Origin of the sequence: Chitinophaga sp. (assembly GCF_035538455.1) — a bacterium.
Lineage (GTDB): Bacteria > Bacteroidota > Bacteroidia > Chitinophagales > Chitinophagaceae > Chitinophaga.
The window spans coordinates 1-115,343 of the sequence record NZ_DATLKJ010000144.1 but is presented as its reverse complement, the minus strand read 5'-3'; the positions used below and the strand labels follow the sequence as shown (position 1 = coordinate 115,343).

Below are 115,343 nucleotides of genomic sequence, written 5' to 3'. Positions count from 1 at the left end.
CAGGAAGAATCTACCAATAACGACATTAACCACAGCTTCACCACCTCCGGCAACCTGACAGTTCAGATGAAAGCCGGTAATAACGGATGTTATACGGCAGCCACACCTGCAACTGTTGTAGTCACAGGGCCTGTGTCGCAATTCAAAGTGACCGGGGATTGCAATGATAAAAGCAAATTCATCTTCATCAACACATCTACCGGTACCAACGCCAATTCCACCTACGAGTGGGATTTTGGGGATAACACCCGCGCCTACACAAAAGACGCCGCACACAATTACACGATACCCGACAATTACACCGTAAGGCTCACTGTAGGCGAAACCGGTAATAGCTGCAACCATAGCAGCTATCAGACTGTATATTATTTTAAGGCCGACTTCTCCACTGGCGTAAGCGCTATTTGCCGTGGCAGCAAAGCCACCTATGAAGTACTGAACGTACCACTGGCATTGGTAGCAAGCTACACCTGGCAGTTTGGCGACGGTACTGTTTACAACACCACAGACCAGAACTATGTGAAGACCTGGACCAATACAGGTACTTTCGATGATCAGCTTACCATTCATTATAAAGATCCGGCCTATTGCGATGAAACAGTGACGAAGCCTTCTAATATCAACATACTTGCGCCTATAGCTGGTTTCGATGTAAACTCCGCCACCTGCGCCGGACAACCCGTGACCTTTAGCAATACAACCCTGCCTTCTCCCAACATACCGGTTGCCACCTGGCGCTGGGATCTGGGCAACGGTCAGTCTTCCTCCCTGCAAACACCGGCAGCCACAAAGTATACCGCCTCCGGCGCCTATCCGGTAAAGCTGGTGGTAACAGACGCACGCAATTGCCAGGATTCCGTTACGAAAAATATCACAATCAATGCAACACCTTATGTACGTGTAAGCGCCTCTCAGCTGAAGATCTGTGAAGGTAACAGCGTAAACCTGCATGCACAGTCAGACGCCAGTGTACAGTGGCTCACAACAGGTGTACTCAGTTGCGTTTATTGTACAGATCCGCAGGCATCGCCACTTATAAATACCCGCTACCGCGCAAAGGCTTCTAACGTATACGGATGTTCGGTGATGGATTCTTTGGATATAGCCGTAGTGCCCAAAGTGAACCTCACGGTAAATAGAGACACCATGGTATGCTATGGTAGTTCGGTAAAACTACAAGCCGGTGGCGCCGCTTACTATAACTGGACGCCTGTAACAGGCCTTACCAATAATACCATCGCCAATCCAATTACCACTCCAATAGAAGATATTACCTACCAGGTAACCGGTACCAATGATCCCGCCTGCCCGGCCAGTGCACCACTGTCTGTAAAAGTTGCTGTTAGACCGCTGCCGGCTGTCAACGCAGGTAAAGACCAGACAGTAACTGTAGGCGAAGTAGTAAAACTGATGGCCAGTGGTAGCAGCGACGTAGTGAAATGGAAATGGAGCCCGGCTGATTTCATTGACTGCCCTACCTGCCCGTTTACCACTGCCGCCGTGAGAAAGCCCATTACATACAGCATTACAGGTACTAACCAATACGGCTGTACGAAAAGCGATGTAATGAATGTAGATCTGGTATGCAACACAGATGTGGTATTTCTTCCGAACACCTTCTCTCCCAACAACGACGGACAGAATGATATCTTCTATCCCCGTGGAAAAGGAATCAGCATGATAAAATCCTTTCGTATCTTTAACAGGTGGGGGCAAGAAGTATTCCGCCGGGAACGGATCAATATCGACGATAGCAGAAACGGATGGGATGGAACCTATAAAGGACAACCGCAGGCGTCAGATGTATACATTTATTTCCTTGAAGCCTATTGTGACACGAACGAATTTTTCCAGCTAAAAGGCAATGTTACACTACTCAGATAATTAACCTGGCCATGAAAACCATTTACAGCATATTGCTGGCAATCATATCCCTGACTACGGCCAATACCCTGCTGGCCCAGGACATACATCTGTCTCAGTTCTATGAGACACCGATACTCCGCAACCCGGCGCTGATCGGCATCTTCAACGGTGATGTAAGAATACAGGCAGTATACCGCAACCAATGGAATAGTGTAACCATTCCATACCAGACAGGCACCATCAGCGGTGAGATCAAGTTCCCCGTGGGCAATAGCGACGACTACCTGACCACTGGCCTCCAGATTACCTATGACAGGGCCGGAACCTCCCGGTTGCAGTCTACACAGATACTTCCGGCACTGAACTATCATAAATCACTAAGCGAGTATAAAGTCAGTTTCCTTTCATTAGGCTTCATGGGCGGTATTGTGCAACGGCAGTTTGATCCCACCAACATGACCTTCAACAACCAGTATACGGGCGGCCGCTTTGACCCCTCAGCACCCACCGGAGAGGAAGGCAAACTGGCCCTGAAAGGCTATACCTACATGGACGTTGGCGTGGGCATGAGTTATAACAGCGTGATAGGAGAAGATGTGAATTACTTTATCGGGGCAGGTTACTTCCATTTCAACAGACCAAAGGTTTCTTTTTACAACGACAAGAATATCCAACTCTCGCCCAAAATTACCTTCAATGCCGGCATTACCATCCCGCTCGCAGAAAGGGTAAAAATGATTGCACATTACAACCAGTTGCACCAGGGATCTTATTCAGAATATATCGGCGGGGCACTGATCGGTTATGGATTGATGGATGAAGGACTCGAATCCACCCGCGCTATCTACGGCGGATTATTCCTTCGCTGGAATGATGCCGTCATCCCGACCATTAAAATTGATATGGAGAAATACGAGATAGCCATGAGCTATGATGCCAACATTTCTCAGCTGCGGACAGCCAGTCAGACCTTCGGGGGCTTCGAAATCTCATTGGTTTTCAAAAGCTTCCTGAACAGCAGAAACAGCACATTGGAGAGATTGAATTGTCCGAGATTCTAATTAATTCAAAATCAATCAATTACAAAATTGATTAACAAGCGTTAAAGTTTGTATAAAAGTTTGGATCTTTTAACAAAATGGCTTATAGTTTGTTATTTTTATATTGAAGCGTGTTGACAGGCATTCAGACGACAGATTATTAACAAACAAAATTGGGAAATATTTGAAAAAATCTTTATTTTTATAATACTATGTGGAAAACCTCTACCCTCATTCTTATTGCTGTTTTAAGCCTCTTCAGCCTTACAGGCATGGCGCAAAATGACAAGACCCTACCATCTACTGACGGGGGTAGCAAAGTTGTGAAGAGATACCCCAACCCTGCTACTAATATCATCTACTTTGAAATTCAACAGCATAATAACGACCGCGTATACGATCTTATTGTATACAATTTTCTCGGAAAGAAAATTGATGAGCTGAAAGCCATAGGCAACAGAACCTCATTAAGCCTCGATAACTATTACAACGGTCTTTATATCTTCCAGCTCCGCGACCAACGCGGCAACCTGATAGAATCAGGCAAATTCAATGTCGTAAAATAAAGACAATTAACTTTCAGCGATCAATTACTATCAGCTAACCACTGAAAGTTAATTTGTGATGTCCTTATCCTACTCTACTTCCACTATCAGGAACTTCAGGTAAGTTGTGTTCTCTATATTTCTCAGAATCGGATGATCCTTTGCCTGCGTCTGGAATGTAACCTGGCGCAAACGTTTCTTGGCATCCCGCGCAGCCATGTCAATAGTTTCCAGGAACAATGTTGGCGATACCAGGTTAGTACAGGAAGCCGTTACCAGGAAGCCTCCCGGCTTGAGCAGCTTCATCCCGCGCAGGTTGATCTCCTTGTATCCCGCCACCGCCTTCTGGATGTTCTCCCTGCTTTTGGTGAATGCAGGCGGATCCAGGATAACCACATCAAATTTCCGGTCTTCCTTCGTGTATTGTTTCAGCTGATCAAAAGCATTTACAGCCTGAAATTTACATACATCCTGCAGGTTATTCAATTCCGCATTCCTGCGGGCGGTATTCACAGCATGCTCCGATATATCAAGCCCGATCACGCTTTGGGCGCCGTAATAGCCTGCATGGCAGGAGAAGGTACCAGTGTAGCAAAAGGCTTCCAGCACTTCCGCGTCTTTCACGATCTGCTTTATCTCCCGGCGATTATCCTGCTGATCCAGGAAATAACCTGTCTTCTGTCCGTTTTCTATATCTACATGAAAACGAAGCCCGTTTTCATTGATAATAACATTGGTATCAAAAGACCCACTGAGAAAGCCTTTCTGCTGGGTCATACCTTCCAGTTCCCTTACCGGCACGTCATTTCTTTCGTAAATCCCTTTGGGAGAAAAGATACGGTTGAGTGCATCCACGATGGCGCCTTTCCACCTTTCCATACCAAGGGAAAGGGTTTGCAGCACAATGTAATCGTTGAATTTATCAATCACCAGCGCAGGTAAGTCGTCTGCCTCACCAAAAACGAGGCGGCAGTTTTCCACATACCCAAGCTTCTGACGGTAATGCCAGCATTTCAGCAGGCGGCGGTAGAAAAATTCAGGATTGATCTCCTCATCCTTGTTGCGTGTAAGCAACCTCACAAGGATCTGCGACTGCGGATTAATGTAGCCTCGGCCCAGGAAAAAACCTTTGTGTGTGAAAACATCCACAATATCCCCAGGGACCACCTCCCCCTTTATTTCAGCCACTTCGTTGCCGAAAACCCAGGGATGGCCCTGTAATACCCTGTTTTGTATCTGTTTCTTTAAAAAAACCTTCGTCATTTAATATAATTCGAGCTGCAAAGGTATTGAATGCCGGACAAGGAACAAGGAATGTGACTTTTTGTCGCCAAAACCAGTGTTGGCAAAGTAATTGACTGTTCATTTCTGCAGATAATAATACTTATTATGACAGAAAAAGAGCAAGACATGCAGACAAACGGACAGGCTAATCATACTGAAAATGAGAAAAGCATGCCTGATATTAATGCAGATGAAAATATAAGCGGAACTTCACATATGAATGATGAACTGGCAGAAGAAGATGAGCTGTTGAAGAAGGAGAAAGAGATCAGTGAACTGCGCGATAAATACCTGCGCCTGCAGGCCGAATTTGACAACTACCGTAAACGTACTGCCAAAGAACGCCTGGAACTGATGCAAACTGCCAGCAAAGAAGTAATTGTTTCCCTGCTGGATGTGCTGGACGATACAGAAAGGGCTACCAAACAAATGGAAAATACTACAGACATTAACGCCCTGAAAGATGGCGTAATGCTGGTTTTCAACAAACTGAAATCCACCCTCCAGGCAAAGGGCCTGAAGCCTATGGATAGTTTACATACTACATTCGACACCGACCTGCACGATGCCATTACCGAAATTCCCGCACCTACGCCTGAACTGGAAGGAAAAGTAGTGGATGTATTACAGGAAGGATATTACCTGGGTGACAAATTGATACGTCACGCCAAAGTGATAGTAGGTAAATAAAGTGACGATGTGGCATAACCGCAACATTCGCCTATGCTGAAAGCCGATGTAAAAACAAATTTTTACTGAAACATACCTGTGCCCCCACAGGTAATTAAGTGATTTTTATAATGTCTACCAAGAGAGATTATTACGAGATTCTGGCAGTTGCCAAAACCGCGTCCCAGGATGAGATCAAGAAGGCCTACCGCAAAGTAGCCATGCAGTATCACCCTGACCGTAACCCTAACGACAAGGAAGCGGAAGAGAAATTCAAGGAAGCAGCCGAGGCGTATGAAATATTGAGCGACTCCGATAAAAGAGCGCAATACGACCGCTTTGGACATGCCGGCATGAATGGCGGCCGCGGCGGTGGCTTCGGAGGTGGAGGTATGAATATGGATGATATCTTCTCCAATTTCGGTGACATTTTCGGCAGCGATGACATTTTCGGCAGCTTCTTCGGCGGAGGCCGCAGCAGTGGCGGACGCCGCTCCCGCGGTACCCGTGGCTCCAACCTCCGCGTGAAAATCAGACTGACCTACGAAGAAATTGCCAAAGGCGCCAACAAAAAAATCAAAGTCAAAAAATACGTACCCTGTCAGCATTGCGGCGGACTGGGCGCAAAAGATAAAAATGCATTCCAGACCTGTAATACCTGCGGTGGTTCCGGTCAGGTAAGGAAAGTAACACAGACTTTCCTGGGTCAGATGCAAACCGTTACCACCTGCCCTACCTGCCACGGCGAAGGACAAACCATCACCAGCAAATGCGGCCACTGTAAAGGAGAAGGACGCATGTACGGGGAAGAGATGGTAAGCATCGACATCCCGGCAGGCGTACAGGAAGGCATGCAGCTCAGCATGAGCGGAAAAGGTAATGCCGGCGAAAGAGGCGGCGCCCCCGGAGACCTCCTGATCCTGATCGAAGAAGAACCACATCCTGAATTACAACGCGACGGGCTGCATGTTGCCTACGATCTTTACATCTCCTTCCCTGATGCCGTATATGGCACCCAGGTAGAAGTACCTACCATCGACGGTAAGGCCAAGATCAAAATCCCTGCGGGCACACAAAGCGGTAAGATATTCCGGCTGAAAGGAAAAGGCTTCCCCGCTGTAAACTCCTACGAAAAAGGAGACCAGCTGATTCATGTGAACGTATGGACTCCACAGAACGTAAGCGCAGAAGAAAAGGTCATCCTCGATAAATTACAGTCCTCCGACAACTTCAAACCTAATCCTGAAAAATCAGAGAAAGGATTTTTCGAGAAAGTAAGAGATATTTTCAGCTGATTATTTACTTATTTTATTATGTAGATATTTAAAAGCCTATGGAGGTTCTTCCATAGGCTTTTAAATATCTACATAATAAAATAAGTAAATAGCTACATCATAATAGATTTCATGGATTCCAAATTGCAGATGTTTGAGAACCGGCTGACCAAAGTGTACCGGCATATTTCGAAACTGGCCAGGCGGCAGCAGATTACCTGTTACCGGGTGTATGATGACGATATTCCCGAATTCCCCTTCAGTATCGAGATATATGAAGACCACGCCTACATTGCGGAATACAACCGCCGTCATGGTATGGAAGACGAAGCCCATGAAGCATGGCTCGATACCTGCCTGGAACTGATCAGCAAGGTGCTGGACATTGCTCCCGGCAATATCTGGGTGAAACAAAGACAACGCAAGGAAAACAGGCAAAGCCAATATGAAAAACTAAGCACAGAAAGCCACGAAATGACCGTGAAGGAAGCTGGTCTTACCTTCCGGGTGAACCTCTCAGATTACCTGGACACCGGATTGTTCCTGGATCACCGCATCACACGCAGTATGGTAAGAGATGAAGCTAAAGACAAAAAAGTGCTGAACCTCTTCTGCTATACCGGTTCTTTCTCCGTGTATGCCGCTGCCGGCGGAGCTGCGGAAGTTACCTCTGTCGATCTTTCCAAAACCTATCTCTCCTGGGCAGAAGAAAACATGCGCCTCAATGGCTTTGACCCAGCCAAACATCCATTTGTACATGCAGATGTACTTCAATACCTCGACACCCTCAAACTGAATACCTTCGACCTGGTAATCATAGACCCGCCTACCTTCTCCAACAGCAAGCGGATGAAGGATTTTCTGGATATACAACGCGATCACGCAGAGCTGCTCAACAAAGTACTGCTGGCTACCAAAAAAGGTGGCGTGGTATACTTCAGTAATAATTACCGCAGGTTTGTGTTGGATCAGGAGAAGATTGAAGCAACATCTATAAAGGATATTACAGGTCAAACACTGCCTTTCGATTTTCAGCAGAAGATGATCCGGAAATGTTACCGTCTTACCAAATAGGAATTTATTCTTTGGCCTTGCGCACCTGCTTTATCATCTTCAGGAACTCCTGGCGGTAGCCTTCTTTATCTTTCCCCAATGCACCACGCGCAATCCTGAATATCATATCAGCATTGCCGCAGCCCCGGTACGCCGAGTTACGCAATACCATGCCTAACAAAGCAACAGAAGCAGCGAAACGATAGTCATCAGAGGCATCTTCAAATGCGGTGAGTTTCCCGGATACATTACCGGAAAGCGTTTGCAACGCCGTGTCCTGGGGATTACGATATACTATATTCACAGTAGCCAGCAATGTATCTGTGGCTGCTTCTTCCGGCATGATCTCATACAAAGCCACCGCACAGTGCCCGCTGCCTATAATACCGCCGGAGCGTTTGTCTTCCGGTACATCATTCTCAAACACCTTGTTTTCATAACCAATAAGCCTATACGATTTCACCATACCCGGGTTGAAATGCACTTCTGTCTGCACATCCCTGGCAATAGTAAAAAGCGTGCTGCCGAACTCCCGCGCAAATATCTTGTTAGCTTCTTCCAGATCATCAATGTAAGCAAAGTTGCCATTACCCCGGCTGGAAAGCGCCTGTAATTTGGAATCCTTATAATTTTTCATTCCGAAACCGAGGCAGGTAAGCAATACCCCATTCTGCTTCTTCTCTGTGATAAGCTCCTCCATATCGGCATCGCTGGTGAGACCCACATTAAAATCTCCGTCAGTAGCCAGGATCACACGGTTATTACCATCAGGTATAAACTGCTCCTCTGCAATTTTGTAAGCCATCGTGATAGCGGCTTCCCCGGCGGTAGCCCCTCCCGCAGTGAGGTTGTCAATGGCGTTCAGTATCTTCTCCCGCTGATCACCGGAAGTAGGCGGTAACACAAGATCCGGCGCGCCTGCATAGGCAATGATAGCTACTTTATCCACAGGCCGCAGGTTATTAACAAGAATGCGGAAGGCGGCCTGTATCAGCGGCAGCTTATTGGGCGTATCCATAGAGCCGGATACATCAATAAGGAATACGAGATTACTGGCCGGCAGACTGTCGATCTGAATGGATTGTGCACGCAGGGCAATCTGCAGCAGCATATGCGAAGGCTCCCACGGACAAGAGGTATAGTTGCTGTAAAGCGCCATTACCTCACCAGAAGGCGGCAGCGGATAGCTATAGTGAAAGTAGTTGACCATTTCCTCGATGCGTACAGCATCAACAGGTACAGGCGTTTTCATCCTGAGAAAGCGGCGAATGTTGCTGTAGGCCGCCCGGTCCACATCTACAGCGAAGTTAGATACCGGTTGCTTGCGGGCACGCACAAACTTATTCTCATAAGTAGCGCCATATGTTTCATTGTAAAATGCATGCACGCCCATGCCTACGTTACCATAGTTGGGGTTGCCGTTCTGCTTTGCACGGGCACGGGCTTTGGCCATTGCGATGGCGTCTCCCTGTTTACGTATAGGCGAAAGAGTTATCAACAGGCGATCGTGACTGCTGACCGTCAGCACCCGGGTGTGGTAACCGTCCTGTTCGAGCCGCAACTGAGCAGCAGCTTCAGGGATAGCGATTTTAAAGAGCCCGAAAACATTCGTCAGTACTTTCCGCGTAGTATCATTGATAACACTCACGGCTACACCAGCAATCGGCCGATGGGTAATACTGTCTTCCACAGCTCCCGAAACCTGTATTGTTTGCGCTCTCAGACCTCCACCCCAGCATAATAAGAGCAAAAGGATCTTCCGCATAGTATTAAGTTAAACAATTTGAATTTATTTATTGGGGTATTGGGCTATTTAGTTATTAATAATGCAGCGAAGATCGTGTAAAAATACAGCGGAGATTATGTGTAACACCACATAATCTCCGCTGTATTTATAAATAACTAAATACCCAGATAAATAAATTCGAAAATTATTCTATTCCACCAATTGATATATCTCCGGCAGATTGCGGCCCAGGCCATCGTAATCAAGGCCATACCCCAGCAGGAACTTGTTGGGAACAGAGAAGCCGAGGTAGTCGATCTTAATGGGATGAACCATCGCTTCCGGTTTTGTAAGCAGCGAGGCTACCATCAATTTCTTCGGCTGCTGGTGCTCCAGCTGCGGGAGGAACTGGCTCAGTGTTTTGCCCGTATCCACAATGTCTTCAAGTATCACCACAGTACGGCCAAAAAGGTCTTCATCCAGACCAATGGCCTGCACTACGTTGCCGGTCGATTTAGTGCCTTTGTAAGACGCCAGTTTGATAAAAGATATCTCTGCGTCGATGTTGAGATATTTAAACATATCCGCAGCAAACATAAACGATCCATTGAGGATCGCGATAAACAACGGGCGCTCTCCTTTCAGATCCCTGTTCATTTCCTCAGCCATTTCCCTGATGCGCTGCTGCAGCTCTGTTGCACCGATATAGGGTTGAAATTTTTTGTCATGTACCTGAATAACAGACATAATACTACATTTCCTTATTTAACAATTACAGGCGAAAAAAGATCGCCGTTTACTTACTCACCTGCAGGCGTTGTCCTATTTTAATGTCAAAGCCCTGCAAATTATTCCATTCCTGTAACTGTGTTACAGATTTATTATACATTTTGGCGATGCCGTACAAAGTTTCTTTGGGCTGAACATCATGATACACACTGCCGCCCTTTACTGCAGGAGCAGGAGCCGGCGCAGGTTTGTATACAGGCTGCTGTTGAGGTTGAGGAGGTGGCGGAGTGGTACGGGGACCGGAGGCATTGCCGGTATTCACGTCGCCTACTTTTTTCAGATCCTCTACCATCGCAACCGGTACGCCACCCTGCTGCTGTGGTGCAGGAGACGTAGCGGGTTTGCCGGGCGCCGTTTTCGCAATCTCTCCCTTCGCTTCTTCCACTATTTTCCTGGGCGACAGATCTTCAGGTGGTTCCTGATCTTCCTCCTTCAGAATACGGGTATTTTTAGCCAGGCGCGGTGTAGCGTCTGCATAACCATCCAGTGTAAGGCGCTGACCCGCAGCCGGTTCTTCCCCTTCATGCATTTTGTTGCGGCGCAGCAGCCATCTCATTCTGATACCCTCTGCCTGCGCTACGTCGTGCATAGTTTCACCGGAAGCTACATGGTGGAATTCCTTATCACCTCTCTTTCCTTTTTTCTGAAGGAAGATCAGCATATCCTTTGGCAACGGGCCGTCCCCATCCAGATCATTGAAGCGAACCAGCTTGCTCAGGCGGATATCCCGCTGGCTGGCCAGTTGTATCAGGGAAGTACCCGCGCGTACAAATATCACTTTACGCCCGTTGATCTCAAACTCGCCTTTGGGATAGTTGCGTGTTTTACCATAGCTGGTGTTGCCTGTGGAAGTTTTGCCATTATGCTTACGGGAATTATCAGCATATACAGGAGGTTCTTCCGTATCGTCGTTATTGATCTGAGGCGTGAACTTACCCATGGCAAGCATCGTGTATTGCTGCAGGTTATTATCCTCAATGATTTTTATCAGTTGCTGGGGATAAGTGCGGTTGGTAGCGTAGCCAGCCTGTTTAAGGCCATATGCCCAGGATTTATAATCATCCGCATCAAACTGGAAAAGGAAAGAATAACGGGGATTGCTACGTAAAAAGTCGGAGTGATCACGGTAGGATTCACGCGCCGACTCATACACCCGGAAGCATTCCTGCGCGGCATCGTCATCATAACGAATGGTTTTGCCGGTCCAGGTGTTTTTGCATTTAATACCGAAGTGATTGTTCGACTGGAGGCACAATGTACCATTACCAGACTGGGTTTCAAGGATACCCTGCGCCAGTTTGATGGCAGCAGGCACGCCGCTGCGGCGCATTTCATCAATCGCGATGTTCTTGTAAGTGGCAATATATTGCTGCGTTGTCATGTTCTGCCCCTTCACCAAAGGCAGGCAGCCAATAAGAAAACTGACCACTAAGAATAATTTTCTTACTTGCATGTATTTCAGAATTTAATGGGCATTGGGTTGGACGATGGTCTTATTTCTTCCTGATCAGAAGCAGCCCATCACGGATAGTAAGCAGCATTTGTTCTGCACGGTCATCGGCCAGCACTTTCTCACAAAATCTGATCATCGCTTTGGCCTGACCTCCCTGCTCACTTTCAGGCAACAGCACCTGTCCGTGGTAAAGCACATTGTCAGCCAGCATAAATCCGCCCGGACGAAGTTTTTCCCAGACGAGATCATAGTAATTAACATACCCGGCCTTGTCTGCATCAATAAACACCAGGTCATATTCTTCATCCAGCTGTGCAACAATATCAGCGGCTTTACCGATATGCATTTTTATTTTATCTGCATAACCCGCCTCCCGGAAATATTCAAGGCAGCGGGTTTCCAGTTCTTCATTTATATCGATGGTGTGTAAAAGTCCGTCCGGAGTAAGGCCAGCAGCCAGGCATATGGCTGAATAACCCGTGTAGGTGCCCAGCTCAAGAATCCGGCGGGGCCGTACCATATGACTTACCATACTCAGAAACTGCCCCTGTACATGACCACTCAGCATATGCGGCAGTTCAACTTTCAGGTGCGTTTCCCGGTTCAATTTATAAAGCACATCACTTTCCTTACTGGTGTATTTTTCGGAAAATGCCTCTACTGCTGCCGGAATAAGCTCCATATATAAAATTTCTGCAAAGGTAGGTAAATAGGCAATAGCTTCAAGCGTTCAGCTGATAGCTGTTCCCTGAAAGCTACCGGCTGTTTGATATAACCATTAACGTTATCCGGCCGGTTTTTATTTCTCCCCCGATAACAGCAGTAGCCAGCTGATGACTCTTAGCTGGCTACTGTTACCCACGCTGATGGTTTATCAGAAGTTAGGTCTTAATTTATTGGTGGTATAGAATACGCGGAAATACTCTACTACTTCATCAGCAGTGTCAAATAACTGCAGCAGGCCCAGATCCTGCGGATTGATGTTGCTCTCTTTCTCCATCATTACTTCACGGATCCAGGTCAGCAGCCCACTCCAGTATTCCCTTCCAACCAGCACCATCGGTGTCTCTTCCATCTTCTTGGTCTGAATGAGAGTGGCCACTTCAAAGAATTCATCCATCGTACCAAACCCGCCGGGCATCATAATAAAGCCCTGGGAATACTTGGTGAACATTACTTTGCGCACAAAGAAATAGTCGAAGTTGAGTCTTTTATCCGGATCAATAAATCCATTGGGGTTCTGCTCGTGAGGCAGGGTGATATTGGCGCCCACAGACTTCCCGTGGGCTGCCTGTGCGCCTTTGTTGGCGGCTTCCATGATACCGGGGCCACCGCCTGTGATGATACCGAATCCTTCTTCTGCAAGCCTGGCAGCTATTTCCTGCGCCAGATCGTAATATTTATTGCCGGGTTTGGTGCGTGCCGAACCAAATATGGAAATGCAAGGGCCTATCTTTGCCAAAGCTTCGAAACCTTCCACAAATTCCGCCATGATCTTAAAAATCTGCCAGCTTGAGTGCGCTCTCGTTTCCGTCCAGTCCCTTTCCTTGAGGTTTTTTAAAGTACCATTCATGCAATTGCTATTTACAGTTACTATTAACAAATACCACCTGCTATCTGTGGTGTGCTGTAATTTATAGAATTATTGGCTTACAGCGATATAAAGTCAAAAAAGCAGGTAACTTAAAAGAAACCTGCTTTTCATTTAACACGTTATGAACATGCAGCCATGCTGATCAAACGTGGCTGCAGAAACGTTGCTAAAGCTGGAAAATACGATGCGATAAAAATTTTACTATACAGGAGGATATATTCACTGTACGGAGGATAGTTTCCATAACGTTTATTCTGCAATTAATTTATTAATTATTTGAGCAATAACCTAATTTAAATTGTCATGACATACACTAAGTACCTGAATATCCCTGTCAACTTATTATAGAAAAGCAGGTGCTTAAATAAACACCTGCTTTTCGCTTGCTTTATGAAACACCCTTTCGGGATTTAGAAACCCTTTACTATTTCCTCTGCAAGGCCGAATGATAAGGTCATACCCGCGCCGCTGAGACCATTTACAATAGTTACGCCCTTCTCTGGTTCCAGCATAATTTCCGTCTGTCCGTTGGTCAGTTTAGGATAGATGCCATGCCACTGTTCCTGGATAGTATAGGTAGGCGCTACCAGGAAAGTATGCATATACTTCAGAATAAGATCGTTGATGAATGCTTTATCAAATGGTTCGAAGTCCGGACCGTATTCATGCGAATCGCCGATAGTCAGCTCTCCTGCGCCATTCTGTGAGATGAGCACATGAATGCCCCATTTCACATACTCCGGCATCTCTTGCTGGAAGCGTTGTTTCAGCTGTTCCAGCGCCTTACAGGAGCTGAAGGATGCATAATGTGCGAGCGTAAGGCCAGCACAAAGTGCCGGACCCAGCTGCCAGTTACCCGGCTGCGGAATGGTACGCATCATCTGCAGTTTGCTCTTGGTAAACGGCGCGGCTGAAAATGCAGCAGGGTACAATGTTTCAAAGTCAGCGCCACTACAAATGAATACCTGGTCTACCTTCCACTTTTCATCCTTCGTTTCTATATAAGGCATGCTGATACCGTTCACGGCTGTATTAAAACGTACGGTAACATTCATTTTCTCCCCGAGATGCTTTGCAATAGCAGCACTCGCCTGACGCGGATTCACAGTCATTTCGGTAGGACTCCACATCGCTCCTTTCAATCCTTCTGTCTTAACCGCTTTCGTGTATTTACCGATATTTTCCGGCGCTATCAGCTCGCAGGCATATCCATTACCCGGCGCCACCTGTACAAACTCTTCCAACACTGCCAGTTCATCTTTTTCATATACCAGATGAAGTGAACCCGTTTCGTTGCATTGCAGCCCGGTAGATGCAGCCAGCTCTTTCCATACGGAACGGCTGTGCATAGCACGGTCATACATTTTCCCGGTAGTCTGACCAATAGGCCATACCAGCCCGAAATTGCGGATAGATGCGCTGATCGCTTTACTGTTACGTTCGAATAATACTACCTTCTTGCCTTTCGCTGCCAGTTTGTATGCCATGGCAAGACCTACTATACCTGCGCCGATTACGGCTACATCAGCCTGTTGTTGCATGATCGCTGTGATAAAGAATTAGAAAATTGAGAGAAGTTCGTCAAGGGAAGCCACCAGATGCGTATGCGGGCCTTTCTTCAGCTCGTCCACTGTATATGCGCCGGTGGTTACACCAATCACATAGCGGCAGCCAGCGTTGGTACCCTCTTCCAGGTCAGAGACCGTGTCCCCGATCTTCGCAACCGACTGTATACTGCGGATTTCCAGCTCCTCCATGATACGGTAGATCATGTAAGGGTACGGACGGCCAAATGCCGCCTCATCACTGGTCACCACGGCATCTACCAGCCCATTCTTCTGCCAGCCGGTTCTCTCCAGAATCACATTGGTGATATCTCTGTCGAAACCTGTATCCAGCGCCACCTTCACACCTTTCTCCTGCAATGCTGCAAATACCGCCGATACACCATCCTTCTCACGAACCGATGAATGGGTAGCATAATGCGCTTTCATATCATGCACGAAACGGGCATGCAGCTCCTGTATAAAAGGCTCCTCGCTGAAACGCTGATCATTCTTCAGCTGTAACAGATGGCGGATAGCATAAGGCTTTGCATATCCCATCACTTCATTCACTTCCCCAATAGTTACTTCCACACCGGCCAGACGGATCGTCTGCTGTAATACCAGCGCTACATTAGATTCATCATGCAGGGTAGTCCCCGCAATGTCAAAAACGGCTAACTTAATTCCCATTTCCTTTTAATTAATTCGACGCAAAGATAATATTCATTGTAAAATAAAGTTTAGCATTTATAAACATTTAACGTGGACGTAATATTGCAGAAACAGGACAGGCGACCTGAAAAGGCCGCCTGTCCTGCAAAAACATCGTATTAATGGTTAGAAACCTAAACCGGCCCCAACCCTGTAAATAATATTACTGCGGTAAGGAGATCTGTTGTCCTGGATCACATCATACATAATAGAAATGCCCACTCCAACGCGGCCGCCTACACTCTGTGTGTAACCCGCCCCCAGCAGCAGGCTTGGCACACCGTAATTGCTCTTGTAAGTGTTCTTAGGGTCCACATACACGGTGGTTTTCTGGCTCACATAGTTATACTCCGGCTGTACATGCACAAACAGCATAGGAACAGGATACACACGGCCCCATACACCACCGCCGAAAATAGTATACTGATCCCGCTGCAATGTACGGTCGTTCCAGTCGCGGGTTCTCATACTACCATATTGCCCGTTGATACTGATACCCGCTGCGATGTAATCATTGAACCGGTATCCTACCAGTGGAGATACATTCACATTGGTATAGTCACCGAACACCATGCCGAGGGAACCACCCACAATTAGCCGGGTAGGGTCAAAGCCTTTACGGACACTGGTATCAGTTTTATAATACTGGGCTGTGGCCAGTTGTCCTGTGGCCAGGATGAAAAAAGCTGCCAATAAATACTTCATATAGATGATATTGATTATAATCCAAAAACTCAGATATCAAATACTTTCCCTCTGTTGAGGATATTTTTCGGGTCAAATATCTGTTTTATTTGCTTCATCAGCTGCATAGATGTCTGGTCGAAAATTATATCCATATAATCTTTCTGTACCAGCCCAATACCATGCTCTCCGGAGATCGTTCCACCGAGCTGCTTTACAAGAATAAAAATCTCCCGGATGCCTTCCCGGAGCGTACCATTCCACTGCTCATCCGTAAGGCTGCCGCGAATGATATTCACATGGAGATTACCGTCACCGGCATGACCATAGCAAACAGAATGGAATCCATACTTCTTCCCGATCTCCTTCACTCCTTTCAATAACAACGGCAATTCTGCCCGGGGCACTACCGTATCTTCCTCCTTATATACTGAATTAGCTTTAACAGCTTCAGCTACACGGCGGCGCAGCTTCCAGAGCTCTTCCTTCTGCTGGTGATCTTCGGCAAATAATATTTCACCAATATCATATCCTTCCACCACACCGGCTATCCCTTCCATCTCCTGCATCAGTACCTCAGGATAATTGCCATCCACCTCTATCAGCAGATGCGCCTGTATATCATCTTCAATCTTCACAATACTGCTCTGTACATATTTCGTTACCCATTCCAAGGCATCCCTTTCCATAAACTCCATGGCAGAAGGAACATATCCCGCACGGAAAATAGCACTTACCGCTGCACAGGCACTTTCAGCAGAACGGAAAGGCACCAGCATCAGCAGGTCGTGTTTGGGCAAGGGTATCAGCCGCAACACAATACTGGTCACAATTCCCAGTGTGCCTTCACTGCCCACCACCAGCTGCGTCAGGTTATACCCGGTAGCATTCTTCAGTACATTGGCGCCGGTCCATATCACTTCGCCGGAAGGCAGCACCATCTGGAGGTTCAGCACATAATCCTTTACCACCCCATATTTCACAGCTTTGGGGCCGCCGGAATTTTCAGCAATATTCCCTCCGATAAAGCAGGTACCGCGACTACTCGGGTCTGGCGGATAAAACAACCCTTTTGCCTTTACGGCATTCTGCAGTTCCTCCGTAATAACACCGGGTTCCACTGTTACCTGCAGATTACGCTCATCGATATTTGTAATACGGTTAAAACGGTCCATTGAAATCAGTACACCGCCATATTGCGCCAGCGCACCGCCACTGAGTCCGGTACCACCGCCACGGGGCGTTACAGGCAAAAGCTCCTGGCTGCACAACTGCATGATCTTACTCACCTGCTCTGTTGTATCAGGCCGCACTACCACTTCCGGTAAATAGAAAAGATCTTCGGTTTCATCCTGTGCATAACGGCTCATGGCTTCTTCGTCAGCCAGCACATACTGAGGGCCGGTTATTTCGCGCAATGCTGCAATATGTGCAGCAGTAACTTTATTGAATGATGTCATGAAACAAAAATAGTCAAAATAGGAAACAGCTAAAAGCTGGGGCAAATAGTGGATTTCTTTGCATTGTTAAAGGTACGGTTGGAATACAATCCGCTGTAGATAAGACTTATCTCATAGGCGCCACGACGGCTGTTGGAAGCTGCCAGCGTGGAAGTGGTAACATCATAGCTGAACATCAGCTTGATGCTGTTCAGCTGATACCCTACCAGGAAAGCAGCAGCATCACCGGCACGGTAATAAACACCTCCGTAAACCTGCTTGGCGCCATCGCCGGAGAGATTATAGGCCGCATTCAGGCCACCCACAATTTCATGCGCTCCCGCCTGCTGTGCATAATAAGCGCCGGGATTGATGATCACCATGTCGCTCACCTTGATGCTGGCATTCAGGAAGCCGATATAACGCCGCGGCACCACATTGTTTCCGTTATAAAAAGTTTCGCGCGGTGTGTTTACATGCTGCACAGAAAATCCTGCGTTCATGTAAATATTTTCTGTCGGAAAATAAGCATAATTCATACCCACCTGCAGATCAAAATAATTGGTACTGGAGGATGTAATGGGTTCTGCCGTGGGCACTTTGGAATCAAAAAATTTACCATTCCACTGGTCGCCGAAGGTGAGCTTGGTGATGTCCACCCTTTTATTGGCGGTACCAACATTAAAGCCCAGCGACAACAGGCTGCTTTCTCCCAGCAACTGATGATAAGCTATAGATGCATAGGCTTTTGTGGAAGACAAGTTGCCACTACCTGCCACATCCCGGAGAATCGCACCACCAAGGCCTACCCAACCATAAGTCAGCCGGTCGCGCAATAACTGGAAATCGCCAAAGGCAGACATTGTCCTGTAAGGCACAGGAATAGAAGCCCACTGGTCACGGAAGTTGATACCTAAACGATAATTACCATCAGGAATGAAGCCCGTATTGGCAGGATTGGTCGTTAACGGTGAATTGAAGTACTGCGAGAAGTGCAGATCCTGCGCGAACCCGTTGCTTCCGGAAATAATCAGTACTATCAGCACTGCTGCTATATTAACAATCTGCTTCTTCATGGCTCATCATCTTAACAAGGTTACACTTCCTGACTTAACTGCTTTGGCGCCGTCCGTAAATTCCAGACTCAGGGTAAAGGCATATGCATCTATTGGCTGCACAGTACCTTTAAAACGCCCGTCCCATCCGATATTTGCATTGTTGCTTTCAAATACCATCTGTCCCCAGCGGTTGAATATTTTAAGGTTGAACTTGGTAGCACCAAAGCTCTTCACATAGAATACATCATTGATACCATCATTGTTTGGCGAGAACGCGGAAGGCACGTCAAACAACGGTACTACAATAGCTCCTACCTGCTTGCAAACTGTTTCCGTACAACCGGCAGCGTTAGCGCCGGTAAGACATACATTATAAGTACCGGTTCTCAGATACTGATGTGTCGGGTTTGCCAGCGAAGAAGTATCGCCGTCACCAAAGTTCCACAGGTAATGCACTGCACCGATGGACAGGTTGGTGAATGTTACCGGCGTATTTTCAACAGGCTTGGCCGGTGAAAAATCAAAGTCCACTTTCGGCGGATTTTCCACCGTCACAATCTTGATAACACTGTCCTTCTTGTTACAGGTATTATCATCAATAGCTACCAGCTTAATACTCCATTGTCCTGCGCGGTTAAATGTATGCGTCGGGTAAGGATCGGTAGACTGTGAACCATCATCTTCAAATGTCCACAGGAAACTTTCACCACCCAGTGTGGTATTATCCATTTTAACCTGGTCGCCCACACAAAGCGTATCCGGCATATTGAACTGTGCTATAACGTTAACGGCTACACGCAAAGGCTTCATATCTGCCTGCGGCGCGTTACAGAAGTTAGTATCTATCAGTGTAAGCGTTACATTGTAAACACCCGCATTCTTATACTGATGCGGATAAGGGAACTTGGATGGACCTACGTACTGCAAAGGCGTACCATCTCCCAGATCCAGTGTAAAGGAACTGTCTTTAAACTGCGACAATACCGGGGAGGTCAGATCAAATAAATACGATAAAGCATCACAGGGTTGTTGCCTGGTGGCGGTAAAATCAAACTTACCTTCATTCGTGCCGAGCTTCACCTGAATATACGCCGTATCACTGCCATTACAACTGGCGGCATCAAATTTCACCAGTCTTACCAGGTAAGTACCTACGTTGTTGTAAGTATGTGAAATAGTATCCCTTCCTATTACAATTCCGCTGTTGTCACCAAAATCCCATTCCCATTTATCAGCTGTTCTGCGGGTGGTATCCACAAAAGTGATCGTGCTGGGCACGCAGTAATTCTTCCTTCGGTCAAGCGTTTTAATACCGGCTTTCACGCCATCGAGATTGAAGGCAATCTTCAGCGCACCAAAGTTACATCCCGGCGGAGGCGTACTGGAATAGGCGCCCGGCGTAGTAGGATAGCGCGGCTTAATACCGTTGTTGCTGACATTACACCAGGCACAGATACCCTGATAAATGATCCCGTTGCGGTCGAAGCGGCTGGTACCGCCGTCAACATGCTCGTAAAGACCATTCCCTCCGAAGTAGCTGCCAAACAATATATCAGTAGCATCACGCTGTAATACGAAGAAGTAAAAGTCCATCCCATCCGTAGTACGCTGTAATGGGTTTTTAACAGGCATACCGGTAGTACCAGAGTTGGGATACTTCAGGCTGCTGTTGATACCGCCGCCCCATCCTGATACATAAACATTTTCACAACGGTCCACCAGGAAAGCGGTGGGCGAGATGGCTGGCGTTGTGGCAATACTGCGTTTCTTACCAAATGTAGTGGAATATACCAATGCCGAAAGATCGGGCTGGAGTTTCGAAATGAACTGTAAGGAGTTATCGTTGTAAAAATTAGTAGTGCCTGCGGGTTGCTTCGTTGGCCAGGTACCTTCTGTGGTACCCATTACATACACAAATCCCTTTTTATCCAGCTGAATACCATAGATCTGATCAGCGGCAGGATCATCGGAACCGAGGTAAGTGCTTTGCAGTATATTGGTCCCGTCATTGGCAATATGTGCAATGAAGCCGTCGCAAACACCACCACGGTATGCACCGTAAACGGGTGTCCCTTTCATAGGGAAGTTATCACTGGCAGTACCACCCGCTACATACAATGTATTAAGCCCATTCAGCGCAATTACATAGGCTGCATCTTCCTTACCGCCACCGAGATAGCTGGCCCATACCAGGCCGCTGCACAACGGATTTATTTTCAGTACCACACCATCCTGCAAACCACCGAAAGTCGGCTGAAACACGCCGCCGGTAACCGGGAAATCAGATGAACGGGTACAGCTGGCTACGTAAATATAGCCCGCATTATCTATCACCACTTCGCTGCGTGCATCATCACCGTAGTTACGCAGCAACACCCAGTCGCCTCCCTGCCTGTCTTCACGCATATTCACCCCATCGTCTGAAGAACCAGCCACAATAATGGAACCGATAATACCAGAACCGGTTGCATTCAGCTTCGTCACAACAATATCCCATCCGCCACGGTTACCAACCACTGCAGTACTGGGATAATTTCCGGAAGTGGTTCTTCCGGAAATAACAAGGTTTCCCTGTGCATCCACAAAGAGACTGTGCGGTTGTTCCAGTCCATTACCGCCAACGAAAGTAGCGTAAATGAGACGGGTGCCGTCAGGAGAAAACTTTGAAATACCAATATCAAACTTATCACCGCCAAATGAGCTCTGATAAGCGCCCGGCGTTACGGGATACAATCCGCCAAACACAATGCCGCCGCCGTAGAAAAAGCCCGCATCATCGTAGGTAGCGGTAAAGCCCCAGTTATCCGAACGTGCACCCGATACAGTTGAAAAAACATATACGGGGTCTATCACCAACGGGTACGCCGGATTGTAGCTGCCGGAAATTTTATATCCCAGTTTGTTGCCGTTCAGTTTAAAGGAAACTTTTACCGGAACACGCTGGTTGTTTACATATTGATATGCGTATGGCAATTGTTCAATGACATCGCCTACGGAAGTGTGCACATACAGTTGCCCTTTTTTCAGTTCCATGCCGGTCGTACCTTCATAAGACAGCTGTATCTTATCAGGGTCCGCTCCCGGCTGAATGATCAGGTCATATTTAAGTTGAGACGCTTCAGAGTAAATGTGCGCATCCACACCAGGATAAAGTGATTTATACACAAGGCTCTGGAATGATTTCACATTACTCGCCCATTTACTACGGTCATTACCGATGAAGTAGTTGGTAACGGCTTCCTGCTGTTTTTCGGGAACTATCTCTGCGTTCTCATTGGCGCCGATGAAAGTGATATTGTAAGCATGCCCCCTCACATCAGGAAAGCGGCCGGGTCTTGGAGGCGGCTTCTGTCCGTTCTGGGATGAAAGTGCATTCTGCCGGTTATTCCTGTTTACCAGGGTTGTATCGGGTTGATGGGAGTGACCATGCACATATTCGTTGAGGGCATACATGTCTTCCCTGTTATACACCATGAATGTGAATCCCGCTTTTTTCACATAGATGGCCGCGCCATCAAGATCCGTTTTATAGATTACCTGTTGATCCCACTGTCCCTTGTTCTCTGTAAAATTCAACGGTGTAAAATTAGCAGGTCGTTGTGCCAGAAGATGATTTCCGGAAAACAACATAAGGATAATAATTCCAATAAGGCCGGTCGGGAGAGTAAATTTCAACGGGATCAGATTTATTTTATTCTTTAAACCAATATAATACTATAAACGCAGATGCCGGCCAATTTGTTACGGGCAGATCAAAAACCAGTGCGACAGTGCAACACTCCGGCGCCATACTTAAATCTTAGACTGTGTATATTGATAAACGTTAAAAGTCTCAGGAAATTTTACTCCACTGGGATTTACCGCGCTGAAGGGCTAAGAAATCTTTTAGTCCCTGATTCTCAGGCAACAAAAGATCCGGGTCATCTTCCAATATTTTTTCAGCGCTGGCGCGTGCAGCTTCCAGAACAGGTTTATCATGCAGAATATCAGCGAGTTTGAAATCCAGTATTCCACTCTGACGGGTACCTTCAATATCACCGGGTCCACGCAACTCCATATCTTTTTCAGAAATAATGAAACCATTATTGGTCTGCACCATAACATTGATTCTCTCTTTCGACACCTGACCCAGTTTATTGCCGGTCATCAGTACACAGAACGACTGCTCAGCGCCACGGCCAACACGTCCCCGCAGCTGATGTAGCTGGGACAGGCCAAAGCGTTCCGTGCTTTCAATCACCATCACGGACGCATTAGGCACATTCACACCCACTTCGATCACTGTGGTAGCCACCATGATATGGGTGTCGCCCGTTACAAAGCGCTGCATGTTGGTTTCCCGCATTTCCGCCGGCTGACGTCCATGCACCATGCTGATATAATACTGTGGCTCCGGGAAAAAAGCTTTTACTTCTTCATAACCTTTCATCAGGTTCTCATAGTCCATCTTTTCACTGTCTTCTATGAGCGGGTATACAATGTAAGCCTGCCGGCCTTTCTTTATTTCTTCCTTGATGAAGTCCATCACCTGCGGCCGCTGAAATTCGGTACGATGTACGGTAGTGATGGGTTTACGGCCAGGGGGCATTTCGTCGATCACCGAAACATCAAGATCCCCGTAGATAGTCATGGCCAATGTACGTGGTATTGGCGTAGCCGTCATTACAAGTATGTGCGGAGGAATATCATTTTTTTCCCATAGCCGTGCCCGTTGTGCCACCCCGAAGCGGTGCTGTTCATCCACGATGGCCATACCAATGTTTTTAAACACCACTTCTTTCTCCAGCAGTGCATGGGTACCCACCAGGAAATCGATACTTCCGTCTGCAACGCCGGCCAATATCTGCTTGCGCGCTTTCCCTTTTACACTGCCGGTAAGCAATTCGATACGCACATTCATGTGCTGCAGCAGCTCCGACAACCCTTTAAAGTGTTGCTGGGCAAGGATCTCCGTAGGAGCCATCAGGCATGCCTGGAAACCATTGTCTTTGGCCAGCAGCATGGAAAGCAATGCCACCATGGTTTTACCGCTGCCCACATCCCCCTGCAGCAGGCGGTTCATCTGCCTTCCGTGCACGGTATCCATCCGGATCTCTTTCAACACACGTTTCTGCGCGCCCGTAAGTGCGAAAGGAAGATGATTGTTGTAAAATTCATTGAAATATTCTCCTACCGTACTGAACACATAACCGTGCGAAAGCTTTTGCCGCTTTATCTTCAGCCGGCAGATGCGCATCTGCGCAATAAACAGTTCTTCAAATTTAATACGGCGCTGCGCCTGAAAAGATTCATCATCATTACCCGGCAGATGTATCTTGAAAAAAGCCATAGCCCTGGGCATCAGCCGGTATTGTTGTAACACAGACACCGGAATGTTCTCACGTATCTCGGCAGGCGACAATTGCTCCAGCAGATTTTTGGTGAGTTTTCCTATAGCCTTTGCCGTTAGTCCGCGTGCTTTGAGTTTTTCTGTGGTATAATATACCGGTTCCAGGAACTGCTTGCCGGTAGACGTTTCTTCTGTGAGCAGATCCATCTCCGGATGCGCCAGCTGTGGCTCGCCATTGAATACAGAAATACGTCCAAACACCAGGTACGCTATATTCTCACGTAACGATTTCTGCATCCATTGCCAGCCCTGAAACCATACCAGGTCAATAGTGCCGGATTCGTCTTTAAAGGTCGCCACCAACCGCTTGCCGCGGTTCTCACCGACCACGGTCATCCGTATAATCCGTCCCCTGATCTGTACAAAATCTTCATACCCGCTAAGGTCTGCTATCCTGTCTACACGCGTGCGATCCACATACCGGAATGGGAAATATTCCAGCAGATCACCGAATGTATGTATACGAATCTCCTTGCGCAGCAATTCTCCTTTCTGCGGCCCCACTCCCTTCAGGTATTCAATCGGATTGGATAATATGGCTGTAAATGTGGAAATAATAAATAACGTTTAAGCCCAGCAAAACTACTGTGATTATTTTAATTTTCAGGTTGATATAAACGAATAGTGTCTGAACTGTGATTTTTGTGATTAGATTGATTATTCTGATGAGCGAAGAAATGTCTGAACTGTGATTTTTGTGATTAGATTGATTATTCTGATGAGCGAAGAAATGTCTGAACTGTGATTTTTGTGATTTAATTGATGTTGCTGATGAACGAAGATAAAAATGGAAAACCCACTTAGAATTAATCTAAATGGGCCTTCCACTTTTATCTTCAGTAATTATCTTCTATCATCTGCGCTATAATCTTCGTTCATCAGCAACATCAATTAAATCACAAAAATCACAGTTCAGACTATCTCAACGGTATCAATCCGCAGTTGCTTCAACTTTACCTTCTACGAATTGCTTCATCCATTCTGTAGTAACAGATTTAGGTCTTTCAAGGGAAAGGCCCAATGCTCTGTCCCAGCAGAGGGAAGCCAGTACGCCGAGTGCGCGGGACACACCGAACAATACAGTATAGAACTCATATTCCACGAGACCGTAGTGAACCAGCAATGCGCCGGAGTGAGCATCTACGTTAGGCCACGGATTCTTGATCTTGCCGAGGTCCTGGAGAATTGGCGGAACGGTTTCATATACGTTCCATACAATTTTCACCAGCTCATCATCAGGCAGATGTTTCTTTGCAAACTCCATCTGCGCAGTAAAGCGGGGATCTGTTTTACGTAATACGGCATGACCATATCCAGGTACTACTTTACCATCCGCCAGCGTTTTACGCACATATGCTTCTATCTGCTCTTTCGTTGGCATACCACCACCCAGTTCTTCACGCATCTCCAGTATCCACTTGATCACTTCCTGGTTCGCAAGACCATGCAACGGACCAGCGAGGCCATTCATGCCAGCTGCAAACGACAGATAAGCATCACTGAGCGCAGAACCCACCAGGTGCGTCGTATGTGCACTCACGTTACCACCTTCGTGATCCGCATGGATCACCATGTAAAGGCGCATCAGCTCTCTGAAACCCTCATCAGAGTAACCCAGCATATGTGCAAAGTTACCTGCCCAGTCCAGCATACCGTTAGGCTGAATATGTTGTCCGCCCTTGTATTTGCGGCGATAGATATAAGCGGCAATACGCGGAAGACGCGCAATGAGATTCATCGTGTCTTCGTAAGTATAGCTCCAGTAATCTTTCTTGTTAATACCGTCAGCATAAGCCTGTGCAAAAGATGACTCTGTCTGCAACGCCATAATAGCAACAGTAAACATCGTCATGGGGTGAGTCGTAATGGGCAACGCTTCAATGGCATCAAATACGTGGTTGGGTACATGAGAACGACGGCCCCACATGCTGGACAAATACTGCACATCTGCTTCAGTAGGCAACTCCCCGATCAACATCAGGTAAAACAAACCCTCCGGCAACGGCTCTGCACCACCAGGCGCCTTCGGCAGATGCTCCCTCAGTTCAGGAATCGAGTAACCACGGAAACGGATACCCTCATTTGCATCCAGCAGGGAAGTTTCAGTAACCAATCCTGTAATGCCGCGCATGCCCTGGTAAACCTGGGCAATAGTAACATCGTCCAGTTTTTTGGTGCCGTGATTCTTTACCAGGTCCTTTACTTCAACGTTAAGTTCATCTGCTTTAACCTTGAATTTTTCTTTTATGTACCCCATTTTATACTGTTGTTTATATAAATGAAAACAAAATCGATCAATTGTCAAAAGTAATGATTTGTTAACGAAGTTACTACCATCAGATGGTATTTAATGTCAACATAACACCTTTCTCCTTGCCACAAAACATGTAAAAAAGTAGGATATATGTCCTTCTAAACTATTGTTAACAAGCAATATATACATACCATCCAGACATACTCTGTCCGACGTTAAAGAAATGTAAATTTTTTCAGAACCAATTGAAAATATTGAAAGAATAATTGTCAGAAATTAATTTTCATACAGAGAATCTGGCAATTTCTGTATAGTACCATTAAAAAAATAACTTGAAAAAATAAGGCATCATTTAGGCGCCCTGCGATACAGGTATAATGCAATTGAACCGAACAGCACATTCGGTATCCATACCGCCATCAATGGGTCAAGGTTAGCTTTTACGGAGAATACAGTCGTAAACTGCATGAGGATGATGTAAGAGGCGCTCACCACTATACCCAATGCAAGGTGCAGCCCGCTGCCTCCCCTCACTTTCCTGGCGGCAATGATACCGCCAATCAGGGACAGAATCACCACAGCCCCGGCGGCAGCCGTTCTGCGGTAATACTCCACCCAATAGGTATTAAGCCCCTCCGATCCGCGGATAGACTCCCTTTTGATATACTTCCGCAAATCAGGCGTGGTCATGGCTTCCTGCAGATTCTTTTCTTCAATAAGGTCCTTGGGCACCAGCGCAATCTTCAATACCGTATCCTGTTTGCTGATCCACGTTTCCTTCAATCCTTCCATAGTGCGAACGGTCACATAATCCAGCCTCCACGCTTTGCCAGTGGAATCCCAGCTGATACGGTCAGCCTTCAGCCTGTACCTGACATGCTGGCCACTCACCTTTTCCAGCGTGAAATTACTGCCGCTCCTGTAATTGGGATCATAAGAGCCAAAAGTAACATAAGTGAAGCTGTCGATACGGCTGGTACGGTTGTATTGCGACTGCTGATTATCCGGAGTACGTATGCGGTTGTTTTCGAAGTAGGTACGTTTGCGGTTGGCATTGGGTACTACCCAGTAGTTGGCCAGCCAGAGAATGGTACCGAACAGGATAGCGCCCACCCAATATGGCCGCAGAAAACGGCGGAAACTGACACCGGCGCTCAGAATAGCAATGATCTCTGAGCGGTAAGCCATCTTGGAAGTGAAGAAAATAACAGAAATAAAAATAAACAACGGGAACAGTAACGCGGCAATATGCGGGATAAAGCCAAAGTAATAGTCCACAATCACATCACGCAGGGGAATATGATATTTGATAAAGTCATCCACCTTCTCAGTGATGTCTATCACCACAGAAATGACCAGCAATATCAGGAGCGAATAGATGAAAGTGCCTATGAACTTGCGTAAAATGTACCAGTCTATTTTAGTCATGGACCAAAGATATTAGTTTATTTTATAGTCTGAACTCTTACAGGCGCGTTTTCAGTTGTTTCACCATCCCCTCTTTCCAGGTGGAAAAAGTGCCTGCCAGAATCTGGCGGCGGGCTTCCTTAACCAGCTCCAGGTAAAATGCCAGGTTGTGAATGCTCGCCAATGTCATGCCTAAAATTTCACCGGCTACAAAGAGGTGACGCAGGTACGCTTTGGAATAATCACGGGAAGCGAAGCAGGGGCTGTTCTCATCTATCGGGCTGAAATCAGTGGCCCACTTTTTATTACGGATGTTCACTACGCCATTCCAGGTAAACAGCATTCCGTTACGTCCATTACGTGTTGGCATCACGCAGTCGAACATATCTACGCCCAGCGCGATATTCTCAATAATATTCCAGGGTGTACCCACTCCCATCAGGTAACGGGGCTTTTCCTTAGGCAATATATCACAAACCAGTGCACACATTTCATACATCTCCTGTTCCGGCTCACCCACGCTGAGGCCGCCGATGGCATTACCAGCACAGTCGCGGGAAGCAATATATTCGGCAGAAGCCTTACGCAGGTCTTTATAAGTACTGCCCTGTACAATGGGAAACAACGTTTGTTCATGACCATAGGCGGGCTGGGTGTCTTTCAGACGCTGGATACAGCGGTCCAGCCAGCGGTGGGTAAGGTCCATCGACTTACGGGCATAGCGGTATTCAGATGGATAAGGCGGACATTCATCAAAAGCCATGATAATATCTGCACCAATGGTCCGCTGGATGTCCATCACGTTTTCGGGTGTAAACAGATGCCTCGATCCGTCAATATGTGACTGAAACACCACCCCTTCTTCCTTGATCTTGCGGTTGGCCGCCAGGGAAAACACCTGGTATCCGCCACTATCCGTCAGGATCGGACGGTTCCAGCCATTGAATTTATGTAGCCCGCCTGCAAGTGACAACACTTCCAGCCCCGGCCTGAGATATAAATGATAGGTATTACCCAGAATGATCTGCGCCTGCACCGCATCGCGCAGCTGTTCCTGTGTAACAGCCTTTACGCTGCCCACCGTTCCCACTGGCATAAAAATCGGCGTCTCTATTTCCCCGTGAGCCGTCGTAATCTTTCCGGCCCTGGCATTGCTGCCACTATCTGTTGTAATCAGTTCAAAATTCAAGGCATGTAAATTTCAGCCCGCAAAACTACTGTGATTTTTTTGATTAGTCTGATTTTCCTGATGCATCACCTGAGCAATTATCAAATCCACGCTAATCTTCGCTTCGCACATCAGGAAAATCACAGAAATCATAAAAATCAGATTTCCAGATATATAAAAATATTATATTTTTGCCAGCATTATGCTTGACAATCCAGGGGAAATTGCCTTATACTTTTTTGCTACCGTAGCAGGGATACAGATCATTTACTTCCTGTTTATATTTTCAAGGGTAGCCTTTTATAGCCGAAAGTTCGACCTGGACCACGCGCCAGAAGGACCCGTATCAGTAATCATCTGTGCAAAAGATGAAGAGCTTAACCTTCAGAAAAATCTGCCGCTTGTATTGCAGCAACGCTATCATCAGCACCTGAAACCTACCTATGAGGTGATTGTGGTGAACGATAACTCCGAAGACGATACCCGGTATTACCTGCGCTCCATTGAGCCGGGGTATCCCCATTACCGTCATATAGAGATTAAGCAGGCGGCCAAGTTTATTCCTGGTAAGAAGTATCCCTTATCTATCGGATTAAAAGGAGCGCAGTATGAACATGTACTGCTCACCGATGCCGATTGTAAACCATCCAGCACCTACTGGCTGTCTATCATGAGCCAGGGGTTCACTGATGATAAGGATATTGTGCTTGGCTACAGCCCTTACCACAAAAAGCCAGGTTTCCTCAATAAAGTAATCCGCTACGAAACTTTCTTCAGTGCATTGCAACACCTCTCATTTGCCATGAGCGGCATGGCTTACATGGGCGTAGGCCGTAACCTGGCTTACAAACGGGAACTGTTCTTCCGTCATAAAGGGTTTACAAGCCATCAGCACCTCGCCAGCGGCGACGATGATCTGTTCGTAAATGCTGCGGCTACACGAAAAAACGTGGGCGTAGTAATCGATAAACAGGCATTCACCTTCTCTGAACCTAAACAAACCTGGGGTAGCTGGTTCCGGCAGAAAACCCGGCATATGTCCACCGGCAAACATTACCGCTTTGGTCACAAGTTTGTACTGGGCCTCTTTTCACTGACGCACTTCCTTTTCTATCCGGCTTTCATTGCAGCGCTCTTCTTCCCACCTCCAATCATCTGGCTGGCACTGGGAATCTTTGGCCTGAAAGTACTGATACAATCCATTATCACCTACACCGCCATGCGCAGACTCGAAGAAAGTGACTTGTTCAAATACAGCTGGCTCATGGACATCCTGATGGTACTATACTATATCATCTTCACCCCCGCCCTCATGTTCCGTTCCAAGAACAGATGGTAGACTGTGATTTTTGTGATTTGTCTGATTTTCCTGAACAACGATTATGTAACTCAATAATGTAAGCCGTCCCTTGAGGGGCGGCTTACTCATTATATAAGGGTAGACATTAACTTTACAATACTATTTTCTATAATACCGTCTTCGTTCATCAGCAAAATCAAACAAATCACAAAAATCATTGTCCTACCTTTGCGCCATGGAAATTATATTAAAATATTTCAGTGACTTCACGCCGGAGCAGATGTCGCAGTTCGGATCGCTTAAAGACCTCTACGAGGAGTGGAATACGAAGATCAATGTTATATCCCGCAAAGATATTGATGCACTATACGAAAAGCATATCCTGCATTCGCTGAGTATAGCCGCCATCGCGGATTTCCAGCCCGGCACAGAAATACTGGACCTGGGAACCGGCGGCGGATTCCCCGGCATCCCCCTGGCTATCTTTTTCCCGGAAGTAAAGTTTCACCTGGTAGATTCTATCGGAAAGAAGATTAAAGTAGTAGAGGGCGTGGCAGAAGCACTGCAACTGAAAAATGTAACCACTGCGCATAGCAGGGTAGAAGATATTAAGAACCGTAAATTCGACATCGTGGTATCACGGGCAGTGGCTCCCCTGAAGGACCTTTGGCGCTGGAGCAAACCACTGTTGAAGAAATCCACGGTACCAGGAAAACAATTTGAAAAAGGGCTGATCTGCCTGAAAGGCGGAGACCTGGCGCAGGAAATATCAGAAAGCGGTGTAAAACCAAGACTGATAGACGTTTACGATATATTCCCGGAAGACAGCTTCAAAGAAAAGTACATACTGATGGCTAAAAGCTGATCCCGCTTCTCTCCTACTCCCTCCCAGCCGGCCCCGGTTACGGTATGCGGATATTTTTCCAGACAGTAAAATATCCGCATTTCTGTTTCGTCATCCTTATTACGATGAAACAGATGCTCCTTACAAACAGCATTATGGCCTCAGAGCAAAATGAACGCATACAGGCGACCATAAAGCAGGAACGTAAGCGCTTGCTGCACTTTATCAGGCAGCGGGTAAACAATGCATCAGATGCAGAAGATATTCTGCAGGATGTACTTTACCAGTTTACGGAATACCTGCGGCTGGGCAGCCAGATAGATTCTATTACAGGCTGGCTTTTTGCCGTAACCCGTAACAGGATCACCGACTGGTTCCGTAAAAAGAAAGAAACCCCATTCTCTGAATATGTTCGCGAAATAGAAGGAGAAGAAGTCCTTTTTCTGCCGGAACTCCTGGCGGATGAAACCATGGAAGCAAACAATCCCATGATGCGGAAATTTATGTCCGAAGCCATCATGCAGGCAATTGACGAATTACCGGAAGACCAGCGGTATGTGTTTCTCCAGCATGAAATAGAAGGAAAATCATTTAAAGAAATGAGTGAAGAAACCGGCATCGGCGTAAACACGCTGTTGTCCAGAAAACGCTACGCCGTGCTATATCTGCGCGAGAGGCTGGCTGAAGTGTACAAAGAAATTTTAGATAACTGAGTAAAAATCTTAAAGATATGGGATACCAAACAACTAACCGGGTATTCAAAAAAATAGGGCTTGTTATTCTTGGCCTTGCATTTTTTGCCTTCGTTATATTCCTGACCATGAGCCTGTGGAACTGGCTGATACCAGAGATCTTCCACGGCCCCGTTATCACCTATTGGCAGGCATTTGGCCTACTCTTACTTGGCAAGCTCCTCTTCGGATGGCACGGTCATTCCCACGGATGGGGCGGCGGATGGCGCCACAAAAGAGAGTGGAAGGAAAAACTTCGCGAACGCATGACAGACATGACACCTGAACAACGCGAAAAAGTGAAGGAACACTTTCGTAATTACTGCAGGCCTTATGGCCGCGGCTTCGGAAGAGGCGGCCGTCGCAGGTTCGATGACTTCGGCGATTTTGATGACGAATATACCCGCAGTGAAAAACGTGACCAGCGTGATCAGCCCGAAAATCCTAAGACACCCGGCGAAAACGAATCACTCTAAAATTATACAACTATGGTAGGCGTCTTCAAAACCAACATCAACAGCCTCGAGGAACGTCAACAGATGATCAGGGCCATTTCCTCCAGCTTTGAGGTAAGCAGCTGTCACGTAGATCTTGAAGATTGTGATAAAGTATTAAGGATTGCTGACATGCAGGTAGAAGAAAATATCATCATTGAATTTGTTAAAAAGCAGGGATTCCTATGTGAATCCCTGGAATAATCCGGAAAATTTTTCAAGGAAACCATTTTTTATCTTTTCATCCTCCCCTTTTTCTTCATATATTTTTTTTCTATATCCTTATTTTTGTTGGATAAATCACAAAACAGGCGTAACTTCAGGGTGAATGCAACGGCAAAGGTATACGCCTGATTATTGAAGCCGGGTTATATGTTTTCTGACCTCTAAATCATTTCCTATGTACCTGAACCAGCATGATATAAGAATCTTACTAAACGACAGTTTTGATCAGTTCGCAGAATTTGTGCAGTCCATGCCTGATCACCGCTTCACCGTTACGCCTTATGGCAAATGGTCAGCTGGTCAGCAACTCCACCACCTGATCAAATCCAGCAGGCCGGTAGGCACTGCTCTGGGCTATCCTAAGCTGCTGCTGCGCTATTTCGGACGCAGTAAACAGCCTTCCCGCTCATATGATATACTGGTGCTCAAATACCAGCAACTGCTTGAAAAGGGCGCCAGATCTACCCGTACATACCTGCCGGGTGTAGTCTATCTCGCACAGAGGCAGGTGCTGCTACAAGCATATCACAAGCAAAAAATCAAACTGCTGGACAATCTTTCCCGGTGGTCAGAGAATGACCTCGACAGCTACGTGTTGCCCCATCCCATACTGGGCAAAATCACCATCAGGGAAACACTTTATTTCACAGCCTATCACAATCAACACCACCTGCAACAATTGAAATATCATGAACTGCAAAGTCATACCTGGGAAAACCAGCTGCAGCAGCTGATATTTTAAATCTTACGTCTATTATATACACGAAACGGTCCCGCCATAACGGGACCGTTTTTTTATCCTCTGTATTTTTTTGTAGATTGTATCGCGATCGATTCCCATATCATTTACCTGATGATTATCTCTTACTAATCGAAAATCCTCATTTACGAAAGAACTATCATGACCCAATGTGCATTAATCATCAGCGGCGGCGGAGCGCGGGCGGCCTTTGCAGCCGGCGCAGTAAAACAACTGCTGCAACACCATCCCGATACCCGTTTTGATCTTTGCTGTGGAACAGGCAGCGGCTCCCTCGTTAGTGTACTCACTGCCACCGGCGAAACTGCCCTGATGGAAAAATTCTTCACCAGTACAGAAACCACGGATTTCATCACCACATCCAATATCAAACAAAGGTTCATTAACAATTCCAACTCACTATATACAACCATTCCCCTCAGTCAACGCATCTCTTCCCTTATTACAGAATCACGCTTTCACATCGTTATGGAAGCTGATACGGAAGTATGCATTGCCTGCAAATGCCTGCAAACAGGGCGTATTACCTACTTTTCCACGAAGCAGGATACTATTGCTACAGCAGACTATGACGTAGTGAAAATATCCGGTATACAGTGTTTACGGGAGGCCATCGTTGCCTCTTTCTCCAGACCCGTGTTCATGCCCCCCGTTGAAATCAGCATGGTAACAGAAACAACCGGCGCCCCCCTGCAATTTGCAGAAGCCGGCGGCATAGGCTATCATCCATTTAAACTGGCTATCAGCAAAGGCATCACAGAGATCTATGCAATACTGCCACTACCGGAACAACAATCCGCCACCACCAAACAGTTCAAAAACGTAATCGATATCCTGGAACAAACCATCGATCAGTCCGTTTCCATCATCGATCCTGCTGATATACAGGCCGTGCAGCTTTACAACAACATGCTGCAATATATGGACGCCGTCAGATCCCGGCTCACCGCCGCCGGCATCGATCCGTCAGCTTATCTTGATATACCGGAAGGCAGTCCCTTCCAGCAGAAAAAACACATTAACATCCGCTTAATACGCCCGGGAAGGCCACTGGACACAGGAATGGGAGGCCTCGAATTTAACAGGGGATACATGAAGGAAATGATGGGGTTCGGTTATTCATCTGTTTGAGCCCAGGATGCCAGGTATCAAAGCCCAGTCAAAGCCCTGTTAAAAGCGCATAACTGACTATCATCTCCCTGAAATACAAACGGAGACCGGTAAATGTTATGTAACAACATACCGGTCTCCGTTTGTATTTAACAACTAAAGTTATCAGCTGACAGCTTTGTTATTACTTCTGTCTACATCAGCCATACGCTGACTTGGATCAATCTCTATCTCTTTAATATCAGATAAAGGCAGATCCACCTCTACCTCGTATACCGGATTAGTCCAGTACCAGCCTGCATCCACCACACGTTTCACGTTGGGGTACTCATTTGGCTTTTCACCGTACATAATCGTCAACGGGATGTAGTGCAGCACCTTACCCCCCTTTTTATCCGTAATCATCAGGTCAATAGGCATAGGCATGTAACCAATACGGCGCAGGCGTATAACCGTTTTGCCACCCTTCGCATAAATACTGTCGATACCGTAATCAATATGTTTGGTGGAATTGATAAGATACTGTTTGTACCAATCCAGCTCAATACCACTCTCTTTCTCCATTACCCGGATAAAGTCATTGGCGTTGGGATGTTTGAAACGCCACTCCCAGTAATAACGCAACAGACCGCTGTCGCGGTTGGCGGCGCCAATTACATATCCCAGCTGCTCCAGGAATACGGCGCCTTTATTATAGGCTGTCTGGCCGTAACCGAAGTTGGTATTGTAATGATCTGCATGCGTGGTAGCCGGCTCTTCGAAAGGACTTGCAGCCAGTCCGAAATATCCTGCATAAGAATCTGCTTGCGGAAACTTTCCTTTCAGCGAATCCACAGTGTTGTAGATGGTATTGTCTTGTGCGAAAGAGGTAAATCCTTCATCCATCCAGGGGTACAGGCTTTCGTTGGTAGCCAGCATACCCTGGTACCAACTGTGCATCCATTCGTGAATGGCAACGCCATACAAACCGTTCATTTTACCATTACCCAGGATGAGCGTGGCCATAGGATATTCCATACCGCCGTCACCACCCTGAATAAAGGAGTACTGCTTGTAAGGATATGGACCGTAATGCTTTTTAATGTATTCATAGGCAACCGGAATCATCTTAGCCAGCTTAGGCCATGTTTCGCGGGTCGTCTCATTCTCGATGTAGAGGAAGTGGGCCGTAAAGCCATCCACCTGCTGTGTGATGTGCTTGTAGTCTGTATCTGCGGCCCACATAAAATCGTGCACATTAGGCGCTACAAAATGCCAGGTGAGGTTATTACCGGCAGGTCGCGTTACCTTGGTACCGGGAGTCTCATAACCATAACCGATCTGGTTAGCATTCTGCAGATATCCGGTTCCGCCGAGCACATACTTTTTATCGATGGTAATCTTTACATCATAATCGCCCCATACACCGTAGAACTCACGGGCAATATAGGGAGTGGCATGCCATCCTTCATAATCGTATTCGCACATTTTAGGATACCACTGGGCCATGGAGAAATCCACCCCCTCAGCGCTGTTACGGCCGCTTCGGCGGATCTGAACAGGCACCTGCGCTTCAAAATCCATGTCAAACACTGCTTTGGAATGAGGCAGGATAGGCTTGTCCAACGTAACTTCCAGGATAGTTTCCACCACTTTGAAATCCTGCGGCTTACCATCGCGCTTCAGTGAAACCACTTTCTGGTAACCGATTTCATCTGCGTTTAATTTGGAGATCCTGTCGCGTACACGGTTGTCCCAGTCAGGACGGATATTCCCTTTGGCATCCCTGCCGACGGCAATTTTACCCAGTTCGCGGCTGCGCACATCCATCATACTGTTAGGCTGAAATGCATTCCAGTAGAGATGGTAAAAGACTCTCTTCAGTGTGTCGGGAGAATTGTTGTAATATTCCAGGTGCTGTTTCCCCGTAAACTTGTTGGCTGGCGCATCCACCGCGACGTCCATTGTGTATTTCACTCTCTGCTGCCAGCGATCTGACTGTGCCTGTAGTTGTAACCAGCTGCCTGCCAGGGTTGCAATGGCAATGCAGCTTCCAAGTACCCCATTCTTCATTCAGTAAAAATTTGATTCAGGCAGCTAAAATACACTTTTAGCAGTAAGTATCCCGGGCGAAGCTGTATGAATGGTAGTTGCGGTGGCATCGCAGAAAAAATATATTAATTTAGCAGACACCCAAAATCATACACCCATGTCTGCAACAAAAATCATTGATGGCTATCCCTTCATCAGCTACACTCACGACAGCTATGATACCCAGGGCATGATAGCCCATGCCACCTCTTTCCAAACGTGGATGGATAAACGAAGAACGGTCAGGGACTTTTCCGATAAGCCCGTACCCAGGACTGTTATCGAACAGATCATCCTCGCTGCCAACACAGCGCCCTCAGGAGCGCATAAGCAACCGTGGACTTTCTGCGCCATTGAAAATCCCGCCATTAAAAAAGTAATCCGTGAAGAAGCCGAAAAGGAAGAGTACAGAAGTTACAACAGCCGTATGCCACAGGAATGGCTGGACGACCTGAAGCCTTTACAGACCGACTGGCACAAGCCCTTCCTGGAGATTGCACCCTGGCTGATCATTATGTTCAAGCGCATCTATGAAACAGATGGCGGCGGGAAGAAAAAGAATAACTACTACGTACAGGAAAGTGTGGGCATTGCCGCCGGCTTCCTATTGGCCGCCATCCATCATGCCGGGCTGGTGGCGCTCACGCATACGCCCAGCCCGATGAATTTCCTGGGGGATATTTTACAACGACCGGAAAATGAAAAACCTTTTCTGCTTGTACCCGTAGGCTACCCTGCGGACGAATGCTGGGTGCCTGATATTCACCGCAAGCCATTAGAAGATGTGGCGGTGTTCTATTAGTCCAGCCCTTGCACCACCACCACAATTTCGCCCTTCACACCCTTTTCTTTGAAATAGTCGCGCACTTCCTGCAGGCTGCCTCGTTTGTTTTCTTCAAACATCTTGGTGAGCTCGCGGCTTACGCAGCACGGGCGGTCTGGCCCAAAGTACCCAATGAGGTCTTCAAGCGTTTTCACGAGCCGCATAGGCGACTCATAAAAAACGATGGTACGCTCTTCTTTGGCCAATGCTGTAAAAAGCGTGTGACGGCCCTTCTTGAGCGGGAGGAAGCCTTCAAACACAAAGCGGTTCATTGGTATGCCACTGTTTACCAGCGCAGGTACAAAGGCCGTGGCGCCGGGGAGGCACTCTACAGGTACGCCTTCACGGATACACTCGCGCACCAGCAGGAAACCCGGGTCTGAAACACCCGGTGTGCCTGCATCTGTGAGCAAAGCCATTACTTTACCGGCCTGCAGTTGCTGCAACAGGTGCTGTACTATTTTATGTTCATTGTGCTGATGATAGGGTGTGATGGGCTTATCAATCTTATAGTGTTTCAGCAGTACGGACGAGGTGCGCGTATCTTCAGCAAGCACCAGGTCTGCTTTTTCCAGTACACTTACAGCCCTGAAAGTCATGTCGGCGAGATTACCGACGGGGGAAGGAACTATGTATAATTTCATATAATCGCCAATTACAAATTGCGAATTGCGGACTACAGCGGCTATCGCTTAGCATCGCCATTCGCAATTTGTAATCCGCAATTATTCTTATTGTATCTGTACTTCAAAAAATTCCATTACCTGGTTAGCCAGCAGTTTCTGACAAGCGGTTTCGGCTATCTGCTGTGCTTCTTCCTTGCTACCGGCTTCAATTTGCAAGGTAATATGCTTACCAATCCGTACATCGTGAACCTGGCCCATGCCCAGATTCTTGAGGCCACTCATTACCGCTTTCCCCTGAGGGTCCAGTAATTCTTTCAGTGGCATCACATTGATATGTGCAGTAAAAGTCATTGTGCTATAAAATTTTGCCGCAAACCTACATTAAAAATTACGAATTACTCAGGAAGATTTTAGGAATAACGGATTATCTCCTGTCTATAACCATTAATGGGCCACTACTTTAGGCGGAAATGCCAACGATAATATTACGTAACAAATAAATATAAACGGTACCGCCGCAAACTTCAGGAAAGGAATGCTCACCAATGTAAGCGCTACCAGCAAGAACCTTGGCCAGTTAGCTTTCAGCGACTTCTCTTTGAACTTCAGGCTCAGCATCGGTATCTCCGCGACCATGAGATAGCACAATACCGCAATGATCACATACAACACCCAGATGTTCTGGAACAGGTGTGCCAGGTTGTAGGGATTAAAAAGTACGATCAGCGGGAAAGAGGCCACCAACAGGCCAACAGCAGGAGTGGGCACACCAATGAAGTTTTCGGACTGTCTTGTATCAAGATTGAACTTCGCCAGCCGGTAAGCAGCAAAACAAGGCACCAGTAAGGCGGGCGCAAGGTTCACTATAGAAACATCAAATACATCCGGTTGCTGGAAATAAGCGCTGCGCAACAACCGGTACAGCATCATGCCCGGTACTACGCCAAAGGTCACCACATCTGCCAGGGAATCCAGTTCCTTACCCATAGGGGATTGTACGCGAAGCAATCGTGCGGTCATCCCATCAAAGAAATCAAATACAGCTGCCAGCACTACCAGAGCTGACGCCCAATAGACCGGTTCAGGGCTGATCACCGTATAGTCGTTTCCGTTAAATTCCGCCCGGAACTCCGGAGCATACAGCACACAGATAATAGCCAGTGCTCCGCAAAAAAGGTTGCATAGGGTAATAATGTTAGGTAGTTGTCGCATTACTGTGATTTATTTGATTAGTATGATTATTATGATGAGCGAAGATGATATGTTGACAATTATGTAATTAATAATGAATGCAAATAACGAAATAAAATAATAAAATATTTGATCATCTTCGCTCATCATAATAATCATACTAATCAAATAAATCACAGTTCAGACATCATCCGCTTTTATCTCCGCTCATCAAAACAATCACAAAAATCAGGATTTCATCAAAGTCTCGATTTCATCAGCTGTAATCGGAATATTTTTCATCAGGTCCACATTACCAGCGGCGGTGAGCCACACGTTATTCTCAATGCGGATACCCATCTGTTCTTCTTCAATATAAATACCTGGTTCCACCGTCATGACAGCGCCTTCAGGAATTGGCTGATAGAAGGAAGGACCGAGATCATGCACATCAATACCCAGGTGGTGTGAAATACCATGATACAGGTATTTGCGGTAAGCAGGATTCTCAGGGTCCTGATTTTTAATATCACCTTCAGTAAGCAGGCCAATCTTTACGAACTCTTTGCCGGCTTCCTCTCCTACCATCTCGTGATACTTGGCAATGGTGATACCCGGACGCAGAATAGATTTTGCATAGTTATGCAGGTGCAGGCAGGCATCGTATACCTCACGCTGACGGGCAGAGAACTTACCATTCACCGGCACGGTGCGGGTCAGGTCAGCATTGTAACCGCCATACTCAGCACCGAAGTCCATCAGGATCAGCTCTCCGTCTTTACACTCCTGGTTGTTGGATACGTAGTGCAGGGTACGGGCGCGATCACCGGAAGCGATGATAGAACCGTAAGCCTCGCCGGCAGAGCGGTTACGCAGGAACTCATGTACAATCTCTGCATGTATCTCATGTTCCCACACGCCCGGCTTAATGAACTTCAGCAAACGGCGGAACGCCTTCTCTGTAATATCCATTGCCACCTGCATTACCTTCGTTTCTTCCGCGGTTTTCACAGCACGCAGCTCCTTGAAGATAACGGCAGCACGCAGGTAGTTGTGCAGCGGGTAACGCAGCTTCATCTCCTGAACATAACGGTAGTCTTTTACCGGCATCAGGCTGGCTTTGCGGTTATTCTCGTTGGTGTTGAGATAGATGTTGGCAGCATCATTGACCCACTGCTGAAGCAGTGCCTCGAGGCTGTCGAGCCATACTACTGTAGATATACCCGCAATGGCGAAAGCTTCATCTTTACGCAGCCTGTGGCCATCCCATTTTTCCTTCAGTTCGTTGGGGCGTACCAGTACCAGCACTTCACGGTATCTCGGATCAGGGTTATCCGGGAACAATACCACCATGGTATCTTCCTGGTCTATCCCTGTAAGCCAGTACAGATCTGAATTTTGTTTGAATTTGTACAACGCATCTCCGTTGCTCGGCACTTCATCGTTGGAATTGATAATGGCTATTGAATGCGGCTGCATCTTAGCTATAAACCGCTGACGGTTCTTTACGAACACCTGCGGATCTAATGGCAGATTCTTCATATTGTTGTAATTTCAAATGAGGGCTCAAACCTATGGAAAAAATCGGGATTTTGACATTTTTGATACATCAGCGGGGCAGTTTCAGAAGCCTGTCTGCATTCTGATGCGCTATCTGTACAATCTCCTGGTGTGATAGCGGAAAACTGTCCAGCATAGCCTTACCTTCTTCATTTGTACTGAAGGGATAATCAACAGAGAAAAGAATATTGTTCAGGCCGAATGTCTCCAACGCCATATACAATGGCGGCAGTGTAAACATGCCGCTGGTGGTGATGTATACCTGTTCGCGCAGTGTCTGGCTGATGGAGCGTTGATGCGCGCCCGCTTGTCCGGGTTTGAATTTCTGATCACAGCGGGCCATCATGCCCGGCAGCATTTCTCCCATATGGCCAATGATGAGCTTCAGACGGGGATAACGGTCAAGTGTACCAGATATGATCAGCCGGAGGATATGTATGGCTGTTTCTGAATGCCAGCCCCATCCCGAAGTAGCAAGGACACCGCCGGCATTACCGGGCAGTCCGCTGTAATACGCATCCACCACAGCTTTAAGCGGCAACCCCGGATGCAGGTAAATAGGCACATCCAGCCGCTCAGCGCGTTGCAATACAGGTGCAAATTGCGGATCATCCAGGAAACTACCCTGTGTAAGCCCGTTGATGAAAGCGCCACAGAAACCATGCTGGGTGCAGGCCCGCTCCAGTTCATCTGCGGCCGCTTCAGGTGATGTCATGGGCAGATGCGCAAAGGCAGTGAAGCGAAAAGGATAAGGTGCTATAGCAGCTGCCAGCGTGTCATTATACAATGCTGCAAAATCCTTTGCGGCAGCAGGTTCCAGCAGTTCGGCGCCAGCGCCTATTACAGAAAGTACCTGCATACTGATACCATTTTTATCCATTGATACAAGCCGTTGATTACTGACGTCAGCCAGTTCTTCAGCCACACGTTTAATCATAGGGCTACGCTCAATACTACGTGCAGCCAGGGTTTCAGCAGGGATAAGGGACGCAAGTGCGGGAAATGAAATGTGCTCCTCCAGTGTAATGATTCTCATAGTTGTGCCGGTTTTTCGTTTAACAAAATTCTTTTCAACTCAATAAAAAGCAGTGACGTAAAAGAAGACGATTATGGGACTAAAATCTTGTATTAAATATTGAAAAAATATTGATACTGCATTCACTAGACTTAATGTTATCTTAACACATTGTAATCTTTGAAATAACTGCAAGGAAATGAGCACAAATTGAACATATCGCAAAAATTGCCATCCAGTATACCATTGTTGTCGAAATTTCGGCGGGACAACGCGGATAGAATTTGACAATATCAAAAAATCCCTAGTTTTGCTATTACACCAAAACAATCTTGCTTTTATGCAAATGAGTAGCGTAAGGAACCCTGTTGCTGACTTACGGGAACTGGGCATAGAGAACGTGTCGAACCTATTTTACCAACTTTCTCCAGAGGAACTGGCAGAGCAGACAATAGCAAGGAAACAAGGCGTTATCACTGATACAGGCGCGCTTGCTATCAACACTGGTACTTTCACCGGCCGTTCTCCCAAAGACAAATTCATTGTAAAAGACGCGATCACAACGGATACTGTAAACTGGAATGACTTTAACATCCCCATATCCGAGGCTCACTTTGATCGCCTGTACCGTAAAATCACCGGTTATTTTGCCGGCAAAGACGTGTGGGTACGCGATTGTTATGCCTGCGCTGACGCAGACTTCCGGATCAACATCAAAGTAATTTCCGAACTGCCTTGGGCTAGTTTGTTCGCATATAACATGTTCCTCCGTCCTACTGAAGAGGAACTGGAATATATGCATACTGACTGGACCGTGATCCAGGCGCCGGGATGCCTTGCCGATCCGGCCACAGATGGCACCCGTCAGGGCAACTTCTCCGTTGTCAACTTCAGCAAAAAAGTAATTATTATCGGCGGCAGCGCCTACACCGGTGAAATCAAGAAGGGTATTTTCACTATCCTCAATTATGTACTGCCTCACGATAAAAATGTGCTGAGCATGCACTGCTCTGCCAACCAGGGCAAAGATGGCGACACAGCTATCTTCTTTGGACTGAGCGGCACCGGCAAAACCACGCTGAGTGCAGATCCTGCACGTAAGCTGATCGGCGACGACGAACATGGCTGGACAAGTAACGGCGTATTCAACTTTGAAGGCGGCTGCTATGCAAAATGCATCGACCTGTCAGAAGAGAAAGAGCCCCAGATCTGGCGTGCAGTACGTAGAGGCGCCCTGCTGGAGAATATTAAGTTCTTCCCGGGTACTTCCACAGTGAACTTTGCAGACGGCAGCATCACTGAAAACACCAGGGTGTCTTATCCGTTGCACTACATCGACAATGCACTGGAACCTTCCATCGGAGGTATTCCTAAAAATATCTTTTTCCTCACCTGCGATGCCTACGGTGTACTGCCTCCGGTATCAAAGCTCACGCCAGGCCAGGCTATGTACCAGTTTATTTCCGGTTATACCGCTAAAGTAGCCGGTACAGAAGCAGGCGTAACGGAGCCAAAATCCACTTTCAGTGCATGCTTCGGCGCACCATTCCTGCCTTTGCACCCTGCTCAGTATGCACAGATGCTCGGCGAAAGAATGCGCAAATACAAGGTGAATGTATGGCTGATCAATACCGGCTGGACAGGCGGCGCTTATGGCACCGGCAACCGTATCAAACTGGCTTACACGCGCGCGATGATCTCAGCAGCATTGAAAGGTGAGCTGGACAACGCCACCTTCCACCCACACCCGGTATTTGGCTTTGCCATCCCGGCTGCATGCCCCGGCGTTCCTGATCAGATCCTTGATCCGCGTAACACTTGGGAAGATAAAGCTGCATACGATGAAAAAGCGAAAGATCTGGCCAACCAGTTCATCCGCAATTTCGAGAAATATGCTGCGGCTGCAGAACCTGAAATACTGGCTGCTGCACCTAAAATCTAAGTATGACCGAATACCCACTGTGATCTGAGATCTCTGCTTGCATAAATCAGCAAGAAGACTTATATTTAAGCTTTGCCTTATAATTTCCACTGATCGTAAGTTCTGACAGGCGCAACGCCTGAGCAAAACAAGTTCCGGACAGGAGCTTGTTTTGCTGAACTTCGGAGGATATTGCAAAGCTTATTGTCATTTATATCATAATCTGTAATTCCACTTTTTTAACCTGTAATTCCATTTTTCTTCTTATAAAAGGTAAATCATTAAAGGCAAACTGCTTTTTTTGTTACCTTTGCACATGCAAATTTTAGACGGTAAATTAGTTTCTGAGGCTATAAAGGCCCAATTAGCCACCAAGGTGGCTGATTTGAAGGCTGCCGGCAAAAAGGTTCCTCACCTCGCAGCTATATTGGTAGGTAATAATCCCGCCAGCGAAACATACGTAGCTTCCAAAGTAAAGTCATGTGCAGAATGCGGGTACAACTCCACCCTCCTTCGTTTTGATGAAAAGATCTCTGAAAAGCACCTCCTGGACCAGATCACACTGCTCAACGAGAATGCAGATGTAGATGGCATCCTGGTACAGTTACCACTGCCCAGACACATCAACGAAGAACTGGTAATCAACACCATTGATCCCAGCAAGGATGTAGATGGTTTTCACCCAATGAACGTAGGTAAAATGGTAAGCGGGCTTCCTGCTTTCATTCCTGCCACACCTTACGGCATCATGTTGATGCTGGAACATTACAACATTCCCACCGAAGGCAAGCACGCCGTGGTAATTGGCCGTAGCCATATCGTAGGCACGCCTATAAGCATCCTGCTGAGCCGCAATACCAATCCCGGTAACTGTACTGTTACCCTCGCACATTCCAAAACCAAAAATCTGAAAGAGATCTGTCTCCAGGCTGATATTATCATTGCCGCCATCGGAAGGCCCGATTTCGTAACAGCAGATATGGTGAAAGAAGGTGCTGTAATAGTGGATGTTGGTATCAATCGTGTGGAAGACGCCAGCAAAAAGAGCGGATTCCGTCTGAAAGGAGACGTTAAGTATGATGAAGTAGCACCCAAATGCAGCTTCATTTCTCCTGTACCTGGCGGCGTTGGTCCAATGACCATCGCAGCATTACTGAAAAATACCTATCACGCTAACATCGGTCTGAAGGGTAGTATGAACTAAAAAAGTGCCGGTAAAAACGGAACTTTGTGTAATTGACAATGACTGTAGTTACAAAAAATATCAGTATCGACACCGCGACGCTTCCTGTGATGGAACGCTTCTACACCATTCAGGGTGAAGGGTTCCATCAGGGAAAAGCGGCCTATTTCATCCGCCTTGGCGGCTGTGATGTAGGCTGCCATTGGTGTGATGTAAAAGACAGCTGGGATGCAGAGAAACATCCCTATATAAACGTGGATCAACTGGCAGATGAAGCGGCTCAGTATCCCGGAAGGCTTGCCGTTATTACCGGCGGCGAACCGCTGATGCATAATCTGGGCGCACTTACCAAAGCCCTGCATAAGAAAGGTTTCCAGACCCATATTGAAACATCCGGCTCCTCTCCCCTGAGTGGAAGTCTGGACTGGGTTACGCTGTCACCTAAGAAATTCAAAGCCCCTCTGCCTGAAGTCTGCAAGGTTGCCAACGAGCTGAAGGTGGTCATCTTCAACAAATCTGATTTCGCCTGGGCAGAAAAATATGCCGCTCTCGCCGGCAAACACTGTAAACTATACCTGCAGCCCGAGTGGGGACGCGCCGCCGAAATGACGCCGCTGATCATCGATTACATCAAGGATAATCCCCAGTGGACATTATCATTGCAGGTTCACAAGTATATCAACGTTCCTTAAAAATAACAGGTCAGACTTTTTCTCATCGTATTTTCGTTATTTAGTGAGCGAATACATACTATGAAAAAAATCTCCCTGTTATTACTTGGCTGCCTGTTGCTTTGCAGCCTGTGGTCTTCATCACAGACGGTCACTTACGAAACGGCCCCTAAAAAGGCCAAACTCAGTTTTGACCGTGCAATAGATGCGGTACGTATCTACAATACCAAAGATGCCATCAGCTTCCTGAAAGAAGCGATTGCCGCCGCGCCGAACTTCACGGATGCCTACGGACAAATGGGCCTCTGTTATGTGGAACTGAAAGACTACCAGCAGGCCGTTAATGCCTTCTCAAAGCTGAAACAGCTGGACAGCAGCGGTCTCCGGCCTGTATTGACCGCCTACTCCAAAGCGCTTGCCGGCACAGGTGATTTCGTGGGTGCATTATCGTTAGTAAACCAATACCTGGCCAATGCAAAAAGTAAAAACACCAATGCAGAAAAGCTTAAAACCAATTACGAATTTGCGGTAAAGAACAGCCAGCGCCAGGTGCCCTTCCATCCCAACAACCTCGGTGATCACATCAACAGCAAAGACCCCGAATATTTTCCTTCACTCACTATCGACAGTAAAACACTCATCTTCACCCGCCGTGTAAATGGCCGCAACGAGGATTTTTATATCAGCTATCATGACAGCACCGGCTGGAGCGCTGCCCTGAACATGGGAGAACCAGTGAACAGCTCCTACAATGAAGGCGCACAGAACATCTCACAGGATGGCACTATGCTGGTATTCACCGGTTGCGACTTCCCGGAAGGAAAAGGCAGCTGTGACCTGTACTATGCCCTGAAAAATGCCAGCGGCTGGGATGCCCCGGTAAATATGGGCGCCCCGGTGAACACACACGACTGGGAATCACAGCCATGCCTCAGTGCAGACAAACAGACGCTATATTTTGCCCGGGAAACATCAGACCAGGGCGCAGATATATTTGTGTGCAAACGCCTTGAAAATGGCCGGTGGAGTGTTCCTGAGCGGCTTGGTCCCAATATCAACACCGGAGGCAGGGAAACCACTCCTTTTATCCACGCAGACGGACAAACACTATACTTTGCATCCAACGGACATCCCGGCTATGGCGGCCTCGATATGTTCTACTCCCGCCGCCAGCCTGACGGCAGCTGGGGACCTGCCGTGAACCTTGGATACCCTATCAATACCATTGACGAAGATGCCTCCCTCGTGGTAGATGCCAGCGGTAAAACTGCCTACTTCGCATCCGACAGATCAGATAGCCGCGGCGGACTTGACATCTACAGCTTTGAACTCTATCCCGAAGCAAGGCCGCTACAGACACTGTATGTAAAAGGATTCGTGTACGACACCACCACACATGAAAGACTTACTGCCACAGTGGATGTGATAGACCTCGCCGGCGGTTATACCATCGCTGCCGTAAAAACCACTGCCAGCGGGGATTTTCTGGCGCCGCTGCCGGTGGGAAAAGATTACGCTTTTCATGTGAATAAAAAGGGATACCTCTTCTATTCGGATAATTTTTCACTGAAAGACCATAATCCCGGCGTACCATTTGAAAAGAATATCCCCCTGCAGCCACTGGCCGCCAATGCCAGCATTATCCTGCATAATATCTTCTTCAAATCCAAACAGTACAACCTGGAATCCGCATCCGTAACGGAGCTGGACAAACTGGTAAGGCTGCTCCAGGATAACCCGTCCATTAAAATTGAAATCGCCGGACATACAGATAATGTAGGTAGTGATAAAGACAACCTGCTGCTCTCACAGAACCGCGCCAAAGCAGTAGTAGTATACCTCACAGAAAAAGGTATAGATACGAAACGTCTGACAGCAAAGGGTTATGGCGAAACGCAGCCAATCGCAACAAATGATACCGAAGAAGGAAGAGCGGCTAACAGAAGAACAGTATTCAGAATATTGAGCCTTCAGTGATAGTCTTATAAACGTAAATAAGCCACCAGATTAATATCTGGTGGCTTATTCGTTTCTATATTACACTATACGATTCAGTAATTTCTCAATCTGCCCTGCAGAACAGAATCCTTCTGTTTATCAGATAGCTTATATTGATAGTTATACAACGCGCCCTCCCAGTCTCCATACATAGGATTCGGCAATACAATGAACCTGCTGCCAAAGTTGGTAGCAGATTGCAAAGCCGCGGCGTTTCTTTCCTCAAAAGGCTTTTTATCGAAGATAGCGGAGAAGTCGCTCAGGTTGTCTCCAAACAGCATGACGATATCATACTGCTGCAGCACCTGCTGGCGACGGGGTTCCTTACCGGAAGTAGTAGTTTTCAGGAAGAGATGCTGATCGTCGGCATCAGGAAACTGGTAGCGTTGCAGGTTTTTAAGGGTAACAACCCTCTCTGCTTCCAGCCTGTTGGTGATATAGAATACTTTCACACCTTTTGAGGCAGCATACCTGAAGAAGGTGAGCGCGCCGGGAACGGTGTCTGCTACGGCTTTGGCTGTCCACTTCATCCAGCTTTTATCATCATAGCCTTTGCCACTGAGCGCCTGATGAACAGAATACGGACTGTTGTCCAGCACTGTTTCATCAATATCTGTAACAACTGCCAGCGGCCTGTTGTTCTTTTGTGCAAGATACTGATCCAGCCGGAGAGCTGCCAGCTGATAAGCCTGTAGACAAAGCGCCTTGTATTCGCCGGATTGCTGTTGCCACAACGCTGCCCATGCTGGCCCCTGCGGCACCAGTTTGGTATCAGCGGCTGCCTGTTGAGTTACCGGCTTCGTGGTTTTACAAGCGAAGAATCCTGCTGCCAGCGCAACTATCCATAATCTTTTCATCATCATAAAATAGCTGTTTAAGACCGCAAAAATACTTCTCTCATTCAATAAAATTGAATACGGAAAATTGTAATTTAAAGGAAACATTGTTTGTTATGTCCCAGGAACTGATGTATCAGATCGCGTTAACCCGTATCCCGCAGATAGGAGACATTATCATTAAGAAATTGCTGGAAACGTTTGGCAGTGCAGGTGCAATATTCAGCGCAAGCAGGTATAACCTGGAAAGGACGGAGACCATAGGCAGCGTGAGAGCAGCCGCTATCAGGCAGTTCCGCGATTTTAATACCATAGAGAAAGAGATCACATTTATAGAACGGTATCACATCCGGCCGCTGTTCTATACAGATAAAGACTATCCGGAACGGCTGCGTCATTGTATTGACAGTCCGGCGATGCTGTATTACAAAGGCAATGCCTCACTCAATCCACCGCGGATAGTGAATGTAGTAGGCACACGGCATCCTTCCGGTTACGGCAGGCAGGTCTGTGTGCAATTAGTGAAAGAGCTGACGGAAGCGGGGATTACGCTCGTAAGCGGGCTGGCATATGGGATTGACATCATGGCACATAGAACTGCATTGGAAATGGGCATCCCGACAGTGGGCGTGCTGGCACACGGACTGGACCGCATTTATCCGGCCCTGCATAAGGAAACTGCCATCCGGATGACAGAACAGGGAGGGTTGCTCACGGAGTTCCTAAGCGGCACCGGGCCAGACAGGCAAAACTTTCCGCGCCGCAACCGCATCGTGGCCGGGCTGTGCGACGCCACCATCGTAGTGGAAAGCGGCATCCAGGGCGGCTCACTGATCACCGCCGATCTGGCAAACGGCTACAATCGTGATGTATTCTGTATTCCAGGACGTGTGCACGACATACATGCCGCCGGCTGCAATCATCTTATAAAAAACAATAAAGCAATGCTGATCACCGATGCAGCGGATGTTATCGAAGTAATGGGCTGGCAGAAAGCTGCCGGCGTCGCGGCGGTGATGCAACGCACCTTATTCCCCGATCTGACAGAAGCAGAAAAACTGATCGTTGACCTTTTCAGTAGAAAATCGCCATTACATCTGGAAGAATTGTATCTGCAAAGTCATTTATCCGGCAGCCAGGTTGCTGCCGCCCTGTTCAACCTGGAAATGCAAAGTGTGCTCAAATGCTTACCCGGACAGCTTTATGAGTTGGTATAGCCCTTCTCTATGTTGTTAACTAATTGCTAACTGCAACCGACTAACAGGGGATAATTTTATTTATTGCGCAAATAAGTGTAGATTTGCGTGCAATTATTTTTTAACTGACAAATAGTTGCATCATGCCTGCGGGAAAATCTAAACCCAAATTTGTAGCTGACGGACTAACATTCGATGATGTGCTCCTGGTTCCGGCCTACTCCGAAGTTCTGCCAAAAGAAGTAAATATCTCAACGCAATTAACAAAGAACATACGCCTGAATATACCTATGGTATCTGCGGCGATGGACACTGTTACTGAAGCCAACCTGGCTATTGCGCTTGCACGTGAGGGCGGAATAGGTATTCTCCACAAAAACATGAGCATTGAAAGACAAGCCGAGATGGTAAGACGAGTAAAGCGCAGTGAAAGCGGATTGATCATGGATCCCGTTACACTGAAAGCTGACGCTACTATCGGACAGGCGCTGAAGCTCATGAAAGAAAACGGCATTGGTGGTATACCTATCATTGACGACAACAACAAATTAGTAGGAATCCTCACCAACAGAGATCTCCGTTTTGAGAAAAACAAAAAACGTCTTGTACAGGAAGTAATGACCAGCGAAAAACTGATCACTGCTCCCGAAGGCACAGACCTCAAGAAAGCTGAAAAAATCCTTCAGCAGTATAAAATAGAAAAATTACCGGTTGTTAATAAACAAGGCAAGCTGGTAGGACTGATCACTTACCGTGACATCCTGCAGCTGACCAGCTATCCTAATGCAGTGAAGGACGAATTCGGCCGACTGCTGGTAGGTGCTGCGCTGGGTATTACACCGGATGTACTGGACCGTGCACAGGCGCTGATTAATGTAGGTGTTGACGTTGTGTGTCTCGACAGCTCTCATGGCCACTCTATCGCGGTTATCAATACCCTGAAGAAACTGAAGAAAGCATTCCCTAAACTGCAGGTGATTGCTGGTAACGTAGCTACTGCAGAGGGTGCATTGGCACTGGCGCAGGCAGGCGCTGATGCGGTGAAAGTAGGTGTTGGTCCTGGTTCTATATGTACTACACGTATCGTAACAGGCGCCGGTTATCCGCAGCTGTCAGCCGTTCTCGAAGCAGCTGATGCACTGAAGAAAATGGGCATACCGGTAATTGCAGATGGCGGTATCCGTTATACCGGTGATATGGTGAAAGCCCTGGCCGCAGGTGCGTCCTCTATCATGGCCGGTTCTATCTTTGCAGGTGTGGAAGAAAGCCCTGGCGAAACTATCATCTACGAAGGCCGTAAGTTCAAATCATACCGCGGTATGGGTTCTATCGAAGCCATGCAGGAAGGCAGCAAGGACCGCTACTTCCAGGACGAAGATGATATCAGAAAACTGGTGCCGGAAGGTATCGTAGGACGCGTACCTTACAAAGGTTACCTCTCTGAAGTGATCCAGCAGTTTGTTGGCGGTCTGCGTGCAGGTATGGGCCTCACCGGTTCCAAAGACATCAAAGCGTTGCAGGGTGCGCAGTTCGTGAAAATTACTGCGGCTACTGTGAAAGAAAACCATCCGCATGATGTGGTAATCACTAAAGAGGCCCCGAATTATAGCAGATAAGAGTAGTAAGCTAAAGCATAAAAGAGAAAGCCCCGCGAATATTCGCGGGGCTTTCTCTTTTATGTTTGAAAGTTTATTTAGTATCCCACCAAACGCGGTCAGCAGTAGTCACTTTTTGCTCTGGTTGAGGATTAGTGAGTACTTCACCGGAAGCATATGGCCATCTTCTTGGAATGTAATTCACAAAAGCATTCTTAGCCAACTGGAGTTGTGGATAACCTGTACGTCTCCAATCGTTGTAGGTTTCAATAGAAAGGAATCCTGCTACATACTTTTCATAGATAATCTGTTCCAGTGCATTATCAGCTGTAAGAGCAGGTCTTGAGCTGATATAAGCATCAGCAGCAGCGGAAGGAACTTTAAGCAGATCCATATGAGACCTGATTGCCGCTGCCAGCACAGGTTGTGCGGCTGCAGCCCCCTGTTTACGGAAAGTTGCTTCCGCTTTGATGAAGAGCGCTTCGCTGTATGTTGCCAGGAACAACGGAGAAGAAGCACCAGCATAGAAAGTGTTTACTAATGACAGCTCAGTAGGATCCGCAACGGGGTCATCACCAGGAACGCGGCCACTATAACCACCTGCAGCATCTTTGGTAGCGATGATGGGCAGACGCGGATCATTATTGTTTGCCAGAAAATCAATAAATGTCTTCGACATGGTCACACCACCAGCACCAGGTAATGTATTCTGATACCAGGGACTTTCTGCCTGTGCGGTTCCGGGATAAGGCACTGTTGCATTATCATCATTGCTTCCAAAGGCGTTGGATAATGCAGTCAGTGCGCTGTCTGCCTGTAACTTGGCGTCATGTCCGGGCGCTTTGGTCAAACGGAGATAGAAGCGCGCTTTCATCAGATAAATGAACTTCTTCCACTTCTCCATATCTCCCTGGTAAATATAATCGTCGCCACCGGGAACTATTTTGCTGCCAGGTTTATTTGCATAATACAAAGCGCTGTCCAGCATCTGCTGAATACCTATGTACACCGCTTCCTGGTTATCATATTTAGGCTTCATTACTGATGGTGTCTGTAATGCCTGTGAGTAAGGCACTTTATCCCATAAATCAGTAGTGATAGCAAGGTTAAAAGCATAGAGCGCTTTACCGATAGCCATGTATTCATTGTGTCCCGATTTCCGTGCCTCCGCCATCATCTCCTTCAGGTTGTTGAAGATGTTTGGGTAGAGGTAGAAAGTCCAGGTATTATCCACATCGGATGGCAGGATACGGTATGTTTCCTGATCCGGAGCCGGCTGATTGAGCGACAGCTGTTGCATCCAGTAAGCTGCGTTGGTACCGTTGAAGCCACCTACTACCTGCGTAGACACTGTTACTTCCACAGGAGGAAGTATCAACTTTTCTGCAACCTGCAACGGATTATTCGGGTCTTGGTTGATGTCAAGAAATTTTTTGCAGCTGCTGCCTAATGTGGCTGCGCCCAAAAGTATGATGGCAAAATTTATTTTTCTCATGATCGTTTTCTGTTTTGATACAATTAGAAGGATGCTTTTAATCCAATGATGATGGAGTGGTTAGCAGGCGCCATAAAGTTGGCTAACCCTTGTCCGTTACCACTTCCGTTCAAACTTACCTCAGGGTCGGAACCTGTATAGTTTTTGTGCAGGATGAAGTTGGTTCCTGTTACATTCACTACCAGTGATTTAAATGCAGTTCCTTTTAATATACTACCAAAGTTATAAGCAAGCGATACTTGTCTCAGCTTCAGGAAAGACGCATCTTCAACAGATGTTTCATCAGCAGAGCTGAAAGTATTCCTGTAATAGTTTTCTGATAATGGCACCGATAAGGTGTTCTCTTTACCTGTGCTTTCTATGATACCTTTGAATACGGTATTGGTACCTCTGTTCTCCGTTACTTTTGGCGTACCGTAGAAGAAGAGATAGTGGTTATCCAGGTTCAGCACATCACCGCCGTGTTTATGATCAAGTACAAAAGAGAAACTGAGTCCTTTGTAGGTAAGTGTACTGGTGATACCACCCAGCCACTTAGGCATGGCGTTACCAATAGGTGCAATATCGCTCGTTAACTGAGGATACCCGTTATCATCCAGCAGCATTACCCCCTGATCATTGCGCTTGAAGTGTGTACCCATAATCACGCCATAAGGCTGGTTGGCAAACGCATAGATACCAGGGTTGGTGAAGCCGGCCAGGAATATATAGTTCAGTCCTTCGCTCAGTTTCAACACTTCATTCTTGATCCTGGTGTAGTTCAAACCAATTTCCCAGGTGAGGTTTTTGGTTTTAATCGGTGTAATACCCAACACCACTTCTATACCTTTATTGCGCATATCACCGGCATTGAGGCTGGCCGAGTTGAAACCTGTTCCAGGAGCGATAGGCGTACCTGGTGTTAACAGGTCAGTGCTTTTTCTGTCAAAGTAGCTGATGTCGAGTGATGCCCTGTTTCTGAAGAATTTCGTTTCCAGTCCTACCTCAAATTCATTCACACTTTCATTCCTAAGTGGATAGGCATACGTATTGGTCAACTGATAACCATTCTGCCCATTGAAAGGGAAAGCAATGTTTCCGATTGTTTGTTTGGTATATGGCATGGTAAGTGAGTACGGGGCCACGTTATCGTTACCCACTTTGGAGTAAGATACCCTGATCTTACCAAAGTTCAGGATCGCATTATCAGACATTTTCAATGGCTCAGTAAAGATGAAGCCGGCACTTGCAGATCCGTAGGGATAAAACTGTTTATCAGTTGACAATACAGAAGTACCATCATATCTTCCAGTCAATGCCAGTGTGAGCATTCTTTTATACTCTACCGATGCCTGTGCATAAAAACCAACTTTCCTGTTCTTATAATAATTGAACGTAGAACTTACATTGCTGGCATTTGCCATCGTGTAGAGGCCAGGCACAGATAATGCAACCCCCTGCACGTAATTATTATCGTTGTAGTTGGTCATGATGTTATTACCGAGGATCAGGTCTGTGGTCCAACTACCAAAATCTTTTCTGGCTTGTATGATCAGGTCGTTGTTGAATTGTCTGAACTCCCTGGTACGATTGTATACACGGCCATCAGGTGAAGTAGAACCAATGATACCGATGTTCTCGTGATAATCCGTTTTGTTTACATATATATCAGCGCCGATTCTTTCAGTGATTGTCAGCCAGGGCAGCGGAGAATAGCTAAGGTTGATAACTGGTAACACACGGTTGGTTTTGTCTTTCAGGCCTACGTTGTCCAGGAGCCAGTAAGGATTATTACGGGCTGCACGGAATACCCGCTGGCTGCCATCTTCATAAGTGGTTGGCTTCGGATTCCAGGAGATAGGTGCAGAATAGATTGTCCACAGTGGGCCTGCAAGGCTGTTTCCTTCAGGTATACGATTATTGTCTGAACTGATGAAGTTCACCTGTGTATTCAGCTGCAGGTTCTTAAGTAACTGAGTACCATATTTCAGGAAAACAGCATGCCTGGAGTAATCCGTGTTGGGCATGGTACCATTTGTTTTCAGATAAGAGTAGGACACCAGATAGTTGGAATTATCTGTAAAACCACTCACTGATACGTTGTTATCACTTGTATGACCGGTTCTAAAGAAATCTTTTACGTTATCGCGTTTAGGAACAGGCACACCATTCACTTTCAGCGTATCCATATTTGGACCCCAGGAACCAGAGCCCAACTGACCATTATTTCCATCGACATATTTACCACTCAACCCCTGTGCAAATTTGCTCTGAAACTTAGGCAGAATAGGATTTTCGAATGAGTAGCTGGAGCTGAAGGACACAGTTGGTTTACCATTCCCGGCGCCGCCCCTGCCATTCTTCGTGGTGATGATTACCGCACCTTTTGCAGCGGCAGAGCCATACAATGCAGTAGCCGCAGAGCCTTTCAACACGTTGATGCTCTCAATGATATTGGGATCAATATCACTGGCCCTGTTCACCGTACCGCCTGCGCTCAGCGCACCATCAGGGTTTCCGGCTTCCGTGTTGTCCATGGGAACACCGTCAATAATCATTAATGCCTGGTTCTCGCCGGTGAGAGAAGTGATCCCACGGATTACAATCCTGGCGGAGCTTCCGGGCATACCGCTGGAGTTGGTGATTTGCACACCAGCCACTTTACCGGAGAGCGCATTCACCAGGTTATTCTGTTTTGCATCCACCAGGGAAGCGCCTTTCACTTCCTGTGTTGCATATGTGAGTGTGCGTTTGTCGCGTTTGATACCCAGCGCTGTTACCACCAGTTCATTCAGCGATTTATTGCTGCTCTGCAAAGCAATGTTCAGCGTTGTTTCGTTGCCGGGCGTAACAGTTTGTGTGGCATAGCCTACAAAAGAAAATTCAAGTGTACCGCCGGCGGGCAACGGTAGTTTGAAGGTGCCGTCAAGCGCGGCTGCGGTACCTTTCCCTGTACCTTTAATCAGGACGTTTACACCGGGTAGCGGAGAACCATCACGCGCGTCTGTAACTCTGCCTGTAATTGTTCGTGTCTGGGCATAGGAATGCATGACACTTATGGCCACGAATAGCCAAAGGAATAATCCTTTTTTCATAAACAAACTTAGATTTTGTTAGACTTAAATTTTGGTAAACATGAAATAACAAGTGCCATTTCCTCAGTACATGGTACGCTGCAGACGTCCATTACTGAAGATCAATGTTGATTCTTCGACTCGATTAAATACGCAGGAAAGCGTTAGCTGGCAATGACAGGCTTATCCCCGGATTTAGATTTTAGATTTTATTTCCCGATCTCTTTATTTAAACTCAAAATGTGTGACCTGTTCAGTCTGTTCTTCTTGGATTGATATTACTTTGTGTGAAATTAATAAAAATTTAACTAAAGTTATCCTGCATCAGCAAGATGTTATTAACAATAATTGTTTCTTTCTAATTAATAATTGTTCCTTTTTATTAAACTGGGCTTATTCTTAAAGTTCCGACATATTAACTTACCAGCATCTTAAAATCAACTTAAAATAACGTCCTGATTTCATTCATCCCGCTTATCTTCGCCTTATAGTAATATTATAATATCACCTAATGAGATTTCGTTTTCTGCTATTGAGTATTATCAGCGGCCTGCTGCTGTGGCTTGCCTGGCCTACATCCCCACTCACCCCGCTCATTTTTGTGGGGTTCACTCCCCTGTTATTCGTTGCAGAAAAAGTAAACTCCCGGTGGAAATTCTTCGGGCTGATTTACCTGTCGTTCCTGATCTGGAATGTGGGTACCACCTGGTGGGTAGGCAATACCACTTTACCGGCAAGCGGTGTATTTGCCAACAGCTTCAACGCATTGCTGATGAGTATTCCCTGGCTGGCCTATAAAAACACGCGCAGGAAATTATCTGAAACAGCCGCCTACTTCTCACTCATCGTATACTGGATCACCTTTGAATATATCCACCAGACCTGGGAACTCAGCTGGCCCTGGCTAACGCTGGGCCATGTGTTTGCCATGCGTACCAGCTGGATACAATGGTATGAGTTCACCGGTACCAGTGGAGGCACCGTGTGGGTATTGCTCTCCAACATCGTCCTCTACCAGGTGTGGAAACGGTCGCGCATATATGATCTTCCCTGGGGCCAGATCCTTCGTTACGAAGCATGGAAACCCGCCGCGGTTATACTTCTCCCGCTGATCCTCTCACAATTTATTCATCCGCCGGCAGGCAACCCTTCCCGTAAAACAGAAGTGGTGGTGGTACAACCGAATATCGATCCCTACGATGAAAAATTTAACTCCTCCACGGTAACAGCGCAGATGGAGAAATTCCTCCGGCTTACCCGGCAAAAAGCGGATAGCCATACCCGTTATATTATCTGGCCGGAAACCGCCCTCTTCCCTCGTGGTGCATGGGAACATGAGCTAAATTACCAGCAGGAGATCATCGCTATACGCGATATGCTGCGGAAGTATCCGAATGCCCGGGTGATCTCAGGCGCTGTTACGGAGAAACTATACCGGCAGACAGACGAGGTCCCGTCAATAGCACGGCAGATGAATGACGGCAGCAGGTGGGACGCCTACAACAGCGCCCTGCAGATCGACACTTCGCAAAGCATACAGATATATCATAAATATGAACTGGTGCCCGGCGTGGAACTGATACCATACGTACGGTATTTAGGTTTTCTCAATGGCCTCGCCATGGACTTCGGCGGCATCTCCGGTAGCTATGGCCGCGAGCCTGCGTCTACAGTATTCACCAACCCGCACGACAGCATGGAAGTAGTACCAATGATCTGTTATGAATCGGTATTCAGCAATTATGTGGCCGCTGGTGTAAAACGCGGAGGCAACCTGTTGGTTATCATGACTAACGACGGCTGGTGGGGCAATACGGAAGGACATCGCCAGCATCTGCAATATGCCCGTATCCGTGCGATCGAAACAAGACGGTGGGTAGCCCGCAGCGCCAATACCGGCATTTCTGCTGTGATAGATCCTGCCGGCAATGTGTATCAGCCCCAACCCTACTGGCAGGAAGGCGTTATCAAGGCGGATGTAATACCAGAGTATGATAAGACGTTCTATGTAAGAAATGGCGACCTCATTTCAAAAGGAGCTGTAATATTTTGTATCTTGTTGATTGTACATGCTTTTATATCACGTTTCATTCCCGGATTAAAACATGCGGAAAACTATCAATAACGGAACCCATATATACCACGATGAGGGCAACGGCCCGGTAGTAGTGTTGATACACGGCTTTGCTGAAAATGCCGGTCTGTGGGATTTACAACGGTCTTACCTGCGCCAGCAATACCGGGTGATCATCCCCGACCTGCCCGGAACAGCAGACGTAACAACCAATGGCCCGCTTTCCATGGAATCCATGGCAGCATACGTATATGCGATACTGTTAGCAGAGAAGATTGATAAAGCAGTAGTGATAGGTCATTCAATGGGCGGATATGTGGCCCTTGCCATAGCAGAGAAATACCCCCAGCTGTTATTGGGACTGGGGTTATTCCATTCCACCGCCACCGCCGACACAGAAGAGAAGAAAGAAGCACGCCGCAAATCCATCAGGATGATGCAGGAATACGGATCTGAAACATTCCTCCGACAGACATTGCCGAACATGTTCAGCCAGCGCTTTAAATCCGGACAGCCTGAACGCGTAAATGTATATGTACAGATGGGTATGCTGTGCAGCGCGCCTTCACTCATTGCTTACTATGAAGCCATGATGCAACGCCCTGACCGTACTTCCATCCTGAAAAATACAACCGTACCTGTATTGTTTGTAATAGGAAAAGACGACAATGCCGTACCGTTTGATATTATACTGCCACAGATAACGCTGCCACGTACCAGCAGCATCCACATTTTTGAAGAAGTGGGACATATGGGTATGTGGGAAGTTTTTGAACAAAGCAATGTAATATTGCAGCAGTTCATATCTTTCTGCCAACTGTAATCAGTTGTTTGTTTGTTTTAAATTATTGTCAATTAGCCAAAATCTCCCGTTTTGAAGAAAATACTGTCCATCCTCATATGCCTTGCATGCGCCATCCCGGCGTTTGCCAGCCACATTATCGGAGGACAGGTATATTATAAATTCATTGGGCAGACGGGTAATATGTATACCTACCGCGTATCCCTGAAGCTGTACCGTATCTGCGGAAAAGGGGAAAGGATTGCGGAAATGCCTACCACCGTATACCTTGCCGCCTTCGACAAAGGCAATAACCAGCTTACGGGTACTTATACAGTGAACCGCTCCGCCTTTGAAGAAAAACGCCTCACCCAGTTTGATCCCTGCATCGTTAATCCGCCGGAAGTATGTTTCCAGGTAGGGTTGTTTGAAACAGACATTACGGTGCCGCTCAACAATGCCGGTTATGTCGTTGCATTCCAGAGCTGCTGCCGCGAGACATTCCTCGCCAACGTAGTATCAGAAAGGATTCCCGGTGGCGGCCCCAATGACCTCGGCACCGGCGCCACCTACTTTACAGAACTACCCGGTTCCAACAACAACGCACTGGGCAACTCCAGCCCCGTCTTCAATAAGGAAGAAGCCACACTGATATGCGCTGACCGCAAATTCGTGTACGACTTCTCCGCCTCAGATCCCAACGGCGATCAGCTCACCTACGAGTTCTGCAGCGCCTACAAAGGCGGCAGTACCACCGACCAGTCAGGCATTCCGCCCGCTGCGGTAAATCCGCCCTACAACAATGTTACCTACATCTCTCCTTTCAGTGGTGCAAGCCCGCTGGGACCTAATGTGAAGATTGATCCGGTAACCGGCATTATCTCCGGTACAGCGCCCGCTCCAGGAAAGTATGTAGTTACGGTATGCGTCAATGAATACAGGAACGGTGTAAAAATAGGCACGCTGCATAAAGATTTCCATGTGAATGTAACCACCTGCGTAAAACAGGTCACTGCGTCCATGCCGGAAAAGTATGCAGACTGCAGCAGTATGTCTGTTACATTCCTCAACAACAGCACCCTCGGGAAACCCTATTTCTGGGATTTCGGAGACGGTACCACGCAAAGTGTAACCACCACTGATCCGCTCACGCACACCTATACCAGACCGGGCAAGTATACCGTAAAGCTCTATGTGGATAAAGACAGCAACTGCGGTGACAGCGCAATAGCTACGGCCTATGTGTTCCCCGTTTTCAAACCGGACTTTGTTCCGCTGGGACTGTGTACACAGAAAGCCACCACTTTCACCGACCGCACCCGCTCCGATGCCGGCGCTGTTGAATATTACAAATGGGATTTCGGTACAGGCGACACTTCCAATCTGAAGAATCCGGTGTATCAGTATAAAGCTCCCGGGACCTACACCGTAAAACTATATGCACGTGCTGCTTCCGGCTGTGAGCAGACTATATCACAAGACGTCACCATCTACGACAACCCTCCGCTGAATGCCATCTCTGATACCTTACTGTGTGCAAAAGACAGTCTGCACATGTGGGCTAACAGCAGCGTAGGCGGTACTTTCAAATGGACGCCTGACGATTACAACATACTGAATCCGGCAACCGCTGATCCGTTCGTATTTCCCCTGCGCGATACTACCTATAAAGTAACTTTCACTGATAACCAGGGGTGTGTAAATAGTAAGAATGTTTTTGTAGATGTGAAAGACACCTTGCTCCTCCGTACAGTGCCCGATAAGGACAGCACCGTGTGCACCGGTGATGAGATCCGGCTCAGGTCAGTGGCAGATGGCCCCTATGCCTTCCAGTGGAAGGAACTGGGCAGCAACAATATTGTCAGCAATGGCGCTGAAGCCCTGGTAACACCAGCTCCACCCAGGCAGAGCTACCGCGTGGAAGCCAGCCTGGGTAAATGCCGTACAGCCGACACTGTTAGCCTGAAGGTAGTAGATCCACCAAAGGCCACCGCAGCGCCCGATACAACCGTATGCTACGGTATCCCCGTAACGCTGCGGGCCACAGGCGGCGCCTTCTACCGCTGGACACCGCCTTTTTATGTAGAACAGCCGTCGCAGCCTATTTCCCTGGCGCATCCTAAAGATACCACTGTGTTCACTGTAACGGTTACGGATACACTTGGATGCCCCAAACCGGTTACGGCTACCGCTAAAGTGAATGTTGTGCCTCCGGTGCCGGCATTCGCAGGCAATGATACCATCGTGATGCTTAACCGCCCGTTCCAGCTGCACGCCACCGGCGGCATACGTTACACCTGGGCGCCCGCCACCGGTCTCAACAGCCCTAATATCGACAACCCCGTTACAACCATCAACAAAGACATCACGTATACCGTTACCGCCTATACGATAGAAGGATGCTCCGGCCAGGATGATATATTCATCCGCTTCTTCAACGGCCCGGAGATCTACATCCCTAATGCCTTCTCTCCTAATGGCGACGGTCAGAATGATGTATTCAGACCTGTACCGGTAGGAATTGTACAGTTGGAATTCTTCCGTGTATTCGACCGCTGGGGAAAACTATTGTATAGCAACACCGCCTATATGAAAGGATGGGATGGCCGCGTAAATGGCGAACCAGCGCCTGTTGGTACTTATGTATGGGTGGTACAGGGCAAGGACATCAACAATCAGACAGTGCTCCGCAAAGGCACGGTAACCCTTGTGAGATAAGCCGCTACCAGGGAAGCTCCCCGCCGTCTTTGAAGAATTTTCCGGTTGCAGTTCTGTCTGCCGACATCGCCAGCTTCACAATCGGAACAGCGCCTTCCGAAACATGTTTAAAGCCTTTAAACTGATTAAGATCTGTAGCAGTATATCCTGGCGTAACACTATTGACCGTAATGTTTTGTTCGCGCAGTTCGTTAGCGAGCATCACGGTTAAAGCATTCAAAGCGGTTTTGGTAGCTGCGTATGTCGAAAAGTTGCTCCAGTTAGGAGGTCTTTCGGCAGATGTCTGCATGGTTAAAGATCCCGTTTCACTCGACACATTGATGATAGATGGGGCGGAAGCCTTCCTTAACAGTGGCAGCATGATCTGTGTAGTCTGAATGGCGCCAAAATAATTTGTCTCAAATACACTGCGGATGTCATCCATACTGTATTCGGCCATATGCTGTATTTGTCCGCCTGCGATAGCGGCATTGTTTATCAGCACATCCAGAGAACCGATCTGGCTGTCTAATTCCGTCTTTGCCTTTCTGATAGAATCTGTATCAGTCACATCAATCTGAATAGCTGCAACATTGGATATTCCGGCTGCCTTCAACTGATCTGCTGCTTTTTGTCCGTTAGCCAGGTCTCTGCTGCCTAAATAAACAAAGTTCCCCAATTGTGCCAGTTGCCTGGCGGTTTCAAATCCGATGCCTTTGTTGGCGCCGGTTATCAAAATTGTTCTCATAAAAATTTCAGTATTAAAATTCAAGAATGTCCGGATAGTATTTCTGATTGAACCCGGTCCGTTGCAAATTTCAGTAGGTTTAAGCACGAACCTGTAGCCTAATTGCTTTAGTTTGTAGCCAAATGTCAACTAGTAGCTGATAGCTGACAGCTATTAGCTACCAGTCTTTGCTATTCCTGTAAAAATTCCTGAAATTCGTGCAAATGTTGTGCTTCTGCCTCCGGGATAGTATCCCCGGATGATCGCGCAACATTTTTTATTTTACGCACAAATCAAAAAATTCAGACACATGGGTATAGCACTTATTACAGGAGCCACAGCTGGCATAGGAGAAGCATGCGCCATCAAACTTGCGGAGGCAGGTTATGACGTAATTATAACAGGAAGAAGAAAAGACAGGCTGGAAGCCCTTCAGACACAGTTAGCACAGGAATACGGCACCAATGTGCTGGCCCTGCATTTTGATGTAAGAGATTCAGCTGCTGTAAAAGATGTATTGGGAAATATTCCTGAAGAATGGAGAGCAGTGGACGTACTGGTGAACAATGCCGGTCTTGCGGCCGGGCTCAGCACCATCGATGAAGGTAACCTCGATGATTGGGAAGCAATGATAGACACGAATATCAAAGGCCTGTTGTACGTATCACGTATTGTTATTCCGTGGATGCGTTCCCGCACTTCCGGTCATATTATCAATATCGGCTCTACTGCCTCGAAACAGGTGTATGCCAAAGGCAATGTCTACTGTGCCACCAAATATGCTGTGGACGCCCTTTCGCAAAGTATGCGCGTTGATATGCTGCCTTATCGTATCAAAGTAACCGCCATACATCCGGGTGCTGTTGAAACGGAGTTTTCGCTGGTTCGCTTCAAAGGGGATGAAAACAGAGCCAAAGATGTATACAAAGGCTTTATTCCTCTCAGTCCTAAAGATGTAGCGGACGTGGTATACTATTGTACAACGCTGCCACCGCATGTTTGTATCAACGACCTCGTGCTCACACCGTTACAACAAGCGAATGCTTATTACATCGATAAAAATTAACACGTTGATGTGATTACATTGTTAAAATTCAACATGTATATTTGAGAGCGTTATCATTCAGATTCAGCGCAGTTCGAGTGATAAATACCACGATACCTGACTATCCTTTAATGAAATACCATATCCCTATGCTTACATTCTTAACTATGTACATGCTGCGCCTGTATTATCCAAGATGGAAAGACCAATGGCGCTTCTATCTTGACAGGACCCGCAAAGGCAACTATGGCCGGTGGGCATCGCGCAAAAACTGGAACGGCCATCAGGGTTACGCTCTGGGCTACAGTTGAAAGATTTTATGAGTCCCCTCTGCGGAGGGGATTTTTTATTGAATCAGGCTGAAAAACGGAAGAATAGCAACAAAATACAGGCAGCCGGTTACTAATCTCACCCATTCCCTTCCCCTGCTTCTCACTTAACCCGGCATTGAAATAACAACGGGGTTTGCCCAGGCGATACTGCTATGATCAATATAGTAAACCAGCTGTAAAGGTGGACTTGATGCGGGTATGTCCCTGGGATGAATTGTTGCACAGCATGAGCATTGGCATGCAGCTTTTAGCTGTCAGACGTAAGTAACAGAAAATGAGGGTCAACTTTCAGCTATTGTAGTTGAAAAGCGGGGTATATGCGTATGTGAATCAATGACAGTTATGTTTATTCATCAGTATGCAGTCGCCGGGCGGGAAATAGCTTATTCCAGCTGAATGAAGGAAAACCGGGTACGGGCTGGCGAGGGAGCCTCTATTTCCTTTGATGGTGGTGTAAACACGGGGTCCTTTGAATAAGTCTGTCTGTGTAGGACGGGCAGGGTTTGTGGTGGTTGCACGGCGATAATATCAGCTGCCAGGTATTTTCTGTTGCAGGAAGGCATATTATTCTGCAGGCCTTTTATTTGCAGGACAACTACCAATGTCCCTTTACCAGGTATATCTACATCGCATGCAGCTCCCTTAAAAGATTCTCCGGCATTTACCACAAGCACCGCAGTTTCTGTACCCACCACCTGATGTGTGGTGAAATCAATGCGGGCGGCGATTACCTTTATTTCAAGGGTATGGATGCCATTGAATCCAGGCAATGTCTGGGGAGGAATATGCAGGATACCATTCCGTGATAGTTTAGGCGACAGGGTAAGAAACCGGTCTGTTCCTGTGTGCCGGTTGAAGCGGAAGGCGGTTATGCTACCGGTATCCCCGCCAGCGGAAGGAATGAGCGCGCTGGTTAGCCTGTTGACATGCCCGCTATCGCAACGTACATCCATGAGACCGGAGAAGGCACTGCGGATGAGTGATCCTCTTTTGCTGGCGATGCCAAATCGCCGTGCAGCCCGGCGGGTAGCGGTTGTCTGCCGGACTTTAGCGGGCAAGCTGCGCAGGAAGTGCTTACCACCGCGACTGTAACCTATCAGATTACCGAGCTTGCCCGTGAAGGTGATGATAGAAATTTGCTTTGCCATAACGACTGATAATTGATGTTATTTAAAGATAACATTATCAGCAGAAACCATTTCCCTGTTGTATTGCAGATTATCTAACGGCAGCACACAGCTATTGAACAGATATACAGGGGGAGAGTATCAGGCATTGAATAACCACTAAAGTCATTCGAACGGTGATTAGAGAATTTGAAAATGTTATGCAATCAACCTATCATGAGGAATCCATACTATCTTCTGATTTAGCCTCTATCCGGTTCTTTATCCCTACAGCTTTACTTCCTGGTATACGACTTCTCCCCTGTTACCCTGCTGCCGCTTGTAGGCCACCAGTACACGATTATCTCTGACGGCCCCTATTACGGGGTATACGGCTTGTATGCTATCTGCCGTCAGGTAGTGGCTGTTGATGGTAAGCCCTTCGGGCGATTTGTGAAGGAAGCCGATACGGCTTTTGTAATCAGCCTTCCACTTCACGGGTTCGTCCCAGACGATGGCGACATCTTCCTTCCCGCAAGCGGTAAGCTGCGGATGCTTTGCCATTGGTACCTTACAGATCTGCTCTCTTTTTGTGTAGGTGTTACCGTTATCTGTTGAGCGGGCATAGAAAACACCCTGCCCGCCTCCCATGGTGAACCAGGAGAAATGCAGTCCGTGACTGTTCTCCGTAAGGGCCGGGCCGGTATGCGGGCAGCCCCGTACTATCCAGTTATCTGCGCTGATGCGTACCGGCGCGCTGAATGTTTTACCGCCATCGGCAGAAACCTGGTGTACCATATCCCGGATAGAATCGTTGATAATGTCACGATAGGCGATGTGGATATTGCCATTGGCGCCTACAAACAGCCTGGTACGGCAACATTGACACACTGTTTCTGCAATAGGGCGGGCATCCTGGAAACCGCTTTTCCCATCGGCAACAGCAAAATACAGTGTAGAGCCTTCGGCGTTAGTATCCTTTCGGTTGTCGAGCCAGATGGCTGCTGCTTTACCATCGGGCAGCAGTGCCATATCAAAATAGCGCTGGTCATAACCGGCGGTATCTGTTACCAGCGGCACGGCGGGCTGCCAGGTGCGGCCCGTATCGAACGACTGGGCATACATCACTTTGCCGGCGTATTTGTTACGCGGGTCATGCTGCTCCACACCAAACAATGCGATAACTATACCACCGGGGCGAAACAGCAGCTTGGGCAGGTTCTCTGCATGCGGCAGCACGCCCCTGGTGGCAGGGATTTCCACAGGACTTGAAAACGTATATCCATTATTGTTAGACACTGCATATACCATCACTCCGGTATCTGCAGTAGTATCTTTCTCCACCCAGCTGATAACGGGGCGCCCGGCAGCATCCCTGGTGATGTAGGGGCAGGAAGCATCTGTTCCCGTGCGGGAAAGTACCTTATCTGCCGGTTCATTATTGCTATGCTGGCAGGACCATATTCCTGTCAGCATCAACATACCTATCCATATCTTTCTCATCATCTTATTTTTTTCCGGTGAATGTATATGCCACTCCTACATTGAAGGTCTGACGCGGACCTACGCGATAGCTTTTCCCATAAGCTGATTTTTCAGCAGTAGTGGCGTACAGCTGATCACCCACATTCATGCAGTTGACCCAGCAATCGAAACCCCTGAAAGCATATCCTGTGCGTATATTAAAGAGATCATAGCCTCCGTACTTGTCTGTATTAGCTGCATCCATATAATAACTGCCGATATGCTGCCATTCCATACCTATTCTGAAACCCTTTACGAATACTGGTTTCCAGGTCACTTCGCTGTTGGTGATCCATTTAGGTGCGCCGTTCATTTCATTACCATTGTATTCCTTCCCTTTCTCTGCATAAGCATTGAAGATATGTGATGCGTATGTTCCGCTGGTACGGAGGAAAATGCTGCTTACGGGTGCGTACCGGATATTCCACTCTACCCCGCGATGCGTAGTGGCGCCGGTATTACGGTTTTCATAAGAACCGTCGGCCATCCGTACGCTTACAATTTCATTACTGCCTTTCATCTCGTAAGTGCTTACATCTACATACCCTTTCTCCTGTGCAAATCCGAACCAGCCACCGGCTTCATAGTTGTTGTAAATAGCCTGTTTCAGCACAGGCACTTTTACACCACGGTACAGTTCTGAAATATTGGGAGGTGCAAAACCCCGGCTGTAATTCACATATACACCTCTGTTCAGCGCGAAGTTGTAAGTCAGTCCCAGCTTGGGTGTCAGCGCATTGAAGTTATTGCGTTCACTGGGCGCGCCGGTGAATGCAGAAGGACTGAGATGATTATTGAAATCATAATCCATCCTGTCGTAGCGCAAAGCGGCGACTACGCGCATACCGCTGAGCGGTGAAAATTCAAACTGCGTGTAGGCAGCGGTATTTAACAGGTTCACACGGTAGCTGGTGAGCAGCGAATCTGTTTGCTGATAACTGGTATAATAACCTGCTGCATCCTTTGTGATGTCAATATAATTTGCGAGATAAGTTGCGGGGCTATAATCCGCGCTGACACCAGCTATTAAGGCAGCCTTCATCCACGGGAACTGTTTCTTGTGTTGTGCAATCAGCCCATAGCTATAAAAAGCATCGCTGTTGATCTCACCTCTTGCTTTAAGTGAATTGGGGACATCCTTGATGGCATAGAAAGGATTCTGCCCGATGGTGCTGTGACGGAAGAAAGCAGTAACGGTTGTATGATTGTTGCTGTTCCATTCATGCTCCCAAGTGCTGCGGATGCGCAGCGCCTTCACCTCGCGGTAGCTGAAGGTCTGGAAATTGCGGTAGTCTTTGGAGAAGAAATGTGCGCTGTCGAGGCCACCGGTCTGGTCTGTTTTGTAATTGACCAGGGTGGCGGCGTTTGTCCATTTGTTCTTATCATTCACCTGATAGTCCACTCTTGCCGTGAGTGCGAGCTTCCGGAAATCGCTGTGGTCCATGTAACCGTTATGCTGATCAGCATAGTAGCCGCCAACCATGAAGCCTGTTTTTCCTTTGGCGCCCGACACACTGAAATCAGTACGTTTGTAGCCCCAGTTGCTGGCTTCCAGTTGTACTTTAGCAACGGGTACCAGTGACGGTGCGGCGGTGATGAAGTTCACAGCGCCGCCCACTGCTTCGCTGCCGTAAAGGGAGGAGGCAGGGCCGCGGATCACTTCAATATTCTTCAGCGCCGCCATATTGATTTCTATCAGTGCGTTGTGGTTAAAGTCGCCGGTAGTGCGGATAGGAATGCCGTCTTCGAGATACAGGAAAAGGCTCTTATAGCCAATAGGCTGACGGATGGCCATTGTATGTTGCTCGTTACCCAGATCCACCATGTACACGCCACTTACTTTATTCAGCACTTTATCCAGCGTGGTTGCTTTGGTTTCCTGCAATGTCTGCGCTGATATGGTACTGATGGCAATCGGTGCATCAGTACGGTTTTGTCTGTTGCGGGAGGATGATACTATGATCTCATTGAGACTGGTAGACACCGGCTGGAGATAAATCACCGGTGTTTTCGCTGTGGTATTCGCTACTATTTTCTGCGTAACATATCCAACGCAGGATACTTGTAAAGTATCCTCTTTCTCTGCGTTTATGGTAAACTGTCCCTGCGTATTGGTAGTACAACCTGTTGCAGAAGGCAACACTTTAATATTTACACCGGGTAACGCTTCCCGCGTTTGTGCATCAGCCACCAGCCCTTTCAGTTGCTGCGCACGACTTACCATTGCAACCATACAGGCTGCAATGAGTAAACAGAATGGTTTCATTAATAAATCTGTTTGCGGCCCGCCTGTTGGCGGACATTTGATTGATCAGGTATATATAAGTAAGCAGTATTGTGTCCGGCAGCATAGTATGATCCGGCAAAGCTGGCCACAGGCACAACTTCTACCAGTTGTTCATCTACCGGAAATCATTATCCGACAAACTTACAGGGCGGGTGAAAAACTGTATGGGAAGGGGTAAAAGTGAATGGGTCTTTATAACATCCGTTTAACGCAATCTGGTCTGCATCTCTGGCAGGAAACAAAGCGGGTATGTCGTTGATAAACATCACCTCGTAACGTTCCTTATTGTTACCGGTATTTTTATCCTGCCGGGCATCACGGTCCAGTTTTTTCTTCAGGTAACATTTACCGTTACAATGCATTGCCGGCTTATTCCTGTTCTCACATAACTCTTTCGCGATATATGACTGCCGCGCGCGGAACTGCATCACAATAAGGCCTCTGCTGAAGCTCTGTAACAGGATTCCTGTCAAAATGCATATGACGAGCAGATATTTCAAGCCACAAACCTACTATTATTTGTGAGTTTATTATTTAACTTTTTGGAAATTCTATATTAAAAAAGCGCACTACTTTCCTCTTTTCATGAGTAGCAGTGTATCATCGTACCGGTGAGTATCCTGTATGGCCCATTCGTGATTGCCGCTTACAATGGCTTTCAGGGCATTTACATACCGTTTCAGTTCCCTGATCAATACTTCGTCATAAAGCGGCAGCTCTTCTGCGTATTTCATCATCTTATGCAGGTCTTCGTTGTGGATGCGTACTGTTTCATCCAGTGCCTGTTCCAGGGTCAGGCCCCTGGAAGACCGGAGCAGGAGTATCATGTTCAGATCGCCGTTTTGCAGTTCTTTGCCGAGGGAATGAATGTCATTGGCCCAGCTTACAATACGGGCGCCCAAACGGATGATCTCCTGCAATATGTCCTGGTAATAGATATAGTCCGGCAGGTTGAATTTTACCGCGCAGGTGGTCATGCAAAGCATGACATGGCCTGCAGAGAAATAGGGGCGCTTTTCCATGTACTCTTCGATTGCAGGCTGGCGCCTTTCGTCGAAACAACACGCTTCCCACAAGCAGGCATCGAAATAGGCCTGTTTTTCGTCCACAAACCAACGTTGCCAGGCCATATCCATTCTGGCCCTCATGCGCCTCCATATATCGCTGAAAGCAACCGTGAATGGTGAACCTTCACCCGGTTCCAGTACTCGTTTGTAACGCAACACCTCCATATATTCATCGATCGCTTGTTGCCAGCGGGTTTTGTCTTTATCGCAGTAATCATCTGTCAGGAAAAAAAGATACACCCAGCAGGAAATAATGGATAATCCCTGCAGATCAGCATTGGGATAGATCCTTGCAGTAAACATCACACTGTACTCTACAATGTGCAACTGCTCAGGCGCAGCAGCGGACGGTAAAAGATTATATTGAAAGGCCCAGTCGAGTGTGTATTTATAAGCGACCGGCATGAGCGGGTTCAGGCCAAATGAAAATGGATAGTGTATTCTGGGGGAAGACATATGCTTTAACAGGGTTATCTGTTAAAGATAAGAATTTAGCGATTAGGATTCAGCTCCTGAAAGCTAAACCCTAACCGCTATATCCTGTATTATTGTGACAATACAAATCTGAATGTAATACCTCCCCTTGTATTGGTAATGGGGTAGGCTGTAGAAATAACCGGTATGGTTTGTCTGCGGTCGTAGAAGAAACGCAGGTTGAGACGGTTATTTACGACATAGTCAATAGACGGTGCAATGCCTATTACCTTCTGGCCGCTGGTAGGTATGACCAGGTCGGCGTCAAGCCGGTTATTGGCGGTTTTATCGTCACGGAAACTGAGATCCAGCCTGAAGTTCAGGTCATTCTGCAGTTTTTTCGTTCCGCTCTTGTTGACAGCAAATGGCAGCTGCAATCCTCTCACCCTGTAACCCGCTCCCACTACGATCTCACTTGAGCGCAGCTCTGTGAGTTGATAGTCGATGAGGCTGAGACTGAGTGAACGGCTCTTCCTGAATTCGAAACGCGCGTTTAAGCTGTTGGTGAATGTGAGATCTACACCCAGCAATGGAGAGAACTGTTCCATGAGCGTGAGGTTAGGCACTACAAAGTATGGATAGTAGTTACCTGATACGGTATCCCTGAAGGCGGGGTAACCCGCGAGACGCGGATCTTCGTAATACAGGGAGGTATTGTACGAGTTCATGCTCAATGTACCCACATACGCATGCGTGATGGTGAAGTTGGTCAGGAAGTTACGGAACGGTTCCAATTTGGTAAGACCGTTGTAAGTGATACGCCAGTTTGGTTTCGGGAAGAAATTACTGAACGGATTACTTCTTACACTGTTACTACCCTGTTTCAACAGGCCGATCTTATCAGGGTCTTTGCCTGTATACGCTGCGAGGAATGCGGGTATCAGCACGTCCTGCGCATAACGGGTATAACCATATCTGTAATTAGGGTCTTTCGGATCATTAGCAGGCACGCCCGGATCTTTGTTATACGGATTGGCGTTACCCAGCCTTTGAGAAATAGTTCTGCGATAATTTTCAAAATTGCGGAATGTCTGGGAGATACCATCCTTTGTGGTGATCTGTCCGAACATTGTCTTGATCGCAATGTAAGTGATCTCAAAACCACCTACATCATATGGGCTGAGGTGCTGGAAGTCAGGGCCCGGATCAGATATATTTTTGAACAGCTCTGTATGCGTTTTGGTAAACGACTTGGTCATGTTGAGATCGATGCGCAGATCATTGAATGGTTCCAACTGTGCCTGTGCGTCCCAACGTTGTGTGAACTGTTGTTGTGCCTGGATATTGAAGAGGGTATCGCGGGTGATGAGTCCTTTCTTCGCAAAGTTATCGAACCATTGCCTGTCGGGCTGATAGCCGAATACGAATTTGAGGCCCGGCGCCATGGAAGCCCAGTTCATGCCGAGGATCTTGGTACTGTCAATATAACCAGGCAGGCGTGTACCGGCATTTTCGTTATAGTTGAAACCGATACGCTTCAGCATCATCAATGGTTTCAGCAAGCCTTTCACCCATGGTGATATTTCACTGCCGGAAGCAACAGGTTGCTGAGCGGTTTGTTTATTATTGCCCTGCTGATTATTGTTATTGTTGTTATTATTGTTCGTCACCGGTTTCCTCGCATTTATCTCGCGGAGGAATTTCGATCTGTTGTACAGCTCTGTGAATTTCAGTTCTGCGGTCAGTGTTTTCTGCTGCGTGTTTTCAATGGCGTTACCAAGATATATGGCCAGCCTGGAAGCGCCTGTCCATCTGTATTCCGTGCTATATCCCACAGCGATGCTGGTCCAGCTTAAGGCCGGGAACTTGGCAGTAGGCAGCGTATACGTGAAGTTGGCGTTGTGCATGTAGTTGGTGGTACGGCCTCCTTTGAAGAAATTGGTACGGACGGTATCTTTCTTCGGACCGGTATTAATACGGCCGGAAGGTTCATCAATACGGTTGTTGCTCACCGCGTTGAATTCGATGTTGATACTGCGGGTGAGATCCCATTTCAGGGTGTAATACCTATCGAAAGTGAAGTACTTATCATAGGTTTCCGGCAGCTGGTATTTTACATCGCCGCCAACGTTGCGGATGCGCGAAGCACCGAACTGGCGAATGATGTCTGCACGGAAGCTGATGATGGCAGGTACATAGTTAACATTGAAATCACGGATCAGATCGAGCCAGTGTGTTTTTGTTTTAAGCAGCTTTTTGAATGGCTCAATATAATGTGGCTGAGCGGCGAAATTGTATCCGATACCGCCACGGTGTTTGGTGAGCACATCACTTTGTATGAGGGGGTTATGCCTGTTGATCTGCGAGAAGGAATAACTTACATCGAAGTTCTCAATATCCCACAGATGGCGTTTGCTCTGCCGCAGATTAAGCTTACGGACGTTCGTAAAGTTAAGGCTGGTGATAGAAGTAAAATCCTGTGCAGCGCGGCGGATGGAATCACGCTCATGCCTGGACCTTGCCAGCGACAGTTTATCCTTCAGCTTAATATCCAGGTCATACGGATCATATTCCGGATTGCTGACTGACTGTGAATATCCTGCATATACAGGGATGGACATACCTGTCTGCTTGGGCAGCAGTTTACCCAGGTCAAGATTAGCCGCTGCATCATATTGCAGGAAGTTATCACGGAATCGTTCATTCACACGCTGGTCGATATTTCCGAAGCCGGCTGTGTGCATATTTCCTGACACCGATACGGTACCCAGATCGGCCAGCTGCACATCCACTCTTGCCAGCGCTGCATAGCCGCCTTTTTCATCAAAGTCAGTGAGTCGTAATTCGTCCAGCCATACTTCTGCACATTTCGGCATACCATCATTTTTTGGGTTCGTTACCCCGATCATGATTGTACGCGCATCACCAAGGCTTGGGTTACCTACTACCGACATGAAGTTTCCAAACTCGTCGGCCACGGGCGTCATGGGGTACGGCAGCAGCGGCGTACAGGAGTCGCACATATTGCGTTTCTGTTTCAGCTGGCTGAGTTTTGAAAGCAGCAGGTCGAGGTTATTGCGATCAGGCCAAATATCGGCGGCCAGTTTAGCATTCCAGGCTGTTACTTTCAGCGGAATACGGTATTCGTAATAGTTACTTACAAAGTCGCTACCAATACGTATTACAGCCTGTATATCCCCATCTCTCAAGGAGGTGGCTGACTGCACTGCTTCTGCGTGCATATACAGCTGTAACTTCTTATACTGACGCATATCGAGGTTCAGCGTCTTATAGAGTGCACGTGTATCGCCATCTGCGAGGTTACACACTTGTACGGAGAGCGACTGCTCATTCAATTGCAGTGTAGTATTATTGGTACTGATGGTATTCTGTCTTACTACTCCCGGAGGCAGCACGTATGGAATAGGTGTACGGGAAGAGTTTTCTTCAATATTTACTGCTGAAGAGTTAAAAGTTGTGGACTGATCTAATGGAATAGGATCACCGGGTTTCAGTTCGTACATGTAACGGCGCCACTGGTTGCGTACCAGCTCCAGTTTGGCGAAACGTACCACTACAGAATCGCTGAAGTTGGTGAGGAACATACGCATGAAGCGGATGGATTTGAAATCCGGTATGCTACCCACTTTCGCATTGAACTGGTTCACCGGCACCTTGAACTGATACCAGGTTTCGGTGGTGTGCTGGCCATTGGGCAGGTCCACCGGCGCATCGATCTTATCCACGATGAAGTTGGTACCTACTGTCATGCCGGGTTTCAGGTCCACGCGATACTGGAAGTATTCTTCCGTCTCGTTCATGGTATTGTCTCTGTTCAGGTCTTCTGATTCCGGGATGTTGGTGGCTGCGGTAGAGAACTGCGACTTAGGGTCTGACACGGGCGAGTTGCCTTCCGGGTTGCTATAATTTTTATAGCGACCAAGGATACCGGTGCGGTGTGCATCGTAGTTGGCACTGCGGTAATGTTCGTAGTCATCCAGTGCGGGGTCTCTGCGGGCCTGGTCCATTACAGGGCTGCCGGCATAGTTGAGGCCGAGGGCATCCAGGTAGTCTTTATAGAAGGCCGGTTCATCTGTAGATTTCAGACCATCGTAACCTACGTCCTGGTAGGAGCGGATGTTCGGATCGTTATCGAATGCCTGTGTGATCTGTTGCTGGAATTTCGGGAAACGGCCCCATTTGGAAGCATCAATCTTATTGGGGTCCTGTGTTGGGTCAGGCATTCCGTTTTCGAAGAACTTCTTAGAATCTTTCAGGATATCTTCTGATACGTTACCCAGGTTGAAGTAGAGTGATCCGCCCTGGTTGTTGGGTTGTTTGATGAAAGGATCCTGAATCCAGAATTCGATGTATTCGATGTTGGCTGTTTCAAAGTCGCTGTTGTCGATGGCGCGCATGATACCACCCCATCTTGTCTGCGGGCGGGCGAGGCGACCGGTGCGGTCCATAGACAGCGGGTCGCTGGTAAAGTTATACGGGCCTCTTTCTGTTGGGTAGTAGGCCAGGTCAAGTGTACTGAGCTGGCTTTGACCGAAGTCTGTGGACCTGTTTTTGAATACCTCTTTCTGATATACGAGCCTTACGCGAGGGTCAGACTGTTCGTCTGTGGTGATCCCTGGCGGCAGGTTGGGAGATTTGGGCAATTGTAAAGTAGGCTCGATGATATACCATGCGAGTTTAGCCCTATTCTTACCATAGTCCAGGTTGTTATTGAGGTCTGCTTCGGGGAACAGCACACGGCCGTCAGTGCCGGTAGCACCTTTAGGAACAGAGGCCAGCGCCCAGCTGGTGGCCGGGAACTTGAGATCGTAGCCACTCTTGACGCCTTCAAAGTCGTCGATGAAGGCAGTACCATCCTTGCTGCCAGGCTGGTTGATCAGCTTACTGTGTCCAGGGAAGAGGCGTGCTACCTCACCGGTAAAGAGGATACTGGAAGGCGCTGTGGTACTGTAGTTGGGGAGCTTGTCCAGGAACCGGGTGAGTCCTTTCCATTCAGAGGCGTAGTTTACGTCGAGGCCTACCATTGTATTTTTGATGGGGTCTTCGCCGTAGTTCACTTTCTGATAATATGGGCGCTCGCTCATACGCACTACGGTACCGCCTATACTGAGTTTATCATTTACGAGGTAATCGAATCGTGTACCGAAGTAGTTACGTACCTGTTGACCGAAGAGGGAGTTGTTTTCAAACTGTACATTGATCGGTACGCCGGAGTTGAGTACACCGCCGTTGATGATCTTCAACCGGCCCAGGTTATAGTCGATGATATAGTCCACGTTCTCGCGCAGCTGTTGACCACCGGCAGTTACCACTACAGATCCTGGCGGGATGGTGATACCGCCGCCGAGGTTAATTTCGGAGGAATTGGCCGATTTATAGGAGCCACGGATCACATAACGGTTGAGCTGTGGGAACTGTTGTGCTACCACTTTGATGGAGTCGTACAGTACGCGGTACATATATTTTTTCTCCAGGGAGGCATCTCCACCAAAGGCCTTTTGCAGGCCTTGTGCGAAAGGTTCCAGCATGGGGAACATGATCTTACCTTGCAGTGAGTTCATCGTATATCCTTCCACGTAGTCGAACACGCCATCCGGCTGTGGGTCCAGCTGGTTGTTGAGGCGGTCCAGGTTGAGGATGGTGATGATGGGTGCGCCGGCGAAGTCGCCTTTGGCATCGGGCAGATAGCGCTTATCACTGGGAGGGCGACCTTCTGCACCGGGGTCTTTATAGAATACGTCCATGCGGAAATCTTCCCTGTTTACCTGGAAGGCGCCGGTGGCGTAAATGTTTTTCATCATCAGTCTCCATATAGGGAGGGTTGGGCGGGCGGATGTTGCCTTCAGCAATTTGAGGAACAGCACCGGCTGATTGGCGCTGTTGTTTTGATCCGGTGGTACATCCTGTGAAAATTCACCTACCTGATATACCCTTCCGTTGTAGGTATACTGGAAGGCTACGGCCAGTACTTCATCCGGCTGCAATTGTTGATTGAGGGAGATGAAGCCCAGTTGCTTGTTGACAGTATATTCGGTTGAATCCAGCTTACGGGCGAATGTTTTTTCGAAGTCTGACACCGGATTGAGGCCCAGGGCGAGCAATCGGCTTACGACGAGGCCGGTGTTACGGCTGCCCTGATCACTGAGGAGGTTGGCGTAAAGATCGTTTGCTCCTCTGTCTGGTAATTTGGATGATGTTCTGGAATGTACGTTGGGGTTAAACGGGTTTTGTTCACCCAGGTCCATCAGACCCACGATGTCGCGGGTTTGTGTGGTGGCGCCGGTTTTATTGGTTACCCATACCTCTATCCTGGTGATATTGGAGAGGGAGCGGATGATGGGCAGGTTAGACATCGCATAGTTGAACGTATCCCGATAGAACTGTGCGAGCAGGAAGTGCCTGTTGTCTTCATACTCATCGGCGCGGATGTTATAATCCTGCACCATGGTTCCACCTTTGAGCATGAGGTTTTGTTTCTGCGACTTCTGGTTGGAGAGGACGCTGGTTACAGTCAGGCGGCCAAACTGCAGCTGTGTTTTCACCCCGAACAAGGACTGGATACCGGAGATCAGGGAGCTTCGCAGCGGGAAGCTCACGTTACCGGCTTCAATTTTCTTGATGATTTCATCATTGTAGCCGGTGTATTCCAGTTTCACCTGGTTTTCGAAGTCGAAGGTAGATTGGGTGTTATAGTTGGTGATCAGTTTCAGTTTATCACCGATTCTGCCGGTTACGTTCATGTTGATACCCATGTCGAAGTTGAAGCCACCGTTTTTACGGGCTTGCTCTACGAGGACGGGGTTCTTGATGTTCTGTCCCTGGTAGCCGAAGGTAAGATCCAGGCTACCCTGGGGCTTGATGTCGACTTTACTGCCACCGAATATGCGGTCAAACAGGTTATTTCCCTTGTACAGACTGGGGCCGTTGGCGCGCTGGTTGAGGTTACCGAGTGCGCTGGCCCTTTTCTGCCAGTAGTTCTGTTCACTTTGCCGGGACTGCAGCTTATAGAACTCGTCGAAGTTCATATAAGTGGGGTTACGGTAGTATTGATTACCGATTTTTTCCGTGACGGTGTATTGTTTGGTAACAGGATCGTATTCTACTGTTTTGTTGATATTGCCAGGATCTTTAAGGTCCATGGTTGTCCTGGACGCCGGTTCCGAGATACTGGGGCCGCGTCTGTCCTGCAAGGGATATTTCAGGGTATCTTTTTTTCCAGCGGTATCGATTTTGGTATTGCCGGTTATTACGGTATCCGGCCTTCTGCTCTTCCTCAGATAAACTTCATTCCCAGAACGATCCCTGGCGGCAGTGTCAACAATGATAAAAGATACAACTCCTATTACTGCAAATGCACCATAGTTAGTCTTTCTTGTCAAGAAAAATAGGTTTTATAGAGGACTTTTATTTATAATTATAAACTCTTCAGGGCTTTCTTTATCAGCTCTTCCAAGTTTTGCAATAGTGGTTCGCTCTTCATAACTTTCTGTATTGCCGCATCGGCCATGTTCCGGGCTATTCCCAGAGTTACCAGAGCATTTAACGCATCTTCATGCATAGTATTGTTTGGTGCAACAGATAATTGTGTTGTACCGGTATCTTTATGCTTCTTAACCTTATCTTTCAGCTCCAGTATAATGCGTTTGGCTGTTTTAGCACCGATACCCTTTACGCTTTCCAGCATTTTTTCATTCTCCATCATAATTGCCCGCTGAATGTCTTCTGGTTGCAGGGAAGACAGCATCATGCGTGCAGTGGAAGCTCCAACACCGGATACGCCCAGCAGTAACAGGAACAGGCTCCTTTCTGCTTCTTCAAAAAATCCGTAAAGCGTGTGAGCATCTTCTTTTACCTGGAGGTAGGTCAACAATTTACAATTTTCCAGATCCTGTATGCGGGAATAGGTATTGAGGCTGATTTGAACTTCGTATCCTATTCCATGTACATCTACGTGAACAAGGGCTGGGGATTTATAAGTTAATTTTCCATTCAGATAAGCGATCATAGAAGGTAAAAGGTTCGATAAATTACTTAAACTTACAAAAAATGTAATTACAATGTAGCTAGTGCATTGACGGCAAAGATGCTAACTTTTAGCGGATTCACAATCCTTTAACCTTATCATATTCTACTTTTTTAGGAAATATTCGTTTATGTCGTATTTTTACGCCTCGTTTTAAACACTTATTTTGTTTATATGAATAAATTAACGGCCGCTATTACAGCGGTGGGTGGGTATGTTCCGGATTACGTGCTAACCAACCAGGAACTGGAAAAACTAGTAGACACAACTGACGAGTGGATATTAACCCGGACAGGCATTTCCGAAAGAAGGATACTGAAAGGCGAAGGAAGAGGCACTTCTGATCTTTGCGTACCTGTGGCACTGGAAATATGCAAGAAGAGAGGTATCTCCCCGGAAGAAATTGACCTGCTGATAGTAGCCACTGTTACCCCCGACATGACTTTCCCAGCTACTGCCAACGTAGTTACAGATAAAATCGGTGCAAAAAACGCTTTTGGATTTGACATCAGCGCAGCCTGCTCTGGTTTTTTATATGCCCTGGACACAGGCGCACGCTTTATTGAAAGTGGCCGTTACAAGAAGGTAATGGTAATTGGCGGCGACAAAATGAGCTCCATCATTGACTATACAGACAGGACTACCTGCATCATCTTCGGCGACGGCGCCGCAGGCGTACTGCTGGAACCTAATACAGAAGGCTACGGTGTTATTGACAGTGTTCTGAAAAGTGATGGTCATGGCCGCGAATATCTGCACATGAAAGCAGGCGGTTCCATGAAACCAGCTACTATGGAGACGGTTACCAACCGTGAACATTTTGTTTACCAGGAAGGTAAAATGGTGTTCAAATATGCAGTGGCCAATATGGCTGACGCAGCCAACAGTGTTCTTGAACGGAATCATCTCAAGGCTGAAGATATTGCCTGGCTTGTACCTCACCAGGCCAACAAGCGCATCATCTCCGCTACTTCCCAGTATATCAATCTCCCTGACGAAAAGGTAATGATCAATATCCACCGCTACGGTAATACTACTGCGGGTACCATTCCTTTATGCCTGTGGGATTACGAAAAGCAACTGAAGAAAGGCGATAACATTATCATGGCAGCCTTTGGTGGCGGGTTCACCTGGGGTTCCAGCTATATCAAATGGGCCTACGACGGCGCTCAATTTGGTAAATAAATTTTGGGATTGGGGGATTATTTGATTTTGGAATTTTTAAAAATTCCAAAATCAAATAATCCCCCAATCAAATCATGTAAGTGATCACAATGTAATTATCCTCTACCCCTGCTGATAATTCCCCGTTCATTTTCCCGATAAAATCTCTGCTGATCACAAATCCCAATGCGGGCATATTCTCCTGCCAGTTAAGCAGTGTATACAGCTTGTCTGCGGCATTGGCTCCCGCATCTACACTGATGCTGATATGGGTACGATGTTCCCTGGCTATTGCCGAGATCACCAGCAGTGTCTGCGGTTCCGCAACAGTTGCTGCAGTCTGCAACAGCTGCATATTCACGAGCCGAAGCATCTCCGGGTCCGCCAGCACAGGCAGGGAAGCCGGCAGGCGGTTGATGAGTGTTGCCTGTCTCTCCTTCATGGTTGGCTGCAAAGCTATCAGCACGGCCTGTATGATACCGGACAGTTCACATTGCACAGGAGTATAGGTAAATCCCGAAAGCTGCAACCGTATCCATTTGAGTATGCTGTCAAATATATCCAGCGTTTTGCGGGATGAGGCCGAAATATGTTTCAGGAGAGAGGCTACCGCTGCGGATTCCAGCTCACCTGACTTCAATTGGGCCGCCACGGTGCTAATATGATGCAAGGGTTCTCTGAAATCATTTGCCAGGATGGTGATCAGCTTATTTTTAAATGCATCATTCTCCCACAGCTCTTCGTTTTTATGCTGTATGGCTTTATAGCTCTGTTCCAGTACAGTCTCTTCTTTCCTAGAACGCCGGTAGCTGAAATAATAAGCAACCAGCAATACAATCAGTAACAATGCCACCAGCGTCAGACCAGCAGTACGCAGTGTGCCTGTACGTTTTTCTGCCCGTTTCTTTTCCAGTTCCTGTTGTTGCAGCCGGTTGGTCATTGCCAGCGATTGCAGCGACTGTTCTTTCAGGAAATAATCTATGTAATTGATGGACTGCGTTGTGGCATGGTAACGATCCTGCCCGGCGAGACGCATGATTTCTGCACTGTACCAGGCGACTTTATCCTGCTGGTTCATCCGTGTGTAATAATCGTACAAGCCCGCCAGTACAAAGAGATTGAGTTCTTCGCAACCGGTTGCCCGCGCCAGTTCGTATGACCGTTCCCGGTAGAAGGTGGTATCAACAGGATATCCCATCTTTCCAAAATCATCCAGGCGATTATACATGTCCATTGCCACATAAGGCAACCCTCTTTGCTGCGCTTCCTGTGCCAGTGAATAGATCAGCGCTTCGGCCTCTTTGCCTCTGCCGGCTTTCACCATCTCATTGGCCTCATAGGCACGTACGTATAGTAATATTCTGTTGCGCGGATACTTCTGCATAATTTTCCGGCACTGCTGCAAAGCCCATTTCACGGAGTCGGTGCGGGTACTGTCTTTGTAGAAGCGCATGGCATAATTGATCAGCAGAATACCATAGGTAGAATCCTGTGCGGGCGGCAGCCTTGACGCCATATGGAAAGCCCGGTAGAAATAGTTATTCGCTTCAACGGGCCGCCCGGTATTGCGGTAAAAAAGGTAGATATTGCTCAGCGTCTTCACAACAGCGGATGAATCGCCTACGGCTTGTTGCAGCTGCAGGGCCTTATAGGCATACATGGTAGCGATATTGAAATCTGTTTTCAGGGCATAGTACCAGCTCATCAGGCTGAAAGCATCTGCCAGTCCGCGTTGGTTATGATGTCTTTCCGAAAGGTCCATCACCTGCAATGCGTAGTGAAAGCTGCTGTCGAGATTGATCATAGCATAGAGCGCACCTATCTTACCCAGTACCTTCACATATCCGGTGGTATCCTGCTGCCGGGCCAGCTCTTGCTGTAACTCCGGAAGCTGGGGCGATTGTGCGGTTACTTTCAGCGATATGCACAGCAATACCACCAGCGCCCATAAAGCGCTGTAATGTGACATGTAACTCTTATGCATATACGTTTTTTTCATACCGTAGCTATCGTTCGTATTATTGCGTTTCCGGCAGCCGGTAAAAGAAAGTACTTCCTCTTTCAGGGTTGTTGAAAGCGCCCGTTTCTCCATTCATTTTATCGATAAAATCCTTGCAAATTATTAATGCCAATCCTGCGCCTTTGCCAGCCCGCTGTTGTTCATGTGCGTTGCTGTTATAGGCAAAAAGGCCGGGGAGCACGGTTGGATCTATGCCCTGTCCTTCATCTGTAAAGGTTACTACACTCTTTCCATCCTTACGTGTGGCTGTAATAGTTATAGCGCCTCCTTCCGTAGAAAATTTAACGGCATTGTGCAGGAAGTTCCGGTGAATGAACTGCAGCATCTCATAGTCGGCCAGCACTTCAAATTCCGGTGGTATATTTTTGTTCACGCGGATATTCTTCTCCTTTATCTGTACAGTCAGCGACTGTTCCACAGCGGTGATCATTTCGCTCAAGACAAACGTTCCCGGCTGATAAACAAATCCCGACAACTGCGTGCGCATCCATTTAAGGATCTCTTCAAAAACCGCCAGTGTAGCTGTTGCCCGTTCATCGACTTCCCCAATCAATATGGTTGCATCGGAAATGGTCAGCGCCTTCTCTTCTATAAACCCGGTAATGTCAATAATGTTGTAAAGCGGCGTTCTGAAATCGTGTGCAATCAGCGAGATCAGTTTATTCTTGAAATCATCGCTTGCCCGCAGCTGATCATTTGCCGTTCTGATCTGATCCTGTATCAGCGCCAGCCTGGCGGTACGGCGGCCGGCGTTGCGGTATGCCTTTCCAAGCAACAGCAGCAATAACAGCAATAAAATAGTAACTGCAATCAGGATGATAAACAGATACTGCCAGTAATGCGACTCTACCTGAGCAGTTTGCAGCAGCTGTTGCTGATAGAGGTGTTGCATTCTCAGCGAGTCCATGATTTTATCCTGGAAATTGTAGGCGATATAATCCATTTCACCCTGCTGCATATCGTCCTGCTGCTGTTGCATTATGTTCAGTATAAGCCTGCTGTAGCTGGCGGCAGCAGCGGCGTTTCCGTTTTTTCTATAATATCCGTACAGTTTTGTGGCGACGGGGAGGATAAGACCGATATAACCACCTGCGCGAGCGTAATTAACTGTCTGCTCCCAATAGTGCAGGGAATCCGGTGCATGTTGCCAGGCCCTGTAGCCAGCAGTCTGCATACTGGCATACATCGCCAGGTAGTACATGCTATCTGTCAGTGCTGCAGTTGTTACGGCCGAAAGCGTCTTGAGTGAAGCGGTTATATCTCCGGAGCGGAGGAGTTCATTAGCACGAAATAATCGCAGGTAAAGGATCTCGCGCTTATCATTCAACCTGGTGGCGATGTCTGTAGCTGTTTGCAGGGCATGTTGCGCGTCTGACAGCCTGGTGGTATCTGCGGCATTAATAAAATAATAGTTGCCCAGCACCAGTGCATGGATAGAGTCGAGGTTAGCCTGGCTGCTCATTTGCAGAGCACGGTCTACATATTGTTGCGCCATATCGTGCCTGCCGTTGTACTGATAATAGATACCGATATTCATCATTGCCATGAGCGCATTGACCGTATCTCCGGCAGTATTGCTCTCCGTAAGCGCATCATTATAAAAATGAAAAGAAAGGTAACGGTGGGGTCTGAAGGCATAATAACTACCGAGGTTGCGCAGGGCGAGATCAAGTCCTTGCTGGTACCCGATGCGCATAGCCAGGTTCCTGGCGGCGGCGGCATAAACGCCACAACTGTCCAGCTGTTGCGTTTGATAGAGTATTGCCAGCCGGTTGAGCGCATCTGTGTATAATATGCTGTCCTTTATACCAGGGAGTATATTCTTCATGCGGACAACCTCCCTATATTGCGCATGCAGCAGCAAGGGAACAGTGGTTAGCCAACAAAGGCAAAACCACCGCAGATATGGCTGGTGTCTCCTCATAGTTCAACCGGGAAAGTAACTATAATTACACTAAATAAAGCTAAGTCATTTTATTCATTTTGTTCATTTCCTCATTCATGCAGGTTAGCTATCTTTGACGTAATTCTTATACTTTCAGATCACGAGGAAAACATCTATTCTTATGGCATCAGAAAAGGACATCAAAAAGCCTGTGAAGTTCTGTTACAGCCATATTGGCGGCAAACTGGGGCAACTGCTGACCGATAACTTTATTGAAAAGGGATGGATAGCAAGGGATCCTGACAGTGAGAAACATTATTATCTCACTGAAGCGGGTGAAAAAGGGTTAAAGAAGATGGGAATAGATACCTCCGCAATAAAGCCCTAGATCTCAAATACCAGTCCTTTCTTCATCAGCAGCTCGTACTTCAGGGAATCAAAACGATAAAGATGCGCTCCTTTTTTGGAAGAGGTTTTATCTTTTTCCTCCAGTTTCTCCATGACATCGAGCGAGAGGATCTTTTTGCGGAAATTACGTTTATCCAGTGTGCGCTGGTATATTTCTTCGTACAGGCATCTCAGTTGTGACAGGGTAAATTTCTCGGGGAGGAGTTCAAAGCCTATCGGGTGAAACTGGGCGTTCTTGCGCAGCTCCACCAGCGCATCTTCGATCATGCGGTTGTGGTCAAATATCAGTGTGGGGATCTGGTGCAATTCCAGCCAGTGGGCGCCATGTTCCTGGGCCAGCGGACGGTCATGATCTTTGATCCTGATCAGGGCGTAATAGGCTACGGAAATTACCCTGGCGCCGGTATCACGGGTGACATCACCGTAGCAATGCAGCTGGTTCATGTAAATATTCTCCAGCCCGGTGGTAAGTTTCAGCACCCTGCCTGCCGCTTCATCCGTGCTTTCATCGACCTGTACGAAGCCTCCTACCAATGACCATTCTCCGGCCATAGGCGCCAGTTTACGCTTCATGACCAGCAGTTTCAGTTTACCTTCATCAAATCCAAAGATGATACAGTCTACTGCCACGAGGTGTTTGGGAGCTTTTGTATAGAAGGATGCAGCGTTCATAATGGAGCATTAACAGCGAAAATTCCGGTAAAAGTAATATAAACAACTTATTTTTTTATGATAAAACTGCTGTAGTCCGTTCCCGGTATCTTATTTACGCCCAACTGCCTGAGCATATGCACCAGTTGTCCGCGATGAAAGGAGCTGTGGTTGCACACATGCATCACGATGTGCTGTGCCTCCATTTTATGGTGTTCACTCTTTGCCCGTGTAAATGCCACCGTATGTGCCAGGCGGGCAGGAGTGGCCTGTTTCACCCATTCCTGCAGCTGTAATGATTGCTTCAGCCAGGCCTTACAGGCGTCGGCAAAAGATCCGTTGAAACCGGCGGTAACATCTACGGGTTTTTCCGCGAGTTGCAACCGCTGAAACCAGGTGCTGTCTGTAAGCCATACATGTAATATCAGTTTGCGGAGTGTGGAAAAGCTACCACCAAGATCCTTGTCAGCTTCTTCTTCCTCCAGCTTCTGCAACACAGCTGTTATCTGCTGATTAGCCCAATAGTTGTAAGATGCGTATTGCACCAGGATTTCTTTCATGCACAGATATTAACTTTTCAATAATTCAAAAACCAATACTCAAAACTAATATCTATTACGCTAACTCATATTTTTTTATTTTGCAGCAGTAAGTGTTGAGATTGAAGTTGAATAAAACAGAGCATATGGAACAGGTAACATTAAGGATTGCCAGGAGAGAAGATTGCCCGAGACTACTCGAACTTATCAGAGAACTGGCTCTGTATGAAAATGCGGTTGAACAGGTGACTGTGAGCCTGTCACATTTTGAAGACGCGGGTTTTGGCGCCCATCCTGTATGGAAAGCTTTTGCAGCCACCACGCAGGTGAATGGAACAGAGATGATTGTAGGCTTTGCGCTATACTATATCCGCTACTCTACCTGGAAAGGTTGCCGCCTCTACCTGGAAGACATTGTGGTTACAGAGAGCTGGCGCGGCAAAGGAGTAGGTAAGTTGCTGTTTGATCAGCTGATAACTGAAGCAAAAGAAAAAGACTTCAGTGGTATCACTTTCCAGGTGCTGGAATGGAATGAACCAGCCATCAACTTCTATAAAAAATATTCTACGAAATTTGATCCCGAATGGATCAACGTGAGTATTGAGCTGAAATAACTTTCCGCTTATATAAATGTGTGAGCGTATGTCGTGAATCGTTCCTAATATTGGCGACATACTTTTATACATTTCGACTATGATATACCTAAACGATTTCCACGACCTGCAGGACCAGACGACAGAAGACATTTGCACCGCATTTAATGAAGCATTCAGTGATTATCTAGTACCGCTGCAGTTAACCCCATCCATACTGGAGCAGAAAATGAAAGGCGAGAATCTCCAGCGCGCTTACTCGATCGGAGCGTTTGATGGCGATACAATTGGCGCCTTCATACTGCATGGCACAGACAACAGTGAGCACCCTAAAGAACTTTACAACGGCGGCACGGGCGTGAGGCCTGCGCACCGCGGGCAACATCTCGTACAAAAAATGTATGACAAGTTCATCCCTGTTTACCGCCGTCAGGGAATTGAGAAGATCACGCTGGAGGTGATCAGTACCAATCTCCCTGCCATCAAAGCATACACTAATTCCGGCTTCCGGAAGTCACGTATCTTTCATTGTTACAAAGGCACTATTACCGCCGGCGAGATACCAGCAGAAATTATTATCAAAGAAAATGACGCGCCTGACTGGCAACAGCTGGCTGCATTTATGGATATGAAACCAGGATGGTCCAATACCCCGGAGAGCATCCTGCGTGAGCAGCCTTATACCGGCATCTGGGAAGCCTTTATTGATGGCCAACCGGCAGGATACATTGCAGTGCACAGGGATACCCGCCGCATCAGGAATATCGCTGTTCATCCGGACTTCCGCCGCCGTGGTGTGGGTAATGCCCTACTGCGCCATGCAGCTGATACATTGGGCGATACGATGAGTATTATTAATATCGATGAGAATTCTCCGGAGATAGGAAAGTTCCTGGAACAGGCCGGATTGAAATTTTATTTATCTCAGTACGAGATGACGATAGCGTTGTAGTTTCTCGCAAAGCTGCATAAGGAGCAAAGAGCGCAAAGGGTGTTTTTAAGTTAAATAAGACGGTTTAATAGTACCAGACAATATTTACGGACTATAAAATAGTTCTTTGCTAACTTAAAAATACCCTTTGCGCTCTTTGCTCCTTATGCAGCTTTGCGAGAAACTAACTTATTCCGTTTACAACGGTTTCTTTATTGATCTTTTGTACAAGTCCCTGTAATACTTTACCGGGGCCTACTTCTGTGAATTCTTTTGCGCCATCTGCTATCATTGCCTGTACGGACTGTGTCCATTTTACAGCGCCAGTGAGCTGGTCGATCAGGTTTTGTTTGATCTGTGTAGCGTCTGTTACAGCGGCGGCGGCAACGTTTTGGTATACGGGACAGGAAGGTGTGTTGAAAGTTGTTTTTTCAATGGCGGCCTGCAGTTCTTCTTTTGCGGGAGCCATCAGCGGCGAATGGAACGCACCGCCTACGGGCAGTATCATGGCGCGTTTGGCCCCTGCGGCCTTCATTTGCTCGCAGGCTACTTCCACACCTTTCAGCGTACCGGAAATAACCAGCTGCCCCGGACAGTTATAGTTGGCAGGCACAACGATCTCACCTGTTTCGGCAGCTACCCTGGTGCAGATTTCTTCTACTTTAGCGTCATCCAGTGCAAGTACTGCAGCCATTGTTGAAGGCTGCTGTTCGCAGGCTTTCTGCATAGCGTTGGCCCTGATAGCTACGAGGCGCAGCGCATCTTCAAACGACAATACACCATTGGCTACCAGCGCGGAAAACTCACCAAGAGAATGGCCTGCTACCATTTCAGGGCTGGAATGTTCTGTACACAGAAAGGCAATAACAGCATGAAGGAATACAGCGGGTTGCGTTACATTGGTTTGTTTCAGATCGGCTTCGGTGCCGGTGAACATTATATCAGAAATACGGAAACCTAAAATTTCATTGGCCTGCTCAAACAGTGCTTTTGCTTTCTCGTTGGTATCATACAGGTTTTTACCCATGCCCGGAAACTGAGAACCTTGTCCGGGAAATACGTATGCATGCTTCATTTTGGTTACGTTAAAATTTACGCTATCAAATAAAAATTAATCAAATATACAATCTATTCTTTTCTAAATAGAAAAATGGTTCTGATCGCGTTATGTGCTTATTTTTTTATTTAGTTATGTAGTTAATTTGTTTCAATTAAGGTTTGCACGAAAACAAAGTAACTAGATAACTAAATAAAAAAATAAGCACATAACGCGATCAGAACCATTTTACTTCGTTATTTATTTGCTGATCAGCTTCATAAACTCGCTTCTCGTGCGGCCGTCTTCAAACTGACCACTGAAAGCAGAAGTAGTTGTAATAGAATTCTGCTTTTGTACACCGCGCATCATCATGCAGAGGTGTTGTGCTTCGATCACCACAGCAACCCCCTGGGGCTGCAGCGTTTCCTGGATAGCATCCAGGATCTGGTGTGTAAGTCGCTCCTGTACCTGCAGGCGGCGTGCAAATACGTCTACTACGCGGGCCAGTTTACTAAGGCCGGTGATGTAGCCATTGGGGATATAGGCTACATGTGCTTTCCCGAAGAATGGCAGCATGTGGTGCTCACACATGGAATACAGTTCAATGTCCTTTACGATGACCATTTCGCTGTAGGCTTCTGTAAATTTGGCTCCGGCGAGGATTGCTTTGGCATCCTGCTGATAACCCTGAGTAAGGAATTGCATGGCTTTGGCCACACGTTCTGGCGTTTTCAACAATCCTTCCCTCTCCGAATCTTCTCCCAGCAATTCCAGACATGCTTTGTAATTCTTCATAAGATCAGTCGTGATCTTATCGTCATAACTTTCTACCTTATTATACGCCATGCTTATATGTTTTTATTTACCACCGTAGTACTCTACGTATATGCGTGGTGTTTCATACAACTTGATACAGTGTAAATGAACATCTGCAGGTAAATGTTGAGTCAGCTGATCCCATATGGCAATGGCCAGGTTTTCAGCCGATGTAAATTTACCGGCCATAAAATCCACATCCAGGTTGAGATTGCGGTGGTCAATCTTCTCGATCACGACATCCTTAATGATATCGCCCAGTGTTTTGGCGTTAAATACAAAGCCTGTCTGGGGATCAGGATTCCCTTTTATGGTAACATGCAGTTCGTAGTTATGACCGTGCCAGTTAGCATTGGCACATTTTCCAAATACTTCTTCGTTCTTTTCCTTGCTCCAGTCCGGGTTAGATAACTTATGCGCAGCATTAAAGTTCTCTACTCGCGTTAAATAGATCATTTTTCGAAAAAATTTTCGCAAAAATACCACTATTCTCTGAGTAGAGCCAATTTATCCTAATTCCTGTCAATTGTTTTACACTGGCTGCAATCATTTTTGCTGTACATTTACCCTATGAAAATACTGGTTACTGCGGCTACCACACTGGAAATACAGCCGTTTCTGGACTTCCTTCAACAGCATGGCGAAACGTTAAAAGCACGGCAATATAGATTAGGTCACTGCGAAATTGATGTAGTGATAGCGGGGATCGGAATGATGCACACCGCATTCAGCCTTGGCGGGTATTTTGCGGTCAACAAGCCGGACATGGCCCTTCAGGGCGGCATAGCCGGCACATTCCGCCATAACTGGGAGCTTGGCACCGCGGTAGTGATCGAAAAGGAATACCTGGCTGACCTGGGTGCAGAAGACAATGATCAGTTTAAAGATTTATTTGATATACAACTGTGGCAGCCGTCCCAGCAGCCCTTCACCGGTACAGCCCTGGTTAATACTTTCGCTGGGCTGCCTTTTGCGCCAGCACTGCCCAGTGCCACCGGGGTCAGCGTAAACCTTGTCAGCGGCAGCAGGCTAACTATCGACAGACTTGAAAACAGGTATGCCCCTGATACAGAGAGTATGGAGGGCGCCGCCTTCCACTACGCCTGCCTGACGCATGGCATTCCCTTCCTGCAGTTACGCACACTCTCCAACTACGTGGAAGTGAGAGACAAGAGCAGATGGAGAATTCCGTTGGCAGTAAAGGCCCTCAACGAAGAACTGGTTAAAACTGTGGAAACACTGAATGGTATATGATTTACAGACTAATAAAACATTAATTGCATATGCATTTATCTTTAGGATTTTCACCTTGCCCGAATGATACGTTCATTTTTGATGCAATGGTGAATAATAAAATAGATACAAAGGGGCTAACCTTCGACACACAACTCGAAGATGTGGAAACGCTGAACAGATGGGCGCTTGAAGGGAAGCTGCCTATTACCAAACTGAGCTTCGCGGTGTACCTGAAAGTGAAGGAGCAATACGACCTGCTTAACAGCGGCAGCGCATTGGGCCGTGGCTGCGGACCGTTGCTCATCGCTAAAAGAGACATTCCCAGAGACGAGATAAAAGATCTTACCATCGCTATTCCCGGAGAAAACACCACTGCCAATCTCCTCTTTTCTATTGCCTTTCCTGAAGCGAAGAAAAAAAAGATCATGGTATTCTCCGACATTGAAAACGCGGTGCTGAATGGGGAGGCAGATGCCGGCGTAATCATCCATGAAAACCGTTTTACCTACCAGCTCAAGGGGCTTGTGAAACTGATGGACATGGGCGAATTCTGGGAAGAAACCACTGGCAGTCCTATTCCGCTTGGCGGCATCTTCATCCGCAAAGATGTGCCCGCAGATGTGCGCGCAAAAGTAGACACACTCATACATGAAAGCCTGCAACATGCCTACCGCCATTATCCACAGCTGTCTGACTACGTAAAATCACATGCGCAGGAAATGGATGAACAGGTAATGCGGCAGCATATAGATTTGTATGTAAATGATTTCAGCCTCGATCTCGGAACGGAGGGCAAGGCTGCTGTCACCTCCCTGATGGAAGCTGCGCAGAAACTACGCAACTAAGCAATCACTTATAAAATAAAAGAGCAGATGCGATCGCATCTGCTCTTTTATTTTATAAGGAACCCTTACCAATTATATATTCAATTACAAAATAGCCTCATGTAGTAATTCATGGAGAATAGCTGCTGTGGCATTACCGTAGCTACTATCGCGAAACACACCTACCCATCGGATACCGGAAATAGCATTCGTCAGAAATATTTCATCTGCATTTTCCAGGTCTTCTACCGTAAGCGGTTTCTCTTCTATTCTGAATGGCAGCTCTGTTTTCAGCAAATGTTTACGCATCACACCGCAAACGCCTCCTTCAGATAATGGCGGTGTATAAATCGTATTGCGATGCACTACAAATACATTAGCAATCGTGCTGTCTGCAATGCGCCCATATTGATTGAGCAGCAGCACTTCATTCAGGCTGTGTTGGCGGCCGTACATGGCGGCCATTACATAAGGCAGGCAATTATTTGATTTGATGGATGACAGCTTATCACAGCTCTTTCTTACATCCGGGAATACATCCAGCACCAGGCCTGTTTCATTCAGTTCCAATACACATTTATCCAGTTCAGTTGCCTGAATAATATAACTGGGATGGTTGTCTACAGGATGATATAATCCGCCGTCATTGCGAAATACAGCCAACCGTACACGCGCCATATCGGCAACATCATTTTTATTGCAGAGGTCAATGATCTGTCTGGCAAAATAATTCTTGGTGAAATGGGAGGGAATGTCGAAATGCAGCAGATTGAGGCTGGTGAGTAAGCGTTCGAAATGGAGGTCAGCCAGCAATATATGTCCTTGGTAGACTTTCATTGTTTCAAAGCACCCGTCGCCATAGCGAAATGAACGGTTATCGGCCGTAAAGATCGGATCAGCAGCGGGTATTAGCTTACCATTATAACAAAGATAACCACCTTGCACCTTTACATAGTTTAGCAAGTTGTAAGTTACCCAATAATTTTGTCATTTGGTGATTTGATGGAGGGATATTGGGGAATGTGACGAAGAATATTTTGCATTCATTTATGTAGATATTTTTACTGATTTGAAAAATATCTACATAAATAAATATCACGGTTTATATTTTCATTTCAGGTATATCACCTTCAACGATCAATTTGCCTGCCGTTTTATTTTTGATCTCCTCTACCGTCACACCGGGTGCGCGTTCGAGCAGTTTAAAGCCCTGTGGAGTAACGTCCAGTACTGCCAGGTCGGTAACAATTTTCTTTACACAATTAACACCTGTGAGTGGAAGTGTACAGGCCGGCAGCAATTTACTTTCTCCTTTGGGATTGGTGTGCAGCATAGCCACGATGATATTCTTGGCGGATGCTACGAGGTCCATTGCGCCACCCATTCCCTTCACCATTTTACCTGGGATTTTCCAGTTGGCAATATCACCGTTGTGAGAAACTTCCATAGCTCCCAGCACGGTAAGATCCACCTTGCCGGCGCGTATCATGCCAAAACTTTCGGCTGAATCAAAGAAGCTGCCACCAGGTAATAGGGTAACGGTTTCTTTTCCTGCATTAATGAGATCTGCGTCGATATCGGCTTCTGCGGGATAGGGTCCCATGCCCAGCATACCGTTTTCAGACTGTAACATAATAGAGATTCCGGCGGGCACATAATTGGAGACCAGGGTAGGGATGCCGATACCCAGGTTTACATACATCCCATCCTTCAATTCCTGCGCTATTCTTTTGGCGATGCCATATTTGTCGAGAGGCATAAAATAAGTTTTTGAGATTTGCGAATAGGGGATCTGGTAAAATAAGCAGGCAGCTTAGATGCTTACTGTTTTGCGCTCGATCCGTTTTTCATAATCGTGCCCCTGGAAGATGCGGTGCACATAAACTCCTGCTACGTGGATCTGGTCAGGGTCCAGCTCTCCTGGTTGTACCAGGTGTTCTACTTCTGCAATGGTGATCTGACCGGCTTTGGCCATAGAGGTACTGAAGTTGCGGGTGGTTTTGCGGAATTGCAGGTTACCTGTGGTATCTCCTTTCCATGCTTTGACAATTGCAAAATCTGCATGCAGTGCCAGTTCCATGAGATACTTCTTGTTATTGAACTCACGTACTTCTTTACCTTCTGCTATTTCTGTTCCATAGCCTGCGGGGGTATAAAAGGCGGGAATGCCCATTCCGGCCATTTGTATGCGCGTGGCCAATGTACCTTGCGGAATGAGGTCTACTTCCAGCTCTCCGGCGAGAAGTTGTCTTTCAAACTCTGCGTTCTCCCCTACGTAGGACGACATCATTTTTCTGATCTGGCGGGTCTTCAGCAACATTCCAAGCCCGAAGTCATCTACGCCGGCGTTGTTGGAGATACAGGTCAGATCTTTTACGCCTTTTCTTACGAGTGCTGCAATACTGTTTTCCGGAATACCACACAAACCAAACCCTCCCAGCATTAACACAGCGCCATCCTGGATGTCCTGTATAGCTTCATCTGCATTTGCTACTACTTTGTTCATGTTTTGGTGTTTTATGATTTTATTCAGGGTAAGCGCTTCACGAAAGGCCGTATGGTATCGGCCCCAGGCAGCGCTATTACTTTTTCTGCATAAGGGAATAGTCGCTTTAAGCGGTATTTGATGGGAGCATTTTCATCAGCGGGGTCTCCCAGCTTACTTTTCATTTTGCTGATCTCCGCCTGTACTATCTCAAACACTTCACGGAGCCTGTCCGGGTGTTCTTCATACCAGGCGTAACTGCTCGTGAACTCAGGTACGCTTACCTGGTGCAGGTTAAGGATTTGTTTATAATATACCTTAATTTTTTCCTGTCGCAAGGAATCGGGCAGGCGCATTGTTTCAGCTGTAGCGTCGTTACCATAGGCATCTGCCAGCGACATGTCAATCAATATAGCGCTCATCTTTTGTTTAGCGATGATTTTCGCCGGTACTTTACCTGCATCAGCACAGGAGATAAAATACAAACACATCCCGGTTACGATCAGCTTCAATACTATCTTCATTATACTTACTTTTCCCCCATGCTGTTGGCGTGGGGCTCATTCTTATTTCATATCATGATACTTCTGTGCGTTGGGCACATCCATTTGGGCCAGCAGTTCAGCAGCCCTGCTTTTCTCCTGTGGCATGGCCTTGGAGAAGATCTTTTGCAATTCACCCGCTTTGGCAGCGTAGAATGTTTGCAACAGCATGGAGTTGGGCACATCCTGGTGAATAGCGTACAGCATGTTCAGGCAGTTCATAATGGTAGCCCTGCCTTTATTCACATCATCGTACATTACATCAAGGCCCTGGCGGTGATACTGGTACATCACATCATGAAACTGGCTGAATTTTACGTTGAGGAGGTTGTCCTGCAGCCAGTACCGGTTACGTTTACCTTCGAAGGCTTTCCAGCCGGAAACATCTTTCGCATCGGGGGCATTGTTAACAATGTTGAGTGCCTTCTTGAAGAAGGCGTCGCCGCCACGTGGTGAGAAGGAGTCATAATCCAGTCCCAGTATGATGTACACGTAGTAGGCCATGATGGCGGTGAGATTGGAAGCCAGCGGATCGTTGCCCACCACCCTGTTGTCGCTGAATTCCAGTGGCTGGAACTCCACATAGCGGAAGGCCACGTTATTATCCTGGGTATTGAGCAGGCTGGTCACGTAACCGGCGTTGAAAACGGGTCTGGTTGCCTGTATGGTAAGGCTTCCGCTGAAGGTGTTGTTGCCATTGCTGGCAGTGACGTTCAGGAGGAAATTGCATTCTATGCGCTCAGCAGGTGTAAAGGCATCGTCGGTCCAGTGGCGGTTATTAATAAATTCTTTGAGGGCTGTCTGCAGCGTGGTGAACATTTTTTTGTCCACGCCCTGGACCTGATTGGCCAGAACAGTAACATTGGCTCTGATCTCCTGTGAGGATGCAGGCAGACAGCACAATGTGCATACAAATGTACCTGCCAGTAGCAGGATGTAAGGGAAAAGCTTATGCATGTTGCAATTCAATTATAGCGGAAACAATATCCCTGGCTACCTCTTGCTTCGATTTCAATGGAAGACTGCGTTCTTTTCCTTTGCGGTCAAACAGGGTTACCTTGTTGGTATCATAGTTAAATCCGGCGCCTGGATCGGCGAGTGAGTTCATCACGATCATGTCGAGATTCTTGTCACGCAGCTTTTTCAGGGCATATTCTTTTTCGTTGTTTGTTTCCAGGGAAAAACCTACGAGCATTTGCGCCGGGCCTTTGTTATTGCCCAGGGTGCGCAGTATGTCGTGTGTTTTTTCGAGGGCGATTGTCAGCTGTTCTTCGTTCTTCTTGATTTTTTTGTCGGCGATGTTTGCCGGGCGGTAATCTGCCACGGCAGCGGCGGCTACTACGATATCGGAGAGCGGGAAGGCTGCAATAACGCTGCGGAACATTTCGTCTGCGGTGGTCACCGGGATAATCTCGATGCCGGCATGGTGGGTGGTAAGATAAGTGGGACCCAGTACGAGTTTCACTTTGGCGCCTGCGTCGGCGAGGGCTTCTGCGATGGCGATGCCCATTTTACCGGTGGAGTGATTGCTGATATAGCGCACCGGGTCTATATGTTCTACTGTGGGGCCGGCTGTTACTACGGCCAGCTGGCCTGCGAGAGGTTTTTGCTTTATATGCTGGCTGAAGTGCTGGCGCAGCAGGGTCACGATACTTTCCGGTTCAGCCATTCGGCCTTCGCCTACGAGTCCGCTGGCCAGTTCGCCGGAATCCACGGGGATCTGGCGGAGGCCGTATTTGCTAAGTTTTTCGAGGTTAGCGCGGGTGGCGGGGTGGTGCCACATGTCTTCATCCATGGCTGGTGCAAACATTACGGGACATGCGGCGGAAAGGAACACTGCCATCAGCAGGTTATCGCAGCCGCCATTGGCCATTTTAGCGATGGTATTGGCAGAAGCGGGGGCGACGAGCATAACATCGGCCCATCGGCCCAGCATCACGTGGTTATTCCAGCTGTTATGGTCGCTGATATTGAGTGGCACATCATTTTTGGACAGGGTTGCCAGGGTTAAGGGAGTAATGAAGTCGGCTGCGGCCTGTGTCATTACTACTTTTACTTCAGCACCTTCCTTTACCAGCAGGCGGACGAGGGTGGCTGATTTATAGGCAGCGATGCTGCCGGAAACGCCCAGCAGGATCTTTTTTCCTTGTAATATCTTATTGGTAGCGTCCATGTATATAAAACAAAAGCGGCAGAAAATTATTCTGCCGCCATGAAATTAATATTTTTATGTTTCGTAATCACGAACCACATAAAATAATGTGGGGACCGGATCAGCTGAACAGGTCGTCATCATTTTTACGGAAATAAATCTTGTTGTCCAGGAATTCCTGGGTAGCCTGAATGGCGGGATTAGCCATTCTTTCATAAAAACGGGAGATTTCGATCTGTTCCTTGTTTTCATGTACTTCTTCGAGATTGTCAGTGTGGCTGGCAAACTCCTCCAGCTTGGAATGAAGCTCCTCTTTCACTGAAATATTGATCTGATTGGCGCGTTTGGCTATCACGGCAATAGACTCATATAAGTTGCCTGTCCTGTTCTTAATATCGGTAGTATTTTTGGTTTCTACCCAGGGATTAAGACTACTGGTTAGACTTCGCTTTATTTTGCTCATTATCCAGGGATTTAATATTGTTTTGCGCTAAGGTATAAAATTTTTCGGCATCAGCCTTCAATTTGCTGTTTGGGTAGTGGTCGGCAAAGTCCATGTATTCGGTGATTACGGTTTCGTAACGTTCCTTTTGCTTGTCTTCCACACTGTTTTTGGCGTAGTTGTAATACGCTCTGATGGCCATTATCTTATAGCCGTCGCTTTTATCGGAGTCGGGGTAGTTTCGCATCAGGTTTTTGAAGGCGATACCGGCTGCTTTATAAAAGCCGAGGTTATAGTATAATTCGGCGCTAGTGAATTCTTTTTTCTCCAGTTTGCGGCGGCACAGTTCAATTACGAGATTGGCTTCGGGCGCTTTTTCCGCATTGGGATAGTTATTGACGAAGGTTTGCATGGCGGCAATGGCCTTCATGGTGTTTGTCTGATCCAGGGATACCTTTGGCGACTGTTTATAGTAGCAGTAAGCCTGCATATAGTCTATTTCCATGGCCCTAGGGCTGTTGGGGAAGATATCCAGGTAGTTTTTGAAATGGAAAGCAGCCTGAACATAGTCCTTTACATAATAGGAGCAATATGCGTAGTTGTAATACAGGCCTTCGAACTTTTCGGTTCCTTTATAAACCTGCAGCAGGTCCTGGTAGAGTGTCTGTGCCGTATTGTATTTCTTTTTCTGAAACAGTTTGTCGGCATATGCCAGCTTCTTCTCGAAGTTGTTGCTTTTCTCTATTCTCCGCAGTTCATTATTACATGAAGTGGATATAATGAGCGCAATAACACTAAAGTACAATAAAAATTTCCGCATAAAAGAGTGGCAAAATTAAGAATTAAATGTAAATGTAAGGCAGACAGATTTTGGTTGCTGTTAAAATTTTGCAAAAGAGTGAATTAAATCGCCGGACAGGGAAAATTTCCCTGTGGGATTTTTACGGAACTAATATAAAAAATGGTGGGGAGCTGACAAAAGAGTTTTTTCCGGGTGGGGATGCGTTATATTTTTTATTTATCTGTAATTTTTTTTTCGAAAAAATTTCCCACCGGCTAACTGTTCTTTGGTTGTGGCTTCTGAGGGCTTCTTCCCGGTTATAAACACGATATCCACTTACACTAACAAATTATCAACATGTATGCAAAAGTTATACACACTAATAGTGCATAAATAGCAGTCAAACCCAATCTATCAGGCCTTTTATTTCTGTGGAAAAAATTTATAAAGTATTTTTTCGTTAAAAAGTGGGAAAAAGTGTTATTTTGTGTTAGAAAATGGTTTTTCAATACTTTGCCCCATGGTATGACAGGATTTCTAGGCGAATATGAAGCAACGCTGGACGCAAAGGGGCGATTTCTGTTACCTGCAGGATTTAAGAAGCAGTTATCAGAGACCGCCGGGGGTCAGTTTGTGATTAATCGTGGGTTTGAGAAGTGCCTGTCGTTGTATCCCATGAATGAGTGGCAGCCCATTTTCGAGCGTATCAGCAAGCTGAACGACTTCGACCCGAAGGTAAGGGAATTCAGGCGCTACTTTCTGAACGGGGCAACCATTCTGGAACTGGATAGCGCGGGGAGACTGCTGGTGCCTAAAAACCTGTTGTCGTACGCCAATCTGGAAAAAGATATCGTGCTGGCAGCAGCATCCAATAAAATTGAGATCTGGGATAAAGGTAAATACCAGGAGTTCTTTGAAAATTTCTCACCAGGGGCCTTCAGTGATCTGGCGCACCAGGTAATGGGAGGAGGAGACAACAACATCGTAATTTAAACTGGAGCATATGGGCGAACAGCAATATCACTTACCCGTTCTGCTTCATGAAACAATAGAATTGCTTCACATTAATCCGGACGGGGTTTATGTGGATGCAACATTTGGAGGAGGCGGGCATTCCCGCGCCATACTGGAGAAACTGAGCGAAAAAGGACGACTGATAGTATTTGATCAGGATGAAGATGCTTACCGTAACAGGATTATTGATGACCGTGTAACATTTGTACAGGAAAACTTCCGGCACTTGCAACGCTTTCTGAAACTGCACAAAGCCACACAGGTGGACGGCATACTGGCAGATCTGGGTGTTTCATCCCATCAGTTTGATACAGCAGGAAGAGGTTTCAGTACCCGCTTCAACGCTGACCTGGATATGCGGATGGATACGCGTACAGAGCTGACTGCAGCCGATGTACTGGCAACCTGGTCGGAAGCAAGGTTACAATTGATTTTCCAGGAATATGGAGAAGTGACTAACGCCAAAACCCTGGCGCAGACCATCGTGAAACTGCGAAAAACTAACCCCATGCGCACCATCTCAGCCTTTAAAGCTGTGATACAACCCATCGTAAAAGGTAATCCGCAAAAATATTTTGCTCAGGTTTTCCAGGCACTGCGTATAGCTGTTAACGATGAACTGGGCGCTTTAAAAGATTTGCTGGCTCAATCCACTCCCATGCTTAAACCCGGAGGCAGATTGGCCATCATTACCTTCCACTCGCTGGAAGACAGGCTGGTAAAGAATTTCATGAAGACAGGAAGTTTCGAGGAAGCACAGGATGATCCGTTCGGAATGGAAACACCCCCTAAATTGTTCAGATTAATCACAAAGAAACCGGTCACCGCCAGTGAAAAGGAATTGAAGCTTAACAGCAGATCGAGAAGCGCAAAATTACGTGTGGCCGAAAAAATATAAGTGATACGGCTTTGCGCCGCAAGCACACATCCTATCCTATCTTATCCTATACACATTCTGTTGTGATTTGCTTTTCAATTTTATATTGTCAAATTTTTTAAAAGGCATTGAGCGTGTTGCAGGAAGAAGTTATAGAAACAAACCAGGAAACGCCGGCAGATAATACTGCCTCACGGGAACCTAAAAGAGAATGGCGGTTGCGCATCAACTACAGAGCGTTGGTGCAGAACCTACCTTTTATTGGTTTCCTATCATTCCTGGCATTGATCTATATCGCTAACAGTCATCTCGCTGAAAAAAAGATTCGCCGTATTAATCAGCTTGGCAAGGAAATTAAAGAACTGAAGTGGGAGTATATCAATGTGAAAAGTGAGCTCATGTTTCGCAGCAAAATGAGTGAGGTAAGTAAATCCGTTGAACCGCTGGGGCTTAAACAACTCAGCTCTCCTCCTCAGAAGATCATACTGAAACAAGAAACAGAAAAATGAACTGAACATTGATACCTGATGCTGCCCGCCTGAAACAAAGTCAGGACGGGGATGCTGGTAAATTAAAATGGCAAGCATCTCATATAAAACGCAGCCAGTATCAGGTATCACCTTAATAGCTTTCTGCTCCCGGTATCCGTACTGAAAGCTGAAAGCCCAAAGCTAATAGCAGTGGATGTAAAAAAGGACATATTGTGGCGAGTGTATCTGTGCCTGATAGGCATGGCGTTGTTTGGCGTTGCCATCCTCGTCAAGGTTTTTTACATCCAGAATGTTCAGGGTAGTTACTGGCGCAGCATTGCGGACAGCCTGCATACCAGTTACGTAGCCCTCGATGCTGAAAGAGGTACTATCTACTCGGAGGAAGGCAGGATGCTGTCTACTTCCATTCCGTATTTCGATATACGTGTAGATTTTGCCGCTGATGGCATCCGCGATAAAAACGGGAAGGTGTTCAAGGAAAATCTTGACTCCCTTGCCCTCAGCCTTTCCCTCCTGTTCGGCGACCGTAGTAAAGCCAACTACAAGCAGTTGTTGCAGGAAGGATATAAATCGAAAGACAGGTACTTTCTCCTTAAAAGGGACGTACCATTCAACCAGTACCAGGAAATGCGCCGTTTTCCCATGTTCAGACTGGGAAAAAACAAGGGCGGTATGATCGCTGAAACAAAAAGCAAGCGTATCAACCCCTTTAAACTGCTGGCCAACAGAACTATCGGACTGGCCCGCGAAAATTCGCAAAGCGTGGGGCTTGAAAGAACCTATAATGAATATCTGAAAGGGGTAACGGGTAAGCGACTCATGCGCCGCATTGCAGGTGGCACCTATGTTCCTGTGGAAGGTTACGATATCGAACCAGAAAACGGGCGTGACATTGTAACCACGATCGATGTGAATATGCAGGACATTGTGGAAACAGCCCTCATGAATATGATGGTACAGAATGAAGCCGTTCATGGCACCTGTATCCTCATGGAAGTGAAAACCGGGAAAATAAAAGCTATTGCCAATCTCGGCCGCCAGCCGGATGGCAACTACTGGGAAGATATGAACTATGCACTGCAGGTAGGTGAGCCAGGATCTACATTCAAGCTGGCTACGGTGATCTCAGTGCTGGAAGATAAATACGCTACCATGAACAGCATGGTAAACATGGAAGGAGGACGCTGGCAGGTAGGACGCAGAACGGTATTTGATTCCGAACCGCATCCAGGCCCGCAGAATGTGACCATCAAACATGCATTTGAGCTTAGTTCCAATGTGGGCATGGCCAAACTTGCTGTTCAGTTTTATGGCAGACAGCCCAACAACTTCGTGGCCCGCCTCAGGAAACTGAAGCTGGACCAGCCCACCGGCATAGACCTCGTGGGAGAAGGCAGACCGGTGGTGAAAAGTACCAGCTCCAAAACATGGAGCAACACTTCACTCCCATGGATGGCCTTCGGCTATGAGGTGTTGATCAGCCCACTGCAGACATGCATGCTGTATAATGCAGTGGCCAACAACGGTAAAATGATGAAGCCCTACCTCGTCAATTCCGCAATGGAGTATGGCCAGGTAGTTAAGCAGTTTGAGCCCACAGTGTTAATGGACAGTATCTGCTCCAAGAGCACATTGAAACAGGTACAGGCGATGCTGGAAGGTGTTCCCATAGACGGTACCGCTAAAAAACTGCGGTCGCCCTATTACAACTTCGCTGCTAAAACCGGTACTGCTCTCGTGGCAAACGGCAACCGTGGCTATGCGGATAAAATATACCAGTCGTCATTCGCGGGTTATTTCCCGGCCAATGACCCGCAATACACCTGCGTGGTAGTCATCAGGAACAAACCGCACGCTTTGCGTTTTTATGGCGCTAACGTTGCGGGTCCTGTGTTCAGGGAGGTGGCCGATAAACTCTACGCCATCGCTGTAGAAAAACAGAAGCCGCTGCAGTCCAATGTTCAGCTGGACAGTCTCCTGGCACTGAAGAATGGTAAAGGTGGTGAATGGAAACAGATCCTCAAGACCCTTCAGCTGCCCTGGAACGGTACTGTGGCCAACAACAGCTGGGTAAGCGCTAAAGTGACCAACAGAAAAGTAACCTTCGAACAGGTTATCCAGGGCAAAGGCGCGGTACCGGATGTAACAGGAATGGGGCTCAAAGATGCGCTGTACCTGCTCGAAAACGCAGGGCTGCGCGTAGTGGTAAAAGGAGCCGGGAAAGTGAAAGTACAATCACTCCCAGGTGGTTCCAGGATAGGAAATGAACAAACAATCGTAATAGAACTGAGCTAGATGAAGAAGCTGCGCGACATATTGTATAATGTAAGCATGACGGCCGTTCATGGTAACACAGATGTTACAGTGAATACGCTCTGTACTGATTCCCGTGCCGTAGCACAGGGAGATGCTTTCATTGCAGTGAAAGGAGTACATGCGGATGGTCACCAATACATCGATAAGGCCATTGCACAAGGGGCTGCAGCCATTATTTGCGAAATACTGCCGGAACAACTGACCGATAATGTTTGCTATGTGCAGACAGAAAACAGTGCGGCGGCCAGTGGTATCATGGCTGGAAATTACTATGACAATCCATCGCACAAAATGCAACTGGTAGGCGTTACCGGTACCAATGGTAAAACCACCATCGCCACACTGCTGTTCCGTCTGTTCACCAAACTCGGTTATCAGTGCGGTTTATTGTCTACCGTACAAAATCAGATAGGCGACACTGTTATACCGGCCACACATACCACTCCTGACCCTATCAGTCTCAATGCTCTGCTGGCGAAGATGTTGGACGAAGGTTGCGTGTATGCGTTCATGGAAGTCAGTTCTCACGCAGTTCATCAGCAACGTATTGCCGGATTGAAATTCGCAGGAGGCATCTTCAGTAATATTACACACGATCACCTGGATTATCACAAGACATTTGACGAATACATCCGCGTGAAGAAATCGTTCTTTGATCATCTTCCTGCTACGGCATTTGCCCTCACCAATATCGACGATAAACGGGGCAATGTGATGCTGCAGAATACCAAGGCGCGGAAGGCTACCTACAGTTTGCATACACTGGCAGACTTTAAAGGCAAGATCCTGGAAAACAACCTGACCGGTCTGATCATGCAAGTAGGTGATACCGAGGTTCATTTCCGGCTTATCGGTGAATTCAATGCCTACAATCTGCTGGCAGTATACGGTGCGGCCACATTGCTGGGAATCAATAAAACCGAAGTATTGCAGGTGCTCAGCAACATACAGGGTGCAGAAGGGCGCTTTGATTACATCGTGTCGGACAACGACAAGATCATTGCTATCGTGGACTATGCACATACGCCGGATGCATTGAAAAATGTACTGGCCACTATTAAAAACCTGCGCAAAGGCAACGAACAGGTGATCACCGTAGTTGGCTGCGGCGGAGACAGAGATACGGCCAAAAGGCCCGTGATGGCAGATGTAGCTGCGGAAAGCAGTGACCGCGTCATCTTCACTTCAGACAATCCCCGCTCAGAAGATCCAGCGGAGATTATTCATGAAATGGAAGCTGGCGTGCCTGTTCATCTCAAAAAGAAAGTATTGTCCATCACTGACAGGAAAGAAGCGATTAAAACCGCACTGACCCTGGCCAATAAAGAGGACATCATCCTCGTGGCCGGTAAAGGACATGAAAAATACCAGGATATCAAAGGGGTAAAACATCCTTTTGATGATAAGCAGGTGTTGCTGGACATGATGAAGTTGATGCAAAAATAGTTTTCTGAAGGAACGGATTGTACTTAATAACTCAATGACTTAACAACCGGATATCCGCACTGGGCGGGGTGTCTAGGTTACGACTAAAACATATGTTATATTATTTTTTAAATTACCTGAAAACAGAATTTAAGATCAGCGTCATCGGCGGTGGTATGTTCCAGTTTATCACCTTCCGTGTAACGATGGCTTTACTGCTGTCGCTCGTGATCTCTTTGTTGTTAGGTAAGCGTATTATTAAACTCCTGCAGCGTAAACAGATCGGTGAAACCATCCGTGAGCTGGGTCTTCAGGGAGAAAACAGCAAAAAAGGAACTCCAACTATGGGTGGCCTCATTATACTGGCTGCCATCATCATACCGACTTTACTCTTCGCACAGGTAGCCAATGTGTATATCTGGCTGGTTCTGTTATGTACTGTATGGCTGGGTCTCATTGGCTTTGTGGATGATTACATCAAAGTGTTCAAGAAAAATAAAGAAGGCCTGGCAGGCAGATTTAAAATACTTGGTCAGATCGGACTTGGCCTGATTGTGGGTTCCACCCTCTACTTTAATACAGATGTGGTGGTTTCCCGTGAGGTAATGGGCGCCAAACCGCTCGCACCCTACGAAAGACAGATGCTGAACCATCCGGAGCGCGTTACAAGGGATGGTCACCGGTTTGTGGATGTAAAAACACCCATCACGACCATTCCATTTGTAAAGAACCATGAGTTCAATTATTCCAAACTGATTTCATGGATCCCCGGAGCAGAAAAATATACGTTCGTCATCTACATACTGATCGTCATCTTTATTATCACCGCCGTATCCAACGGCGCAAATATAACGGACGGACTAGATGGACTTGCAACGGGCGTGTCGGGCATAATTGGATTATGTCTCGGCATTTTTGCTTATGTATCGGGCAACATTCAGTTTGCGGAATATCTGAATATCATGTATATCCCCAACCTGGGTGAGTTGTCTATTTTCATTGCAGCCTTTGTTGGAGCATGTGTGGGCTTCCTCTGGTACAATGCTTATCCAGCACAGGTTTTCATGGGTGATACCGGTAGTCTGGCGCTGGGAGGTATCATTGCTGCGTTGGCGTTTATTGTACGCAAGGAACTGCTGATCCCTATTTTCTGCGGTGTATTCCTGGTAGAGTTGTTGTCTGTGATGGTACAGGTATCCTACTTCAAGTATACCAAGAAGAAATATGGAGAAGGCAGGCGTATTCTGAAAATGTCGCCCCTTCATCACCATTACCAGAAGACCGGGTATCACGAAAGTAAAATATCCGTAAGGTTCTGGATTGTAACCGTGATTTGTGTGGTGTTTGCGATTGCAACACTGAAAATGAGATAATCAATTTTAAAACTAACAGATAAGTATATACGAAATGGCAAATAAGATCATCATACTTGGTGCAGGTGAAAGCGGAATAGGAGCAGCCTTGCTGGCAAAACAGCAGGGGTATGATGTTTTCGTATCTGATGGCAGCGTAATAAAAGACAATTATAAACAGGAACTCGCGGTAAACCACATCTCTTTTGAAGAAGGTCATCACTCCTGGGATGTTATACTGGCGGCGGACGAAATTGTAAAGAGCCCCGGTATACCTGAGAAATCAGAGCTGATGCAAAAGGTACGCGCAAAGGGCATACCCGTTATCTCCGAAATAGAGTTGGCCTACCGTTTCTCGAAAGGTAAAAAGATTATTGCCATCACTGGCAGCAACGGCAAAAGTACGACCACTGCCCTCACCTACCACATCTTCAAAACCGCAGGACTGGATGTGGCGATGGTAGGTAACATTGGCGTCAGCTATGCCAGACAGGTGGCCACCGCTCCGGCGGAGTATTATGTGATTGAAATCAGCAGCTTTCAGCTGGATGACATTAAGGAATTCAAACCCGATGTGGCCATCCTCCTGAACATCACGCCTGATCACCTGGACCGCTACGATTACAAAATGGAAAACTACGTAGCCTCCAAATTCAGGATCGCCATGAACCAAACGAAGGAAGATTTCTTTGTGTACTGCATGGACGACCCTGAGATCATGCGGCATTTGGAAAAGCAACCCATTTATTCAGCATTAATACCTTTTACCATCATGAAACCACTGAAAGAAGGCGGCTTTATTGCTAACGACCAGGTGCACATCGAGGTCGATGGGGAACCGGTTATCATGTCGATGTACGACCTATCTCTGAAGGGAAAACACAATTTATATAATTCGATGGCAGCAGGAATCGCAGGACGAACTATGGATATTCGGAAGGAAATGATCCGTGAGAGCCTCACTTCCTTCAAAAGCCTGGAGCATCGGATGGAATATGTGGCCACGGTGAAAGGCGTGGACTTTATCAATGACAGCAAAGCCACCAATGTAAACTCCGTATGGTTTGCACTGGAGAGCTTTGACAGGCCCATCGTTCTGATCATGGGCGGTGTTGACAAGGGCAATGATTACAGCGCGATACGCGACCTCGTAAAAGAAAAGGTGAAAGCCATTATCTGCCTTGGAGTGGATAACAAACCCATCTTCGATGCATTGTCAAAAGATACGCCGGTGATGGTCAACACCACCAGTATGCAAGACGCCGTGCAAGAGGCTTTCAAACAGTCGGAAAAAGGCGATATCGTCATGCTGTCGCCCGCATGCGCCAGCTTCGACCTGTTTAAGAATTACGAAGACAGGGGACGCAAGTTCAAAGATGCAGTGAAGCAGTTGTAAGTGAGGGAATAATGACTGAATGAAAGGGAATAAAAATATTTTGAATCAATAACAACTATGGACGGTTTGCTCTATAAAACAAAAGGCGACAAGGTCATCTGGACGATAGTGGTTTTCCTATCGCTGGTGAGCCTCATGGCCGTGTATAGCGCTACCGGCTCACTTGCCTACCGCGAACGCGGCGGCCATACGGAGTATTATCTCCTGAAGCAGCTGTCGGTACTTGCAATGGGCATACTGATCATCTATTTTGCACATCGCGTGAATTATACCATTTATTCCCGTGTGGCGCAGATAGGTTTCCTGATATCTATACCCTTGCTGGTATATACACTGGCTTTCGGTTCGCATATCAATGATGCCAGCAGATGGATCAGGCTTCCGATACTCAACCTTACCTTTCAGACATCGGATGTGGCCAAACTCGCCATATTCATGTATGTAAGCAGGCAGTTATCGAGAAGGCAACATGTGATCAACGATTTCAAAAAGGGTTTTCTGCCCATCATTATCCCGGTAGGCATCATCTGCGTACTGATCATGCCGGCAAACATGAGTACTGCACTATTGCTGATGGCCAGCTGTATGCTGCTCTGTTTCATCGGCAGGGTACCTGTAAGGTTCCTTGCGTCAATGGTGGCTGCAGGTTTGGCACTGGTAGTATTGCTCTTCATGGTGGCCAGTCTTACCGGAATGGAAATGCGTACTAAAACATGGCAGAAGCGTATCGACAGTTTCGTCCATGATGATCACACTGAAATACCTTATCAGGTGCAGCAGGCCAATATAGCGATTGCTGGTGGCGGCTTCCTCGGTAAAGGTCCTGGAAACAGCACGCAGCGCAACTTTCTGCCGCATGCTTATTCGGATTATATCTACGCAACGATCATTGAAGAATACGGTATGTTCGGTGCATTCCTGATACTGGCGGCTTATATGCTGTTGCTTTTACGAAGTATCAGGATATACAGGCGATGTCCTTATGCCTTTGGCGCCTTCCTGGCAGTAGGGCTTAGCGTCACGCTGGTGATACAGGCGCTTACCAATATGGCGGTAAATGTGCACCTGTTTCCGGTTACCGGGGTAACTCTTCCGTTAGTGAGTATGGGTGGTTCTTCTGTGTTGTTCACCAGTATGGCCATCGGTATCATATTGAGCGTGGCCCGCAATGTGGAAGAGATGGAAGGTAAGCAGGCTGAGAAAGAGCGGCTGGAGAGAGTAATGGCCAATGCAGAAAACAATGCAATGGCATCATAACTGAAACGATTAAACTAAAAAACTAAAAGCTGAAAATATACATGCAACGCAAAGTGATCATAGCAGGTGGCGGCACGGGAGGACACATCTTCCCGGCGATAGCAATTGCGAATGCATTGAAGAAAATAAATCCGGATACCGACATTCTTTTTGTGGGCGCTATCGGTAAAATGGAGATGGAGAAAGTGCCGCAGGCCGGCTACCCCATCGAAGGGCTGGAAATCGCAGGATTCAACCGCAGCAATATCTTTAAAAACATACTGCTGCCCTGGAAGATCTTAAAAAGCCTGCGCCGCGCAAAGGCCATTCTGCAACAGTTTCAGCCGGATGTAGTGGTGGGTGTGGGAGGATACGCCAGTTTTCCGATGTTGAAAAGAGCACAAAAGGAAGGCATTCCCACCCTGATACAGGAGCAGAATTCATTTGCCGGCAAAACCAATAAAATACTGGGCCGTAACGCGAAAAAGATATGTGTGGCATATGATGGTATGGACAAGTTCTTTCCAGCAGATAAGATTGTTTTCACGGGCAATCCTGTGAGGAACAATATCACACAGTCTGCCGTAACGAAGAACGACGCACTACAATACTTCGGCCTCAGTAATAAGAAGCGAACCATCTTCGCTGTAGGCGGCAGTCTTGGTGCAAAGTCTATCAACGAGGCGCTGGTGTCTTTACTGCCGGCGATCGTGGAGAAAGATCTGCAGCTGATCTGGCAGACAGGCAAGCCTTTCTACGAACAGGCTAAAGCTGCGGCGGCACCTTATGCAGACAATATCAAAGTACATGAGTTCATCAACGTGATGGACTTCGCCTACAAAGCTGCTGATGTGGTATTGTCGCGCGCCGGCGCACTGGCTATTGCCGAACTATGTGTAGTGAAGAAGCCGGTGATCTTTGTACCGTATCCTTTCGCTGCTGAAGACCATCAGACATCCAACGCGATGAACCTGGTGAATAAAAATGCAGGGCTGATCATTAGAGATGATGCGGTAAGGAACGAATTGGGCAATGTTCTCTTCAGTCTATTACAAAACAGGGCGCTGATGGAACAACTCGAGCAGAAAATAGGCACGCTGGGAAATCCAAATGCCGATATGGTCATAGCAAAAGAAGTACTTGGAATTATTTAGATATTTTTTGAGAGAAGATTAACATGGATCTGAACAACATACAAAGGGTTTATTTTATAGGCATCGGCGGTATCGGAATGAGCGCCATTGCACGCTTTTTCAATGAGAAAGGCGTGAAAGTGAGTGGCTATGACCGTACTGCAACAGCGCTCACCAGGCAGCTGGAGGCCGAAGGTATGCAGATCCACTACACGGATGATGTAAATGCGATAGACAAGGATGCTAACCTTGTTGTATATACACCGGCGATACCTGCCACACAAACCGAATTGCAATGGTATCGCAACAACGGTTATGAAGTAGTGAAACGCAGCGATGTGTTACAGGAAATTACGCGTGCCCTGTTCGCCATCACTGTAGCAGGCACGCATGGTAAAACCACCGTGTCTACCATGATCGCGCATTTGCTTACTGCCAGCGGTTATGGCTGTAATGCTTTCCTTGGAGGCATCAGCGTTAACTATGACAGGAACTTCTGGAGCAGCGGCAGACAGGTAGCAGTAATTGAAGCGGATGAATATGATCGCTCTTTCCTGAAATTAAGTCCGGATATAGCGGTACTCACTGCAATGGATGCAGATCACCTCGACATATACGGTACAGCGGAGGCAATGGAAGAAGCATTTATCCAATATACGCACAACATAAAGCCCAATGGCACGCTGATTGCTAAGTTCGGTCTGCATCGCGGAAATGAGCTGAAAGCAGACAACAAACTGCTCTATAGTTTACAAAATGATGCCGCTGATGCATATGCTGCCAATATCCGAATGATCAACGGCGGATATGAGTTTGACGTGATGCATAAAGACTGGATGATTGACAATCTCCACTTGCAGCTGGGCGGTATGCACAATGTGGAAAACGCGGTGGCAGCCATTACGGTGGCCCATCTGTTAGGAATCAGCGCAGAGGGAATCAGAGCAGCAGTTGCCAGTTTCAAAGGCATCAAAAGGAGATTTGAGTACATAATCAAAAATGATCATCAGGTATATATCGATGATTATGCGCATCACCCGGAAGAGTTGCGCGCATTGATCACCAGCGCAAAAGCCTTGTTTCCAGGAAAGAAGTGCACGGTAATATTCCAGCCTCATCTCTTTACACGCACCCGCGATCTGGCCGATGGTTTTGCTGAAAGCCTTTCACTCGCGGATGATGTAATCCTCCTTCCGATATATCCTGCGCGTGAGTTGCCCATCGAAGGAGTAACAAGTGAACTGCTGGCGAAGAGAATTACTGTACCAGTGCAAATCATGCAGAAAGAAGAGGTACTGGACTGGCTGAAGAAAAATCATGTGCCGCTGCTGATTACCGCTGGTGCAGGAGATATTGATCAGTTAAAAGATCCGATTAGTCATCTTCTTAAATAATTCAGCAAAAAATAAAAAAAAAGAAAACACAATCAGTAACTAATACGTAAGTAAAAAAATAAAGAAATAAAATGTCTACATCCGTTACTGTATTCAAAAAGCTTGCTTCCGTTCTCCTCTGGGGATTGGCGCTGACAGGCTTTGTGATACTTCTGGTAGCGGCAGGCAGAGATAAAGATGCAGGCATTTGTAAGCGCATACAGGTGAAGTTTGAAGGAAGAGACGATAATTTCTTTATTGAACCGAAGGATATAAAGTCTCTGATAACGAAAGATAAAAACCTGAACCCAATTGGTAAGTCTGTTGGTGAGATCAACATCAGAAAACTGGAAGAAGTGGTGGATCAGGACCCATGGGTAAAGAATTCAGAGATCTATTTCGACAGCCGCCAGGTGCTTCATATTAAAGTGACGCAGCGAGAACCGGTAGCACGTGTGTTTACCTTCTCTGGCAACAGTTTCTACCTGGATGAGTCTGCAGAAAGCATACCTGTATCTCCACGCTATACAGCCAGGGTACCGGTTTTCACGGGATTCCCCACAGATGCGGAGAAATTGCAGAAAGCAGACAGTCTGTTAACGGCGCAGGTAGTGGAATTCGGCAGCTATGTTCTGAAAGATTCTTTCTGGATGGCCCAGGTAGAACAGGTGATGATTACCGGTGATCGCAAGTTTGAATTCATTCCTAAAATTGGCGACCAGGTAATCATTTTCGGGGATGGAACGGATATCAACAAGAAGTTTACGAAGCTGCTGGCTTTTTATAGAGACGGATTAAACAAAGTAGGATGGAGTAGTTATACGCACATCAACATTGCATTTGAAAATGAAGTGGTGTGCACCCGGAAAGATGGAGTACCTCCCCTGCAACCGCCCATTCAGCGCGACAGCCTGAAGTTGCCGGCAGCAGATGAGCCGCCCATCGCAGACAGCGAAGAGCCGGAGAAAGCGCCAGAAAACGCTGCGCCCCCATCGGCACCCGCAAAACCTGTATCGAAACCGGCCGTAAAACCGCCGGCAGCGGCAAAACCAAAGGCCAAAGCGCATACAGCAACAAAAGTGAAAAAAGAAAAAGCAGCAGAGACGCCCAGGCAACAACCTAAAGCAGTGTATAAGCCAGGGAATAAATCTGTTCACACATCAAAAAAACAAAACACGCCATGAATCAGGAAGCTCCCATCATTGTAGGTCTCGACATTGGAACTACGAAGATTGCTGCCATAGCAGGAAGGAAGAATGAATACGGGAAACTGGAAATCCTGGGATTCGGTAAAGCTACATCGTTTGGGGTGCAGCACGGTATGGTGCTGAACATCGATCAAACCATCAAGGCTATCCGGCAAGCGCTGGAGAATTGTTATGCATCCAACCCCAACCTGGAGATTAACGAAGTATATGTTGGCATTGCCGGTCACCATATCAAGAGTTTGCAAACCCGAGGTGATATTGTACGCAACGATACCGAAGCGGAAATATCCCAGAAAGACATTGATCAGCTGATTAATGATCAGTACAAAACCGTTATACCTGCCAGCGATCAGATCATCGATGTGATCCCGCAGCAATATATAGTGGACAGTCTGCAGAATATCACCTATCCCATCGGGATGTCTGGTGTGAAGGTGGGTGCAAACTTCCATATCATCACCGGCGATAAGAACGCCATCCGCAACATCAACCGCAGCGTGGAAAAATCAGGACTGAAGATCCGCGACCTGGTACTTCAGCCATTGGCTTCCGCCGCAGCTGTTATGTGTGATATGGACTTCGAAGCAGGTGTAGCCATCGTTGATATAGGCGGCGGAACCACCGACCTGGCTGTATTCTACGAAGGTATTCTCAAACATACCGCTGTGATTCCTTACGGTGGTGAGAACATTACCAACGACATCAAAAACGGTCTTGGTGTATTGAAAACACAGGCCGAACAGATGAAGGTACAATTCGGTTATGCACTCGCAGATGAAGCGAAAAGTAACGCTTATATCACTATACCAGGTTTACGCGGACAGAGCCCGAAAGAGATCTCCGTAAAAAATCTGGCACATATTATCCAGGCCCGAATGAGTGAAATACTCGACTTCGTAGTATATCATCTCAAACAGATCGGTATGGATAACAAAATGTTGAATGGTGGCATTATCCTCACTGGTGGCGGATCTCAGCTGAAACACCTGATACAGCTGACAGAATATACTACCGGCGCCAGCGCACGTATCGGCTTCCCGAACGAGCACCTGGCGAGCGGGCATATCGACGAACTTACCAAACCTATGTATGCTACCTGCATCGGTTTGATACTGAAAGGATATAATGATTATGAAAACGACCGTAAAACACTGGAAGAAAACTATGTAAAGATCAATACAAGCTATCTGGCCAAAGAGCAGGCCTCCAAAACGTTTTCACAGCCTGAAGAATGGATCGAAGACAACACTCCTTCTTCCCAGGAAGTGCAGGATAGAAAAGCAAAAGAAAGAAATGCATCCCTGAAAAATTTCCTGGATAAAATGAAAACGAAGATCATTGATATGTTTACAGAAGAAGAAGATGCTAAACTGTAAATGTTAAATGGCGCAATTGTTGTGAACAGCAAACGTTTATTATATCATAATAAGAATTAAGCAACGATAACTAATAATGAAAGGATGATGAACCATAATAACAGTAAAGCATATACACACTTAATTCTTAATAGTTCATTATTAACTTATCGTACTAACCCATAAAAGTATAGAGTCATGATACATTTTGATCTTCCTAAGGAAAAATCTTCTATCATTAAAGTCATCGGGATCGGTGGTGGTGGAAGTAATGCGGTGAATCATATGTATAACCAGCACATTGAGGGGGTGAACTTTATTATCTGCAATACCGATGCCCAGGCTATTGCCAACAGCCCGGTACCCAACAAAATACAGTTGGGACCACACCTGACACAGGGGCTGGGAGCAGGCGCCAATCCGGAGATCGGTAAACAGGCAACTGAAGAATCCTTTGAAGAAATCAAAAAGATACTGGAAGTAAATACCAAGATGGCTTTCATTACTGCTGGTATGGGTGGTGGCACCGGAACAGGTGGCGCTCCCATCATTGCGCGGATATGTAAAGAGCTCGGCATTCTGACCGTAGGTATCGTTACTACTCCTTTTTCTTATGAAGGTAAGAAGAGGATGTTGCAGGCAGATGAAGGCGTAAGCCGCCTGAAAGAGTATGTTGATACCCTGCTCATCATCTCCAATGATAAACTCAGACAGAAGTACGGTGATCTGAAATTCAAGGCTGCCTTCGAAAAAGCTGATAACGTGCTGGCAACTGCCGCAAAATGTATCACTGATGTGATTAACTCAACTGGTCAGATCAACGTGGACTTTGCGGATGTATGTACCGTAATGCGCAACGGCGGCGTGGCTATCCTCGGTGCTGCGATCGCTGAAGGTGAAAACCGCGCGCAGAAAGCCATCGAAGATGCGCTGACATCTCCACTGCTGAACGACAACGACATTCGTGGCGCCAAATGGATCCTTATCAACATCTCTTCTTCCGAAGGTGAATTTGAACACACACTGGATGAAATGGATATCATCCAGGCTTATGTTCAGAGCCAGGCTGGTGAAGATTGCGATGTGATCCTGGGTGTTGGCTATGATCAGGAGCTCGACAGAAAACTTGGTGTAACTATCATTGCTACGGGTTTTGAACAAAAACCCATTCAGCAGATGAAGATGGCGCCCAGCACACCTGAGCGCACTGAACCTAAAATTGTAATGCAACTGGGTAAAGATGGCGATGAAAAAAAGATGAGTGCACAGCAACAGGCGCAGGGTTTACTGTTCGCCGAACCGCAGGACCTTATGGCACCCCGCCTGATGGAGCCGGTAGTAACGCACCCTGAACCTGCTAATAACTATCATCAGCCGCAGCAACAGGTTACTCCTCAACAGCCCATAGGCCCCGCACGCCAGAACTATGTGCTGAACGTACAGCAGGTGCCTGTACAGCCACAACCGCAGCCGCAGCAACAGCCACAACAGCTTACACCTGAACAGCAGTACATTCAGCAGCAACAGCAGATACAGCAACAGGTACAGCAGCAAATGCAACAGCAGCAGATACAACAACAGGTGCAGACTAATGTAAATGTTATTCAGCCGCAATCCGGAAGCGCTGCCGGTGGCTATCTTAACAGGCCTGCACATATCTACGTGGAGCCAGGTACTAATACCCCTCCGCCAGAAATGAAAATGGTATACCGGGAAGAAGAAAATAACAACAACCCGATGCCACCGGATGTTCCTATGCAGCATTCTTACGAAGAGCTGGAAGAACAGAAGCGTAAACAGGCTGAAAGAGTTGCTAAACTGCGCAGCATCAGTTTCAATGTGAAGAATATGGATAACAATACGGAAATTGAAAATGTTCCTGCATATCTCCGCCGCAACGTAAACCTTGACAACGGCGCAGGGTCTGCTGAACATTTCTATTCCAACTACACTGTAACCGGCGAACCGGGACAGAATAATCCTACAGAGATAAACACTATCAATACATTCTTAGATGGGAAAAAGCCCGATTGATGAATTAGAATTTTTCCATTCGGACATTTGATTGTTTTTTAGTTGTGTTAAAAAAAAATCCTCCGGTTCCCCGGAGGATTTTTTATTTATAATGATAATTATTCTCTTTACAACTCATTGAGGATCTGCTTAGCCTCTCCCAGCATTGTTGCTGCCGGTGTGGTTTTCAGCGCCTTCAACTCAAAAGGGGCCAGCATCTTGTTGAGTTTCTCCAAGGCGGCAGTATTGTTTGCTTTCGTGAAAGCAGCTCTTAAAATTCTGATCTTCTCGAAATCCTGTACACCTTCAACCAGTCTTTCAAACCTGATAGAAGATCTTGGTCCCGGATATACGAAATAAGTGTCTCCTGCCGCCCAGCTACGGAAACGAGAATCTTCCAGTGGACGTTCTACCCAGCAATTGTAGGCCCAGCGCAGGTATCCAGTATATCCTTCTGCAGCTGCATACCAGCCCATCCACGCCGCTTCTGCTGGTGGTGAGAAAGTAAAAGTATTGGGAAATCCTTCGTGGCAGTAAGTATAAAAAGTAGTGGGCAATCCTTTTGTTACCCTGGCTTTCATTACATCATCAGGATATCGTTCTTCGGATGCGATGCAATAATCGTAGATCTCATCAGCGATTGGTGCATGGTAGCTACCCGCCAGCGACACCTTGAAATCCTTGTCTGCCTTACGAATCACAGCCAACGCATGTTTCATATCTTCCATCGGGCGTTCATCCATGGCGATAGCAGTGATGTTGAACCAGCCTTTAGCTTTCAGGTGTTTTACAAAGTCGTTGAGCATTGGTTGCCAGTGTGCCGTATATTCCGGCGTACCAGGCTTTGCAATGATGAAAGTGTCTTTCGCTGCGGCTTCATCGTAGTAATAGAATTTCAGGTTCCAGGGAATCATGCTGTAGCAGTTGATCTCCTTACGTATGCCCAGGTCCATCATGAACTGCACCCATTTGTCGAACACGCTGTAGTCATATTCCCAGTTGCCGTTCTTTTTCTTTGTCCATTTTACTGTGGAGCTATAAATATCCTGTGTCTGTCTGTTCCAGGGATCATATATGATGGCGGCTGTAATTACTTTCTGTCCTGCATCCGCCAGCATTTTCATGTATGGCTTCATAGCCTTGAAGTGCTCATCGCTCCAGGGTTTCAAGTTATACACCCTTGCAACGGCATCGGGACTTTGCCACAGATCGAGATGAAACTGCCAGTCTTTAGGAGCTGGTAGCGAGCGCTCTATAACTTCTACTTCATAAGGCAGGCTGACAGCCGTAGTGTTGGTTTTTATCTGCACGGCACCTTTGTACCGGCCCGCCGGTGTATTGGCAGGTACTTGTATGCTGAGCCATACAGGTTGTGTGGTATTGGCTGTGAGGTCTTTTTTCCGGATGATGTCAATACCATCTGCCGCAAGAGATGAGTCAAAATCTTTTGCTTTACGGTAGCCACAACCGGTACCATCTTTATTCAGTTCGTCGGTCATGACATATCTTACAAAGCCGGTGGAAATAGCATCAGTGGCTATTTTCTGGCCTTTGCTATTTTGCAGCGGAGTAGTATGAATGCTGAGATCAGTGCTGGCAGTGTTGCTCCAGACAACGAGCTGGGTATGTATCCTTTCACCTTTCCAGGCTTTGGCATTCCAGCTTTGAGTAAGTGCATTTGCATCGGGCGCATTTCTTTTTTCGTAACGGGTGTCGGCAGTACCGAACGCTGCGCGGAGCTGGTTTCCTTTTACGGCTTCCCAGGATGCTTTGTTAACGGGCTTAGGATCGGGTAATTCCTTGTAATCGCTTGCCGGAGAGGTCTGCGCCCATAAGTTTTGTTGCAGTGCCAGTAATACCAGCACGCCAAAAATTTTGTTCACCATATAGTATGTATTCTGAGATTTCGTTACTAGCTTTTT

General features: G+C 47.1%; 93 protein-coding genes (1 of these 93 running past the window's edge). 44 read left to right on the top strand and 49 right to left on the bottom strand.

What is annotated here, in order from left to right; genetic code table 11:
• From VM802_RS17265 to VM802_RS17255, 3 genes are all read left to right on the top strand, one after another.
• Positions 1-1,884, top strand: the 3' portion of a protein-coding gene (locus tag VM802_RS17265; RefSeq protein ID WP_325532725.1) for a PKD domain-containing protein. It extends 957 nt beyond the left edge of the window; only the last 1,884 of its 2,841 coding nucleotides appear in the window; its start codon lies off the left edge, out of view; the stop codon is at positions 1,882-1,884.
• A gap of 11 nt (positions 1,885-1,895) precedes the next feature.
• Positions 1,896-2,927, top strand: a complete 1,032-nt coding sequence (locus VM802_RS17260) for a PorP/SprF family type IX secretion system membrane protein (protein WP_325532723.1) — start codon at positions 1,896-1,898, stop codon at positions 2,925-2,927.
• Between the two features lie 191 nt (positions 2,928-3,118).
• Complete coding sequence (locus VM802_RS17255; RefSeq protein WP_325532721.1) at positions 3,119-3,472, top strand: T9SS type A sorting domain-containing protein; 354 nt, start codon at positions 3,119-3,121, stop codon at positions 3,470-3,472.
• Positions 3,473-3,541: 69 nt separating this feature from the next.
• On the opposite strand, the gene VM802_RS17250 is transcribed toward VM802_RS17255, so the two are convergent.
• The gene (locus tag VM802_RS17250) at positions 3,542-4,714 is read right to left on the bottom strand and encodes a class I SAM-dependent rRNA methyltransferase (protein WP_325532719.1); all 1,173 of its coding nucleotides are present in this window, start codon (positions 4,712-4,714) and stop codon (positions 3,542-3,544) included.
• A gap of 126 nt (positions 4,715-4,840) precedes the next feature.
• Here VM802_RS17250 and VM802_RS17245 point away from each other — a divergent pair, with 126 nt between their 5' ends.
• The 3 genes from VM802_RS17245 (at position 4,841) to VM802_RS17235 (ending at position 7,752) form a co-directional block, all read left to right on the top strand.
• A complete protein-coding gene (locus tag VM802_RS17245) occupies positions 4,841-5,425 on the top strand; it encodes a nucleotide exchange factor GrpE (protein ID WP_325532717.1) in 585 nt (194 codons plus the stop codon).
• Between the two features lie 110 nt (positions 5,426-5,535).
• Positions 5,536-6,699, top strand: a complete 1,164-nt coding sequence (gene dnaJ, locus VM802_RS17240) for a molecular chaperone DnaJ (protein ID WP_325532715.1) — start codon at positions 5,536-5,538, stop codon at positions 6,697-6,699.
• Positions 6,700-6,810: 111 nt separating this feature from the next.
• Positions 6,811-7,752, top strand: a complete 942-nt coding sequence (locus VM802_RS17235) for a class I SAM-dependent methyltransferase (protein ID WP_325532713.1) — start codon at positions 6,811-6,813, stop codon at positions 7,750-7,752.
• A 4-nt stretch (positions 7,753-7,756) separates the two neighbouring features.
• Here the strand turns inward: VM802_RS17235 and VM802_RS17230 are convergent, their stop codons facing one another.
• The 15 genes from VM802_RS17230 to tgt all read right to left on the bottom strand — a co-directional run bounded on the left by VM802_RS17230 (position 7,757) and on the right by tgt (position 28,971).
• A complete protein-coding gene (locus VM802_RS17230) occupies positions 7,757-9,496 on the bottom strand; it encodes a YfbK domain-containing protein (RefSeq protein ID WP_325532711.1) in 1,740 nt (579 codons plus the stop codon).
• Between the two features lie 171 nt (positions 9,497-9,667).
• Complete coding sequence (hpt, locus tag VM802_RS17225) at positions 9,668-10,204, bottom strand: hypoxanthine phosphoribosyltransferase (RefSeq protein ID WP_325532709.1); 537 nt, start codon at positions 10,202-10,204, stop codon at positions 9,668-9,670.
• 49 nt (positions 10,205-10,253) lie between these two features.
• On the bottom strand, positions 10,254-11,699 hold the full coding sequence (locus tag VM802_RS17220) for a glucosaminidase domain-containing protein (protein WP_325532707.1): 1,446 nt from the start codon (positions 11,697-11,699) through the stop codon (positions 10,254-10,256).
• Positions 11,700-11,739: 40 nt separating this feature from the next.
• A complete protein-coding gene (locus VM802_RS17215) occupies positions 11,740-12,381 on the bottom strand; it encodes an O-methyltransferase (RefSeq protein ID WP_325532705.1) in 642 nt (213 codons plus the stop codon).
• A 192-nt stretch (positions 12,382-12,573) separates the two neighbouring features.
• Positions 12,574-13,272, bottom strand: a complete 699-nt coding sequence (locus VM802_RS17210) for an LOG family protein (RefSeq protein WP_325532703.1) — start codon at positions 13,270-13,272, stop codon at positions 12,574-12,576.
• A 431-nt stretch (positions 13,273-13,703) separates the two neighbouring features.
• Positions 13,704-14,834 (bottom strand): TIGR03364 family FAD-dependent oxidoreductase, encoded by a 1,131-nt coding sequence (locus VM802_RS17205; RefSeq protein ID WP_325532701.1) that lies wholly within the window; start codon positions 14,832-14,834, stop codon positions 13,704-13,706.
• Positions 14,835-14,852: 18 nt separating this feature from the next.
• Positions 14,853-15,530 carry a phosphonatase-like hydrolase gene (locus tag VM802_RS17200; protein ID WP_325532699.1) on the bottom strand — a complete coding sequence of 226 codons (678 nt, stop codon included), beginning with the start codon at positions 15,528-15,530 and terminating at the stop codon, positions 14,853-14,855.
• 147 nt (positions 15,531-15,677) lie between these two features.
• Positions 15,678-16,256 (bottom strand): hypothetical protein, encoded by a 579-nt coding sequence (locus tag VM802_RS17195; RefSeq protein ID WP_325532697.1) that lies wholly within the window; start codon positions 16,254-16,256, stop codon positions 15,678-15,680.
• A gap of 29 nt (positions 16,257-16,285) precedes the next feature.
• A complete protein-coding gene (locus tag VM802_RS17190; protein ID WP_325532695.1) occupies positions 16,286-17,695 on the bottom strand; it encodes an FAD-binding oxidoreductase in 1,410 nt (469 codons plus the stop codon).
• A 29-nt stretch (positions 17,696-17,724) separates the two neighbouring features.
• Positions 17,725-18,750 carry a PorP/SprF family type IX secretion system membrane protein gene (locus VM802_RS17185; protein ID WP_325532693.1) on the bottom strand — a complete coding sequence of 342 codons (1,026 nt, stop codon included), beginning with the start codon at positions 18,748-18,750 and terminating at the stop codon, positions 17,725-17,727.
• Between the two features lie 6 nt (positions 18,751-18,756).
• The gene (locus tag VM802_RS17180) at positions 18,757-22,362 is read right to left on the bottom strand and encodes a T9SS type B sorting domain-containing protein (protein WP_325532691.1); all 3,606 of its coding nucleotides are present in this window, start codon (positions 22,360-22,362) and stop codon (positions 18,757-18,759) included.
• A gap of 202 nt (positions 22,363-22,564) precedes the next feature.
• Positions 22,565-24,658 (bottom strand): ATP-dependent DNA helicase RecG, encoded by a 2,094-nt coding sequence (gene recG, locus VM802_RS17175; protein WP_325532775.1) that lies wholly within the window; start codon positions 24,656-24,658, stop codon positions 22,565-22,567.
• Positions 24,659-25,052: 394 nt separating this feature from the next.
• Positions 25,053-26,378 carry a citrate (Si)-synthase, eukaryotic gene (locus tag VM802_RS17170; protein ID WP_325532689.1) on the bottom strand — a complete coding sequence of 442 codons (1,326 nt, stop codon included), beginning with the start codon at positions 26,376-26,378 and terminating at the stop codon, positions 25,053-25,055.
• Positions 26,379-26,723: 345 nt separating this feature from the next.
• Positions 26,724-27,803 carry an LptF/LptG family permease gene (locus VM802_RS17165; RefSeq protein WP_325532687.1) on the bottom strand — a complete coding sequence of 360 codons (1,080 nt, stop codon included), beginning with the start codon at positions 27,801-27,803 and terminating at the stop codon, positions 26,724-26,726.
• A gap of 37 nt (positions 27,804-27,840) precedes the next feature.
• Positions 27,841-28,971 carry a tRNA guanosine(34) transglycosylase Tgt gene (gene tgt / locus VM802_RS17160; protein ID WP_325532685.1) on the bottom strand — a complete coding sequence of 377 codons (1,131 nt, stop codon included), beginning with the start codon at positions 28,969-28,971 and terminating at the stop codon, positions 27,841-27,843.
• 181 nt (positions 28,972-29,152) lie between these two features.
• On the opposite strand from tgt, the gene VM802_RS17155 reads away from it, so the two are divergent.
• The 7 genes from VM802_RS17155 to VM802_RS17125 all read left to right on the top strand — a co-directional run bounded on the left by VM802_RS17155 (position 29,153) and on the right by VM802_RS17125 (position 34,435).
• Positions 29,153-30,289 (top strand): glycosyltransferase, encoded by a 1,137-nt coding sequence (locus VM802_RS17155; RefSeq protein WP_325532683.1) that lies wholly within the window; start codon positions 29,153-29,155, stop codon positions 30,287-30,289.
• Between the two features lie 196 nt (positions 30,290-30,485).
• On the top strand, positions 30,486-31,115 hold the full coding sequence (gene rsmG, locus VM802_RS17150) for a 16S rRNA (guanine(527)-N(7))-methyltransferase RsmG (RefSeq protein WP_325532681.1): 630 nt from the start codon (positions 30,486-30,488) through the stop codon (positions 31,113-31,115).
• Positions 31,116-31,249: 134 nt separating this feature from the next.
• Positions 31,250-31,807 (top strand): RNA polymerase sigma factor, encoded by a 558-nt coding sequence (locus VM802_RS17145; RefSeq protein ID WP_325532679.1) that lies wholly within the window; start codon positions 31,250-31,252, stop codon positions 31,805-31,807.
• Positions 31,808-31,824: 17 nt separating this feature from the next.
• The gene (locus tag VM802_RS17140) at positions 31,825-32,301 is read left to right on the top strand and encodes a hypothetical protein (protein ID WP_325532677.1); all 477 of its coding nucleotides are present in this window, start codon (positions 31,825-31,827) and stop codon (positions 32,299-32,301) included.
• A gap of 12 nt (positions 32,302-32,313) precedes the next feature.
• Positions 32,314-32,523, top strand: a complete 210-nt coding sequence (locus tag VM802_RS17135) for a hypothetical protein (RefSeq protein ID WP_325532675.1) — start codon at positions 32,314-32,316, stop codon at positions 32,521-32,523.
• A gap of 196 nt (positions 32,524-32,719) precedes the next feature.
• On the top strand, positions 32,720-33,286 hold the full coding sequence (locus tag VM802_RS17130; RefSeq protein ID WP_325532673.1) for a DinB family protein: 567 nt from the start codon (positions 32,720-32,722) through the stop codon (positions 33,284-33,286).
• A 159-nt stretch (positions 33,287-33,445) separates the two neighbouring features.
• Positions 33,446-34,435, top strand: coding sequence for a patatin-like phospholipase family protein (locus tag VM802_RS17125; RefSeq protein WP_325532671.1), 990 nt, complete (start codon positions 33,446-33,448; stop codon positions 34,433-34,435).
• 144 nt (positions 34,436-34,579) lie between these two features.
• Here the strand turns inward: VM802_RS17125 and VM802_RS17120 are convergent, their stop codons facing one another.
• Entirely contained in the window at positions 34,580-36,466 is a 1,887-nt protein-coding gene (locus VM802_RS17120; protein WP_325532669.1) for a M1 family metallopeptidase, read from the bottom strand.
• 136 nt (positions 36,467-36,602) lie between these two features.
• Between VM802_RS17120 and VM802_RS17115 the strand changes: the two genes are divergently transcribed.
• Complete coding sequence (locus VM802_RS17115) at positions 36,603-37,286, top strand: nitroreductase family protein (protein WP_325532667.1); 684 nt, start codon at positions 36,603-36,605, stop codon at positions 37,284-37,286.
• Here VM802_RS17115 and rsmI read toward each other — a convergent pair.
• The 5 genes from rsmI to VM802_RS17090 all read right to left on the bottom strand — a co-directional run bounded on the left by rsmI (position 37,283) and on the right by VM802_RS17090 (position 41,699).
• Positions 37,283-37,951 carry a 16S rRNA (cytidine(1402)-2'-O)-methyltransferase gene (gene rsmI / locus VM802_RS17110; protein WP_325532665.1) on the bottom strand — a complete coding sequence of 223 codons (669 nt, stop codon included), beginning with the start codon at positions 37,949-37,951 and terminating at the stop codon, positions 37,283-37,285. The two genes, VM802_RS17115 and rsmI, sit on opposite strands and share 4 nt — an antisense overlap.
• An 87-nt stretch (positions 37,952-38,038) precedes the next feature.
• On the bottom strand, positions 38,039-38,284 hold the full coding sequence (gene purS / locus VM802_RS17105) for a phosphoribosylformylglycinamidine synthase subunit PurS (RefSeq protein WP_325532663.1): 246 nt from the start codon (positions 38,282-38,284) through the stop codon (positions 38,039-38,041).
• A gap of 93 nt (positions 38,285-38,377) precedes the next feature.
• Complete coding sequence (locus VM802_RS17100) at positions 38,378-39,145, bottom strand: CDP-alcohol phosphatidyltransferase family protein (protein ID WP_325532661.1); 768 nt, start codon at positions 39,143-39,145, stop codon at positions 38,378-38,380.
• Between the two features lie 207 nt (positions 39,146-39,352).
• On the bottom strand, positions 39,353-40,645 hold the full coding sequence (locus VM802_RS17095; RefSeq protein ID WP_325532660.1) for an aminopeptidase P N-terminal domain-containing protein: 1,293 nt from the start codon (positions 40,643-40,645) through the stop codon (positions 39,353-39,355).
• 67 nt (positions 40,646-40,712) lie between these two features.
• Positions 40,713-41,699 carry an amidohydrolase family protein gene (locus tag VM802_RS17090; RefSeq protein ID WP_325532659.1) on the bottom strand — a complete coding sequence of 329 codons (987 nt, stop codon included), beginning with the start codon at positions 41,697-41,699 and terminating at the stop codon, positions 40,713-40,715.
• A 319-nt stretch (positions 41,700-42,018) separates the two neighbouring features.
• Between VM802_RS17090 and pckA the strand changes: the two genes are divergently transcribed.
• The 4 genes from pckA to VM802_RS17070 all read left to right on the top strand — a co-directional run bounded on the left by pckA (position 42,019) and on the right by VM802_RS17070 (position 47,430).
• Positions 42,019-43,620: a phosphoenolpyruvate carboxykinase (ATP) gene (gene pckA / locus VM802_RS17085; protein WP_325532658.1), complete on the top strand. Its 1,602-nt coding sequence runs from the start codon at positions 42,019-42,021 to the stop codon at positions 43,618-43,620.
• Positions 43,621-43,915: 295 nt separating this feature from the next.
• Positions 43,916-44,803: a bifunctional methylenetetrahydrofolate dehydrogenase/methenyltetrahydrofolate cyclohydrolase FolD gene (folD, locus tag VM802_RS17080; RefSeq protein ID WP_325532657.1), complete on the top strand. Its 888-nt coding sequence runs from the start codon at positions 43,916-43,918 to the stop codon at positions 44,801-44,803.
• A 38-nt stretch (positions 44,804-44,841) separates the two neighbouring features.
• Positions 44,842-45,474, top strand: coding sequence for a 7-carboxy-7-deazaguanine synthase QueE (locus tag VM802_RS17075; protein WP_325532655.1), 633 nt, complete (start codon positions 44,842-44,844; stop codon positions 45,472-45,474).
• Positions 45,475-45,534: 60 nt separating this feature from the next.
• A complete protein-coding gene (locus VM802_RS17070) occupies positions 45,535-47,430 on the top strand; it encodes an OmpA family protein (RefSeq protein ID WP_325532653.1) in 1,896 nt (631 codons plus the stop codon).
• Between the two features lie 74 nt (positions 47,431-47,504).
• Here VM802_RS17070 and VM802_RS17065 read toward each other — a convergent pair whose 3' ends face one another.
• Complete coding sequence (locus tag VM802_RS17065) at positions 47,505-48,314, bottom strand: 5'-nucleotidase, lipoprotein e(P4) family (RefSeq protein ID WP_325532651.1); 810 nt, start codon at positions 48,312-48,314, stop codon at positions 47,505-47,507.
• Between the two features lie 89 nt (positions 48,315-48,403).
• Between VM802_RS17065 and dprA the strand changes: the two genes are divergently transcribed.
• Both dprA and guaB read left to right on the top strand, forming a co-directional pair.
• Positions 48,404-49,504, top strand: coding sequence for a DNA-processing protein DprA (dprA, locus tag VM802_RS17060; RefSeq protein WP_325532649.1), 1,101 nt, complete (start codon positions 48,404-48,406; stop codon positions 49,502-49,504).
• Between the two features lie 122 nt (positions 49,505-49,626).
• A complete protein-coding gene (guaB, locus tag VM802_RS17055; RefSeq protein ID WP_325532647.1) occupies positions 49,627-51,099 on the top strand; it encodes an IMP dehydrogenase in 1,473 nt (490 codons plus the stop codon).
• Positions 51,100-51,172: 73 nt separating this feature from the next.
• Here guaB and VM802_RS17050 read toward each other — a convergent pair whose 3' ends face one another.
• Together VM802_RS17050 and VM802_RS17045 are read right to left on the bottom strand one after the other, a co-directional pair.
• Positions 51,173-52,573, bottom strand: coding sequence for a SusD/RagB family nutrient-binding outer membrane lipoprotein (locus tag VM802_RS17050; protein WP_325532645.1), 1,401 nt, complete (start codon positions 52,571-52,573; stop codon positions 51,173-51,175).
• A 23-nt stretch (positions 52,574-52,596) separates the two neighbouring features.
• Complete coding sequence (locus tag VM802_RS17045) at positions 52,597-55,647, bottom strand: SusC/RagA family TonB-linked outer membrane protein (protein ID WP_325532643.1); 3,051 nt, start codon at positions 55,645-55,647, stop codon at positions 52,597-52,599.
• Between the two features lie 490 nt (positions 55,648-56,137).
• On the opposite strand from VM802_RS17045, the gene lnt reads away from it, so the two are divergent.
• From lnt to VM802_RS17030, 3 genes are read left to right on the top strand one after another with little or no spacing between them, the layout of a single operon-like run.
• Positions 56,138-57,751 carry an apolipoprotein N-acyltransferase gene (lnt, locus tag VM802_RS17040; RefSeq protein ID WP_325532641.1) on the top strand — a complete coding sequence of 538 codons (1,614 nt, stop codon included), beginning with the start codon at positions 56,138-56,140 and terminating at the stop codon, positions 57,749-57,751.
• The gene (locus tag VM802_RS17035) at positions 57,732-58,523 is read left to right on the top strand and encodes an alpha/beta fold hydrolase (RefSeq protein ID WP_325532639.1); all 792 of its coding nucleotides are present in this window, start codon (positions 57,732-57,734) and stop codon (positions 58,521-58,523) included. The genes lnt and VM802_RS17035 overlap by 20 nt, the downstream gene beginning before the upstream one ends.
• Positions 58,524-58,574: 51 nt before the next feature.
• Positions 58,575-61,199, top strand: a complete 2,625-nt coding sequence (locus VM802_RS17030) for a T9SS type B sorting domain-containing protein (protein ID WP_325532637.1) — start codon at positions 58,575-58,577, stop codon at positions 61,197-61,199.
• A gap of 4 nt (positions 61,200-61,203) precedes the next feature.
• Here the strand turns inward: VM802_RS17030 and VM802_RS17025 are convergent, their stop codons facing one another.
• Positions 61,204-61,926 (bottom strand): SDR family oxidoreductase, encoded by a 723-nt coding sequence (locus tag VM802_RS17025; protein WP_325532635.1) that lies wholly within the window; start codon positions 61,924-61,926, stop codon positions 61,204-61,206.
• A gap of 289 nt (positions 61,927-62,215) precedes the next feature.
• On the opposite strand from VM802_RS17025, the gene VM802_RS17020 reads away from it, so the two are divergent.
• Both VM802_RS17020 and VM802_RS17015 read left to right on the top strand, forming a co-directional pair.
• Positions 62,216-62,971, top strand: a complete 756-nt coding sequence (locus VM802_RS17020) for an SDR family NAD(P)-dependent oxidoreductase (RefSeq protein WP_325532633.1) — start codon at positions 62,216-62,218, stop codon at positions 62,969-62,971.
• Positions 62,972-63,099: 128 nt separating this feature from the next.
• Positions 63,100-63,261: a hypothetical protein gene (locus VM802_RS17015; protein WP_325532631.1), complete on the top strand. Its 162-nt coding sequence runs from the start codon at positions 63,100-63,102 to the stop codon at positions 63,259-63,261.
• A 404-nt stretch (positions 63,262-63,665) separates the two neighbouring features.
• Here the strand turns inward: VM802_RS17015 and VM802_RS17010 are convergent, their stop codons facing one another.
• The 7 genes from VM802_RS17010 to ruvA form a co-directional block, all read right to left on the bottom strand.
• The gene (locus tag VM802_RS17010) at positions 63,666-64,430 is read right to left on the bottom strand and encodes a hypothetical protein (protein WP_325532629.1); all 765 of its coding nucleotides are present in this window, start codon (positions 64,428-64,430) and stop codon (positions 63,666-63,668) included.
• Positions 64,431-64,676: 246 nt separating this feature from the next.
• Complete coding sequence (locus VM802_RS17005; protein ID WP_325532627.1) at positions 64,677-65,894, bottom strand: sialidase family protein; 1,218 nt, start codon at positions 65,892-65,894, stop codon at positions 64,677-64,679.
• 1 nt (position 65,895) lies between these two features.
• Positions 65,896-68,178 carry a TonB-dependent receptor gene (locus tag VM802_RS17000; RefSeq protein ID WP_325532625.1) on the bottom strand — a complete coding sequence of 761 codons (2,283 nt, stop codon included), beginning with the start codon at positions 68,176-68,178 and terminating at the stop codon, positions 65,896-65,898.
• 149 nt (positions 68,179-68,327) lie between these two features.
• Positions 68,328-68,672: a hypothetical protein gene (locus VM802_RS16995; protein WP_325532624.1), complete on the bottom strand. Its 345-nt coding sequence runs from the start codon at positions 68,670-68,672 to the stop codon at positions 68,328-68,330.
• A 96-nt stretch (positions 68,673-68,768) separates the two neighbouring features.
• Positions 68,769-69,722 (bottom strand): terpene synthase family protein, encoded by a 954-nt coding sequence (locus VM802_RS16990; protein WP_325532622.1) that lies wholly within the window; start codon positions 69,720-69,722, stop codon positions 68,769-68,771.
• 89 nt (positions 69,723-69,811) lie between these two features.
• Positions 69,812-77,080: a T9SS outer membrane translocon Sov/SprA gene (gene sov, locus VM802_RS16985; RefSeq protein WP_325532620.1), complete on the bottom strand. Its 7,269-nt coding sequence runs from the start codon at positions 77,078-77,080 to the stop codon at positions 69,812-69,814.
• A gap of 35 nt (positions 77,081-77,115) precedes the next feature.
• Positions 77,116-77,706 carry a Holliday junction branch migration protein RuvA gene (ruvA, locus tag VM802_RS16980; RefSeq protein ID WP_325532618.1) on the bottom strand — a complete coding sequence of 197 codons (591 nt, stop codon included), beginning with the start codon at positions 77,704-77,706 and terminating at the stop codon, positions 77,116-77,118.
• A 192-nt stretch (positions 77,707-77,898) separates the two neighbouring features.
• Here ruvA and VM802_RS16975 point away from each other — a divergent pair, with 192 nt between their 5' ends.
• Positions 77,899-78,909, top strand: a complete 1,011-nt coding sequence (locus VM802_RS16975) for a beta-ketoacyl-ACP synthase III (RefSeq protein WP_325532616.1) — start codon at positions 77,899-77,901, stop codon at positions 78,907-78,909.
• A 67-nt stretch (positions 78,910-78,976) separates the two neighbouring features.
• Here VM802_RS16975 and VM802_RS16970 read toward each other — a convergent pair whose 3' ends face one another.
• Entirely contained in the window at positions 78,977-80,872 is a 1,896-nt protein-coding gene (locus VM802_RS16970) for a sensor histidine kinase (protein WP_325532614.1), read from the bottom strand.
• 34 nt (positions 80,873-80,906) lie between these two features.
• On the bottom strand, positions 80,907-82,736 hold the full coding sequence (locus tag VM802_RS16965) for an ATP-binding protein (protein ID WP_325532612.1): 1,830 nt from the start codon (positions 82,734-82,736) through the stop codon (positions 80,907-80,909).
• Positions 82,737-82,974: 238 nt separating this feature from the next.
• Between VM802_RS16965 and VM802_RS16960 the strand changes: the two genes are divergently transcribed.
• On the top strand, positions 82,975-83,181 hold the full coding sequence (locus tag VM802_RS16960) for a hypothetical protein (protein ID WP_325532610.1): 207 nt from the start codon (positions 82,975-82,977) through the stop codon (positions 83,179-83,181).
• Here VM802_RS16960 and VM802_RS16955 read toward each other — a convergent pair.
• Positions 83,178-83,873, bottom strand: coding sequence for an NUDIX hydrolase (locus VM802_RS16955; RefSeq protein WP_325532608.1), 696 nt, complete (start codon positions 83,871-83,873; stop codon positions 83,178-83,180). The genes VM802_RS16960 and VM802_RS16955 overlap by 4 nt on opposite strands.
• Before the next feature lie 47 nt (positions 83,874-83,920).
• Positions 83,921-84,412, bottom strand: coding sequence for a DinB family protein (locus VM802_RS16950; RefSeq protein WP_325532605.1), 492 nt, complete (start codon positions 84,410-84,412; stop codon positions 83,921-83,923).
• Between the two features lie 125 nt (positions 84,413-84,537).
• Between VM802_RS16950 and VM802_RS16945 the strand changes: the two genes are divergently transcribed.
• Both VM802_RS16945 and VM802_RS16940 read left to right on the top strand, forming a co-directional pair.
• Positions 84,538-85,005, top strand: a complete 468-nt coding sequence (locus VM802_RS16945) for a GNAT family N-acetyltransferase (protein WP_325532604.1) — start codon at positions 84,538-84,540, stop codon at positions 85,003-85,005.
• Positions 85,006-85,084: 79 nt separating this feature from the next.
• A complete protein-coding gene (locus tag VM802_RS16940) occupies positions 85,085-85,936 on the top strand; it encodes a GNAT family N-acetyltransferase (RefSeq protein WP_325532602.1) in 852 nt (283 codons plus the stop codon).
• Between the two features lie 163 nt (positions 85,937-86,099).
• On the opposite strand, the gene fabD is transcribed toward VM802_RS16940, so the two are convergent.
• From fabD to VM802_RS16925, 3 genes are all read right to left on the bottom strand, one after another.
• A complete protein-coding gene (fabD, locus tag VM802_RS16935) occupies positions 86,100-86,990 on the bottom strand; it encodes an ACP S-malonyltransferase (protein ID WP_325532600.1) in 891 nt (296 codons plus the stop codon).
• Between the two features lie 222 nt (positions 86,991-87,212).
• Positions 87,213-87,800, bottom strand: a complete 588-nt coding sequence (gene folE, locus VM802_RS16930; RefSeq protein WP_414647098.1) for a GTP cyclohydrolase I FolE — start codon at positions 87,798-87,800, stop codon at positions 87,213-87,215.
• 12 nt (positions 87,801-87,812) lie between these two features.
• Positions 87,813-88,226: a 6-pyruvoyl trahydropterin synthase family protein gene (locus tag VM802_RS16925; RefSeq protein ID WP_325532598.1), complete on the bottom strand. Its 414-nt coding sequence runs from the start codon at positions 88,224-88,226 to the stop codon at positions 87,813-87,815.
• A gap of 114 nt (positions 88,227-88,340) precedes the next feature.
• Between VM802_RS16925 and mqnB the strand changes: the two genes are divergently transcribed.
• Positions 88,341-89,024, top strand: a complete 684-nt coding sequence (mqnB, locus tag VM802_RS16920) for a futalosine hydrolase (protein WP_325532596.1) — start codon at positions 88,341-88,343, stop codon at positions 89,022-89,024.
• A 29-nt stretch (positions 89,025-89,053) separates the two neighbouring features.
• Positions 89,054-89,851 carry a 1,4-dihydroxy-6-naphtoate synthase gene (locus VM802_RS16915; protein ID WP_325532595.1) on the top strand — a complete coding sequence of 266 codons (798 nt, stop codon included), beginning with the start codon at positions 89,054-89,056 and terminating at the stop codon, positions 89,849-89,851.
• An 84-nt stretch (positions 89,852-89,935) separates the two neighbouring features.
• Here the strand turns inward: VM802_RS16915 and VM802_RS16910 are convergent, their stop codons facing one another.
• The 8 genes from VM802_RS16910 to bamD all read right to left on the bottom strand — a co-directional run bounded on the left by VM802_RS16910 (position 89,936) and on the right by bamD (position 96,271).
• The gene (locus VM802_RS16910; RefSeq protein ID WP_325532593.1) at positions 89,936-90,775 is read right to left on the bottom strand and encodes an aminotransferase class IV; all 840 of its coding nucleotides are present in this window, start codon (positions 90,773-90,775) and stop codon (positions 89,936-89,938) included.
• A gap of 157 nt (positions 90,776-90,932) precedes the next feature.
• Positions 90,933-91,589 (bottom strand): 3-oxoacid CoA-transferase subunit B, encoded by a 657-nt coding sequence (locus VM802_RS16905; protein ID WP_325532591.1) that lies wholly within the window; start codon positions 91,587-91,589, stop codon positions 90,933-90,935.
• Between the two features lie 54 nt (positions 91,590-91,643).
• Complete coding sequence (locus tag VM802_RS16900) at positions 91,644-92,336, bottom strand: CoA transferase subunit A (protein WP_325532589.1); 693 nt, start codon at positions 92,334-92,336, stop codon at positions 91,644-91,646.
• A 23-nt stretch (positions 92,337-92,359) separates the two neighbouring features.
• The gene (locus VM802_RS16895) at positions 92,360-92,839 is read right to left on the bottom strand and encodes a DUF4296 domain-containing protein (protein ID WP_325532587.1); all 480 of its coding nucleotides are present in this window, start codon (positions 92,837-92,839) and stop codon (positions 92,360-92,362) included.
• Between the two features lie 42 nt (positions 92,840-92,881).
• Positions 92,882-93,814 (bottom strand): type IX secretion system protein PorD, encoded by a 933-nt coding sequence (gene porD / locus VM802_RS16890; protein ID WP_325532585.1) that lies wholly within the window; start codon positions 93,812-93,814, stop codon positions 92,882-92,884.
• Entirely contained in the window at positions 93,807-95,030 is a 1,224-nt protein-coding gene (coaBC, locus tag VM802_RS16885; protein WP_325532583.1) for a bifunctional phosphopantothenoylcysteine decarboxylase/phosphopantothenate--cysteine ligase CoaBC, read from the bottom strand. The genes porD and coaBC overlap by 8 nt, the downstream gene beginning before the upstream one ends.
• A gap of 100 nt (positions 95,031-95,130) precedes the next feature.
• Positions 95,131-95,472 carry a DNA-directed RNA polymerase subunit omega gene (locus VM802_RS16880; protein WP_111595172.1) on the bottom strand — a complete coding sequence of 114 codons (342 nt, stop codon included), beginning with the start codon at positions 95,470-95,472 and terminating at the stop codon, positions 95,131-95,133.
• Positions 95,441-96,271 carry an outer membrane protein assembly factor BamD gene (bamD, locus tag VM802_RS16875; RefSeq protein WP_325532579.1) on the bottom strand — a complete coding sequence of 277 codons (831 nt, stop codon included), beginning with the start codon at positions 96,269-96,271 and terminating at the stop codon, positions 95,441-95,443. Before bamD ends, VM802_RS16880 begins: the two co-directional genes overlap by 32 nt.
• Positions 96,272-96,757: 486 nt before the next feature.
• On the opposite strand from bamD, the gene mraZ reads away from it, so the two are divergent.
• The 13 genes from mraZ (at position 96,758) to ftsZ (ending at position 113,442) form a co-directional block, all read left to right on the top strand.
• Entirely contained in the window at positions 96,758-97,225 is a 468-nt protein-coding gene (gene mraZ / locus VM802_RS16870; RefSeq protein WP_325532577.1) for a division/cell wall cluster transcriptional repressor MraZ, read from the top strand.
• A 10-nt stretch (positions 97,226-97,235) separates the two neighbouring features.
• On the top strand, positions 97,236-98,144 hold the full coding sequence (gene rsmH, locus VM802_RS16865; protein ID WP_325532575.1) for a 16S rRNA (cytosine(1402)-N(4))-methyltransferase RsmH: 909 nt from the start codon (positions 97,236-97,238) through the stop codon (positions 98,142-98,144).
• Positions 98,145-98,257: 113 nt separating this feature from the next.
• A complete protein-coding gene (locus tag VM802_RS16860; RefSeq protein WP_325532573.1) occupies positions 98,258-98,632 on the top strand; it encodes an FtsL-like putative cell division protein in 375 nt (124 codons plus the stop codon).
• Positions 98,633-98,803: 171 nt separating this feature from the next.
• Entirely contained in the window at positions 98,804-100,909 is a 2,106-nt protein-coding gene (locus VM802_RS16855; RefSeq protein WP_325532571.1) for a PASTA domain-containing penicillin-binding protein, read from the top strand.
• Positions 100,910-102,376, top strand: a complete 1,467-nt coding sequence (locus tag VM802_RS16850) for a UDP-N-acetylmuramoyl-L-alanyl-D-glutamate--2,6-diaminopimelate ligase (protein ID WP_325532569.1) — start codon at positions 100,910-100,912, stop codon at positions 102,374-102,376. It abuts the gene before it with no gap.
• 92 nt (positions 102,377-102,468) lie between these two features.
• A complete protein-coding gene (mraY, locus tag VM802_RS16845) occupies positions 102,469-103,728 on the top strand; it encodes a phospho-N-acetylmuramoyl-pentapeptide-transferase (protein WP_325532567.1) in 1,260 nt (419 codons plus the stop codon).
• 34 nt (positions 103,729-103,762) lie between these two features.
• Positions 103,763-105,103, top strand: coding sequence for a UDP-N-acetylmuramoyl-L-alanine--D-glutamate ligase (gene murD, locus VM802_RS16840; protein WP_325532565.1), 1,341 nt, complete (start codon positions 103,763-103,765; stop codon positions 105,101-105,103).
• Between the two features lie 57 nt (positions 105,104-105,160).
• Complete coding sequence (locus VM802_RS16835) at positions 105,161-106,360, top strand: FtsW/RodA/SpoVE family cell cycle protein (protein WP_325532563.1); 1,200 nt, start codon at positions 105,161-105,163, stop codon at positions 106,358-106,360.
• Between the two features lie 41 nt (positions 106,361-106,401).
• A complete protein-coding gene (murG, locus tag VM802_RS16830; RefSeq protein WP_325532561.1) occupies positions 106,402-107,493 on the top strand; it encodes an undecaprenyldiphospho-muramoylpentapeptide beta-N-acetylglucosaminyltransferase in 1,092 nt (363 codons plus the stop codon).
• A 23-nt stretch (positions 107,494-107,516) separates the two neighbouring features.
• Complete coding sequence (murC, locus tag VM802_RS16825) at positions 107,517-108,866, top strand: UDP-N-acetylmuramate--L-alanine ligase (protein WP_325532560.1); 1,350 nt, start codon at positions 107,517-107,519, stop codon at positions 108,864-108,866.
• A 71-nt stretch (positions 108,867-108,937) separates the two neighbouring features.
• Positions 108,938-110,029, top strand: coding sequence for a cell division protein FtsQ/DivIB (locus VM802_RS16820; RefSeq protein ID WP_325532558.1), 1,092 nt, complete (start codon positions 108,938-108,940; stop codon positions 110,027-110,029).
• Positions 110,026-111,429 carry a cell division protein FtsA gene (gene ftsA / locus VM802_RS16815; protein ID WP_325532556.1) on the top strand — a complete coding sequence of 468 codons (1,404 nt, stop codon included), beginning with the start codon at positions 110,026-110,028 and terminating at the stop codon, positions 111,427-111,429. The genes VM802_RS16820 and ftsA overlap by 4 nt, the downstream gene beginning before the upstream one ends.
• 177 nt (positions 111,430-111,606) lie before the next feature.
• Positions 111,607-113,442 carry a cell division protein FtsZ gene (gene ftsZ, locus VM802_RS16810; protein ID WP_325532554.1) on the top strand — a complete coding sequence of 612 codons (1,836 nt, stop codon included), beginning with the start codon at positions 111,607-111,609 and terminating at the stop codon, positions 113,440-113,442.
• A gap of 107 nt (positions 113,443-113,549) precedes the next feature.
• On the opposite strand, the gene VM802_RS16805 is transcribed toward ftsZ, so the two are convergent.
• A complete protein-coding gene (locus tag VM802_RS16805; protein WP_325532553.1) occupies positions 113,550-115,307 on the bottom strand; it encodes a DUF4091 domain-containing protein in 1,758 nt (585 codons plus the stop codon).
• Positions 115,308-115,343: the final 36 nt, after the last annotated feature.

Excerpts from the sequence above, each read along its gene's own strand:
- VM802_RS17260 (WP_325532723.1), top strand. The coding sequence starts at position 1,896 with ATGAAAACCATTTACAGCATATTGCTGGCAATCATATCCCTGACTACG.
- VM802_RS17255 (WP_325532721.1), top strand. The coding sequence starts at position 3,119 with ATGTGGAAAACCTCTACCCTCATTCTTATTGCTGTTTTAAGCCTCTTC.
- VM802_RS17250 (WP_325532719.1), bottom strand. The coding sequence starts at position 4,714 with ATGACGAAGGTTTTTTTAAAGAAACAGATACAAAACAGGGTATTACAG.
- VM802_RS17245 (WP_325532717.1), top strand. The coding sequence starts at position 4,841 with ATGACAGAAAAAGAGCAAGACATGCAGACAAACGGACAGGCTAATCAT.
- dnaJ (WP_325532715.1), top strand. The coding sequence starts at position 5,536 with ATGTCTACCAAGAGAGATTATTACGAGATTCTGGCAGTTGCCAAAACC.
- VM802_RS17235 (WP_325532713.1), top strand. The coding sequence starts at position 6,811 with ATGGATTCCAAATTGCAGATGTTTGAGAACCGGCTGACCAAAGTGTAC.
- VM802_RS17230 (WP_325532711.1), bottom strand. The coding sequence starts at position 9,496 with ATGCGGAAGATCCTTTTGCTCTTATTATGCTGGGGTGGAGGTCTGAGA.
- hpt (WP_325532709.1), bottom strand. The coding sequence starts at position 10,204 with ATGTCTGTTATTCAGGTACATGACAAAAAATTTCAACCCTATATCGGT.
- VM802_RS17220 (WP_325532707.1), bottom strand. The coding sequence starts at position 11,699 with ATGCAAGTAAGAAAATTATTCTTAGTGGTCAGTTTTCTTATTGGCTGC.
- VM802_RS17215 (WP_325532705.1), bottom strand. The coding sequence starts at position 12,381 with ATGGAGCTTATTCCGGCAGCAGTAGAGGCATTTTCCGAAAAATACACC.
- VM802_RS17210 (WP_325532703.1), bottom strand. The coding sequence starts at position 13,272 with ATGAATGGTACTTTAAAAAACCTCAAGGAAAGGGACTGGACGGAAACG.
- VM802_RS17205 (WP_325532701.1), bottom strand. The coding sequence starts at position 14,834 with ATGCAACAACAGGCTGATGTAGCCGTAATCGGCGCAGGTATAGTAGGT.
- VM802_RS17200 (WP_325532699.1), bottom strand. The coding sequence starts at position 15,530 with ATGGGAATTAAGTTAGCCGTTTTTGACATTGCGGGGACTACCCTGCAT.
- VM802_RS17195 (WP_325532697.1), bottom strand. The coding sequence starts at position 16,256 with ATGAAGTATTTATTGGCAGCTTTTTTCATCCTGGCCACAGGACAACTG.
- VM802_RS17190 (WP_325532695.1), bottom strand. The coding sequence starts at position 17,695 with ATGACATCATTCAATAAAGTTACTGCTGCACATATTGCAGCATTGCGC.
- VM802_RS17185 (WP_325532693.1), bottom strand. The coding sequence starts at position 18,750 with ATGAAGAAGCAGATTGTTAATATAGCAGCAGTGCTGATAGTACTGATT.
- VM802_RS17180 (WP_325532691.1), bottom strand. The coding sequence starts at position 22,362 with ATGTTGTTTTCCGGAAATCATCTTCTGGCACAACGACCTGCTAATTTT.
- VM802_RS17170 (WP_325532689.1), bottom strand. The coding sequence starts at position 26,378 with ATGGGGTACATAAAAGAAAAATTCAAGGTTAAAGCAGATGAACTTAAC.
- VM802_RS17165 (WP_325532687.1), bottom strand. The coding sequence starts at position 27,803 with ATGACTAAAATAGACTGGTACATTTTACGCAAGTTCATAGGCACTTTC.
- VM802_RS17155 (WP_325532683.1), top strand. The coding sequence starts at position 29,153 with ATGCTTGACAATCCAGGGGAAATTGCCTTATACTTTTTTGCTACCGTA.
- rsmG (WP_325532681.1), top strand. The coding sequence starts at position 30,486 with ATGGAAATTATATTAAAATATTTCAGTGACTTCACGCCGGAGCAGATG.
- VM802_RS17145 (WP_325532679.1), top strand. The coding sequence starts at position 31,250 with ATGGCCTCAGAGCAAAATGAACGCATACAGGCGACCATAAAGCAGGAA.
- VM802_RS17140 (WP_325532677.1), top strand. The coding sequence starts at position 31,825 with ATGGGATACCAAACAACTAACCGGGTATTCAAAAAAATAGGGCTTGTT.
- VM802_RS17135 (WP_325532675.1), top strand. The coding sequence starts at position 32,314 with ATGGTAGGCGTCTTCAAAACCAACATCAACAGCCTCGAGGAACGTCAA.
- VM802_RS17130 (WP_325532673.1), top strand. The coding sequence starts at position 32,720 with ATGTACCTGAACCAGCATGATATAAGAATCTTACTAAACGACAGTTTT.
- VM802_RS17125 (WP_325532671.1), top strand. The coding sequence starts at position 33,446 with ATGACCCAATGTGCATTAATCATCAGCGGCGGCGGAGCGCGGGCGGCC.
- VM802_RS17120 (WP_325532669.1), bottom strand. The coding sequence starts at position 36,466 with ATGAAGAATGGGGTACTTGGAAGCTGCATTGCCATTGCAACCCTGGCA.
- VM802_RS17115 (WP_325532667.1), top strand. The coding sequence starts at position 36,603 with ATGTCTGCAACAAAAATCATTGATGGCTATCCCTTCATCAGCTACACT.
- rsmI (WP_325532665.1), bottom strand. The coding sequence starts at position 37,951 with ATGAAATTATACATAGTTCCTTCCCCCGTCGGTAATCTCGCCGACATG.
- purS (WP_325532663.1), bottom strand. The coding sequence starts at position 38,284 with ATGACTTTTACTGCACATATCAATGTGATGCCACTGAAAGAATTACTG.
- VM802_RS17100 (WP_325532661.1), bottom strand. The coding sequence starts at position 39,145 with ATGCGACAACTACCTAACATTATTACCCTATGCAACCTTTTTTGCGGA.
- VM802_RS17095 (WP_325532660.1), bottom strand. The coding sequence starts at position 40,645 with ATGAAGAATCTGCCATTAGATCCGCAGGTGTTCGTAAAGAACCGTCAG.
- VM802_RS17090 (WP_325532659.1), bottom strand. The coding sequence starts at position 41,699 with ATGAGAATCATTACACTGGAGGAGCACATTTCATTTCCCGCACTTGCG.
- pckA (WP_325532658.1), top strand. The coding sequence starts at position 42,019 with ATGCAAATGAGTAGCGTAAGGAACCCTGTTGCTGACTTACGGGAACTG.
- folD (WP_325532657.1), top strand. The coding sequence starts at position 43,916 with ATGCAAATTTTAGACGGTAAATTAGTTTCTGAGGCTATAAAGGCCCAA.
- VM802_RS17075 (WP_325532655.1), top strand. The coding sequence starts at position 44,842 with ATGACTGTAGTTACAAAAAATATCAGTATCGACACCGCGACGCTTCCT.
- VM802_RS17070 (WP_325532653.1), top strand. The coding sequence starts at position 45,535 with ATGAAAAAAATCTCCCTGTTATTACTTGGCTGCCTGTTGCTTTGCAGC.
- VM802_RS17065 (WP_325532651.1), bottom strand. The coding sequence starts at position 48,314 with ATGATGATGAAAAGATTATGGATAGTTGCGCTGGCAGCAGGATTCTTC.
- dprA (WP_325532649.1), top strand. The coding sequence starts at position 48,404 with ATGTCCCAGGAACTGATGTATCAGATCGCGTTAACCCGTATCCCGCAG.
- guaB (WP_325532647.1), top strand. The coding sequence starts at position 49,627 with ATGCCTGCGGGAAAATCTAAACCCAAATTTGTAGCTGACGGACTAACA.
- VM802_RS17050 (WP_325532645.1), bottom strand. The coding sequence starts at position 52,573 with ATGAGAAAAATAAATTTTGCCATCATACTTTTGGGCGCAGCCACATTA.
- VM802_RS17045 (WP_325532643.1), bottom strand. The coding sequence starts at position 55,647 with ATGAAAAAAGGATTATTCCTTTGGCTATTCGTGGCCATAAGTGTCATG.
- lnt (WP_325532641.1), top strand. The coding sequence starts at position 56,138 with ATGAGATTTCGTTTTCTGCTATTGAGTATTATCAGCGGCCTGCTGCTG.
- VM802_RS17035 (WP_325532639.1), top strand. The coding sequence starts at position 57,732 with ATGCGGAAAACTATCAATAACGGAACCCATATATACCACGATGAGGGC.
- VM802_RS17025 (WP_325532635.1), bottom strand. The coding sequence starts at position 61,926 with ATGAGAACAATTTTGATAACCGGCGCCAACAAAGGCATCGGATTTGAA.
- VM802_RS17020 (WP_325532633.1), top strand. The coding sequence starts at position 62,216 with ATGGGTATAGCACTTATTACAGGAGCCACAGCTGGCATAGGAGAAGCA.
- VM802_RS17015 (WP_325532631.1), top strand. The coding sequence starts at position 63,100 with ATGCTTACATTCTTAACTATGTACATGCTGCGCCTGTATTATCCAAGA.
- VM802_RS17010 (WP_325532629.1), bottom strand. The coding sequence starts at position 64,430 with ATGGCAAAGCAAATTTCTATCATCACCTTCACGGGCAAGCTCGGTAAT.
- VM802_RS17005 (WP_325532627.1), bottom strand. The coding sequence starts at position 65,894 with ATGATGAGAAAGATATGGATAGGTATGTTGATGCTGACAGGAATATGG.
- VM802_RS17000 (WP_325532625.1), bottom strand. The coding sequence starts at position 68,178 with ATGAAACCATTCTGTTTACTCATTGCAGCCTGTATGGTTGCAATGGTA.
- VM802_RS16990 (WP_325532622.1), bottom strand. The coding sequence starts at position 69,722 with ATGTCTTCCCCCAGAATACACTATCCATTTTCATTTGGCCTGAACCCG.
- ruvA (WP_325532618.1), bottom strand. The coding sequence starts at position 77,706 with ATGATCGCTTATCTGAATGGAAAATTAACTTATAAATCCCCAGCCCTT.
- VM802_RS16975 (WP_325532616.1), top strand. The coding sequence starts at position 77,899 with ATGAATAAATTAACGGCCGCTATTACAGCGGTGGGTGGGTATGTTCCG.
- VM802_RS16970 (WP_325532614.1), bottom strand. The coding sequence starts at position 80,872 with ATGCATAAGAGTTACATGTCACATTACAGCGCTTTATGGGCGCTGGTG.
- VM802_RS16965 (WP_325532612.1), bottom strand. The coding sequence starts at position 82,736 with ATGAAGAATATACTCCCTGGTATAAAGGACAGCATATTATACACAGAT.
- VM802_RS16960 (WP_325532610.1), top strand. The coding sequence starts at position 82,975 with ATGGCATCAGAAAAGGACATCAAAAAGCCTGTGAAGTTCTGTTACAGC.
- VM802_RS16955 (WP_325532608.1), bottom strand. The coding sequence starts at position 83,873 with ATGAACGCTGCATCCTTCTATACAAAAGCTCCCAAACACCTCGTGGCA.
- VM802_RS16950 (WP_325532605.1), bottom strand. The coding sequence starts at position 84,412 with ATGAAAGAAATCCTGGTGCAATACGCATCTTACAACTATTGGGCTAAT.
- VM802_RS16945 (WP_325532604.1), top strand. The coding sequence starts at position 84,538 with ATGGAACAGGTAACATTAAGGATTGCCAGGAGAGAAGATTGCCCGAGA.
- VM802_RS16940 (WP_325532602.1), top strand. The coding sequence starts at position 85,085 with ATGATATACCTAAACGATTTCCACGACCTGCAGGACCAGACGACAGAA.
- fabD (WP_325532600.1), bottom strand. The coding sequence starts at position 86,990 with ATGAAGCATGCATACGTATTTCCCGGACAAGGTTCTCAGTTTCCGGGC.
- folE (WP_414647098.1), bottom strand. The coding sequence starts at position 87,800 with ATGGCGTATAATAAGGTAGAAAGTTATGACGATAAGATCACGACTGAT.
- VM802_RS16925 (WP_325532598.1), bottom strand. The coding sequence starts at position 88,226 with ATGATCTATTTAACGCGAGTAGAGAACTTTAATGCTGCGCATAAGTTA.
- mqnB (WP_325532596.1), top strand. The coding sequence starts at position 88,341 with ATGAAAATACTGGTTACTGCGGCTACCACACTGGAAATACAGCCGTTT.
- VM802_RS16915 (WP_325532595.1), top strand. The coding sequence starts at position 89,054 with ATGCATTTATCTTTAGGATTTTCACCTTGCCCGAATGATACGTTCATT.
- VM802_RS16905 (WP_325532591.1), bottom strand. The coding sequence starts at position 91,589 with ATGCCTCTCGACAAATATGGCATCGCCAAAAGAATAGCGCAGGAATTG.
- VM802_RS16900 (WP_325532589.1), bottom strand. The coding sequence starts at position 92,336 with ATGAACAAAGTAGTAGCAAATGCAGATGAAGCTATACAGGACATCCAG.
- VM802_RS16895 (WP_325532587.1), bottom strand. The coding sequence starts at position 92,839 with ATGAAGATAGTATTGAAGCTGATCGTAACCGGGATGTGTTTGTATTTT.
- porD (WP_325532585.1), bottom strand. The coding sequence starts at position 93,814 with ATGCATAAGCTTTTCCCTTACATCCTGCTACTGGCAGGTACATTTGTA.
- coaBC (WP_325532583.1), bottom strand. The coding sequence starts at position 95,030 with ATGGACGCTACCAATAAGATATTACAAGGAAAAAAGATCCTGCTGGGC.
- VM802_RS16880 (WP_111595172.1), bottom strand. The coding sequence starts at position 95,472 with ATGAGCAAAATAAAGCGAAGTCTAACCAGTAGTCTTAATCCCTGGGTA.
- bamD (WP_325532579.1), bottom strand. The coding sequence starts at position 96,271 with ATGCGGAAATTTTTATTGTACTTTAGTGTTATTGCGCTCATTATATCC.
- mraZ (WP_325532577.1), top strand. The coding sequence starts at position 96,758 with ATGACAGGATTTCTAGGCGAATATGAAGCAACGCTGGACGCAAAGGGG.
- rsmH (WP_325532575.1), top strand. The coding sequence starts at position 97,236 with ATGGGCGAACAGCAATATCACTTACCCGTTCTGCTTCATGAAACAATA.
- VM802_RS16850 (WP_325532569.1), top strand. The coding sequence starts at position 100,910 with ATGAAGAAGCTGCGCGACATATTGTATAATGTAAGCATGACGGCCGTT.
- mraY (WP_325532567.1), top strand. The coding sequence starts at position 102,469 with ATGTTATATTATTTTTTAAATTACCTGAAAACAGAATTTAAGATCAGC.
- murD (WP_325532565.1), top strand. The coding sequence starts at position 103,763 with ATGGCAAATAAGATCATCATACTTGGTGCAGGTGAAAGCGGAATAGGA.
- VM802_RS16835 (WP_325532563.1), top strand. The coding sequence starts at position 105,161 with ATGGACGGTTTGCTCTATAAAACAAAAGGCGACAAGGTCATCTGGACG.
- murG (WP_325532561.1), top strand. The coding sequence starts at position 106,402 with ATGCAACGCAAAGTGATCATAGCAGGTGGCGGCACGGGAGGACACATC.
- murC (WP_325532560.1), top strand. The coding sequence starts at position 107,517 with ATGGATCTGAACAACATACAAAGGGTTTATTTTATAGGCATCGGCGGT.
- VM802_RS16820 (WP_325532558.1), top strand. The coding sequence starts at position 108,938 with ATGTCTACATCCGTTACTGTATTCAAAAAGCTTGCTTCCGTTCTCCTC.
- ftsA (WP_325532556.1), top strand. The coding sequence starts at position 110,026 with ATGAATCAGGAAGCTCCCATCATTGTAGGTCTCGACATTGGAACTACG.
- ftsZ (WP_325532554.1), top strand. The coding sequence starts at position 111,607 with ATGATACATTTTGATCTTCCTAAGGAAAAATCTTCTATCATTAAAGTC.
- VM802_RS16805 (WP_325532553.1), bottom strand. The coding sequence starts at position 115,307 with ATGGTGAACAAAATTTTTGGCGTGCTGGTATTACTGGCACTGCAACAA.